The sequence below is a fragment of the Klebsiella sp. 141203 genome (assembly GCF_032601985.1).
Classification (GTDB): Bacteria; Pseudomonadota; Gammaproteobacteria; order Enterobacterales; family Enterobacteriaceae; genus Klebsiella; species Klebsiella aerogenes.
Genome location: NZ_JAQIRL010000003.1, coordinates 341,917 through 455,847, shown reverse-complemented (window position 1 = coordinate 455,847; position 113,931 = coordinate 341,917). Strand labels below are relative to the sequence as shown.

The 113,931-nt window shown below is 55.2% G+C and carries 111 protein-coding genes, 1 tRNA gene, 1 other RNA gene and 1 pseudogene (1 of these 114 only partly in view); 46 read left to right on the top strand and 68 right to left on the bottom strand.

The window, feature by feature from the left end; translation table 11 throughout:
- Both PGR29_RS14760 and PGR29_RS14755 read right to left on the bottom strand, forming a co-directional pair.
- On the bottom strand, positions 1–782 hold the 5' portion of the coding sequence (locus PGR29_RS14760; protein WP_087859732.1) for an inositol monophosphatase family protein. Its footprint begins 28 nt before the window's first position; 782 of the gene's 810 nt are visible here — the first part of the coding sequence; the start codon lies at positions 780–782; its stop codon lies beyond the left edge, outside the window.
- A gap of 116 nt (positions 783–898) precedes the next feature.
- Positions 899–1,855 carry a LacI family DNA-binding transcriptional regulator gene (locus tag PGR29_RS14755; RefSeq protein ID WP_316424916.1) on the bottom strand — a complete coding sequence of 319 codons (957 nt, stop codon included), beginning with the start codon at positions 1,853–1,855 and terminating at the stop codon, positions 899–901.
- 480 nt (positions 1,856–2,335) lie between these two features.
- Between PGR29_RS14755 and PGR29_RS14750 the strand changes: the two genes are divergently transcribed.
- The 6 genes from PGR29_RS14750 (at position 2,336) to PGR29_RS14725 (ending at position 10,161) form a co-directional block, all read left to right on the top strand.
- Complete coding sequence (locus tag PGR29_RS14750; RefSeq protein ID WP_316424763.1) at positions 2,336–3,409, top strand: catalase family peroxidase; 1,074 nt, start codon at positions 2,336–2,338, stop codon at positions 3,407–3,409.
- Complete coding sequence (locus PGR29_RS14745) at positions 3,406–3,990, top strand: cytochrome b (protein ID WP_113372999.1); 585 nt, start codon at positions 3,406–3,408, stop codon at positions 3,988–3,990. The genes PGR29_RS14750 and PGR29_RS14745 overlap by 4 nt, the downstream gene beginning before the upstream one ends.
- A 332-nt stretch (positions 3,991–4,322) precedes the next feature.
- Entirely contained in the window at positions 4,323–5,669 is a 1,347-nt protein-coding gene (gene hdcC, locus PGR29_RS14740) for a histidine-histamine antiporter (protein WP_045373958.1), read from the top strand.
- Positions 5,670–5,703: 34 nt separating this feature from the next.
- Entirely contained in the window at positions 5,704–6,840 is a 1,137-nt protein-coding gene (locus PGR29_RS14735) for a histidine decarboxylase (RefSeq protein ID WP_015369839.1), read from the top strand.
- Between the two features lie 116 nt (positions 6,841–6,956).
- On the top strand, positions 6,957–8,225 hold the full coding sequence (hisS, locus tag PGR29_RS14730; RefSeq protein WP_113373000.1) for a histidine--tRNA ligase: 1,269 nt from the start codon (positions 6,957–6,959) through the stop codon (positions 8,223–8,225).
- The gene (locus PGR29_RS14725) at positions 8,134–10,161 is read left to right on the top strand and encodes an ATP phosphoribosyltransferase regulatory subunit (protein WP_308957833.1); all 2,028 of its coding nucleotides are present in this window, start codon (positions 8,134–8,136) and stop codon (positions 10,159–10,161) included. The genes hisS and PGR29_RS14725 overlap by 92 nt, the downstream gene beginning before the upstream one ends.
- A 32-nt stretch (positions 10,162–10,193) precedes the next feature.
- Here the strand turns inward: PGR29_RS14725 and PGR29_RS14720 are convergent, their stop codons facing one another.
- The 8 genes from PGR29_RS14720 to PGR29_RS14685 all read right to left on the bottom strand — a co-directional run bounded on the left by PGR29_RS14720 (position 10,194) and on the right by PGR29_RS14685 (position 18,571).
- The gene (locus PGR29_RS14720) at positions 10,194–11,861 is read right to left on the bottom strand and encodes a PglL family O-oligosaccharyltransferase (protein ID WP_113373001.1); all 1,668 of its coding nucleotides are present in this window, start codon (positions 11,859–11,861) and stop codon (positions 10,194–10,196) included.
- Between the two features lies 1 nt (position 11,862).
- Entirely contained in the window at positions 11,863–12,402 is a 540-nt protein-coding gene (locus PGR29_RS14715; protein ID WP_087859738.1) for a fimbrial protein, read from the bottom strand.
- Positions 12,403–12,411: 9 nt separating this feature from the next.
- A complete protein-coding gene (locus tag PGR29_RS14710) occupies positions 12,412–13,476 on the bottom strand; it encodes a fimbrial protein (RefSeq protein ID WP_087859739.1) in 1,065 nt (354 codons plus the stop codon).
- Positions 13,473–14,078 (bottom strand): fimbrial protein, encoded by a 606-nt coding sequence (locus PGR29_RS14705; RefSeq protein ID WP_113373002.1) that lies wholly within the window; start codon positions 14,076–14,078, stop codon positions 13,473–13,475. Before PGR29_RS14705 ends, PGR29_RS14710 begins: the two co-directional genes overlap by 4 nt.
- 11 nt (positions 14,079–14,089) lie before the next feature.
- On the bottom strand, positions 14,090–14,866 hold the full coding sequence (locus PGR29_RS14700; protein ID WP_308957831.1) for a fimbrial biogenesis chaperone: 777 nt from the start codon (positions 14,864–14,866) through the stop codon (positions 14,090–14,092).
- Between the two features lie 26 nt (positions 14,867–14,892).
- Complete coding sequence (locus PGR29_RS14695) at positions 14,893–17,364, bottom strand: fimbria/pilus outer membrane usher protein (RefSeq protein ID WP_308957830.1); 2,472 nt, start codon at positions 17,362–17,364, stop codon at positions 14,893–14,895.
- A 40-nt stretch (positions 17,365–17,404) separates the two neighbouring features.
- Positions 17,405–17,953 carry a fimbrial protein gene (locus tag PGR29_RS14690; protein WP_213793542.1) on the bottom strand — a complete coding sequence of 183 codons (549 nt, stop codon included), beginning with the start codon at positions 17,951–17,953 and terminating at the stop codon, positions 17,405–17,407.
- 69 nt (positions 17,954–18,022) lie between these two features.
- Positions 18,023–18,571, bottom strand: a complete 549-nt coding sequence (locus PGR29_RS14685; RefSeq protein ID WP_015369827.1) for a fimbrial protein — start codon at positions 18,569–18,571, stop codon at positions 18,023–18,025.
- A 645-nt stretch (positions 18,572–19,216) separates the two neighbouring features.
- Between PGR29_RS14685 and PGR29_RS14680 the strand changes: the two genes are divergently transcribed.
- Together PGR29_RS14680 and PGR29_RS14675 are read left to right on the top strand one after the other, a co-directional pair.
- Entirely contained in the window at positions 19,217–20,005 is a 789-nt protein-coding gene (locus tag PGR29_RS14680) for a winged helix-turn-helix domain-containing protein (RefSeq protein ID WP_087859743.1), read from the top strand.
- 1 nt (position 20,006) lies between these two features.
- Positions 20,007–20,525: a hypothetical protein gene (locus PGR29_RS14675; RefSeq protein WP_045391971.1), complete on the top strand. Its 519-nt coding sequence runs from the start codon at positions 20,007–20,009 to the stop codon at positions 20,523–20,525.
- Between the two features lie 96 nt (positions 20,526–20,621).
- Here the strand turns inward: PGR29_RS14675 and PGR29_RS24935 are convergent.
- A pseudogene (locus tag PGR29_RS24935) lies at positions 20,622–20,975 on the bottom strand (DEAD/DEAH box helicase); the annotation flags it as partial.
- A gap of 201 nt (positions 20,976–21,176) precedes the next feature.
- Here PGR29_RS24935 and PGR29_RS14670 point away from each other — a divergent pair.
- Positions 21,177–21,986: a DUF4225 domain-containing protein gene (locus PGR29_RS14670; RefSeq protein ID WP_316424761.1), complete on the top strand. Its 810-nt coding sequence runs from the start codon at positions 21,177–21,179 to the stop codon at positions 21,984–21,986.
- Here the strand turns inward: PGR29_RS14670 and PGR29_RS14665 are convergent.
- Complete coding sequence (locus PGR29_RS14665; protein ID WP_049059946.1) at positions 21,983–22,297, bottom strand: hypothetical protein; 315 nt, start codon at positions 22,295–22,297, stop codon at positions 21,983–21,985. The two genes, PGR29_RS14670 and PGR29_RS14665, sit on opposite strands and share 4 nt — an antisense overlap.
- 701 nt (positions 22,298–22,998) lie before the next feature.
- Here PGR29_RS14665 and PGR29_RS14660 point away from each other — a divergent pair.
- The 7 genes from PGR29_RS14660 to PGR29_RS14630 all read left to right on the top strand — a co-directional run bounded on the left by PGR29_RS14660 (position 22,999) and on the right by PGR29_RS14630 (position 28,891).
- A complete protein-coding gene (locus tag PGR29_RS14660; protein ID WP_316424760.1) occupies positions 22,999–24,177 on the top strand; it encodes a site-specific integrase in 1,179 nt (392 codons plus the stop codon).
- Positions 24,178–25,287: 1,110 nt separating this feature from the next.
- Positions 25,288–25,662: a hypothetical protein gene (locus PGR29_RS14655; protein ID WP_043876086.1), complete on the top strand. Its 375-nt coding sequence runs from the start codon at positions 25,288–25,290 to the stop codon at positions 25,660–25,662.
- Entirely contained in the window at positions 25,655–26,119 is a 465-nt protein-coding gene (locus tag PGR29_RS14650) for a hypothetical protein (RefSeq protein ID WP_316424759.1), read from the top strand. Before PGR29_RS14655 ends, PGR29_RS14650 begins: the two co-directional genes overlap by 8 nt.
- Before the next feature lie 10 nt (positions 26,120–26,129).
- Positions 26,130–26,564, top strand: coding sequence for an endonuclease domain-containing protein (locus PGR29_RS14645; protein WP_316424758.1), 435 nt, complete (start codon positions 26,130–26,132; stop codon positions 26,562–26,564).
- The gene (locus PGR29_RS14640; protein WP_043876083.1) at positions 26,561–26,767 is read left to right on the top strand and encodes a hypothetical protein; all 207 of its coding nucleotides are present in this window, start codon (positions 26,561–26,563) and stop codon (positions 26,765–26,767) included. The genes PGR29_RS14645 and PGR29_RS14640 overlap by 4 nt, the downstream gene beginning before the upstream one ends.
- Before the next feature lie 117 nt (positions 26,768–26,884).
- Positions 26,885–28,114 (top strand): DUF5906 domain-containing protein, encoded by a 1,230-nt coding sequence (locus tag PGR29_RS14635; RefSeq protein WP_316424757.1) that lies wholly within the window; start codon positions 26,885–26,887, stop codon positions 28,112–28,114.
- 390 nt (positions 28,115–28,504) lie between these two features.
- Positions 28,505–28,891, top strand: coding sequence for a hypothetical protein (locus PGR29_RS14630; RefSeq protein ID WP_316424756.1), 387 nt, complete (start codon positions 28,505–28,507; stop codon positions 28,889–28,891).
- A gap of 4 nt (positions 28,892–28,895) precedes the next feature.
- On the opposite strand, the gene PGR29_RS14625 is transcribed toward PGR29_RS14630, so the two are convergent.
- A complete protein-coding gene (locus PGR29_RS14625; RefSeq protein ID WP_015386388.1) occupies positions 28,896–29,357 on the bottom strand; it encodes a helix-turn-helix domain-containing protein in 462 nt (153 codons plus the stop codon).
- Between the two features lie 108 nt (positions 29,358–29,465).
- Between PGR29_RS14625 and PGR29_RS14620 the strand changes: the two genes are divergently transcribed.
- The 4 genes from PGR29_RS14620 (at position 29,466) to PGR29_RS14605 (ending at position 31,533) form a co-directional block, all read left to right on the top strand.
- Positions 29,466–29,780 carry a hypothetical protein gene (locus PGR29_RS14620; RefSeq protein ID WP_015386387.1) on the top strand — a complete coding sequence of 105 codons (315 nt, stop codon included), beginning with the start codon at positions 29,466–29,468 and terminating at the stop codon, positions 29,778–29,780.
- A 178-nt stretch (positions 29,781–29,958) separates the two neighbouring features.
- The gene (locus tag PGR29_RS14615) at positions 29,959–30,570 is read left to right on the top strand and encodes a recombinase family protein (protein ID WP_316424755.1); all 612 of its coding nucleotides are present in this window, start codon (positions 29,959–29,961) and stop codon (positions 30,568–30,570) included.
- 114 nt (positions 30,571–30,684) lie between these two features.
- Positions 30,685–30,876 (top strand): hypothetical protein, encoded by a 192-nt coding sequence (locus PGR29_RS14610; RefSeq protein WP_316424754.1) that lies wholly within the window; start codon positions 30,685–30,687, stop codon positions 30,874–30,876.
- Between the two features lie 216 nt (positions 30,877–31,092).
- On the top strand, positions 31,093–31,533 hold the full coding sequence (locus tag PGR29_RS14605) for a hypothetical protein (RefSeq protein WP_316424753.1): 441 nt from the start codon (positions 31,093–31,095) through the stop codon (positions 31,531–31,533).
- 15 nt (positions 31,534–31,548) lie between these two features.
- Here PGR29_RS14605 and PGR29_RS14600 read toward each other — a convergent pair whose 3' ends face one another.
- The 4 genes from PGR29_RS14600 to PGR29_RS14585 all read right to left on the bottom strand — a co-directional run bounded on the left by PGR29_RS14600 (position 31,549) and on the right by PGR29_RS14585 (position 35,410).
- Positions 31,549–32,934: an HNH endonuclease signature motif containing protein gene (locus PGR29_RS14600; RefSeq protein WP_316424752.1), complete on the bottom strand. Its 1,386-nt coding sequence runs from the start codon at positions 32,932–32,934 to the stop codon at positions 31,549–31,551.
- Between the two features lie 600 nt (positions 32,935–33,534).
- A tRNA-Gly gene (locus PGR29_RS14595) sits at positions 33,535–33,608 on the bottom strand.
- Between the two features lie 80 nt (positions 33,609–33,688).
- Positions 33,689–34,408 carry an amidase activator ActS gene (gene actS / locus PGR29_RS14590; protein WP_087859745.1) on the bottom strand — a complete coding sequence of 240 codons (720 nt, stop codon included), beginning with the start codon at positions 34,406–34,408 and terminating at the stop codon, positions 33,689–33,691.
- A gap of 87 nt (positions 34,409–34,495) precedes the next feature.
- Positions 34,496–35,410 (bottom strand): LysR family transcriptional regulator, encoded by a 915-nt coding sequence (locus tag PGR29_RS14585; protein WP_101705733.1) that lies wholly within the window; start codon positions 35,408–35,410, stop codon positions 34,496–34,498.
- A gap of 211 nt (positions 35,411–35,621) precedes the next feature.
- On the opposite strand from PGR29_RS14585, the gene PGR29_RS14580 reads away from it, so the two are divergent.
- Genes PGR29_RS14580 through idi form a run of 4 tightly spaced genes read left to right on the top strand, consistent with a single transcriptional unit; the run spans position 35,622 to position 39,042 of the window.
- The gene (locus tag PGR29_RS14580; protein ID WP_316424751.1) at positions 35,622–37,115 is read left to right on the top strand and encodes a UbiD family decarboxylase; all 1,494 of its coding nucleotides are present in this window, start codon (positions 35,622–35,624) and stop codon (positions 37,113–37,115) included.
- Between the two features lie 11 nt (positions 37,116–37,126).
- Positions 37,127–37,705, top strand: a complete 579-nt coding sequence (locus tag PGR29_RS14575; protein WP_045359429.1) for a UbiX family flavin prenyltransferase — start codon at positions 37,127–37,129, stop codon at positions 37,703–37,705.
- A gap of 12 nt (positions 37,706–37,717) precedes the next feature.
- A complete protein-coding gene (locus PGR29_RS14570) occupies positions 37,718–38,434 on the top strand; it encodes a DUF554 domain-containing protein (RefSeq protein WP_004144724.1) in 717 nt (238 codons plus the stop codon).
- A 53-nt stretch (positions 38,435–38,487) separates the two neighbouring features.
- Complete coding sequence (idi, locus tag PGR29_RS14565) at positions 38,488–39,042, top strand: isopentenyl-diphosphate Delta-isomerase (protein ID WP_087859747.1); 555 nt, start codon at positions 38,488–38,490, stop codon at positions 39,040–39,042.
- A gap of 106 nt (positions 39,043–39,148) precedes the next feature.
- Here the strand turns inward: idi and lysS are convergent, their stop codons facing one another.
- The 5 genes from lysS to xerD all read right to left on the bottom strand — a co-directional run bounded on the left by lysS (position 39,149) and on the right by xerD (position 45,231).
- Entirely contained in the window at positions 39,149–40,666 is a 1,518-nt protein-coding gene (gene lysS / locus PGR29_RS14560; RefSeq protein WP_015369798.1) for a lysine--tRNA ligase, read from the bottom strand.
- Between the two features lie 9 nt (positions 40,667–40,675).
- A protein-coding gene (gene prfB / locus PGR29_RS14555; RefSeq protein ID WP_108418699.1) for a peptide chain release factor 2 occupies positions 40,676–41,774 on the bottom strand; the annotation gives its coding sequence in 2 pieces (ribosomal slippage) (positions 40,676–41,698 and positions 41,700–41,774; 1,098 coding nt in all).
- An 85-nt stretch (positions 41,775–41,859) separates the two neighbouring features.
- Complete coding sequence (gene recJ, locus PGR29_RS14550; RefSeq protein ID WP_101743525.1) at positions 41,860–43,593, bottom strand: single-stranded-DNA-specific exonuclease RecJ; 1,734 nt, start codon at positions 43,591–43,593, stop codon at positions 41,860–41,862.
- Between the two features lie 5 nt (positions 43,594–43,598).
- Positions 43,599–44,312: a bifunctional protein-disulfide isomerase/oxidoreductase DsbC gene (gene dsbC / locus PGR29_RS14545; protein ID WP_316424750.1), complete on the bottom strand. Its 714-nt coding sequence runs from the start codon at positions 44,310–44,312 to the stop codon at positions 43,599–43,601.
- 22 nt (positions 44,313–44,334) lie between these two features.
- On the bottom strand, positions 44,335–45,231 hold the full coding sequence (gene xerD / locus PGR29_RS14540; protein ID WP_113373021.1) for a site-specific tyrosine recombinase XerD: 897 nt from the start codon (positions 45,229–45,231) through the stop codon (positions 44,335–44,337).
- A gap of 100 nt (positions 45,232–45,331) precedes the next feature.
- Here xerD and fldB point away from each other — a divergent pair, with 100 nt between their 5' ends.
- The gene (gene fldB / locus PGR29_RS14535) at positions 45,332–45,853 is read left to right on the top strand and encodes a flavodoxin FldB (protein WP_015369793.1); all 522 of its coding nucleotides are present in this window, start codon (positions 45,332–45,334) and stop codon (positions 45,851–45,853) included.
- Positions 45,854–45,860: 7 nt separating this feature from the next.
- Here the strand turns inward: fldB and PGR29_RS14530 are convergent, their stop codons facing one another.
- Entirely contained in the window at positions 45,861–46,271 is a 411-nt protein-coding gene (locus tag PGR29_RS14530) for a protein YgfX (protein ID WP_015369792.1), read from the bottom strand.
- A complete protein-coding gene (gene sdhE, locus PGR29_RS14525) occupies positions 46,252–46,518 on the bottom strand; it encodes an FAD assembly factor SdhE (RefSeq protein WP_015369791.1) in 267 nt (88 codons plus the stop codon). The genes PGR29_RS14530 and sdhE overlap by 20 nt, the downstream gene beginning before the upstream one ends.
- 223 nt (positions 46,519–46,741) lie before the next feature.
- Here sdhE and ygfZ point away from each other — a divergent pair, with 223 nt between their 5' ends.
- Positions 46,742–47,725 (top strand): tRNA-modifying protein YgfZ, encoded by a 984-nt coding sequence (gene ygfZ / locus PGR29_RS14520; RefSeq protein ID WP_316424749.1) that lies wholly within the window; start codon positions 46,742–46,744, stop codon positions 47,723–47,725.
- A gap of 98 nt (positions 47,726–47,823) precedes the next feature.
- On the opposite strand, the gene trhA is transcribed toward ygfZ, so the two are convergent.
- On the bottom strand, positions 47,824–48,483 hold the full coding sequence (gene trhA / locus PGR29_RS14515) for a PAQR family membrane homeostasis protein TrhA (protein ID WP_008806429.1): 660 nt from the start codon (positions 48,481–48,483) through the stop codon (positions 47,824–47,826).
- A 164-nt stretch (positions 48,484–48,647) separates the two neighbouring features.
- Positions 48,648–48,959, bottom strand: a complete 312-nt coding sequence (gene yqfB / locus PGR29_RS14510) for a N(4)-acetylcytidine aminohydrolase (protein ID WP_316424748.1) — start codon at positions 48,957–48,959, stop codon at positions 48,648–48,650.
- Between the two features lie 50 nt (positions 48,960–49,009).
- On the opposite strand from yqfB, the gene PGR29_RS14505 reads away from it, so the two are divergent.
- From PGR29_RS14505 to PGR29_RS14480, 6 genes are all read left to right on the top strand, one after another.
- Positions 49,010–49,738 carry a MurR/RpiR family transcriptional regulator gene (locus PGR29_RS14505; protein WP_087859751.1) on the top strand — a complete coding sequence of 243 codons (729 nt, stop codon included), beginning with the start codon at positions 49,010–49,012 and terminating at the stop codon, positions 49,736–49,738.
- A 119-nt stretch (positions 49,739–49,857) separates the two neighbouring features.
- Positions 49,858–51,291: a 6-phospho-beta-glucosidase BglA gene (gene bglA / locus PGR29_RS14500; RefSeq protein WP_087859752.1), complete on the top strand. Its 1,434-nt coding sequence runs from the start codon at positions 49,858–49,860 to the stop codon at positions 51,289–51,291.
- Between the two features lie 124 nt (positions 51,292–51,415).
- Positions 51,416–51,775, top strand: a complete 360-nt coding sequence (locus PGR29_RS14495) for a copper resistance protein (protein WP_015369786.1) — start codon at positions 51,416–51,418, stop codon at positions 51,773–51,775.
- Positions 51,776–51,824: 49 nt separating this feature from the next.
- Positions 51,825–53,834: a protein-disulfide reductase DsbD family protein gene (locus PGR29_RS14490; RefSeq protein ID WP_087859753.1), complete on the top strand. Its 2,010-nt coding sequence runs from the start codon at positions 51,825–51,827 to the stop codon at positions 53,832–53,834.
- A gap of 1 nt (position 53,835) precedes the next feature.
- Entirely contained in the window at positions 53,836–54,447 is a 612-nt protein-coding gene (locus PGR29_RS14485; protein ID WP_087859754.1) for a DsbA family protein, read from the top strand.
- Complete coding sequence (locus PGR29_RS14480) at positions 54,437–54,940, top strand: protein disulfide oxidoreductase (RefSeq protein WP_316424747.1); 504 nt, start codon at positions 54,437–54,439, stop codon at positions 54,938–54,940. Before PGR29_RS14485 ends, PGR29_RS14480 begins: the two co-directional genes overlap by 11 nt.
- A 371-nt stretch (positions 54,941–55,311) precedes the next feature.
- Here PGR29_RS14480 and PGR29_RS14475 read toward each other — a convergent pair whose 3' ends face one another.
- The 8 genes from PGR29_RS14475 to PGR29_RS14440 all read right to left on the bottom strand — a co-directional run bounded on the left by PGR29_RS14475 (position 55,312) and on the right by PGR29_RS14440 (position 65,356).
- Complete coding sequence (locus PGR29_RS14475; protein ID WP_087859756.1) at positions 55,312–56,055, bottom strand: SDR family oxidoreductase; 744 nt, start codon at positions 56,053–56,055, stop codon at positions 55,312–55,314.
- Between the two features lie 61 nt (positions 56,056–56,116).
- Positions 56,117–58,990, bottom strand: coding sequence for an aminomethyl-transferring glycine dehydrogenase (gcvP, locus tag PGR29_RS14470; RefSeq protein ID WP_316424746.1), 2,874 nt, complete (start codon positions 58,988–58,990; stop codon positions 56,117–56,119).
- Between the two features lie 125 nt (positions 58,991–59,115).
- A complete protein-coding gene (gene gcvH / locus PGR29_RS14465; RefSeq protein ID WP_015703428.1) occupies positions 59,116–59,505 on the bottom strand; it encodes a glycine cleavage system protein GcvH in 390 nt (129 codons plus the stop codon).
- A gap of 24 nt (positions 59,506–59,529) precedes the next feature.
- The gene (gcvT, locus tag PGR29_RS14460; RefSeq protein WP_316424745.1) at positions 59,530–60,624 is read right to left on the bottom strand and encodes a glycine cleavage system aminomethyltransferase GcvT; all 1,095 of its coding nucleotides are present in this window, start codon (positions 60,622–60,624) and stop codon (positions 59,530–59,532) included.
- A 422-nt stretch (positions 60,625–61,046) separates the two neighbouring features.
- Entirely contained in the window at positions 61,047–62,249 is a 1,203-nt protein-coding gene (ubiI, locus tag PGR29_RS14455) for an FAD-dependent 2-octaprenylphenol hydroxylase (protein ID WP_015703429.1), read from the bottom strand.
- A gap of 10 nt (positions 62,250–62,259) precedes the next feature.
- Positions 62,260–63,438, bottom strand: coding sequence for a 2-octaprenyl-6-methoxyphenyl hydroxylase (gene ubiH, locus PGR29_RS14450; protein ID WP_316424744.1), 1,179 nt, complete (start codon positions 63,436–63,438; stop codon positions 62,260–62,262).
- On the bottom strand, positions 63,435–64,751 hold the full coding sequence (gene pepP / locus PGR29_RS14445) for a Xaa-Pro aminopeptidase (RefSeq protein WP_316424743.1): 1,317 nt from the start codon (positions 64,749–64,751) through the stop codon (positions 63,435–63,437). Before pepP ends, ubiH begins: the two co-directional genes overlap by 4 nt.
- Positions 64,752–64,777: 26 nt before the next feature.
- Positions 64,778–65,356 (bottom strand): YecA family protein, encoded by a 579-nt coding sequence (locus PGR29_RS14440; protein WP_015703432.1) that lies wholly within the window; start codon positions 65,354–65,356, stop codon positions 64,778–64,780.
- A gap of 165 nt (positions 65,357–65,521) precedes the next feature.
- Here PGR29_RS14440 and zapA point away from each other — a divergent pair, with 165 nt between their 5' ends.
- The 3 genes from zapA to PGR29_RS14425 all read left to right on the top strand — a co-directional run bounded on the left by zapA (position 65,522) and on the right by PGR29_RS14425 (position 66,772).
- Positions 65,522–65,851 (top strand): cell division protein ZapA, encoded by a 330-nt coding sequence (zapA, locus tag PGR29_RS14435; RefSeq protein ID WP_004205298.1) that lies wholly within the window; start codon positions 65,522–65,524, stop codon positions 65,849–65,851.
- Between the two features lie 41 nt (positions 65,852–65,892).
- Positions 65,893–66,076, top strand: a non-coding RNA gene (ssrS, locus tag PGR29_RS14430) — 6S RNA.
- Between the two features lie 99 nt (positions 66,077–66,175).
- Positions 66,176–66,772, top strand: a complete 597-nt coding sequence (locus tag PGR29_RS14425; RefSeq protein WP_316424742.1) for a 5-formyltetrahydrofolate cyclo-ligase — start codon at positions 66,176–66,178, stop codon at positions 66,770–66,772.
- A gap of 86 nt (positions 66,773–66,858) precedes the next feature.
- On the opposite strand, the gene serA is transcribed toward PGR29_RS14425, so the two are convergent.
- On the bottom strand, positions 66,859–68,091 hold the full coding sequence (serA, locus tag PGR29_RS14420; protein WP_015369774.1) for a phosphoglycerate dehydrogenase: 1,233 nt from the start codon (positions 68,089–68,091) through the stop codon (positions 66,859–66,861).
- A gap of 268 nt (positions 68,092–68,359) precedes the next feature.
- The gene (gene rpiA / locus PGR29_RS14415) at positions 68,360–69,022 is read right to left on the bottom strand and encodes a ribose-5-phosphate isomerase RpiA (protein ID WP_015369772.1); all 663 of its coding nucleotides are present in this window, start codon (positions 69,020–69,022) and stop codon (positions 68,360–68,362) included.
- 167 nt (positions 69,023–69,189) lie between these two features.
- On the opposite strand from rpiA, the gene argP reads away from it, so the two are divergent.
- Positions 69,190–70,083 carry a DNA-binding transcriptional regulator ArgP gene (gene argP / locus PGR29_RS14410; RefSeq protein WP_008806448.1) on the top strand — a complete coding sequence of 298 codons (894 nt, stop codon included), beginning with the start codon at positions 69,190–69,192 and terminating at the stop codon, positions 70,081–70,083.
- Between the two features lie 54 nt (positions 70,084–70,137).
- Here the strand turns inward: argP and PGR29_RS14405 are convergent, their stop codons facing one another.
- From PGR29_RS14405 to PGR29_RS14370, 8 genes are all read right to left on the bottom strand, one after another.
- A complete protein-coding gene (locus tag PGR29_RS14405) occupies positions 70,138–70,905 on the bottom strand; it encodes an oxidative stress defense protein (RefSeq protein ID WP_087859762.1) in 768 nt (255 codons plus the stop codon).
- An 85-nt stretch (positions 70,906–70,990) separates the two neighbouring features.
- Entirely contained in the window at positions 70,991–71,632 is a 642-nt protein-coding gene (argO, locus tag PGR29_RS14400) for an arginine exporter ArgO (RefSeq protein ID WP_015703435.1), read from the bottom strand.
- Between the two features lie 155 nt (positions 71,633–71,787).
- Positions 71,788–72,645: a small-conductance mechanosensitive channel MscS gene (locus tag PGR29_RS14395; protein ID WP_015369769.1), complete on the bottom strand. Its 858-nt coding sequence runs from the start codon at positions 72,643–72,645 to the stop codon at positions 71,788–71,790.
- A 129-nt stretch (positions 72,646–72,774) separates the two neighbouring features.
- Positions 72,775–73,707, bottom strand: a complete 933-nt coding sequence (gene allS / locus PGR29_RS14390) for an HTH-type transcriptional activator AllS (RefSeq protein WP_032706364.1) — start codon at positions 73,705–73,707, stop codon at positions 72,775–72,777.
- Positions 73,607–74,497, bottom strand: coding sequence for a DUF2877 domain-containing protein (locus PGR29_RS14385; RefSeq protein WP_316424740.1), 891 nt, complete (start codon positions 74,495–74,497; stop codon positions 73,607–73,609). The genes allS and PGR29_RS14385 overlap by 101 nt, the downstream gene beginning before the upstream one ends.
- Before the next feature lie 40 nt (positions 74,498–74,537).
- Positions 74,538–75,800 carry a DUF1116 domain-containing protein gene (locus tag PGR29_RS14380; RefSeq protein WP_063415661.1) on the bottom strand — a complete coding sequence of 421 codons (1,263 nt, stop codon included), beginning with the start codon at positions 75,798–75,800 and terminating at the stop codon, positions 74,538–74,540.
- A 16-nt stretch (positions 75,801–75,816) separates the two neighbouring features.
- Positions 75,817–77,478 (bottom strand): acyl-CoA synthetase FdrA, encoded by a 1,662-nt coding sequence (locus tag PGR29_RS14375; protein WP_316424739.1) that lies wholly within the window; start codon positions 77,476–77,478, stop codon positions 75,817–75,819.
- A gap of 13 nt (positions 77,479–77,491) precedes the next feature.
- Complete coding sequence (locus tag PGR29_RS14370) at positions 77,492–78,715, bottom strand: MFS transporter (RefSeq protein WP_047044047.1); 1,224 nt, start codon at positions 78,713–78,715, stop codon at positions 77,492–77,494.
- A 327-nt stretch (positions 78,716–79,042) separates the two neighbouring features.
- Between PGR29_RS14370 and PGR29_RS14365 the strand changes: the two genes are divergently transcribed.
- Positions 79,043–79,945 carry a carbamate kinase gene (locus PGR29_RS14365; protein ID WP_087859765.1) on the top strand — a complete coding sequence of 301 codons (903 nt, stop codon included), beginning with the start codon at positions 79,043–79,045 and terminating at the stop codon, positions 79,943–79,945.
- 86 nt (positions 79,946–80,031) lie between these two features.
- Here the strand turns inward: PGR29_RS14365 and fbaA are convergent, their stop codons facing one another.
- The 4 genes from fbaA to tkt all read right to left on the bottom strand — a co-directional run bounded on the left by fbaA (position 80,032) and on the right by tkt (position 85,833).
- On the bottom strand, positions 80,032–81,111 hold the full coding sequence (fbaA, locus tag PGR29_RS14360; protein WP_004144748.1) for a class II fructose-bisphosphate aldolase: 1,080 nt from the start codon (positions 81,109–81,111) through the stop codon (positions 80,032–80,034).
- 110 nt (positions 81,112–81,221) lie between these two features.
- A complete protein-coding gene (gene pgk / locus PGR29_RS14355) occupies positions 81,222–82,385 on the bottom strand; it encodes a phosphoglycerate kinase (protein WP_087859766.1) in 1,164 nt (387 codons plus the stop codon).
- Positions 82,386–82,436: 51 nt separating this feature from the next.
- Positions 82,437–83,456 (bottom strand): erythrose-4-phosphate dehydrogenase, encoded by a 1,020-nt coding sequence (gene epd, locus PGR29_RS14350; protein ID WP_316424738.1) that lies wholly within the window; start codon positions 83,454–83,456, stop codon positions 82,437–82,439.
- Between the two features lie 385 nt (positions 83,457–83,841).
- Entirely contained in the window at positions 83,842–85,833 is a 1,992-nt protein-coding gene (gene tkt / locus PGR29_RS14345) for a transketolase (RefSeq protein ID WP_045392025.1), read from the bottom strand.
- 279 nt (positions 85,834–86,112) lie between these two features.
- Between tkt and PGR29_RS14340 the strand changes: the two genes are divergently transcribed.
- The gene (locus PGR29_RS14340) at positions 86,113–86,871 is read left to right on the top strand and encodes a M48 family metallopeptidase (RefSeq protein WP_015703437.1); all 759 of its coding nucleotides are present in this window, start codon (positions 86,113–86,115) and stop codon (positions 86,869–86,871) included.
- Between the two features lie 377 nt (positions 86,872–87,248).
- Entirely contained in the window at positions 87,249–88,517 is a 1,269-nt protein-coding gene (locus tag PGR29_RS14335) for an OprD family outer membrane porin (RefSeq protein WP_015703438.1), read from the top strand.
- A 136-nt stretch (positions 88,518–88,653) separates the two neighbouring features.
- Here the strand turns inward: PGR29_RS14335 and PGR29_RS14330 are convergent, their stop codons facing one another.
- The 14 genes from PGR29_RS14330 to PGR29_RS14265 all read right to left on the bottom strand — a co-directional run bounded on the left by PGR29_RS14330 (position 88,654) and on the right by PGR29_RS14265 (position 101,369).
- Complete coding sequence (locus PGR29_RS14330) at positions 88,654–90,294, bottom strand: thiamine pyrophosphate-binding protein (protein WP_113373032.1); 1,641 nt, start codon at positions 90,292–90,294, stop codon at positions 88,654–88,656.
- A 13-nt stretch (positions 90,295–90,307) separates the two neighbouring features.
- Positions 90,308–91,777: an aldehyde dehydrogenase gene (locus PGR29_RS14325; RefSeq protein ID WP_316424737.1), complete on the bottom strand. Its 1,470-nt coding sequence runs from the start codon at positions 91,775–91,777 to the stop codon at positions 90,308–90,310.
- Between the two features lie 15 nt (positions 91,778–91,792).
- A complete protein-coding gene (locus PGR29_RS14320) occupies positions 91,793–92,557 on the bottom strand; it encodes an aspartate dehydrogenase (protein WP_316424736.1) in 765 nt (254 codons plus the stop codon).
- A 9-nt stretch (positions 92,558–92,566) separates the two neighbouring features.
- On the bottom strand, positions 92,567–93,361 hold the full coding sequence (locus PGR29_RS14315; RefSeq protein ID WP_015703442.1) for an SDR family oxidoreductase: 795 nt from the start codon (positions 93,359–93,361) through the stop codon (positions 92,567–92,569).
- Positions 93,345–94,115 carry an alpha/beta fold hydrolase gene (locus PGR29_RS14310; RefSeq protein ID WP_316424735.1) on the bottom strand — a complete coding sequence of 257 codons (771 nt, stop codon included), beginning with the start codon at positions 94,113–94,115 and terminating at the stop codon, positions 93,345–93,347. Before PGR29_RS14310 ends, PGR29_RS14315 begins: the two co-directional genes overlap by 17 nt.
- A gap of 9 nt (positions 94,116–94,124) precedes the next feature.
- The gene (locus PGR29_RS14305; RefSeq protein WP_004152888.1) at positions 94,125–94,655 is read right to left on the bottom strand and encodes a cupin domain-containing protein; all 531 of its coding nucleotides are present in this window, start codon (positions 94,653–94,655) and stop codon (positions 94,125–94,127) included.
- 10 nt (positions 94,656–94,665) lie between these two features.
- Entirely contained in the window at positions 94,666–95,922 is a 1,257-nt protein-coding gene (locus PGR29_RS14300; RefSeq protein WP_015703444.1) for an MFS transporter, read from the bottom strand.
- A 26-nt stretch (positions 95,923–95,948) separates the two neighbouring features.
- Positions 95,949–97,145, bottom strand: a complete 1,197-nt coding sequence (locus tag PGR29_RS14295) for an NAD(P)/FAD-dependent oxidoreductase (RefSeq protein ID WP_316424734.1) — start codon at positions 97,143–97,145, stop codon at positions 95,949–95,951.
- Complete coding sequence (locus tag PGR29_RS14290) at positions 97,142–98,068, bottom strand: VOC family protein (protein WP_015369749.1); 927 nt, start codon at positions 98,066–98,068, stop codon at positions 97,142–97,144. The genes PGR29_RS14295 and PGR29_RS14290 overlap by 4 nt, the downstream gene beginning before the upstream one ends.
- An 88-nt stretch (positions 98,069–98,156) precedes the next feature.
- A complete protein-coding gene (locus PGR29_RS14285) occupies positions 98,157–98,945 on the bottom strand; it encodes an IclR family transcriptional regulator (RefSeq protein WP_113373038.1) in 789 nt (262 codons plus the stop codon).
- A gap of 13 nt (positions 98,946–98,958) precedes the next feature.
- Positions 98,959–99,708 (bottom strand): SDR family oxidoreductase, encoded by a 750-nt coding sequence (locus tag PGR29_RS14280; RefSeq protein ID WP_015703448.1) that lies wholly within the window; start codon positions 99,706–99,708, stop codon positions 98,959–98,961.
- Positions 99,708–100,730, bottom strand: a complete 1,023-nt coding sequence (locus PGR29_RS14275; protein ID WP_316424733.1) for an aromatic ring-hydroxylating dioxygenase subunit alpha — start codon at positions 100,728–100,730, stop codon at positions 99,708–99,710. The genes PGR29_RS14280 and PGR29_RS14275 overlap by 1 nt, the downstream gene beginning before the upstream one ends.
- A gap of 10 nt (positions 100,731–100,740) precedes the next feature.
- Positions 100,741–101,049, bottom strand: a complete 309-nt coding sequence (locus PGR29_RS14270) for a recombinase-like helix-turn-helix domain-containing protein (RefSeq protein WP_045379565.1) — start codon at positions 101,047–101,049, stop codon at positions 100,741–100,743.
- Entirely contained in the window at positions 101,046–101,369 is a 324-nt protein-coding gene (locus PGR29_RS14265) for a Rieske (2Fe-2S) protein (protein WP_004151769.1), read from the bottom strand. Before PGR29_RS14265 ends, PGR29_RS14270 begins: the two co-directional genes overlap by 4 nt.
- 428 nt (positions 101,370–101,797) lie before the next feature.
- Between PGR29_RS14265 and PGR29_RS14260 the strand changes: the two genes are divergently transcribed.
- Positions 101,798–103,009, top strand: coding sequence for an MFS transporter (locus PGR29_RS14260; protein ID WP_213793569.1), 1,212 nt, complete (start codon positions 101,798–101,800; stop codon positions 103,007–103,009).
- Here PGR29_RS14260 and speB read toward each other — a convergent pair.
- The 6 genes from speB to PGR29_RS14235 all read right to left on the bottom strand — a co-directional run bounded on the left by speB (position 103,006) and on the right by PGR29_RS14235 (position 107,607).
- On the bottom strand, positions 103,006–103,923 hold the full coding sequence (speB, locus tag PGR29_RS14255) for an agmatinase (protein WP_047080345.1): 918 nt from the start codon (positions 103,921–103,923) through the stop codon (positions 103,006–103,008). The genes PGR29_RS14260 and speB overlap by 4 nt on opposite strands.
- A gap of 153 nt (positions 103,924–104,076) precedes the next feature.
- Positions 104,077–104,802, bottom strand: coding sequence for a hypothetical protein (locus tag PGR29_RS14250; RefSeq protein WP_087859776.1), 726 nt, complete (start codon positions 104,800–104,802; stop codon positions 104,077–104,079).
- A gap of 152 nt (positions 104,803–104,954) precedes the next feature.
- Positions 104,955–106,931, bottom strand: a complete 1,977-nt coding sequence (gene speA / locus PGR29_RS14245; protein WP_020077953.1) for a biosynthetic arginine decarboxylase — start codon at positions 106,929–106,931, stop codon at positions 104,955–104,957.
- 8 nt (positions 106,932–106,939) lie between these two features.
- Complete coding sequence (yqgB, locus tag PGR29_RS14240; RefSeq protein WP_015369741.1) at positions 106,940–107,056, bottom strand: acid stress response protein YqgB; 117 nt, start codon at positions 107,054–107,056, stop codon at positions 106,940–106,942.
- Positions 107,057–107,140: 84 nt separating this feature from the next.
- Entirely contained in the window at positions 107,141–107,290 is a 150-nt protein-coding gene (locus PGR29_RS24990) for a hypothetical protein (RefSeq protein WP_419718970.1), read from the bottom strand.
- Complete coding sequence (locus tag PGR29_RS14235) at positions 107,290–107,607, bottom strand: hypothetical protein (protein ID WP_143115472.1); 318 nt, start codon at positions 107,605–107,607, stop codon at positions 107,290–107,292. The genes PGR29_RS24990 and PGR29_RS14235 overlap by 1 nt, the downstream gene beginning before the upstream one ends.
- Positions 107,608–107,743: 136 nt before the next feature.
- Between PGR29_RS14235 and metK the strand changes: the two genes are divergently transcribed.
- The 6 genes from metK (at position 107,744) to gshB (ending at position 113,882) form a co-directional block, all read left to right on the top strand.
- Entirely contained in the window at positions 107,744–108,898 is a 1,155-nt protein-coding gene (gene metK / locus PGR29_RS14230) for a methionine adenosyltransferase (RefSeq protein ID WP_004149807.1), read from the top strand.
- A 390-nt stretch (positions 108,899–109,288) separates the two neighbouring features.
- On the top strand, positions 109,289–110,683 hold the full coding sequence (locus PGR29_RS14225; RefSeq protein ID WP_045379571.1) for a sugar porter family MFS transporter: 1,395 nt from the start codon (positions 109,289–109,291) through the stop codon (positions 110,681–110,683).
- A 77-nt stretch (positions 110,684–110,760) separates the two neighbouring features.
- Positions 110,761–111,261 carry a SprT family zinc-dependent metalloprotease gene (locus PGR29_RS14220; protein WP_316424732.1) on the top strand — a complete coding sequence of 167 codons (501 nt, stop codon included), beginning with the start codon at positions 110,761–110,763 and terminating at the stop codon, positions 111,259–111,261.
- Positions 111,262–111,355: 94 nt separating this feature from the next.
- Entirely contained in the window at positions 111,356–112,063 is a 708-nt protein-coding gene (endA, locus tag PGR29_RS14215) for a deoxyribonuclease I (protein WP_015369737.1), read from the top strand.
- Positions 112,064–112,151: 88 nt separating this feature from the next.
- On the top strand, positions 112,152–112,883 hold the full coding sequence (gene rsmE / locus PGR29_RS14210; RefSeq protein WP_213793572.1) for a 16S rRNA (uracil(1498)-N(3))-methyltransferase: 732 nt from the start codon (positions 112,152–112,154) through the stop codon (positions 112,881–112,883).
- Positions 112,884–112,931: 48 nt separating this feature from the next.
- Positions 112,932–113,882, top strand: coding sequence for a glutathione synthase (gshB, locus tag PGR29_RS14205; RefSeq protein ID WP_045392071.1), 951 nt, complete (start codon positions 112,932–112,934; stop codon positions 113,880–113,882).
- The last annotated feature ends 49 nt before the right edge of the window (positions 113,883–113,931 follow it).

Below are 113,931 nucleotides of genomic sequence, written 5' to 3'. Positions count from 1 at the left end.
TGTAGTTGGGGATACAGCGTTTGGCTGGCCAGCAGGAGGGGATTACCATGGCGAATCCCCTCTTGCGCCAGAAAGTCGTTGGCGACTCCCCCCGCTTCGCGCATCAACACCAGCCCGGGTAAGGCATCCCACGGGTTCATGTGCGGTTCGTAGTAGCCAATCAGGCGCCCGGCGGCTGCCCATGCGCTCATCAACGCGCCGGAGCCATTGCGGATGAACATGCCGCCATCGCTGAGCAGCGCGTCAAGAAAAGGCAGGAACTGCGCCGGCGTCACCCGATGCGACGTTCCGACGCCCATCACCCCTTCTTTGACCGTTGCTGCGGGATGTGGGCGGATTGGCGTCTCATTAAGCCAGGCGCCATGGCCCCGTAGCGCGTGGAACAGTTCACGATGATTGGGATCGTAGACGACGCCAACCACCGGCTCGCCGTCAACGACGATCGCCAGCGACAAGCACCAGGTATGCAGCCCATTCAAAAAACAGCTGGTGCCATCAATGGGATCAACCACCCATAGCACCCTGGCGTCCGGCATCTGCGTACCGCTCTCTTCGCCGAGAAAACCATCCTCCGCAAACGCGTCAGTAATGCGCTGCTTAACAAAGGCTTCTACGCGTTTATCGGCCACGCTCACCACGTCCTGTAGGTCATTGCCCTTATGCTCTACCGCCAGCGCCTCGCGCTGCTGATAATATTCGAAAGCCAGCTCGGCACCCGCTTTCGCCAGCTCGCAGGCCAGGCGATAGCGGGCCTGTAGCGCAGAGGAATCCAGTGATGTCATCATTTACTCCTTTTGCACACGTGTGCAATTTTATTTAAAAAAGCCCCGAAGAGCGCAGTGAGTGTGGATGGATTTTAGCGATAATTCTGTGATCGATTCATCATAAAACGAATTTTTCATTTAGCGCTATTACGAATTATTAATTTCACGGCAACTTCACGATGACGTGAAGGTTGATTGAATTTGGCGATCCGGCTGACCAGCATCTCCATCGCGTGATAAGCCAACAGCGTGGTGTCCTGCTGGATAGTAGTAAGTTGATAAGGCTGCCATTCTGCCTGGGGAATATCGTCGAAGCCAATAATCGCCGGCAGGACGGCCGCTGGATTATCCGCTCGTAGCCCATCCATCGCCCCAATCGCCAGCATATCGGTGGCGCAAAACAGCGCCTGCAATCCTGGCCTTTCCGCGGCGAGCCGGCGAGCGGCAGCAAAACCGGACTGATAACCGCCCGTTTCGCAGAAATGCGGCGTAACAGCTATCCCGCTGGCATGGTGGATAAACCCCTCGTAGCGCTGACGGGTACTGAAATTGTCACGATTTTCGCCAATAAAACCGACGTCCCGGCACTGGCCTGCGTGCAACAGCTCAGCGGCCAGTTTCCCGCCGAGCGCGTTATCGCTGCTGACGCGATCGCAACCGGGAAGCTCAGCGTGACGGTTGATAAGCGTAACGGGAATTTTTCGCGCAAGATACTCCTCAGCCAACTCCAGCGGCGGCGCGCCGGAAGTGATAATGACGCCTGCGACGTGGTAGCTGAGAAGATGTTTTAGCGAAGGGGCTAACTGCTGCGGATCATCGGCGTTCATCAACAATGGCATAAATCCATGCAGCGCCAGCTGATGGATGAGCGGCGCCAGCAGCTTACTGCGAAAAGGGTTATCGAACCCCGAAGTGATGATGCCGATAAAGTTGCTGCTGCCGGTGTTCATCGTACGGGCGATGATATTGACCTGGTAGCCCAGAGCTTCCGCGGCGGCCTGCACTTTGGCGCGGGTTTTCGGCGACACCGAGGCCCCAGGCGTGAAAGCGCGGGAGACGGCTGAACGGGAAACGCCGGCAAGCTTCGCCACGTCTTCTGCTTTAATCCATTTTTTATCGTTCATCACTTTGATTTTTCAGTGAATTTATCCAACATAGATATATAGCTCAACACATTACCCTCGTCACGCTGTAGGCAATGTATTCCGAGACCACTTTGGCTTTCACTATACCCTGAATCGGGTCGGTGATGCCCGTCATCCGGCGCGGATAATGACATTTTTTATTATCACGTTAACTGCACAGAAGTATAAACTTTTCGTGATATTGTTTCTTTCGTTCGCGCACCAATTATAATTATTATCATGATAATTCATGAAGAATAAAAATGCGGTTAAAGAAGAAACACAACCAACTAAATTATAATAAACACAATCTTCCCCAGCACATACAAAAATATAGCGACAACGTCCACATATCAATAATGCCCCTGTATTTTCACGATATTAACTGCATTATTTGAAATAAAGTAAGCGTGATGTGGAATAAAACTTAATAACAGGAAAAGGTCTATGTCAAAACTGGATTTCCGATCCCCAAATACCTGGCGCGCGCTGGCGTCCATCGCGGTCATCGTCGGGGCAACGGCGGCGGCATTCGCCTGGACCTCAGGCTGGCTGGGTTCGCGAACCACCAGCCAGTCATTAGTCCCCGATCCAGACAAGCCTTTTCCTGCCGGGTTTCGCCGGGCACACGGCAAAGGGATCTGTTTTACCGGGACGTTCGAGCCAGCCGCTCCAGCCGTTTCTTATTCCACCGCACGGCTCTTTTCACAGTCGAAAACCCCCGTTGTAGGGCGATTCTCCATTGGCGCAGGTAATCCACACGCGGCTGATAATTCAACGAAAACCCTGAGCATGGCGCTGCTACTGAAAACGGACGATCAACAGCAATGGCGCATGGCAATGAACAACGAGCCCTACTTCGCCACGCGAAACCCGGAGGGCTTTCTTGCCATGAAGAAGGCCACCGCCGTCGACCCGGCCACCGGTAAGCCCGATCCGCAACGTCTCGCGGCATTTTTACAGGCCTACCCGGAAGCCGGTAAATATTTGCAGTGGGCGGCGCAAAAGCCAGCGCCAGGCGGCTTTGCCGGGGCGACATTTTTCAGCATTAACGCGTTCTATCTTGTGAACGCTGACCGCCAGCGCCAGCCCGTACGCTGGATGATGCGGCCGCACGATCCATTTGTCTCTATCGCTGATGAACAGCGACAGAAAGCCGACCATAACTTCCTGTTCGAACAATTACAGCAGCGACTTTCTCAGCATCCTATTTACTGGGATTTGGTATTGCAACTCGCCCAAGCTGGCGACGCGGTGGATGACCCTTCGCAGCCATGGCCAAAGGATCGCCAGCAGGTCGTCGCCGGTACGCTCAAAGTCACCCAACTCGTCGCCCAAGCCGAAGGCGCCTGCCGTGACGTTAACTTTGATCCCTCCATCGTGCCTGCTGGAGTAGAGGTCTCTAACGATCCCGTCTTAAATGCGCGCTCTGGCGCCTATTCGCATTCCTGGAGCCGTCGCGAACGGGAAATTGGCTACGGCAAAGCAACCGAAGCCGTGCAAAAACAGGAGGTTAAATGATATCGAATAAACCTGACCAAAGGCGCGCGCCGCAGCATTTCAACCTTCTGGCGAGATATCTGCATTGGCTGATGGCAATCATGATCCTGGCCATGCTGTTCATCGGCGCCGCGATGATGACTTCATTACACCATCGCATTTGGTTGGTGGATGTACATCGGCCATTGGGGATCGCTATTTTGCTGCTGGCGCTCATTCGCCTGGCCAACCGGTTTTATAGCCGGCCGCCACATCTTCCTGCGGAGCTCTCACGCTGGCAGGTGCTGGCGGCAAAAGCGTCACACTGGGCGCTATACGCGCTGATGCTGGCAATGCCATTGCTTGGCTGGGCGCAACTGTCGGCTGCGGGCGTTCCGATAGTTATGTTTGAAGGACTTAACCTTCCGGCCATTACCCCGACCAGCCCGGCGCTTTTTGCCTGGTTTCACGACGCCCATCGCCTGTTAGCTAAACTGCTCTTTGCGGTGGTGTTGCTACATCTCTCGGCGGCATTAGTGCACGCATGGATATTCCGCGACGGCGTGTTTGCTAGCATGGCGAAAAGTACCAGCCGGTCCAGTAAACCACCTGCTGAGCGGTGAAACTTAATAACAAGATGCGTTGAAATAAAGATAAAGGGGCTTTTGCCCCTTATTTTTTGCATCCGAAAAATCAGCAGCCACTCACTGTAGCGCCCGCCTATAAAAATTAGCCCGTCCGTTATTTATTGCACAACCACCACTGACCTTGATGATTAAATAAAAAAGGGGACGGAGTGAATTACCCAATCACTGTTTAAAAACTATACAGAAATTAATATATATTCGCGCATATCATTTTCAAAAAATGATGTAGATCATATTCCCGCACCTGCCCTGTGAAAAAATGCGCTTAATAACCAAGTAAGCATTTACTTAATACAGAGGGGATATATATGGGAAGCGTCAGCGCGGGTACTGCGCAAAAAATGGGGTTAACGGCACTAACCCTTGTGACCGCATCAAATATGATGGGTTCCGGTGTTTTTATGTTGCCGACCAATCTCGCCGGAGTGGGATATATTTCACTATGGGGATGGTTGTTTACTATTATTGGCGTAATTGCGCTGGCGTTGGTTTTCGCTAAAACCAGCCTCATTACCCCTCGCGCAGGAGGGATCGTGGCCTATGCCAGCGATGCGTTTGGCCCTTTCATCGGGTTTCAGACGACGGTTTGCTACTGGATCAGCGCCTGGATTGGCAACGTCGCGCTCCTCGTCGCCGGGGTCGGCTATCTGAGCTACTTCTTCCCGGCGCTGCATAATCCGGTTTACGGTTGTATCACCGCTATCGCGATTCTGTGGGCATTTATTGCCTTAGGCAGCCTGGGGGCGAAAACGGCCGGGCGCGCGCAGTCCTTCACCGCCAGCTGCATGCTGGTCGTGGTGCTGGGTGTGGGCATTGTCGGCTGGTTCTGGTTTGACCCGAAAATGTTCTCTGAAGTCTACAACGGGACGGGCAACAGCGACAGCTCAGCCATCGTCTCCGCGGCCTCCATTGCGCTGTGGGGTTTCTTAGGGGTGGAATCCGCCGTGGTTTCCAGCGGACAGGTGGAAAATCCTGAACGCACGGTGCCTCGCGCAACCGTATATGGTCTGCTGATTGCCTCCGTATGTTACGTCGGTAGCTGTACCGTTATCATGGGCCTGGTTCCCCACGCCGAACTGGTCAAATCTGCCGCCCCATTCGCCGATGCGGCACGCTATATGTTTGGCGATATGGCCGGCAACATCGCCTCCGCGCTGAGTATTATCGCCTGTTTTGGCTCCATTTCCGGCTGGTTGATCCTGCAGTCAGAAGGCCCGCGCGCAGGGGCCAAACAGGGGTTATTTCCGCAGATTTTCGCCGAGACCAATAAAAATGATGTCCCGATGAAAGGTCTGATTATTTCTGGCGTTCTGATGAGTCTGGTGCTGTTACTGACGGCTTCCCCCGATCTCGCCAAACAGTTCCAGGTGGTGATTCTGATGTCGGTATTTGCCTCCCTGCTGCCTTATATGTATGCCATTATCGCGCTACCTATCATCATGGTTTCTAAAAAGCTCAACCGTGGACGTGGCTTTATGTTTTATTGCGTCCTGACTGTCATCGGTATGATTTACAGTATATTCGCCCTGCTCGGTTCGGGTACTGATTCCATTTTCTGGGGCACCATTATGATGATGGTAACCATTCCTCTGTTTTCTTTTGTCGCGGCCGGACGTAATAAAAAAGGCCAGGATATTCTTTACCTTCAAAAATAATATTTTATTCACCAACATAAATATGGAGATTCATATGTCTTTATCTATTGCCGATCAAAATAAACTCGATGCATTTTGGTCATACTGTGTAAAAAATCGCTACTTTAATATTGGCTACCCTGAATCTGCTGATTTTGATTACACCATGCTGGAGCGTTTTCTGCGTTTCTCAATTAATAACTGTGGTGACTGGGGAGAGTACTGTAACTATTTACTCAACTCTTTCGACTTTGAAAAAGAAGTCATGGAGTATTTCTCCGGCATATTCAAAATCCCCTTTGCGGAAAGCTGGGGTTATGTCACCAACGGCGGCACAGAAAGTAATATGTTTGGTTGCTATCTGGGAAGAGAGCTGTTCCCGGAAGGCACGCTCTACTATTCAAAAGATACTCACTATTCCGTCGCTAAAATCGTCAAACTGCTGCGTATCAAATCGCAACTGGTGGAATCTCAACCAGACGGAGAAATGGATTATGACGATTTAATCAATAAAATCAGGACCTCAGGCGAACGCCATCCTATCATTTTCGCCAATATTGGCACAACGGTACGCGGCGCTGTTGATAATATCGCTGAGATACAGAAGCGTATCGCTGCGCTGGGGATCCCACGTGAAGATTATTATCTGCATGCGGATGCCGCGCTAAGCGGCATGATCTTGCCTTTCGTGGAGGACCCACAACCCTTTACCTTCGCGGATGGTATCGATTCGATTGGCGTTTCCGGACACAAAATGATCGGCTCCCCGATTCCATGCGGCATTGTGGTAGCCAAGAAAGCCAACGTCGACCGTATCAGCGTAGAGATCGACTACATCTCCGCCCACGATAAAACGATTTCAGGGTCACGCAACGGTCACACCCCTTTGATGATGTGGGCCGCCGTTCGCAGCCATACCGATGCCGAATGGCATCGCCGCATTGGTCACAGCCTCAACATGGCGAAATACGCCGTGGATCGCTTTAAAGCAGCAGGTATTGACGCGCTGTGCCACAAAAACTCCATCACGGTGGTCTTTCCGAAGCCTTCTGAATGGGTATGGAAGAAACACTGCCTGGCAACGTCCGGCAACGTGGCCCATCTGATCACCACCGCTCACCACCTGGACAGTTCCCGGATTGATGCGCTGATCGATGACGTAATCGCCGACCTGGCGCAACGGGCGGCATAAGAGTGAGCAGCGGCAAACTGCCGCTGCCCGCTGGACAATCTGGTGGGTTGCAGCGCCAACCGGAACCCGCCAGACCTGCACAGTATATGGGAATTTCGCATCAGGAGTCATAAACGATGAGTGCAAAGTTAAAAGCCATACGTGGTATGCGCGACGTACTGCCCGCCGAAACGCCAATCTGGCAATGGCTTGAAAATAAATTCCGTCGTCTGACCTACCGTTATGGCTACCAGGAGATCCGCTTACCCCTGCTGGAACCGGTCGCCTTATTCGAACGTGCTGTTGGCGAAGCCACAGATATCGTTGCCAAAGAAATGTACAATTTTACGGATAAAAGCGGCGAACAGATTACGCTGCGTCCCGAGGGGACCAGCGGCTGCATGCGTGCGGTGCTGGAAAATAATCTGTGTTACAACAAAACCCAGCGCCTGTGGTATCAGGGCCCGATGTTTCGCTATGAACGCCCGCAGAAGGGACGACTGCGTCAGTTCACGCAGTTCGGCGCTGAAGCCTTCGGCATGGCCGGGCCAGACGTCGATGCTGAAATGATTTTTATGGTCCGGGATTTGTTCCAGGAGCTGGGCCTGACCCCGCATGTCAGGCTGGAAATTAACTCCCTGGGCACGCCGGATGAACGGCGGGCGCATAAAGCCGCCCTTGTTGACTGGTTTAATGCTCATCGTGAGCAATTGGATGAAGATAGCCTCAAACGACTGGAAACCAATCCATTACGTATTCTCGACAGCAAAAATCCGACCATGCAGCCCATGCTGGAACAGGCGCCACGATTGCTGGATTACCTGTTCGAAGACTCCCGTCGCCATTTTTCGCTACTTTGCGAACTGCTCGATAAGGCCGATATCCCCTATACCATTAATCCGCGTCTGGTGCGCGGGCTGGATTACTACACCCGCACCGTGTTTGAGTGGGTGACTGATGAACTGGGTTCGCAGGGTACCGTCTGCGGCGGTGGCCGCTACGACGGCCTGGCGGAGTTATTCAATCCGAAGGCGTTGCCAGCCTGCGGTTTTGCCATCGGTATCGAACGCCTGCTGCTACTGATTCAGACCGTCAGCCAGAAAGATAATCCGTTGTGGCATTTTCACCCAGACGTGGTCATTACCAGTGAATGTCAGGATGATGGCCTGCGGGCCCAGATGCTGGCGGAGCTTCTGCGCCAGCGTATTGAGAAGTTAAGCGTGATGGTGGATTGCAGCGGCAACAAACTTAAACGCCAGCATCAAACCGCCCTACAAAGCCAGTGTCGCGCGATAATCACGCTGAATACCGACAATGAGATACGGCTATGGGACCTCGCCAGCTCCCGTCAAATGTCGCTCGAAGAGAAAGCGCTCATTGACTGGCTGCAACAGCACTGTCAGTAAACACGTCCAGATTGGGTACCGTGCGGCAGGACGGTACTCGTCGCGGCGCTTATCCCGCCTTCAGCATTTCACCCTGACACACAGCGAGATCCTTAAGCAGAGAACCGTGGACATGCCGAGAAAAAACAGATTATTTATTCCGGGGATGCCGCATCTGGCGCAGCTTCGCGGGCATAATGGCGAGGAGTTATTCCGCCACGAGGAGGATTACTCAGCCTTCGAACGGTGTATGCAAGACGCGGCGCAACGTTACGCCGTGTCTATTCACAGTTGGTCACTTGCCGTTCCACGTATCCTGCTGCTGGTCAGCGCTCCGGATAAACAGGCGCTGAGCCGTTTTATTCAGCATATCGGACGCAGCTATGTGCCTTATTATAATCGTCGTTACCAACGGCATGGCGCGTTGTGGGACAGCCGCTACCTATGCAGCCCGCTGGAACCTGAAACCTATTTCCTGGCCGTAAAACGCTTTATTGAATGTGACGAAGACGGGAGCCCGGGGTGCCATAGTCACGGTAATCTGCCTTCAGGTTTGATAGTTCCTCATCCTGCCTGGCTCAAGCTCGGTGAGAATGAGCAACAGCGACAGGCCCACTTCCAGGAGTTCTGCCGGCAACCGGTAAATCGGGCGCTGGTGACCAGAATCCGCCATGCACTGGCGCAAAATTGCCTGCTCGCCTCGCAAGCGTTGAGCCAGCAACTTGAAGCCCAGATGGAAAGGCCGCTGCGGGCAAGACATTGCGGCCGCCCGCGTAAATATGAATCCTCCCCGTCAGAACAGTGGACCTGGCTGGAACTTCAGGCTGAACAGTTTCTGCGCCAGCATGGCTATCAACAAATCAGGTTACCCTTACTTGAACATACATCGCTATTCGCCCCAGGCGGCCCGGTGATGGCCGACAAGGGAAAATTACGTGGCGATGGAACAACCGGATGTCTACGCCTGATGGCCGATAACCCTCATACCGCAGTAATGAGCCGGATTTGGTATTCAGGCGCCATGTTCCGTCAACGCTCCCTGGATGGAGATATCCGGCAAAATCATCAAATTGGCGTCGAAGCATTCGGCATGCCGGGCGTTGATATCGAACTCGAGCATCTGGTCATGCAGGCGGTTTTCTTCAGGCGTATTGGCCTCGGTGAAATGGCGGAACTGCATATTAATATGCTGGGTGACGAGCCCTCGCTGGCGGCTTTCCGCCGGGCGTTACGCGATTATTATCAGCCCATCGCGCATTTGCTGAACCCGGAGCAGCAGCACTGGCTGGAGAAACATCCGGAGTGGTTGATCCATCATGAGGATATCCTTCTTCAGCGTCTTGCTCCTGCGGCGCCCTGCCTGGCGGATTTTATTACCGTTGACTCCCGTCATCGGTTCCAGCGCCTTCAGCACGCCCTGACCCAAGCCGGTATTGCCTGGCAATACGATCCTGCGCTGTTTCCCGCCAATGACTATTGTCAGTTGGTCTTTGAATGGCGCAGCATTGCCATGGAGCGCGAGTTAATTATCAGCCGTGGCGGCCGATACGACGCCTGCGCCAGCCGTATTGCTGAAAAACCGGTTTCCGCCTGCGGTTTTGCATTCATGATGGAGCCGATTGTCACTCTGCTCGGTTATCGTCCCCAACCCGCCAGAGCGCATCCACCGACCGACATTGTGATTATTGCAGGCCAGCCTCGTGTGGCTGCTAAGGCAATGCTGCTCGGGCGTAGCCTGCGTCAGCAATTTCCCTATTTAAGCATCATCAACGACTGCTCTCCCCAACGAATCAGCACCCGCTATAAAAATTCCAGGCGCCTGGGGGCGAGATTTATTCTTGAAATCGAAGGCGACGGAGAAACGGTTATCCTCTCTGATTCACGGGACCATCGTATTAAGATTTGCACGCTTGATAACATCACCGATCGGCTCGCGCAGGTCGTTCTGGCTCAGTAATGGGCGTGGGCCGATAAGAGGATTTGCTTATCTCACTCCATTATTTGATTAAAAGGACGTCGCGCATTCTGCAGCCATGGAATACGCCTATCATTCGGGTATAACAGACAAAAGCGCGTCGCCAGACGATGCGCCTCAGCCAGATCTCGCTGCTGTAAGGCCAGCAAGATCTGCGTGAAGGAGACATTCGGGTCCGGTTGAACACGCACATAGTCAGGCGCCCAGCGGCGAACGGCTGCCAGCCAACGCTCATCGCGGGTATGTTGGTATCGTTGTAGATACCCCATCTGGACATCAAACCGGTAGCGGGTGGCAAGCAACCAGCCTCCTACAGGAAGAGATTCGGCCAGACGCCACTGTGTTGATTGTCGCTCCGCCAGCGTCAGTTGCTGCTGCGTATGCAGCGTGAGAAACAGCAATGGTGTGATGACAACAACCGCGATCAATGCCACAGCACGCAACAGCGTCGCCAGGGTGAACGGCAGCCGTGCCCCCTTTCGCCTACAGTCTGCGCAACGAAGCAACAAAATCAGCAGTAGCCAGTGTGGCGTTGACTGCCTGACGGGGTATTCCGTCAACATATGGATAACGACGGGTAGCGCCGCCACCAGACAGGCGCGATGCCAGCGATTGCCGTATAGCCAGAGCCATAAACCACTCGCCATAAAACAAAGCGCCCCCAGCAATCCAATCAGCCCTCCCTCCACCAGCCACAGCGCCAGTTCGTTATGCGGATGCGAGATGCTACTCAGCCCCAACGGACCCGCGCGTTCAAGAAACACGGCGGCGAAACTGCCCACGCCCCATCCTGCCCACGGACGTTCGGCAAATAATGCCAGCGATGCTTTCAACACCGTCCAGCGCACCTGGGAGGTCGTCAGGTGATTAACCGTCACCACCGACAAGAAATGGCGGGCAAGCGCGCCCGCAATCATGCCTATCGCCAGCGGCAGCAGAAGTAACAGCAGCGTACGGCGCTGCGCAGGAAAAACCGCCAGCAGCAAGGCCTCGCCTACCGCCACAGACAGGTAACCGGTTTGCGACTGAGACTCATGCAGTACAAATCCCATTAGCACCAGAGCAATCGCGATGATAATTCGATATCCGCCACGTAGCCGTAAAAAGAGCAATGCTGACAGCAGCACGCCACACGCCGTGAAGCTGGCCATCAGATTAACCTGCTGAAAAATACCGTAGGGGCGCGTACCGCGCCGCCAGGCAAACTCCCAGTAATTCACCCCCGGCCAATGCCAGTATTGATAGGTAAACGCCAGACATTCGAGGACACACGCGCCCCAGAGCAGAGCCAGCAGTACTGTCAGCGTGTTTGTCGTAAGCGGAATTTGCAACGTCGCCAAATAAACAAGCACGCCTCCCAGCAACGCCCCCGCGACCAGTAGCGCCTCGGACTGCCAAACCTCAGGCGTCAACAGACAAAGCAGCGTTAGAATGAGCGCCCCCATCGTAAACCCCGCTGCGGGTATAGTTATCCGCCAGCGTTGACGAGGTACCAGCATCGATGCGCTAGCTGCCAGCACAACGGCATAAATCCAGGCCGTAATATTTAGCGGCAACGACAAACCGCTACCGCCGTTATTCGGCCAGTAGAGATGCATTGCCCCGCCCCAGAACAGCAGACTGACAACGAGCAATACTTTCTGCGCCGGCAGCGGCGCAATACGATGCAATGCGTTCATCATGCTACTGGTAGTTCAGCGTCCAGGTCCCGCTGGCGCTGAAGGGGCCGTATTCGAGAGTCTGATTTTTTATCGCCGACGGTTCCGCCGCGACCCATGCCAAAAAGTTCAGCGTCATCGAGCCTTCAGTAATCTCTTTGACTGACGTGCTTTCATCAAGGCGGATTGCCGTACCATCCTCTTCGCTCATTCCAATGCCGATTCCGGAGGCGCCTTGTTCACTGCTATCCAGCGCCAGATGATCCGCCAACTCCGCATCCTCACGCCCGCTGAAAGTGACCGAGATCCCGCGAAAAACCTCCGGGTTGCAGTCGCGTAACTCAATGCTGAATTTTTTCGGCTTACTGCGCCCCGAGAGATAGAGATCCTGCGTCGCGATTTGCCCGAAATCGACCTCGATTTTGTCGCCTCCTGGCACAAGGCTGCAGGCCAACGCTCGAATGGTGCCGTGAAAATACATATCGCCGCCGACCAGCTTAGTGTCGGCCTGCGCCAAGCCGCCAAGCAGTAGCGCGCTGGTCGCGATTAACGCCGTAAATCTCATGGCATCCCCCTACTGAAACTGCGCGACAACGGTGGCAGAAGCTTCAAACTCACCTTCTTTAACGCTTCCCACGCCCGGTTTTGCCACCGGCGCGGCGGTAAGATTCCAGTCGCCCTGATTCTGGTAAAAACCCTTCACGTTGTAGAATTGATTGGGCACGACGGTGCCGCCGCTCGCGTCTTTAATCACAATGCCAAGGTCGTCGCGTTTTTGGCCACCGCTCAGCGTGCCGAGGAGATGATCGTTAAACCCCGCCGTGCCTGACGCCGTGGTAGTTTGTACGCCAAGATTAATGTTCAACGCGCCCTGATCGAAGCTCCCCCCCTCGCAGACCACATGAATGGGGATCGACTTGCTGTAGTTGGTGCCGTTGAGCCGGGCGGCGGAGCCTGGCAGATCGCCAAATTCAATGCTGATTTTGTCTCCCCGATTAAAGATGCATTTGTCCGGTACGGTAATGAGCCCGGATTTAATGACCACACGGGAAATTGGCGTTGTCGGCGTAGGTCCCGCGTTGCCCAGACGTCCAGCAACCTCCACCAGCGACTGAGAGGTAATATTGATGCCGTTAATAATGGGTTTAGTGACAATAAACGTCACTTTCCCTTTAGAGCCACTTTCAATGTTAGTAGCTCGCTCGTAGCCTTTGCGCTTTTTGCAGTTATGGTCGTTGTAGCGATTCGAAAAGTTGGTGAACGGCGCCTGAACATAGTTGTTATACCGCCCGGCGACCCATACCTGGACTTCCACATCCAGGTACTCATTCAGACGAAAACGGTTCGCTCCCTGATTAGAAGGCGGCATGGTGGTCGTGGTGGTGTAGTAAATCGGCTGTCGCGAGATGTCGGCCTGCTCACAATGAAAATCCACGACATACCAACTGCCCAAATTCCAGGTGAACGGATCCGTTCTGCCGCCCTCGTGGTTTTTGCTGACATCCAGCGAGCTCAGTTCAATATCGTACTGATGCGGCGAACCGCCCTGTGGTTCTCCCTCTCCGAGGGTAAATGCCTGCCCGGCCAGCGGACAGCCCGCCAGGGCGACCCACAGCAGTGCTTTGTGCAATACGCTCATAGATACTCCAGCTTAAGTCTGACCAGACCGTTAAAGTCGCCAGCGGTCACCTCCTGCCCAAAAGATTCTAGCGCGGCAAGAAAGTGAATCGCGTTATCGCCCGGTTTGAGGATCCACATGCGTTGCGGTTGATTCAGATGGATCAACTGGTTGCGTTCGGTCAGTAGCCGAATGCCCGCGCCGCGCACATCGCCGCGAATCCGCCCAAGATCGCTGTTTTCCGGCGCGCTTTCGGCCATCAGAGTCATCGAAACGCCACGCTCCACCGTACTGTGCGCCAGCTCAGGGAGCTCGCTGGTCTGCCCAGGGAAATCCTTTAACGTGTGCCCGGAGCCTTTTAAGCAGCCATTCAGGTGCAGCGTCACCAATACCGGATCGCTGCGATCGCCGCTCTGGCGAAAGCGGCTGGCGGAAATATCGCCGAGATCGATGGTCTGATCGCGTGAAGCCATATCCAGCACGCACGGCGAAACGAATACCCGGCCATGAAAGCGGACGTTGCCATACTCGCCGGAAACGTTGCTCATATCATGGCGGCCGCTTGTGGCCTGAACCGAGCAGGCCATGCCTGCCATCAGCAGAGCGCAAAGCATCTTTTTCATTTACGAGTCCTTTACCGGGGCTGTTGCTCCATCGGCAATGCTTTACACACATTGCCTGTACAGCTGAATTTCAATTCAGGGTGACCGCCAAAATCGTTCACGTACATCATGCTGAACTGGCTGACGCTGGCATCCGAAACCTTGAAATCGAGGGAGGATTTCGGCGAGATCATAATCCCCGGGAAATCAGTCAGCCTGCCGCCGCCCTGGGCTTCAGGTTTGCGGCTTAAGCCGATTAAGGTGACGAAGTATGGCGTTGGGTTATCCACGGTCCAGCGCTGACCCTGTTTGTGAAAGGTCAGTTGGTTTTGCCACACGGCCCCCGGCGTTTCCGGCACGATAGCTGTCGGCCGATAGAACAATTTGATCCGCGACTGCATCGCCAGCTGCAGTACGTTCGGCTTATCCGGTTTTGGCGGAATTTCACGCACGTTCAAATAGAACAGACTCTCGCGATCCTGTGGCAACGCGTTAACTCCGCTGGTTTTCGTCACGCGGGCGATTCCCTTCTGCCCACCGTTAATCCGTTGCAGCGGCGGTAAGACCATTAATGGCGAGGTAATTTTTGTTCCGTGGGCGTCCTCTACCCACGACTGAGCCAGAAAGGGAATACTCGGGCTGGTGTTGGTTAAGTTCGCACTTACCGAGCGAGCATCACCGGTGATAATCATGCGTGTACGGTCGAGCGCAATACCCGCCCACGAAGCATTGATCTGGGCAATAAAAAACAGGCCACAGGCCACGGGTTTAAGCCAACGGCGCGCGAAATTAAGAGATTTATTATTCATGACAAAATTCATTCAGGTTATTGATATTATTCACAAGGCAACAGCACGTTACCTTCCGGGTTGATTTGTTGCGGCACCTGTAAGTGACACTGCGCACGACCAGCCCAGGCAACGGAAAGACGCTCGGACGGATTCACCCCCGCAATCCAGGCCATGCCGTTTTCCATCACCATGGCGACGCTGACGCCGTTGGCGTTAAACACTTCGGCGCCAAACGGCGGCACCGAGCCATCCTTCAGGCGCAGCAGCGCCATCATTTTTTGCCCCTGCGCGACGGCAAAGCGCTGGTAGCCAATGGCGCCTTCCGTCAGGGTGTTAGTCACGATCGCTTTGGTCGCGGAAATGTCCTCGTCCATGGCGTCCACATCGATACGGGTATCAAAGCTGTGATAGCTGACGACGTCCGGTACGACGGCAATACCGAAACGATTTGAGTGCGCCTGTTCGCCGTTAAGCGGCACATTGGCAACGCCATCGGTATCAACCATCACTCTGGCGGTATTCATTGACGCCTGGCTGTTATGTAACGCCGCGCCGTGACGCGTCGCCGTTAAGCCGCCGCGTACCGTGCCGCCAACGGAGAAATAGCGTGATTGCTGCCAGCTGACGTTGGATTCCAGTTCCGCCATCATGCTGCGGTGCTGGTAATAGCCATCAAATGCCGTATGACCTTCCCCGGAAACCCCTGCGCGCAAGCGCCACGGATTGTTGCGATCGCGGTTATCGGAATACGAAACCATTTGGCTGGTCTGGTTACCGCTGTTCTGTAATTCATAATCCATAGAGCGGCCATCGCCCCATGGCACTGAAATTGAAAGCGAGAGACTGTCGTCCCGTTTGCCCTGATACTCAGAGCGATAAGCCGCAAGGTTGGCGCTGATCCCCTGGATACCCGCGAAGGAAAAACTGTGTCCCATCGATAACCCGTAACGATCCTGGGAACCGCGATCCCAATAGTTCTGGTGGGTATAGGTGAGGTAGAGCGTGGTCGCTAAATGCGGATCGTCAGCAAAAAAGGTTTTGTTGCCGGTAACGGTGTACATCTCTTTTTCGTTGCCGGCGCTGTTGTTACTTTCATACTGCTCGTCGAGAAACTGCGAGAAGGTGCGGAAGTTACGCTGTGAAAAGCGGTATCCGGCAAAGGTAATCGCGCTGTTGTACTCATCAAAGGTTTTGGCATAGCTGAGCTTAAAGGACATGCCTTTTTGTTCAGCCTGATGCTTCACCCGACTCACGGATTGCGTCGCATCGGCCGACAGCGCTCCCAGCCAGCTTAAATCCCGTCCAATCCCCATCGACCAGGCGTTGTAGCGCTCGCCGGTGAGCAACGCGCCCCCGTACAGTGACCATGCATTGCTCACCCCCCAGGAAAAATCGCCGCTATAAAACGCAGGGCCCTGAACGTCGTGGTTATAACGCGATGGCTTGCCGACCGCGGCGTTGTAGCGAACATAGCCCGGGCGCGTCAGGTAAGGAATATCAGCCGTATTGACCTGAAAAGTTTGTACGCTGCCATCCTGCTCCTCGACCCGCACATCCAACGTACCGCGTACCGAACCGTGCAGATCCTGAATATTAAACGGCCCCGCAGGAACGGTGGTTTGATAGATAACACGGCCCTGCTGACTGACGGTGACCTTCGCATTACTGCGGGCGATGCCGTGCACTTCAGGCGCGTAGCCCTGCAAATTTGGCGGCAGCATACGCTCGTCGCTGGCGAGGTTGACCCCGGTGAAGCGCACCGAGTCAAAAACCTGAGAATTCAGATAGATTTCACCGACCGTCAGTTTTGCAGCCTGCATTGGTAACGGGCGATATGCATAGATCTGATCCCAGTCGATACGCCCATGATTATCATCTGAAGCGTAATTGGCCTGATACTGGCCCCGAAAACGCCATGCGCCGAGGTTAAAACCTGTCTGCCCATAGCCGGACAGCGAGCGATAATGATCGCCACCCTGCTCGTAATGCGTGGCCTGCCCTGAGATGCTGTAGTCAAAAATCAGCCCGGCGACGCCGTTATCCCAGCGCTCCGGCGGCGTCCAGTCTGGGTCGGTATATTTCATCCATGCCTGAGGCACGGTAATGTCCAGCACGCCTGCGCTATTATTCAGCGCCACACCCGGCAGGCGGGAAATGTCATAGCAGGTTGCGCTAATGGGATGAATATGGGTCAACGCCTCTTCTTTTAGCGCCAGTAACTCGAGTTGTTGCGCCGTCAGACACGCCATAGATTTATGTGAGTTGGCAGGATCGGCGATATAACGGATTGACTGTTGAGGAATCTCCTGGCTGTTTATACGAACATCCAGCAGATATTCTCCAGGAGCCACAAAGTTGCCTTCGGAAAAACGCTGTAAATCGACATTATGCCTGTCGCTGGCATCCAGTACGTCGGTATTAAATTCAATGGCCTCATCCGCTTCAGCCCATGAAGCGGCGCAGACCAGAGCAATAAATAGTGCCAGACGTTTTTTATCTGTTTTCAGCGTGATCATTTTCGTTCGCAACCTTCAGATACCCGAATTGCAGTGCAGCTCAGAGATAATTCACAACAAAATGCGTGACCGCAGTAAATTCGCCAGATGTCATTCTTCCGTCGCGGGAGATCAAATAAGCCGTAAACTTGAGCGTATTTTTTCCTGGGTTAAGTACATAGTCCGGTGATGGTTTGCCCAGATGAATTTGCTGCCCTTTGCTGTCGTATATTTCTATCGCTAAATTTTCAGTTTCCGATTGCACGCTCAGATAATCTGGATTGTCGCTATCGGGGGCGCCGGAAAAAGTAATATTGGCGCGTTGAAACAAATTACCGGGGTTTTGAGAATCCCCTAGTGAGCATCCCAGCAAATGAATGCTGAAATCATGCGCAGATACTTTTTCAGGTGTTCCGGAAATATCTCTGGCTGAGAGGTCATCAAATTCAACCAGTAGCGACCGGTCGCGCGGATCGACATAACAAGCAGCCTCAATAATATTTCCCCGCATACGCATTTTTCCGGGCGTACTGACAAGACGTTGAGTGTCAGCCGAAACCCATGCAGGCGATATGAAGATAAAAAGCAGTAAAATACGCCATCCAGGCATAACCGCATTTCCTTTCAGTTATTCGCAGGAAGGGTTAAGCAGGCGCGTTAATGCGCCCGCTGCAGATCGTTACTGATAATCGATCTGGAAATTAACGGTAGATTCAAAATCACCCGGAGTTACCGCTGCAGATGCGTTGTTTGCCTGCAGGTAAGCGACGAAATCAATGTCGGTTTCGCCATCGGTAATGTTGACCTGAGAGGCAGCTTTACCCCACTCAACATCCTGGTTGCCGCTGTCAACCATACCGATGCCTGCGCCCTTGGCGGTACCAGAGGTGAAGGCGGCTAGCGCGTTGTTGTCTGCATCAATCGTTGCCGGGGTATAAGTCACGGTAGCGGTTTTTGCGACAGTCGTATCGCAACCCTGCAGAACGATTTTGGCATGTTTAACGCCAGCCCGTTGGTTGTCTTTTAACTGAGAGGTTGGGATCTCGCCAAAATTCACCTGCACCGGGCTGGATTCTGGCGCCAGACCACATGCGGAATTAACGAGAGAACCGGTGAAGTGGATTTTACCGTTAGTCGGTTCAACATTTTTTGCAGCGAAAGCAGAAGATGCAGTAAAAGTCATTCCCGCCATCAGCGCACAGGCCACAGCCACGTTTTTCATTTTCATATTACTACTTAACCTTATATCTGTGTTTTGGTTATTTCGACGATCTATTTCCACAGACAATTCCTGTCCGGGAAAGCCCGATCTCGCGGTGGCGGCAGCGCATATCCTTGCAAACAATCCATCTCAAGCCGCACCGTATTTTGAAGTTCATTGGTATTCCATCAGAAATACCGTCCACAGTCGTTTACGCTGTTTCGGGGCTTATATTAAGTCGACGAAAAATTGACACAATGCCAAAATACGGAATCAATCAAACTCAGGAAATCGTGTTGCTCCCCCGCCTGCAGATCGATCTTTTACCTAAAAATCAGTCAAAAAACACGCAACCAACAGTGTTAATGTCTATTATTTATGGTTTTTATAGAGTTTTTAACTATCAACTATTTTTTAATTTAGAACAGATAACTGGCAGAATATATTTATAAAATATTTTTAAAAATTGAAAGGGATACCAAAAGTGAGTGCTGACAATAAGATAGTGAAAGAAAGGAAGGAGAATGAATGATGACATAAAGAATATTAAAATATTGTTATGTAAATGATAATAAAGCGATCTATGGCACAACCTCTTTTTATAAATGAATTATGTTATGCTGTTGCTTCCCCCACTCGAATGCGAGATATCCTGCTTTAAAGGAGACATCAGTGATTTCTCATATACCAATAAACAAAATTAAATCCGTAATTATTGGTGATGGTTTAGTTTTCAGACCACTTAAAAATACCCTAAAAGACGTGGCATCTGGTGAAATAGCTACATTGAATAATGTGGCCACACAATTACTGCTCTATTTGTTGCAAAATGGTAAAGAGATATCTTCGCGCGATGAAATTCTGCTGAATGTTTTTCAGCAGAATGGCGCCAGGGCGACGGATGCGAATCTTAACCAGCACATTTCATTTTTGCGTAAAGCCATTACGTCAACAGGTCATCCTGCAGAACTCATCGTTACCATTCCTCGTATTGGATTTCGGATGGGCGACGTCAATATCAATATTCAGCAAATGGAAGAAGCGCAAACGGCCGCCAGAGTTGCCTATGTTGCATCGACGCCGAGGAGAAAGAAACCAAACCGGTGGCCTGTCGCTATCACAGCGTTAATTACCAGCATCGCCGTGCTGGCGACAGCGTGGTTAACATGGATACCCAATCATATCGCCATGACAGACGCGGCTATCTTGCGCACCATCGACTACGAGCAATGCCGTGTACATATATTAGGAAATGCCCTCACAGACACGATAAGCGAAAAGAAAGCGCTGGATATTTTCAAGTCCGTGGGGATTAGCCCCAACTGCTCGCACCCTAAAGATCTGTATCTTAATACCTGGGCGAGCAACCATAACCTGGTTGATTGGTCGTTTGCCGCTGAATGCGGCCTCAACCTCGGCTATTACCATTGCATCAGCCAGTATCGCCATCATGAGGAATGATATGAAGCAGGAAAGCGATCACTCTTTTTTACTCTGGTCAGTCGTAATCGTCATTATTGGGCTGGCAGCAATCGCTTATTTGATTATCACTGGGAATGCTAAAAAACAAGAAATCAGTTTTTCCTGCTCCTCGGAATTCACGTCGATACTCGACATCCAGAATACCAAAAAGGAACTCCACGGAATCATGCTGATTACCAGCTACAACTCCGGGCACCTTTCATTATCAGTGCAAGGAAAGCTCAAAAGCGATGACGGCGAGTTTGCTGTAAACCGAAAATTGTTCTTTCGGTATGCTCGTCCGCTTGGACATACTGCCGGCGTTTTCATGCTCACTCCCGAGGGACGCGAAAAATCCCCCGATGATGAAGCAACGGACGCTGTCGATTATCTTTTCTTCGACGCTTACGAACGTGCCGACAAGCTGTATATGTTAAAGCGGCTGAATGAGGAAACGGTTCTTATTGGCGATAACTTTTCACCCCGCTTTGCCTGCGTAATGAATCACTTCGCAGATTAATCACCTTCTGGATATGCGTCGGGTTAAGGATGACCTGATGTATCTCTCTGAATCGCCACGGATGATCGGTCATAGAGTCAGCGCCCAGCTTTAGCAGATTCTTTTCAGGATGGAATCATCGCAAATCAGGAACTCGCGGCAGGCTTTGAGAAAAGCATTCTGTCCGGTTGTCGATTCGGGGACGGCGTGCTCGCGCGGTTTCAATGTGGCATCGTCCAGGCGAACGCCGGGGAAGTCTGGCGGCAGTGGCTCAATATAACGAGCAGGCTCTTTATTTAGTCATTGCTCAGTCTCAGCGCGGCAGGTGTGGGTCTTACGGCCAATTCCGTTCGCCTCTTTCCATTCACGGAACGACATAACAGAATCGTCAGCGTTAAAGTAAAACTCTTCGGTCTGCGTATTAAACGCAGCCTGTACTAGCTTCCGCTTGATGGGGCATTGCTTATTACGCTAGTGACGCGCTCGCAGTCCTGCCCGTACTCCAGGACGTTTGAAACGTCGGACGATGAAAAATAGAGAATTACCATGTGGAGTCTCAGAGTTTGATTATGTGTTCGTTCCGCTAAAATCAGACGTTGGGAAAGCATTTCCTGTTGTCTTCGACCTTACTGCACGTAAAATGACCAGACACATTTTGGGAAGGAGTCTTTAATGGATATTGCGCTGCTCAACAGGGGCTGGAACAGAACATGGTCAGATACCATGGTGAATCTTGAAGCCCGGAAACTCGTCGAAACAGCAAACCGGCTGTCAGCATTCTATTTGCAAGATGGTATTACACGAATCAAGTTTGTCGAAGAGATAAAACAGGTTGTATATAAAGAATTTGAAACAGCACGACGAGCTAAAACCGATGAAGAATGCATTGCATGCATCAAGAATCTGCGTGCCGAAACAGATAATTTGCAAGAACAAGAACGCCTGTTAAGAACCAGAGCCGCCCAACTTTATGCAAAGGTCGAGTTTGTCAGGGAAAACAATAAAACCGTCGGTTATGTTATATCCGCTGTAAATGTGGTGCTATCAGGCGTGGTTCTCTTTGGTGGCTTTATGATGTTATCCACTATGGGGCCGATTGGTATGCTGGCTGGGGCAGTCCTGATTGCCGATGGAATGAACGGATTAACGAAAGAAGTGCTCAACTTTGATCAGCCAGCAGGACATAAACCCTCGCAAGGCATCATTGCTGACTCCGCGATGCATACGGCCCAGTTCATGGGATTTAATCCTAACACGGGCCTGGCTCTCTATAATGGTGTTACTCTTGGTGCCAGTGTGTACAGCATTGTAGGACTCGCTCGAAAAACTGGAGCCTGGAGATTATTCCGTTGGCTTCCACACGATTACTATCGCAAAGTCAGCACAATGAACACTCCTAAGCTAACAATGAAGATTGTCGGTTATGGTGTTAAAGCAAAAGTGATTTTCGATCTATTAACAACAGAAAATGGAACCAGTTAATCCTTGATAGTTTTTCGGTAACGCCAGGATTTATAGGAAATTACCGGCGGCTGTGCAAAGAACATAATGGCAACCCCAAAGATCATCGCCAGCCCCCATGCAAATGCTCTATCAGGTGAGCTGAAGACGATAAGTAGCAGTAGGATTAAGGCACACACAGCCACCACTCCCGCCAAGGTAACAAATCGCCTGGCGAGGTCATTTATGGCCTCTCCAAGCGTTCCTCCATATTTTTCAATATTGCTTTTTATCTTCTGCAATTCAGGCTGCGTAAACCCTGAACGTAACAAAGCCTCATCAGTCACTTTCATATCGTCTCGTCCCTTATCTTCCAGAAGTGCTTTCCCAATCGCTGATTGTGCAAGCAATCATACTGATGAATTTTACAGCAATCCACATGATGTTTATGCAATGTATCAGATTTCAGACAATAGAAGCCATAAAGCCCCGTTAGTGGTACAAGCAACAAGCGTAGCGACTTCATCAGGCCAACCTGGTTGGTTTAGCTTTGCGAAAGTCATCAGTGATCAAATCAGATTGTCAGAAGGATCACACCTTATCAGGGTGCTCGTGTATCTTTCGGAGCGTGAGCGAAGCGCTGGCAGAACCTGCATATCGTGTGCAGGTACGTTTACCACTATTCACCTGTTTACGCAGCCACAAGGCCACACATCGGGCTTAAATGCGTGTGATCAATCTGTTCGGGAGTTATGCCAGGTATGCGGCTTTTTGTTCGTTGTTGTACTGTCGCAGTATGAACGATGGAACGACTGCCAGTGTGAAGATATGCTCCCCTGTACCACAGACCAATCACGCGACAGGTGCGGGCGTAGTACAATGGGTAGTTTAAGTTGTACCTGTAAAGCAGAGCAACGTAACTGACTGAATAATCTAACTTATTGATTATTAATAAGATTTGGAGCGGGCGAAGGGAATCGAACAACCTCCCTTAACAGCCTTGAAAGATCTCAAAACTGGTAGTTGATGACGGAGATTGTAGAGGAAGAATCTCATGTCTATCAAGGCCCAATCTTATTTATATCCTACTGCTGACGGCGTTTGGATGTTCCAGATCTTCATTCCGGTGTACATGCGCCACATCTTCGGAGGGAAACGCCTGTACCGGAAATCTACAGGCACCAGGGATCTGACAGCAGCAAAACATTTCCGTAATCACATGCTGATCGAGTGGAAAACCCTGAAAGAACAGTATTCCCCGGATACGGAGGAAAGGCGCATACAACACGCCATCGCAGGACTGCATAAGCAAGCCACATTACGCGCCCCACTCCAAACAGTACCGACACTAACCACTATCCGCGATCAATACGCGGACAAATACAGAGACAAGCGCTCATTCTCGACGCTGGCTAAATCTGCTCGCGCCGTCGAGGTGTTTCTCGCATCGCTGGATCGGGCAGATGTTAAAATCACTGAGATCAGACGGTCACAAGTGACGATGTTCATCAACCAGCAGGGCAAGAAAGCCCCTCAAACCGTCCAGAACTGGCTAACGTGCCTGGGGAGCCTGTACGAGTATGCTCGGAGAAGTCATGACGACATAGCGCCGGATAACCCGTTTCACGGCATGAACCTCGAAGCGAGGGCGACGATTGAAAGTTATCAGCCGTTCGATCCTGACCAGATGCAAAAGCTACTGGATTCAGCAGAGCCAGAGATCAGGAACATTATCACTATGGGACTCTTTTCAGGATGCCGCCTTGATGAACTGGCAAGCCTCAAGAAGTCAGAGATCCAAACGGTGGAAGGTGTACGCTGTTTCTACATCTCGAAGTCAAAGACCAAAGCGGGGATCAGGCATGTCCCTATTCACTCCCGGCTATCTGAGATTGTCGATGAGTATTTGAGTCACGCTTACGGCGAATACCTGTTTCCACAGGCTAACAGGATTAACCGGAAGGACGGCAAGAAAGGCCCCTTCTACTCTCAAGCGTTCACCAGACTACGCCGTCGTGTGCTTCCTACAGCCACAGACCGCCAATGCTTCCACAGCTTGCGCGGTATGTTCATAACCTGCTTAGACCGTGCAGGAGTACCAGAACAGCGGATCGGAGCCATAACGGGACACACAGACCAGAAATCGAAGACGGAAGCCTTCCGCACCTATTCCCAGGGCGCGAGCATGGAGGAGCTAAAAAAACATGTGGAAATCGTTAAATTTTTATGGTAAATGGGTTGACTTTCAGTAAGGAAATGTGCTACCCTACACACGAAGTTCGCGAGCGAAGCGAGGGAGGTTTGTTATCCCGAAGGGATAGAGCTACCTTTGTACAATAGTATTCTTTCATGTTAGTCATGAAAGAGAGAGTATGTCTGTTCCTGTGTATCAATCACTACTCAGGTGTACTCTCTACCTCCGATCTGAATTAACCATTAGCCTACCCTGATAATAATCTGTTCTTGTTACTACCTGATGTAGCTACGAAGGTATGAGTAATCCGAAGTCATGCACTGATCCAACTATCATTAACTTAACCTTTATAATAATCCCTTCCTGTTACTCACCGATAACCACCACCAGAGATCCATCTCGATGAGATTCCAGAGTATGCTGGAGAGTCGTCTCGATGATTACCGTCTTCATTTAACCACGTCCACCAGCAGCCCCTGAACGCATTACAGCCTGTCTCCCTGACGTCCACCCATCCTTTGAGAGAAAGCAGCGCAGAACTCAGCAGACGAAGCGAGAGCAGCGCCCAAGCTGGCACATCGTGCAGCCGTCGCCCTTCTCACTGGTGCAACGTCCAGAAGATGATTCGCAGAGCCACCAGCGGCGCTACCTGACGTTGTTGAGAGTGGAAGCCCCCCGATCAAATGCATACGCTCTAATGAGTGCTCCGGGCCGTTCTCTCTGACAGCTTCACTGTATCCCCACTATCCACTTCCGACCATGCAGATTCAGACAATACAACTCTCAAATCACATTTAAATACAAAAGTCAACAAAATAACTTGACAAAAAGTGCTTTTTCCTGTATTATAAATCATATAAGGAAGCAATGTTGAAACGGTGCTCATTCGTCACATGGTATGAGCGTACCCCATCGGGGAATACACGCGAGATCTCGCCGCCTTTTATAGAATCTAATCCCCTAACGCTATTCCCATAGTAGCAAGCATGACCGTGCGCAACGTCGTACACTCTCCGCAGAATAAAGCCTCCAGGTTGCCGAATGTTTTTCTCCTTAGCCCAGAACCCAATCTGGGTGGTTGTGTTGGACATTTGGATCAATCCTTCCTGGGGGCTTTCCTGCATTTGAACATAAGGAAAATCATTACAGTTGAAAAGTCAGACATTAAAAACCATTGCCGAATGGCTCCCCCGCTTTGAGTTCCACGTTTACCGCGACAGGCTACGCCAGTACGGAATGCCAACCACCCCGCAGCGAGTAGCGTTTATGTATTGGGCTGAGGAAGTGATGCAACATTGCTTCACCTTCGAGGACTTCGTAAACGAGTGGAGCAATGGCAACGATCACCGCGAAATCAACAGATGGTTGCAATCCTGCTACATCGGCATGGAGTTTTACCAGGGCAAAACGTATTACGTAACGTCTTACCTCGTCGGTGGGAAGAGTCCGTTTTATTGCCCACGCTGCAACCGCATCAACATCAAACGACTATTAGAAATCAAGGAGAAACAAAAGCGTGACTAAACTACCAGCCGCATTAATGCGTGAAGTAAAAGCAGAATTTAAGGCCCAGCGTGAAAGTTACATTTCAGGATACATTGAAGCCCATCTGTCTGATGTGTTCAGCATCTCAGACTTCTACCCTGTGATCCTCACCACGCTACAGCAAGCTATCCTCGACGGGTACACCATAGCCGACTATGACCGCCAGCCGTTCTATAACGCCGGGGAACCTGCAATTCGCATTGTGTTGAACCGCAAGCAAGATGAAATCGAGGCTGACCGTACTGCCCTCACCACAGAGGCAGAAGCCCAGCTTATGGCGTCCCTGATGGCTCAAGCAGAAGAATATTACACCCAAGCCGTAGCCGAAGAGGAACGCCGTCAACGTGCAGAAGCAGCCGCGCAAGCCGCAGCAGCAGCCGAGGCCCAGACGTTCGCCAGCCGTTTACGTGTCGCCCTCGCGGACACTGCGAGGTAAGGGACAGGTTATGTTCATTCACTATGCTCAGAAGAGAAACCCGGCGAAGCTCTCTCAGAAAAGCGCCAGCGCCTATCGCCAGAAGATGACCGCCGAACAGGGCGGGAAAGATTTCATAACAGGCTCGCCACTGACAGATCCAGTTATTGACCACGACCACAGAACAGGGCATTGCCGCCTTATCCTGAACCGTGTAACGAATGCCATTGAAGGCGATTTCAATCGCATCTTGTCTCGCATTGCCTACCGTGAAGACTTCACACCGCTCTTATGGGAAGTTTATTTCGGTCATCATAGCGATCTGTACGATGAGTTATACGACGCAGCGCTCGACCGTAGGAACGGCTTTCTCAAAGAAGATGACTTCGGATTTATCTTAAAACAGTTTGCGGTGTATTACGCCGTCCGCTTTGACCAACTTCACCACCTGGAGTATTACCGATGACCAAAAACCCGCAACAATCCTTAGCCTGGTTAAAGCACTATTGGAGCCACCAGCAACAGGACATGCAGAAATCAGAAATCAAGCTCGAACCACTGAACAAGCCAGAGTTATTCGACAAAGCAGTAGATAAAATCACAATTGGTCAGTTCTATCAGTGGTTACTTTCCGAAGGCTACATCTTCAAAACTAAGGATAACAAATAATGTTGAAACTCATTATTGCACGCGACGTGCTCAGCTGGATTGATGCAAATAAGGGCGAGGACAGCCGCCCAACATTCATTATTAAAACTTTACGAAATGCTATGAACGAGGGCACTGATGACAGAAAAGCAACAAATAAGACCACTGATTGACCATTTACAAGCAGAAAAGTACGCGTTTATCAGCGCTCAAGGTAAAATACTCCTCCACCACATCCCCACGAATACAAATCACTGTCTGGACATTCTCGAAAGGGAATACCATTTATCAACTGGTAGAAAGTGGCGGCGGGATTATTTAAACCTTCTTTGGGATCACATTCCATTCATCAAAGTTTACGATTTCAACCCGGCGAAGCCATACGGTATCGATCAGAATGGAACCCTGAATACGTTCAGGCGCTGGCACAGCGACAAGACACCAGCCGCAGATCTCACCTTATGGCATGAGTACCTGGCGAGACTCTTCCCAGACCAGACAGACCGCGCCACAGTGAGCGCATACATGGCGCACATGTTCCAGCACCCAGAACAGCGCCCAAGCTGGCACATCGTGATCCCAAGCGACACCGGAACCGGGAAAGGCTTTTTGTTCAATCAAATTCTTTCGCCGCTCCTGATGCACCAGACCACGCTTTACAGCAACTACAGCACCCTAACCAGCGTCCACAATGACGCGATGGCCCGTACAATCCTGATTCTGTTTGACGACCCGCCGCCAGCTACACGCAGCATGGCAGACCGCTTAAAGTCCATCCAAACAGAACCCATGATCGAGATTAACCGGAAGTACGAACAGCCCCGCAAAGTACCAACATTCACCAGATTTTTCACGTTCAGTAACAGCGAAAGTCCGATAGAAGTAGAAGCCAATGACCGCCGTCATTACTGCACCCACTACATACGCCACAAGGTGAGCAGGGAAGAGACAGCCGAGTTTATCACCCGCCTTGCAGAGTGGCTCGCCGTGGGAGGTCTGGAAGCCGTCCACGCTTATTTAATGGCTTACCCCTTGTCAGAGTTCACTCCGTATCGCCCACCGTTCAGCGTGGCGCTTGAGCGCATGAAACAAGCCAGCATTAGCGAAGAGCAGAACGAAGCGGAGATCTTCACCGGAGAAAATCCGGCGTTTGCATTCCAGGCATTCCATGACGCTTGCCCGTCATTCGCACGACCACAGGACGCGAGTCAATGGCTACGTGATAACGGGTACATGAGCGCCAGAGTGAACACCCGCGCCGGGTTAAAATCAGTCTGGTATCGAGCGCCGCAGGACGGCAGCAGCAAGATCCCGGAGAGTGTTCTCTCCTGGTTTGTCGATAAATACTACCCAACCCCGACGAAGTGATCAGGGCTACAGGGCTATGATTTTAGCCCTGCATTTTGAAACCCGCGCCACCACTGGCTTGATCATGGCTACAAGGCTAACAGGGCTATTTATCAAGTATTCTTAGATCTTTTTCGACTTCACCGTTTTTATAACGGGGAGAGGAGACTCCCGCCAGAGTTTCCCGCAACGCATTAGCCGCCCCATTTCAGCCGCTTACCGTGACGTTCGTCATGGTGTAGCGATCTGCTGAACAAGTATTGACAAGCAAATCTTTAAATCACTCATACAGCGAGTCTGTACTTGCGCCCCATCCGGGCGGCGAGGGTAGCCGCACACATTCCCGCCCAGAAAGTGCCAGCGCACAACCAGGGCATCAAAACAAATCACTTTTATTCAGGAGGCCATGTAATGGCACGACGCAGCAAAGCTGTATACGAAGAATTTTTCCAAAATGGGCGCAAGGCACAGCGCATAGAAGAAGTTGAGCGCCAGCTTATGAACACAGACCACCAGCACCACCGTCAGCTTGAAGCGGAGGAACGCAGCACGGAAAACATGGAAGACAATTTCCCTCGTGTTATTCCAAACACGCCAATCATCGAGTGGTTGCCGGGATACTACATCCATCGCCTTGAGTGGGAAGCGTACCGCGACGGGCGCAGCGTGATAGACGCGCAAGAACCGCGCCAGACGGTTGACCCGGAGCTAATCTCGTACCAGTGGAATCACTTTGTAGTTAACTCACGCTTTCCGTGGAAGCTGGAAGATCACGCCATCGTTTACACCTTCGTTTAGCGTTTTACTTTTCGAGAGAGTCCCAGCGAACCGCAGAAACTATCCCCCAGTTGCCGTTTGCATTTGGTCGCTTCCATTTCGCAGTCTCCATCTTACGCAGGTAGTCTAAAGCCTCTTCGAAAATTAGAAACCTCTTTAGGTTATCAGCCTCGCCAACGACATAAGACCGATCCCGATTACTCGCAAGCCCCGGATTAAAACAAGTGCCGTCCTTCGCATACGGAACAATCACAATCTCTGTATTTTCAGTTTGATTAGATGCAAAGAGTTGCCATGCTTCAACCCCAAGCGCACGAGCCAATGTCTCAATAGCATCAAGCGAGGCATTTGACGTCCCTCGTTCAATCCTGCTCATGTAGCTACGAGCAAACCCACAGCGATCAGCAAATGCTTCCTGGCTAAGACCAGAAGCAATGCGAAGCTGTTTAACTCTTTGTCCAAACAAGGCTCTTAGATTCTTTTGCATCTGCTAAAGATGCAAGTTTAGACCTCTAATCAGCCACGCTCTAATCGTGACATTTCGAACTAATGTTGTATGATTTGCTCCTTCCACAGAACACAAACCAGGAACATTATGAAAAAGATTCTTATGGCGGCAGTATTGATTGCGACGGCGACTAACGCTTACGCGTTGAGCCACGGGGATAGAGCCACCCTAAAAGAAGGAACATTTAACTGTAAGAAGCTGACCGATTTTTACGAGATGATCAGTAACATTCAGGACAAAGACCAGCAAGGTATGATTGGTCTCATTACTTCCGGTAAATGCCGTCTCCTAAAAGAATCGATGACAGTTGAGATTCAGAACGTAGACGAAAAGGGTTTTGTTTCCTTCATCACTCCAGGTGGTCACGGTGGCTGGGCTGTTCAACAGTTTTTTGAAGAGTAATCCCCTTCTATCTCTTAATGGCGTGAATCCTCACGCCATCACACAAGCGTAGCATTTGAGTATACATTAACACTACGTGATAAATGTGGCCTAAAAGGCGTAGCTTAAATAGCGCTTTACTACTTAAACGCTACATGCAATTATACTACAACCCAAACACTACAGAAGGGCTACCCTGATGACCACCAGCCGAGTTTATGCCTATCTTCGCGCCTCCACTAAAGAGCAGGACGCTACACGCGCCAAAGCAGCATTGGCAGAGTTCGCCGCCGCTCATGATTTGGGTCACGTCACATACTTCACTGAGAACGTGAGCGGAGCCAGCTTACAGCGCCCGGAGCTTATGCGCCTGATAGACATAGCCGCGCCTGGTGACATTCTGTTAGTGGAGCAAGTAGACCGCCTGAGCCGCCTTAACGCTGAGGACTGGGAGACACTGAAAGCCCAGATCGATAATAAAGGCTTGCGAGTGGTGGCTCTCGACCTACCAACCAGTCACGTATTGTTAGCCGCAAAGGGCGAGTTTATGCAATCCATGATGAAAGCTATCAACGGCATGATGTTAGAAATGCTGGCAGCAATCGCCCGTAAAGACTACACAGACCGCCGCCGCCGTCAGGCTGAGGGAATCAGCAAGGCGAAAGCTGAGGGCGCTTACAAGGGCCGTCCAGTGAACGGCAAACTTCACGAACAGATCCGCGCATTGCATGAAGCAGGTAAGACAAAGAGCGAGATCCATCGCCTCACAGGTGCAGCCCGAACCACCATTAACAAAGTACTGGAAGCGTAAGCCACAAGGATATTTTGCCGGGATCAGCATAAGATTTGGGTGGACTTCGCAAGCGGCGTTAAACCATTTAAGCAAACGAGCGCACGTATAGTGCTTCTATTGAGGAACATGGACATGAAACATCTTCTGCTAACACTGGTGCTGTTACCAGTTCTGGCGAATGCTGGACAGATCACCTTGATTCTTAACGACGAAATCAAAACAACTGATGGTAAGATTTGCCTCTACGAAAACGCAGCAAGAAGCGAGCAAGTAAAAGTGGCTGCAAACGCTGAATGCCGTCACACAATGACATTTGAGGATTGATCATGAGTAACAAAAACTACGAAAGCCATCGTAAAGCGATAGTTAGCAAAGGCATTCCATCAGACTTGTTAAAGCGGATAACTGATTCTGACATTCAGGTAATCAACACATTTTTAACGCGGGTAAACAAACTCGAGCTATCTTCATATGAAAAAGAGTGGCTCATAAAAAACATCTCAAGCGTTTAGCGAACATCGAAACCAAGGAAAATCAGGTATGGCTACGATTACCAAAACATACGAGAAGATAGCTCCGAAACTTGATGACATGGTGAGCCGTGGATTTAGCGACATCGAGCTAAAGTATGGGAGCCAGAACGAAATTTACGCCTACGGCGAACGAAAACTATTAGCAGAGGACTTCCGAAAACTATACCCCGAAAAGATGAACGACATTCCGCAAGACTTCCCGCCAGATGCCACGGTGATCGTGGAAGACATGGTATTGCTATACAAGCCCCGTAGCGGTCAACTCACCAGAACCGCATCAGAGACACAACTTAAGCATCATCAAGCTTTCAACAGTTGGTGTCATGCTAATGTCGGGAAAGGAAAAGGCTACACGCAGACAACTAAAAATACGATTAACGCAATTTACATTATAGGAGTCATCGTAATGATTGGGCTTGCTTTTTGGTTTTGGTCAAAAAGCCGTTGAAACGTAGCTGTCCAGTCAAATGATTTTCTTCGTATTCAAGAATAACTCCCATTTTTTTCTGAGCTTGTTTTTATCGAGTGCTACAGAATGTTCACCAATAACTTTACCTTCGAACATTTTTGCATAAATACAATCAACCCCAAAGTGAATAGTAAGTGTTTCTGGGTTTATTCCAAGCTGACCATTATCAAACATCCTATGACAATCCGAAGTTAGAAGAATGCCATTACTCGTATCCATGTTGTATGAAAAACAATAATCCTCCAAATGACAGGCTTGTAATAAAGTTTGAGTTGATTGGCCTGTTACCGCGCATCGACCATTAAAATTACGTTCCACTCTACGTCGAAAACTTTGCTGGTCACTAATTCTTCGTAGTTGCAGTGTCCGCTGAACATTGCTCGAGATTAGTTTTAAATCGCTAATTCCTATAGAACTCACTACGTTATCATGTTTTATTTTTTCGACTTTCTGATTTTTCTTTCGAATAAGAATCTTATAACCTATCACGACAAGATTATACAAAAAAACCTCAGACTGCTCTTTATTTTTTGCTATTTGCTGCGATTCATCGTTGCTTTTATTACGAAGTGAAATTAAATAAACAAGGGTATTGAAATAAGTATACTCCCCTGTTCTTATCCTGCTGTCATAATACTCAGATGATAACTCACGATTTTTAGCGATCTTGTATGCTTGAGAAACTGGCATAGTCCTAATCAATTGTGTATACAACTCGCTGTTGAAGTAAAACGCAACGGCTTCATCTTTAATAACTGGGATAATTCCTGGCTTTATGGTGTTCTTCGAGACTGAACTCTTTATCTCATTAGGAATTTCTACTGGTTTTGGTTTTGAATACGAAACTCGCGAAAGAAGAGCCATTCTTTCCAACTCTACTTGTGCTTCCTTAGCAATTAATTCTTTTCGTAACCGTTCACGCTCTAAAGTTTTTTCATTGAGCGGCAAGAAATTGCGATCTTTATTGCTAATAGTAAACTGATCAGGCGGTATAGTTTTCTTAAATGAACGGACTTGAATTGATTTCCTATAATTTTCTCTTGTGGTTCTTCTATCCTGCTTAATTGCCGAGCGAGATTCTTTCAGACCTATTACCGGAGCATCCTTCGTCCTGTTTCTGATCTCGTAATTTAAAGACTTTATGAGTTCTGAAACCTCCTTCTTCTTCTCGTTAGAAGTTAAGGGATCATTTATTATTTCCGAGTACTCATTCTTTATACGAAATAATTCAGGCAAAGTCATTGCTTGCGCATGAAGTTTTCTTTTATTTTTCTTTTGCTGTTCACCAACACTTGAAGCAACAAGTTTTGTAATTGCGCTTTCAGGTTCACTGTTTTTCGTCGCATTGAATAATGCGTCAGCAAGGATGCTATTTTTCATCAGCATTTACCTTTCAGAAAACATAATCATAAAAGTGTTCCTGATAACCTTATTCATCGCTCACCCCTTCCATTCGGATTAATCTTAGGTTAACGATTGTATGTGTAATGTGCAACAGACAAAATTTTAATAAAGCTGCCATAAAGCCCCGTTAGTGGTAAGGAAACAAGCGGAGCGTAGCGACTTCATCAGATTGTCAGAGGGATCACACCTTATCAGGGTGCTCGTGTACCTTTTCAGGAGCGTGAGCGAAGCGCTGGCAGAGCCGGATCTGTAGCTACCGGGGCGTTACCACTATTCACCTGTTTACGCAGCCACAAGGCCGCACATCGGGCTTAAATGCGTATGATCAGTCTGGTGTAAGAGACAATGCCCGGATCAGGCTTTTCCTTCACGTTGTGCTATCGCGGTGTGAGGTTGAAACTGCCGCCGCCGAATAGTTATACTCTCACTTCCATAGTAACTATCCGTGACAACTAACAGTGTACCTTGTGGTGATAGTTTGCCGTTCAATGGTAGAACGATCACGACAACTTATGTTAAGTAAGTTGTTGAAAGCAAAACGAGTTTTATCGAAGTTTTGCCACAAGGGGAGAGATCTGGAGCGGGCGAAGGGAATCGAACCCTCGTATAGAGCTTGGGAAGCTCTCGTTCTACCATTGAACTACGCCCGCGAAGAGGTGCGAAAAGCATTATAGACCTTACGCACCCTGTGGCAAGCCCGGATTGGGCTAACTGCTGATAAAATAACCTTTTAGCACTTAGGCTTACTGCCTTGCGGCGGCAGATAACGCAGCGGGTCGATGGCCGTGGCACGATAGCGAATCTGGAAATGCAGCCGTACGGAATCGGCGTCCGTACTGCCCATGGTCGCAATCTGCTGGCCAATCTTCACGCTCTGGCCGTTATTAACCATCATCTTATCGTTATGCGCATACGCGGTGATGTAATCCTCGTTATGCTTAATCATGATCAGGTTGCCGTAGCCGCGCAGCTGATTGCCGACGTAGACAACCTTACCGGAGCCGGCGGCGTAAACCGGCTGGCCGCGGGTACCGGCGATATCAATACCTTTATTGCCGCCATCGCGGGTGGAGTACGGCATCACCACCTTACCGCTGGTCGGCCAGCGCCAGCAGCGCTGCCCCACCGGCGGCCATGAGGACTGCGGCACCGCCGATGATGGCGTTACGGAGGCTGTGCGGGTGCTGGAGGATTTTTTCCCGGCGGTACTGCTTTTTGCTTTCGAACCGCCGTTAAGTTTCAGCTTCTGTCCGACTTCAATAGTGTATGGCGGAGAGATGTTATTCAAGCGCGCCAGATCGCGTACGCTGGTGCCAGTGCTACGGGAGATCGCATACAGCGTATCGCCGCGCTTCACGGTATAGGTGGAACCAGAATCGGATGTACTGGAACAGCCGGCTAATACCAGGCTACCAAGCAGCATCATCGCGATATAAAAGCGTGTTTTCATCAGGCGTCCTGCACTCAACGGTTTCTCATCTCGGCGTCATGGGCGAATATCATACCAGCCCGATGGACGATCCCCAATGTTCTACGCTTATTCTACGACCTCTACTCCCTTCGGCGCGTTAAATGGATAACCTCCGGCGATAATATCCATCAACGCCGGGAGATACGACATTGACGGTAATTTCACCAGCGCCGGATAAAATATCTGCGGCGAGGGGAAGACATCAACCACATAGCAATGAGGCAGTTTTTCAGCATTCACTTCCGAGGATGGCAACAACGTCGCCGCTTCCAGTCCGCCCTCCAGCCAGTCGAGGATCACCCCTGGTTGGGTAATATGCATAATCACCTTCGCACTGACGCCGGATTTACGAAACAGATCCATCAGCATCTCATAGGTGCCGGAATCTTTCGCCCGGTGAAGCAGCACCAACGGCATCTTCGCCAGCGCGTTATAATCGAAGGGATTAGACGGCGGCTGCGGCAGACATTTTTTATTAATGACGGCTACCAATTTTATCGGGTCAAAGGAGACATAATCGAAACCCTCACTACGGTAGGGCCGCTGTATTAAGGCCAGGTCGATAGCGCCTTCATTTAATAACGTTTCCAGATGACTTGAATCGGTCACCGAGATATTTATTGCCGTTTCTGGATTTCGCCGATAGAGCTCCATTAATAAAGGCTGAAAATAGTTTTGATAAAGATGAGTTAAGCCAACGCGCACTTCCGCACGGGTCTTTTGCGCAATATCGGCCGTTTCCCTGGCGGTATCTTCCACCTGGCGTAATATTTCACAACCCTTACGATAAAGAAAATAGCCTGCTTCCGTTGGTTCAATACGGTTGCCGCGGCGTTCAAAAAGCGACACCTGCAGCTCTTCTTCCAGCTCCTGTATCCGCTTACTGAGCGGCGGCTGCGCCATGTTGAGCGATTTCGCCGCCTGGCTAACCGAGCCATGTTCGACCACCCGGCAAAAATAGCGTAAGCGTTTCAGATCCATTATCTAACCCCTCTTTATCTGCAGGTCAGTATTGCACTAATGGAATCAAATAAAAAGCCGCGGCAATCCCTCCATTTTAATTAATCATTTCTTAACAGCTTTTTAAATTAAACCTTTTTGATCTACTGACCATCCGGTAAACGGTATTTGTTTAATTAATCGAACAAAAATATTGTGCGGTTAGCAAAATTGCTTTCCCAAAGGAACACTCATGGCACACTCAGATAAAAAAGCGCCGTCGTCGGTGCATGATTTACGCTCTGCCCTGGCGCTATTAAAAACGCTACCTGGCGAATATGTTGAAACCGATACCGAAGTCGATCCCCACGCCGAGCTCTCCGGCGTTTATCGCTACGTGGGCGCCGGCGGTACCTGCCAGCGTCCGACGCGTAAGAACGGCCCGGTGATGGTATTTAACAACATTAAGGGCTTCAACGACATCAGCGTAGCCATCGGGCTGAACGGTTCACGCCAGCGCGTCAGCCAGTTCCTGCAGTGTGAACCGGCGAAACTGGGCCACCTATTGAAAGACTCCGTTGAAAATGCCATTGCCCCGACCATGGTGCAGGGCGCGGCAGTATGCCAGGAAGTGGTGCACCTCGCCAGCGATGATGATTTCGATCTACGCAAGCTGCTGCCTGCGCCAACCAACACCGAAGAAGACGCTGGCCCGTATATCACCATGGGCCTGTGCTATGCCTCCGACCCGCAAACCGGTGAATCCGATATCGCCATTCATCGTCTGTGCGTACAGAGCCGCGATGAACTCTCAATGTGGCTGACGCCGGGCCGCCATATCGATGCCTTCCGCATGAAGGCGGAAGCGGCGGGACAGCCGCTGCCGATCTCGATTAGTATCGGCGTGGACCCGGCTATCGAAATCGCCGCCTGCTTTGAACCGCCGACCACCCCGCTGGGCTTTGATGAGCTAAGTATCGCCGGCGCGCTGCGCGGCCATCCGGTGGAGATGGTGCAGTGTAAAACCATTAATGAAAAAGCCATCGCCCACGCTGAAATCGTTATCGAAGGCGAACTGCTGCCGAACGTACGCGTGCGTGAAGATCAAAACACCAATACCGGCCGCGCCATGCCGGAGTTCCCTGGCTATACCGGCGAAGCCAAAGAGGCGATTCCGGTCATTAAAGTTAAAGCGGTTACCCATCGTATCAACCCCATCTGGCGCACCACCGTCGGGCCAGGCGAAGAACATGTCAACATGGCCGGGATCCCGACCGAAGCCAGTATTCTCGATATGGTAGAACGCGCCATGCCGGGCAAATTGCTCAACGTCTTCGCCCACTCGGCAGGCGGCGGCAAGCTGCTCGCGGTGCTGCAATTCAAAAAGTCGTCTCCAGCCGATGAAGGCCGCCAGCGCCAGGCTGCGCTACTGGCGTTCTCCGCCTTCCCGGAACTCAAACACGTTATTCTGGTAGATGAAGATGTTGATATTTTCGATAGCGACGACGTGCTATGGGCGATGCAAACCCGTTACCAGGGCGATGTCGATACCGTGGTGATCCCTGGCGTACGCTGCCATCCGCTCGACCCGTCGCAGGTGCCGGAATACAGCCCCAGCATTCTGCAGCAGGGAATGTCGTGTAAAACCATTTTCGACTGCACCGTACCGTTCCATCTGAAGCACAACTTTGAGCGCTCTAAGTTCAAAGCGGTTGATGTAAAACGTTTCCTGCCGGATTTCGAATAAGGGCAAATACCATGACACCACGCATCATCATTGGCATTAGCGGCGCTTCCGGATTCCAGTACGGCGTCAAAGCGCTGGAGCTTCTGCGGCCGCAGGCGGTAGAAGTGCACCTTGTGGTCTCCAAAGGCGCGGAAAAGACCTGCGAGCTGGAAACGGACTACCGCTTAGACGAAGTGATGGCGCTGGCTGACGTGGTACACCCTATCAACCATCTGGGCGCATCTATCTCCAGCGGATCGTTTAAAACGCTGGGGATGTTAGTCGCCCCCTGCTCAATGCGGTCATTGGGCGCTATCGCCCACTGTCTCACCGATAATCTGCTCACCCGCGCGGCGGACGTGGTGCTGAAGGAACGCCGTCGGCTGGTGTTGTTAGCGCGCGAGACCCCGCTCAACCTCGGCCATATACGCAATATGGCGGCGGTTACCGAGATGGGCGGCATCATCTTTCCACCGGTTCCGGCGCTCTATCAACGCCCGCAAAGCGCAGATGACATTATTACCCATAGCGTGAACCGCGCGCTCGACCTCTTTGACCTTGAGGTCAATAACATCCCGCGCTGGGGTGAAGGCGCGCTGCATTACGCGTAACAGGAACTCGCAATGTTAATTGGTCCATATGTAAATGGTTCCGCCGTGATTATCGGCGGATTGATCGGCGCAATGGCCGGAGGCAAACTTCCGGAACGCGTCAAAACCGCGCTACCGATGACCTTTGGTCTCTGTTCGGTTGGCCTGGGCATCACCCTGGTGCTGAAGGTGAAATATATGCCGGCGGTAGTGCTGGCAATGGTACTCGGCGCTTTCCTCGGCGAACTGCTGCATCTGGAAAAACGCATCGGCAGCGCGGCGGGTTCAACACGTGGCTTGATTAATAAAGTTTTGCCGCCCGTTCAGGGGTTAGGTCATGAAGAATTCACCGAAAAATTCGTCGCTATCCTGGTGCTGTTTTGCGCCAGCGGTACCGGTATTTTCGGCGCCATGACCGAAGGTATGAGCGGCGATCCGTCGATCCTGTACATTAAAACGATCCTCGATCTGTTCACCGCCGGGATATTCGCAACCCTGCTGGGCTACGCGGTGATGACCATCGCTATCCCGCAGATCGTTATTCAGGTGGCGCTGGCGATGCTGGCGGTGTTTATTCTGCCGATGATCACCCCGTCAATGATGGCGGATTTCTCCTGCGCCGGTGGATTGCTGATGGTAGCGACCGGGTTACGCATCTGTAACATCAAGCTTTTCCCTGTCGCCAACATGCTACCAGGGCTTGTTTTGGTAATGCCTTTCTCCCATTTATGGGCTACCCTAGTGGCCTGAGTACATGACCCGGCGGGTTTGTGCCGGGTCATTTATTTTTTTCAGGAGTCGTCATGGCCGGGGAACACGTCATTTTGCTGGATGAGCAAGATAAACCCACAGGTATGCTGGAGAAGTATGCCGCCCACACGCTCGATACCCCTTTGCATCTCGCATTTTCCTGCTGGTTGTTCAATGAGCAAGGCCAGTTCCTGGTCACGCGCCGTTCGCTTAGCAAAAAAGCCTGGCCCGGCGTGTGGACTAACTCGGTGTGCGGACATCCGCAACAGGGCGAGACCTTCGAGCAGGCCGTCACCCGGCGCTGCCGCTTCGAACTGGGCGTCGAGATCGCTGATATTGCCCCCGTCCATCCGGCCTTCCGCTACCGCGCCGTCGCACCGAATGGCATCGTCGAAAACGAAGTGTGCCCGGTTTTTGCCGCACGCGTGGTCAGCGAGCTGCAACCGAATGATGATGAAGTAATGGGTTATCAGTGGGTTGAGCTGACGGAAATGTTAAGCGCGCTGGCCGCTACCCCGTGGGCCTTTAGCCCGTGGATGGTACTGGAAGCCCAAAACAAAAACGCGCGTCAGGCGTTAATAGACTTTGTCGCGCGTTTACGTGCGTAACCGCGAGTGACGAGCATTAAAGACCCAGGCTACGCCAGCGACGAACCTTGACATCAGACATAAAAAAACCCGGCAAGCCGGGTTTTTTACTTTTCGCGAGAAGCGATTATTTCTGCGGACGCATCGCCGGGAACAGAATAACGTCGCGGATGGTGTGGCTGTTAGTGAACAGCATCACCATACGGTCGATACCGATGCCCAGACCGGCGGTCGGCGGCAGGCCGTGTTCCAGCGCGGTGACATAGTCTTCGTCGTAGAACATCGCTTCGTCGTCACCGGCGGCTTTCGCATCAACCTGATCCTGGAAGCGCTGCGCCTGATCTTCGGCGTCGTTCAGCTCGCTAAAGCCGTTACCGATTTCGCGGCCGCCGATGAAGAATTCAAAGCGGTCGGTGATTTCCGGGTTCACGTCGTTACGACGGGCCAGCGGAGAGACTTCTGCCGGGTATTCGGTGATGAAGGTCGGCTGGATCAGATGCGCTTCCGCCACTTCTTCGAAGATCTCGGTCACGATACGGCCCAGACCCCAGCTCTTCTCAACTTTGATGCCGATAGACTCAGCGATCGCTTTCGCGGAATCGAAGTTATCCAGATCCGCCATCTCGGTTTCTGGACGGTATTTCTTGATGGCTTCACGCATGGTCAGTTTTTCGAACGGTTTGCCGAAATCGAAAGTCTGATCGCCGTAAGGCACGGCAGTATTACCGAGGATGTCCTGCGCCAGAGTACGGAACAGGGATTCGGTCAGCTCAATCAGATCTTTATAATCCGCATACGCCATATAGAGTTCCATCATGGTGAACTCTGGGTTGTGGCGAACGGAGATCCCTTCGTTACGGAAGTTACGGTTGATTTCGAAAACGCGTTCGAAGCCGCCAACCACCAGACGCTTGAGGTACAGTTCCGGCGCGATACGCAGGTACATGTCCAGATCCAGCGCGTTATGATGGGTGATGAACGGACGCGCGGAAGCGCCGCCTGGGATCACCTGCATCATCGGGGTTTCCACTTCCATAAAGCCGCGGCCAACCATGAACTGACGGATGCCAGCCAGGATCTGCGAACGTACTTTGAAAGTGTTACGGGATTCGTCGTTGGAGATCAGATCGAGGTAACGCTGACGGTAGCGCGCTTCCTGATCCTGCAGGCCGTGGAATTTGTCCGGCAGCGGGCGCAGGGCTTTGGTCAGCAGACGCAGCTCGGTGCAGTGGATGGACAGCTCGCCGGTTTTGGTTTTGAACAGCTTACCGCGGGCGGCGATGATGTCGCCGAGATCCCATTTTTTGAACTGATCGTTGTAGACGCCTTCCGCCAGGTCATCGCGGGCGACGTACAGCTGAATGCGGCCGCCGACATCCTGCAGGGTAACGAAAGACGCTTTACCCATGATACGACGGGTCATCATGCGGCCAGCAACGGCCACTTCGACATTCAGCGCTTCCAGCTCTTCGTTTTCTTTGGCATCGAAGTCAGCGTGCAGTTGGTCAGAGGTATGGTCACGACGGAAATCGTTCGGGAATGCGACGCCCTGCTCACGCAGCGCAGCCAGCTTCTCACGACGGGTTTTCAGTTCATTATTAAGGTCAATTGCCGCGTCAGCGCCCTGTGCTTGTTGTTCAGACATGTTGGTTCCTCATAACCCTGCTTTCAAACTTGCTTCGATAAATTGGTCCAGGCTGCCATCGAGCACCGCCTGAGTGTTGCGGGTTTCCACCCCGGTGCGCAGATCTTTAATACGCGAGTCGTCCAGCACGTAAGAGCGGATCTGGCTGCCCCAGCCGATGTCGGATTTGTTATCTTCCATCACCTGCTTCTCGGCATTTTTCTTCTGCATTTCCAGCTCATAAAGCTTCGCTTTCATCTGCTTCATGGCCTGGTCTTTGTTCTTGTGCTGCGAACGGTCGTTCTGACACTGCGTCACCAACCCGGTCGGGATGTGAGTAATACGCACCGCGGATTCCGTACGGTTAACGTGCTGACCACCGGCGCCGGAGGCGCGGTATACGTCGATACGCAGGTCGGCCGGGTTAATTTCGATATCGATATCGTCATCAACTTCCGGATAAACGAACGCCGAGCTAAAGGAGGTATGACGGCGGCCGCCGGAATCGAACGGGCTCTTACGCACCAGGCGGTGAACGCCGGTTTCAGTACGCAGCCAGCCGTAGGCGTAATCGCCCATGATTTTGATGGTCACGGATTTAATGCCCGCGACTTCACCTTCGGATTCTTCGATGATTTCGGTCTTAAAGCCGCGCGCTTCCGCCCAACGCAGGTACATGCGCATCAGCATGCTGGCCCAGTCCTGGGCTTCGGTGCCGCCGGAACCGGCCTGAATATCAAGATAGCAGTCGGCGCTGTCATATTCGCCGGAGAACATGCGGCGGAACTCAAGCTGCGCCAGCTTCTCTTCCAGCCCGTCCAGCTCGGCAACCGCTTCGTTGAAGGTCTCTTCGTCTTCGGCTTCTACCGCCAGCTCCAGCAGTCCGGCGACATCTTCCAGACCCTGGGTCATCTGATCCAGCGTTTCGACGATAGCTTCCAGGGAAGAACGTTCTTTACCCAGCGCCTGTGCGCGCTCAGGTTCGTTCCAGACGTCCGGCTGTTCCAGCTCGGCGTTTACTTCTTCGAGACGCTCTTTCTTCGCATCGTAGTCAAAGATACCCCCTAAGAACGTCGGAGCGCTCCGTGAGGTCCTGAATGCGGTTTTTTACCGGATTTATTTCAAACATGGTCGGTTTCTTTTAATGGATTTGTCAAAATGCGGTGATAAGAGCGGAATTCTACCGGATTCGCGCCCTTATTAATACACTGTTGTCAATTTGGCCAGAGGTGATCGATGATCAGCTGCAGGCTACGGTTGCCGCGGAACTCGTTGATGTCGAGCTTGTAGGCTAACTGTACTTCACGAACGCCGTTATCCGGCCAAATGGAAGTATCGATGTTGAAGGCAATACCGTCCAGCAGCGGCCCGCCGTCAACCGGTTCGACCATCACTTTCAGGTGACGCTCGCCCACCAGCCGCTGCTGCAGCAGGCGGAAACGGCCATCAAACAGCGGTTCCGGAAACATCTGTCCCCATGGCCCGGCATCGCGCAGCATCTGCGCCACTTCCATGCTCATCTCCGCCGCCGCCAGCGGGCCATCGGAAACCACCTCGCCCTGCAATAATGCGGGATCCAGCCACTCGGTCACCAGCTCGCCGAAGCGCTGTTGAAACTCCTCAAAACGCGCCTCTTCCAGCGATAAGCCCGCCGCCATCGCGTGGCCGCCAAACTTCAGGATTAACCCAGGATAAAGCGTATCAAGGCGCTCCAGCGCATCGCGCATGTGCAGCCCCTGAATAGAGCGGCCAGAACCTTTGAGCGTGCCGTCGCCGGTAGGCGCAAAAGCGATAACCGGGCGATGGAAGCGCTCTTTAATCCGTGATGCCAGGATGCCGACCACCCCCTGATGCCATTGCGGATGGTACATCGCCAGCCCGCCGGGCAGGGTGTCGCTACTGCGTTCCAGCTGCTGACACAGAGTCAGCGCTTCGGCCTGCATCCCCTGCTCAATCTCTTTACGCGTTTGATTGAGCGCATCGAGCTCGTTGGCCAGCACCCGCGCCTCGCCGATGTTATCGCACAGCAGCAGCGCGACGCCGACGGACATATCATCCAGCCGCCCCGCAGCATTCAGGCGCGGCCCGAGGGCGAAACCCAGATCGCTGGCGGCAAGCTTTTGCGGATCGCGGTTGGAAATTTCCAGCAGCGCTTTAATGCCTGGCCGACATTTTCCGGCGCGAATGCGGCTTAACCCCTGCCAGGTCAGGATGCGGTTGTTGGCATCCAGCGGCACGACGTCCGCAACGGTGCCCAGCGCCACTAAATCCAGCAGCTCGGCAAGGTTTGGCGCGGCGATACCGCGGGCCTCGAACCAGCCGTTATCTCGCAGGAAAGTACGCAGCGCCAGCATCAGATAAAACGCCACCCCAACCCCGGCCAGCGATTTTGACGGGAAGTCGCAATCGCGCAGGTTAGGGTTAACGATAGCTTCCGCCGCCGGCAGCGTATCCCCCGGTAGATGGTGATCGGTCACCAGCACCGGGATGCCGAGCGCATGGGCATGATCGACGCCGCTATGCGATGAAATACCGTTATCGACGGTCATGATCATCTGCGCGCCGCGCGCGTGCGCCTGATCGACCACTTCCGGGCTTAAGCCGTAGCCGTCTTCAAAACGGTTCGGCACCAGATAGGAGACGTTGCCGTAGCCCAGCGCGCGTAGCGCCAGCACGCTAAGGGCGGTACTGGTGGCGCCATCGGCGTCAAAATCGCCGACCACCACAATATGTAGCCCTTTCTGGAAAGCGTCATGCAGCATCTCAACGGCCTTTTCAACGCCGGTAAGCTGCGTCCATGGCAACATGCCTTTGACGCCGCGTTCCAGCTCCTGCGCGCTGCGCACGCCGCGGCTGGCATACAGCCGCTGCAGCAGCGGCGGCAGGTCGGCGGGAAGGTCGACGCCGTCAACCGCCTCGCGGCGGCGTAGTTGTATCTGTTGTTTCACGCGAATCAGTTACCGCTTGTCTGTTTTTGATGCTCGTCGAGGAAAGCTTTAAGCTCTTTCGGCCCCTGATAACCTGGCAGCACCATGCCGTTGCTGAGGACCATCGCCGGGGTACCGTTGACGCCCATCTGTACGCCAAGCGTGTAGTGTTTAGCGATATCCACATTGCAGCTCGCCGGCTGTACGCCCTTACCGTTCATGGCGTCATCCAGCGCTTTATTGTGATCTTTCGCACACCAGATAGCTTTCATATCCTGCTCGGCCTGGCTTTGCAGCCCCTGGCGCGGGAAGGCCAGATAGCGCACGGTGATCCCCAGCGCGTTATAGTCGCTCATCTGCTCGTGCAGTTTATGGCAGTAGCCGCAGGTGATGTCGGTAAAGACGGTAATGACATGCTGCTCCTTCGGCGCTTTATAGACAATCATCTCTTTGGTTAAGGCGTTCAGCTTGCCGACCAGCAACTGGTTGGTGACGTTAACCGGCTGCGCGCCGCTGACGTCGTACATCGGTCCCTGAATAATGTGTTTACCATCGTCAGTGACGTACAGCACGCCGCTGTCGGTAAGCACCGTGCTCATCCCGGAAACCGGCGACGGTTGAATATCGGTGCTCTGCACACCCAGTTTCGCCAGCGACTGTTTGATCGCCGCGCTATCGGCATGCGCCGCGCCGGAGAGCGAGGCCGCCAGCAGGGTGAACATCAATAAACCTTTTTTCATACTCAGTCCTTTTATTCAGCGCTCACGCCCGCGGGTGATGCTGTTGATGAAGTTGTCGTAAACGTTCGGTCGCCACGTGGGTGTAGATCTGCGTGGTGGAGAGATCGCTGTGTCCTAACAGCATCTGCACCACGCGTAAATCGGCGCCATGGTTGAGCAAATGCGTGGCGAACGCATGACGCAAGACGTGCGGGGAGAGCTTCGCGCTGTCGATCCCCGCCAGTACGGCATAGTGTTTAATGCGGTGCCAGAAGGTCTGGCGCGTCATCTGCTGCGCGCGCTGGCTGGGGAAAAGCACATCCGAAGCCACGCCGTTCAGCAGCCACGGGCGGCCGTATTCAAGGTAATTTTCTACCCATGACACCGCCTCTTCGCCCAGCGGTACCAGCCGCTCTTTGTTGCCTTTACCAATGACCCGCAGTACGCCCTGTCGCAGGCTGATATCGCTCATCGTCAGGCCGACCAACTCCGAGACGCGCAGACCGGTGGCATACAGCACTTCCAGCATCGCCTTATCGCGCAACTCCAGCGGCTGCTCCACCAGCGGCGCCTGCAGCAAACGCTCAACCTGCGCCTCGCTGAGATCTTTCGGCAGCCGCTGGGGCAGCTTCGGCGAAGCCAGCAGCGCGCTGGGATCGTCCGGGCGGATTTTCTCCCGGTACAGATGCTGGAAGAACCGGCGCACGGCGCTAAGCAGCCGTGCGGTACTGGTCGCTTTGTAGCCGCCGGTTTGCCGCTCGGCCAGCAGCGCCTGTAAATCGTCGCTGCCGACGCTCGCCAGCGACAGCCCGCGATGATGCAGCCACTCCACGAGCATCGTCAAATCGCGACGATAGGCGCTGAGCGTGTTCTCCGCCAGATTACGCTCCAGCCAAAGGGCATCGAGAAACTGTTCAATTTGTGCCAGATCCTGTTTCACATCGGCCTCTTTGTTCGTTATACGCCCTCATTATGCCTTAAGAGGCCGCCTTTCTGGTACACTGGGCGCAATTCACGGCAAGAATTGAGACGTTTACGCGATGAATATAGGTCTTTTTTACGGCTCCAGTACCTGCTACACCGAAATGGCCGCGGAAAAAATCCGCGATATCATCGGCCCCGAGCTGGTGACGCTGCATAATCTGAAAGATGACTCCCCCGCGCTGATGAGCCAGTACGATGTGCTGATCCTCGGCATCCCGACCTGGGATTTCGGCGAAATTCAGGAAGACTGGGAAGCGGTCTGGGAACAGCTCGACGCCTTAGATCTGAATGGCAAAATCGTCGCGCTGTACGGCATGGGCGATCAGCTTGGTTACGGCGAATGGTTCCTTGACGCACTGGGGATGCTGCACGATAAGCTGGCGACCAAAGGCGTGAAGTTTGTCGGCTACTGGCCAACCGAGGGCTATGAGTTCACCAGCCCGAAACCGGTTATCGCCGATGGCCAATTGTTCGTCGGCCTGGCGCTGGATGAAACCAATCAATACGACCTGAGCGATGAGCGCATCCAGAACTGGTGCGAGCAGATCCTCGGCGAAATGGCGGAGCACTTCGCCTGATCCTGAGTTAGTCGTGCGCCGGCTTTTGCAGCACCAGCCGGCGCAAATCCCGCCATTCCCCCGCATCCATGCTATCCGCCGCCACCCACAAATGCTGGCTACGGCCGGTTTCCGCATGCTTCAGGCGCAGCAGCATCCCGCTGCTGATAACCCATGGCGTCCCGACGATATCCCATTCCGTTTTTTGCCACCGTAAACGGGAATCGATCAACAGCTTAATTTCTCCCTGACAGGCGTGGATCCGCCGCTGGCTGCGCACGCAGTCAAACACCACCAGCGATAGCAACAGGAGCCAAATCGGGGTGTAGCTTAACGGCCAGGGCATGAGCAGCACTATCGCCGCCACCACCCCGTGCAGCAGCAGCGAGAACCACTGCGAACGCCAGGAAATACGTAAATCAGATTGCCACAGGACCACGTTCCCGATTCCGAGTCTGGATTAAATTAATCATCCGTTGTAATTGTGCATCTGCCGGCTTGCCGTGATTCATCAGCCAGTTAAACAGATCCGGATCATCGTTCTCCAGCAAACGGATGAACAGACGCTTATCGTCATCGCTGAGCGTGTCGTACTCATACTCGAAAAACGGCATGATGGAGATATCGAGTTCGCGCATACCGCGGCGGCATGCCCAGTGGATGCGAGCTTTGTTGTTAATGTCCATGTTGTCCTTCCAGCATCAAGATATAGCTTAGTTTAACCCTTTTTAGGCACTTACTTTACAGTAATATCGCCTTGTGCGAGCAGCATTCCATAAAAGCCCAACATCCGGTTGGCTATTCACCGCATCCGGAGGGCACAAATGGCTTGCCGAAAGCGCTTGCATTGCACCATAGCTCTTTTACCATTAGTCATTCACTCTGCGTTAAGCTATTCAGGATATGACTATGGCTTTTACACCTTTTCCTCCGCGTCAGCCTTCTTCTTCCGCTCGTCTGCCGTTAACGCTGATGACGCTGGATGATTGGGCGCTGGCGACGATTACCGGTCCGGATGGCGAGAAGTATCTGCAGGGGCAGATCACCGCCGATGTCAGCCATTTAAACGCCGATCGGCATCTGCTTGCCGCGCACTGTGATGCCAAAGGCAAAATGTGGAGCAACCTGCGCGTCTTCCACCGCGACGGTGGTTTCGCGTGGATTGAGCGCCGCAGCCTGCGCGAAGCGCAGCTGACCGAACTGAAAAAATATGCCGTCTTCTCCAAAGTCACCATCGCCGCAAACGACGATCTGGTCCTGCTGGGCGTTGCCGGTTTCCAGGCGCGCGCCGCGCTGGCGCCGCTGTTCGCCGCGCTGCCGGATGCCGGTAAACCGGTGGTCACCGAAGGCGTGACCAGCCTGCTGTGGTTTGAACACCCTGCCGAACGCTTCCTGCTGGTGACCGATGCCGACACCGCCAACCGGGTGACGGACGCGCTGCGCGGCGAAGCGCAACTTAACAACAGTCAGCAGTGGCTGGCGCTGAACATCGAGGCCGGTCTGCCGGTTATCGACAGCGTAAACAGCGCGCAGTTCATTCCGCAGGCGACCAACCTGCAGGCGTTGGGCGGTATCAGCTTCAAGAAAGGCTGCTACACCGGCCAGGAAATGGTCGCCCGGGCGAAATTCCGCGGCGCCAATAAACGCGCGTTGTGGACGCTGGCGGGTACCGCCAGCCGGGTGCCGGAAGCCGGGGAAGATCTGGAGCTGAAAATGGGCGACAACTGGCGCCGCACCGGTACGGTGCTGGCAGCCGTACAGTTGGATGACGGAAGCCTGATGGTCCAGGTAGTGATGAATAACGATATGGAACCGGACAGCGTGTTCCGCGTGCGTGACGATGCCGGCAGCCTGAGCATCAAGCCATTGCCGTATTCGCTGGAAGAAGATTAAGGAACAGTTCCCGGCTTGCGGCGCTTGCGCCTCAGCCGGGCTACCAGGCCGCAGAATATTGTAGCCACGGTAAGCGCAGCGCCACCGTGGAAGTTTGATCAGGACTGGCCGACGTAAAGATAAATCGCCAGGAAATGACACACGCTGCCGCCGAGCACGAAACCGTGCCAGATAGCGTGGTTATAAGGAATACGTTTACAGACGTAGAAGATGACCCCCAGCGAGTACACCACCCCGCCAACCGCCAGCAACGTTACGCCGCCCACCGCCAGCTTCACCGCCAGTTGATAGACTACGATAAGCGACAGCCAGCCCATCGTCAGATAGGTCACCAGCGACAAAATTTTAAAGCGGTGCGCGATAGTCAGCTTAAACAGGATCCCCAGTAGCGCCAGGCTCCAGATGACAATCATCAACCCCTTTGCCAGCGGCGAATTCAATCCCACCAGCAAAAATGGCGTGTAGGTTCCGGCAATCAGCAAGTAGATGGCGCAGTGGTCGAATTTCTTCAGCCACTGTTTCGCCCGCTGATGCGGGATAGCGTGATAGAGCGTGGAAGCGAGGAACAGCATAATCATACTGCCGCCGTACAGGCTGTAGCTGGTGATCGCCGTCGCGCTGGCGTTCGTGTCTACCGCCTGCACCAGCAGCAACACAAGGCCGACAATACCGAACACCAGCCCGATCCCGTGACTGATGCTGTTGGCAACTTCCTCTGCCAGAGAATATCCCTGAGTGATTAATGGTTTGCGAACCATATTTTGACTCCGTGAAAACAAGAACGCTTTCATTGCCCACTTAGGTTAACTGAGAATGATTCCAGTGAACACCTGTTAGCTAAAATAAAACGATGTATATTTGTAAACACATTAAAATCATAGTGTTACAACAATATTTCAACTAACAGTTGTGCTGGTTTTATTTAAAGACGTTTGAATTCAATAACATAAAACCGATCTTCCGCAGGATAGATTTCATTGATGACCTGCCGCAGTTGTTCGAGGGTCATATTCTCCTGTTGAGCATGCTGTTCAGTTAGCGTGTCGAGGGTCACCGTCGAGGTCGCGGTAACGGCGATAGTGCAGAAGTAGCCGTCATCTTCATAGCGTCCGACGCGCAGCACGTCACCGGGCTTAAAGTGCGACTCCGCCGCATCGCGAATGGTGATCGTTTTGCGCCCGGCGAGGATGTCGTCCTGAAAACGCTGAAAAAAGGTAATGTCATTAGCCTGCATGATATAATTCCGTCCTGGTCTTTATGAATTGTGAGTTCGCCACTGTGAGTATGTTCTCCCACGCCGCTGTCGCTAGTCTCAATAATCTTGAGATGATGGTCTACCACTACGTCATTAAGAATCGTGACAAAGTGATGTACATGACTATTCGCGAACTGGCCGAGGCCGCCGGGGTCTCCACCACCACCGTGTTGCGCTTCTGCCGCAAACTGCAGTGCGAGGGCTACTCTGAATTTCGCGTACGTTTTAAATTATATCTTGAGCAGAATGAGCCTCAACAGGCAAATATCGGCGCCAGCGAAATAATGAGCTTTTTTAAAAGCGTCAATAATGACGAGTTCGATCAATTGCTCGAACAGGCCGTCGATATTATTCTCTCCTCCGAACGTATTATTTTCGTCGGCGCCGGTACCTCTGGCGCACTGGCGAAATATGGCGCTCGCTTCTTTTCCAACGTCGGGAAATTCAGCAACCATATTGACGATCCTTATTTCCCGGTCACCAATGACATGGCCCGCAATGCGCTGGCGATTGTGCTTTCCGTCTCCGGCGAAACCGAAGAGATTCTTCGCTTTGCCAGCCAGTTCAGTCTGCATCACTGCAAGGTGATGTCGATTACCAGCCATGAGCATTCGCGGCTGGCAAAACTGGCTGATTTCAATCTCTCCTGGCACGTGCCGCAAACGCGCATCGGCGGCGTTTACGATATTACAACGCAGATCCCGGTGATATATATTCTCGAAACCCTGGGGCGTAAATTAGCGCGCAAAATCGGCTAAAAATAACAGCCTGTTTTTCCGATGTAACATATTACCTTTAGCGGAATTTGTTATATCGTGACATTCAATTTCGCTTTGCTAGACTCAATCGCAATAGTTATTCATAGAGATTAGCAAAGATGAAAAAATTGACTCTTCCAAAAGACTTTTTGTGGGGCGGCGCTGTCGCCGCGCATCAGGTTGAAGGCGGCTGGAATAAAGGCGGCAAAGGCCCCAGCATCTGCGACGTTTTAACCGGCGGGGCGCACGGCGTGCCGCGCGAAATCACCCAACAGGTCGAGGCAGGTAAATATTACCCTAATCATGAAGCGGTTGATTTTTACGGCCACTACAAAGAAGACATCAAACTGTTCGCCGAGATGGGTTTCAAATGCTTCCGCACCTCTATTGCCTGGACCCGCATCTTCCCGCAGGGCGACGAAACTCAGCCGAATGAAGAAGGGTTGAAATTCTACGATGACATGTTTGATGAACTGCTGAAGTACAACATCGAGCCGGTGATCACCCTTTCCCACTTTGAAATGCCGCTGCATCTGGTCCAGCATTATGGCGGTTGGACCAACCGTAAAGTGGTCGATTTCTTTGTGCGCTTCGCCGAAGTCGTCTTTGAGCGCTATAAGCACAAAGTGAAATACTGGATGACCTTTAACGAGATCAATAACCAGCGTAACTGGCGCGCGCCGCTGTTCGGCTACTGCTGTTCCGGCGTGGTCTATACCGAGCATGAAAACCCGGAAGAGACCATGTACCAGGTGCTGCATCACCAGTTCGTCGCCAGCGCGCTGGCGGTGAAAGCGGCGCGGCGCATCAACCCGGAAATGCAGGTCGGCTGCATGCTGGCAATGGTCGCCCTCTACCCTTACTCCTGCAAACCGGAAGATGTCATGTTTGCCCAGGAGTCGATGCGCGAACGCTATGTCTTTACCGATGTCCAGCTGCGCGGTTACTACCCGAGCTATGTGTTGAATGAATGGGAACGCCGCGGCTTCAACATCAAGATGGAAGACGGCGACGCGCAGATCCTGCGTGAAGGCACCTGCGCCTATCTCGGCTTCAGCTACTACATGACCAACGCGGTGAAAGCCGAAGGCGGCACCGGCGATGCCATTTCCGGCTTCGAAGGTAGCGTGCCGAACCCGCACGTTAAAGCCTCCGACTGGGGCTGGCAGATTGACCCGGTTGGCCTGCGCTACGCCCTGTGCGAACTGTATGAGCGCTACCAGAAGCCGCTGTTTATCGTGGAAAACGGCTTTGGCGCCTACGACAAAGTAGAAGCCGACGGCAGCATCAACGATGACTACCGCATCGATTATCTGCGCGCCCACGTCGAAGAGATGATAAAAGCGGTGACTTATGACGGCGTTGATCTGATGGGTTATACCCCATGGGGCTGCATCGACTGCGTCTCCTTCACCACCGGCCAGTACAGCAAACGCTACGGCTTCATCTACGTCAATAAACACGACGACGGCACCGGCGACATGTCCCGCTCGCGCAAGAAGAGCTTTAACTGGTACAAAGAAGTCATCGCCAGCAACGGCGAGAATCTGTAATTAACCGCCCTCTCCCGGCCGGGAGGGGGCAAATCACTTATCCGCCAGACACTTCTTTACAGCTTTACCATTGCTAAAACGCGTTCGCCCGATAAGATAGGCCTCGTGAATATTTGAGGCGACCATGATTAAGCGACAACGCAAAGCCATTCTTCTTGTACTCCTTGCCTGCCTGGTGGTGCTGATCTGCACCGCCCAGAGAATGGCGGGGATGCATGCGTTGGTGATGAACGTCACGGCCGCCAGCCAATCCGCTCAACCTGGCCCAGATAATGCCGAGGCGCCGGTTTCCCCCTGCGAACTCAGCGCCAAGTCGCTGATGGCCGTTCCGCCGATGCTGTTTGAAGGGGCGCTATTAGCGATCGCTCTGCTGCTGGCGGTGCTGGCGGCCATCCCGCCGCGCATCGAGCGAATCTGGCCTCCCCGCGTCATTTCACCTCCCCGATTGCGGGTGCATCTACGATTATGCGTCTTCCGTGAGTGATTAATTCTCCTGACAGCTCAGGTTAATTTATTACTTACGGAGAAAATTTATGTTTATGGTATTCAGGCGACTGCTGGTCTGCCTGCTTTGGCTATGGCTGCCCGTCAGCCAGGCCGCCGATAGCGGCTGGCTGCATGTCGCCGACAATCAACACGCCAGCGTGCGCCTGCGGGCGCAAAGCGAAAGCAATGGCGACACCCGCCTGCTTTTAGACGTAGCGCTGGAAAAGGGCTGGAAAACCTACTGGCGTTCGCCGGGCGAAGGCGGCATCGCGCCGGCTATCACCTGGCGCACGCCGCTGGAGGTGAACTGGCGCTGGCCGACGCCGCAACGCTTCGACGTCGCGGGTATTTCCACTCAGGGGTATCACGGCGACGTTAGCTTCCCGATGACCCTGCGCGGCCAAATACCGCCGACGCTTAGCGGCGTACTGACGCTCTCTACCTGCAGCAATGTCTGTATTCTCACTGACTACCCCTTTTCGCTGGATATGACGGCTCCGGCGGGGGAGCAATTTAATTACGATTTCACCCGCGCGATGGGCACGCTGCCCCTGCGCGACGGTCTCACCTCGGCGCTTAGCGCCAGCTACGTCAGCGGTAAGCTGACGGTAACCGCCCGCCGCGATGCCGGTTGGCAGCAGCCAGCGCTGTTTATTGACAGCATGGAGGATGTCGATTTCGGCAAGCCGAGTTTTACCAGCCGCGGCGATACGTTGACTGCCACCGTACCGGTCACCGATAGCTGGGGCGAAGCGGCGCCGGAACTCAGCGGTAAGACGCTGTCGCTGGTGCTGGCCGATAGCGGTCAGGCGCAGGAAAGCCAAATCGCCATCGCCGCCGGCAGCGCCGCGCCGGGGCTGGCGTTAGGCTGGGTGCTGCTGATGGCGCTGGCCGGCGGGCTAATCCTCAATGTAATGCCGTGCGTGCTGCCGGTGCTGGCGATGAAACTCGGCTCGCTGGTGCAAACCGAACGTCGCGAACGCGGCGCGGTGCGGCGGCAGTTCCTCGCCTCGGTATGCGGGATCGTCGTCTCCTTCCTGGCGCTGGCGCTGATGATGACCGCGCTACGCTTAGGCAATCAGGCGCTCGGCTGGGGGATCCAGTTCCAGAACCCGTGGTTTATCGGCGCGATGGCGCTGGTGATGGTGCTGTTCAGCGCCAGTTTATTAGGGCTGTTCGAAATCCGTCTCTCCTCCAGCGCCAGTACCTTCCTCGCCACCCGCGGCGGCAACGGCTTAATGGGCCATTTCTGGCAGGGCGCCTTCGCCACCCTGCTGGCGACGCCCTGTACCGCGCCGTTCCTCGGTACCGCCGTTTCGGTGGCGCTAGTGGCGCCGCTGCCGCTGTTGTGGGGGATTTTCTTCGCCATGGGGATCGGCATGAGCCTGCCGTGGCTGCTTATCGTCGCCTGGCCGGGTCTGGCGCAACGACTTCCACGTCCAGGCCGCTGGATGAATCATCTGCGGGTGGTGCTGGGGTTGATGATGCTTGGCTCAGCGCTATGGCTGGTCAGCCTGTTGACGATCCACATCGGCCGTACGCCGGTGCTTACCCTGCTGGTGATTCTGGCCATCGTCCTGCTCCTGGCCACCGTCTGGCGCTACCGCTGGCGTACGGCGCTGCGAGCGGGCGCTCTGGCCATCGTGGTAGCGGGCGCCGTCGCCTTTGTCGCACAACAGGACGGCCAGGGCCCGCGTCGCGACCGGGTTAACTGGCAGCCGCTCAGCGAGCAGGCTATCGCTAACGCCCTGGCGGAGCATAAACGGGTATTTATTGATGTCACCGCCGACTGGTGCGTGACCTGTAAAGCCAATAAATACAACGTGCTGCTGCGCGACGACGTCCAGCAGGCGCTATCAGAACCAGACTTGGTCGCCTTACGTGGCGACTGGAGCCGCCCCTCCGCCGACATTAGTCAGTTTTTAACCGCTCGCGGCAGCGCCGCGGTGCCGTTTAACCAGATTTACGGACCGGGATTGCCGCAGGGACAGATTCTGCCTGCGCTGTTAGACCGCGAACAACTTCTCGCCACCCTGTCCGCCGCTAAAGGAAAATAACATGAGAGCTATCACCGCCTTATTGCTGCTGTGCGTATCGGCCTTCAGCTTCGCCGCCCCGGAGGAAGAACCACAATCGAACGGTAATGACCAGTTAGCCCAACTGCTGTTTAACGATCCGAATAGCCCGCGCACCGGCGCGAAAGCGCCGAAGCTCACGATCGTCTCGTTTACCGATTACAACTGCCCTTACTGCAAACAGTTTGATCCGATGCTGGAAAAAATCGTCCACGATAATCCGGACATCCAGCTCATCGTTAAGCTGCTGCCGTTTAAAGGGCAGAGTTCGGTGAATGCCGCTAAAGCCGCGCTCTCCACCTGGCGTCAGCAGCCCGATAAATTCTGGGCGCTGCATCAGCGGCTGATGGCGAAAAAAGGCTATCACGATGACGCCAGCATCGCCGCCGCGCAGAAGAAAACCGCCACCGATAGCGTGAATATTGATGACAAAACCATGGATTCGCTGAAGATGAACCTGATTTTGTCGCAGGTGCTGAATATTCAGGGCACCCCGGCGACCATCATCGGCGATCAGATGGTCGCCGGCGCGATCCCTGCTGAAGACCTGGAGGGGCTGGTGAAAGAGCAGCTGGCGAAAGCCCGTGGCCAGTAAACTCAGGCGCTGGCTACGCGAGCTGGCGGTGTGGCTGCTGATTGGCGCGGCGGTGAGCCTGGCGGTGGATTATTTTCGCCAGCCCACGCTGCCGCAAAACTTCAGCGCCACATCGCTGCAGACACGCGACGGCAGAACGCTGGATCTGAACGCCATGAGCCAGCAAAAGCCGCTGCTGCTGTACGTCTGGGCGACCTGGTGCGGAGTCTGTCGCTATACCACACCGTCGGTGGCATCGCTTGCCGCCGATGGCGGCAATGTGCTGACGGTAGCCCTGCGTTCCGGCGATAACGCCGCGCTGGAGAAGTGGCTGACCAGGAAGAAAATGGCGCTGCCGACGGTAAATGATCCGAGCGGCCAGCTGGCCCGGCAGTGGGATATCCAGGTGACGCCAACGCTGGTGTTCATTTCTCAAGGCGAGGTGAAGTCGGTTACCACCGGCTGGACCAGCAGTTGGGGAATGCGCCTTAGGCTATGGCTGGCCTCCTGGTAGACCGTCGGGTTACCCGGCTCGCGTTGTTGGGTAGCCCGGATAAGGCGTAGCCGCTATCCGGGAAGGTTTCCCCGGCTCGCGCTGCGCTCAGCCGGGCTAGGATACGCATCGTTGGGTAGCCCGGATAAGGCGTAGCCGCCATCCGGGAAGGTTTCCCCGGCTCGCGCTGCGTTCAGCCGGGCTACGGATACGCATCGTTGGGTAGCCCGGATAAGGCGTAGCCGCCATCCGGGAAGGTTTCCCCGGCTCGCGCTGCGCTCAGCCGGGCTACGGGTACGTATTGTTGGGTAGCCCGGATAAGGCGTAGCCGCCATCCGGGAAGGTTTCCCCGGCTCGCGCTGCGCCGCCGGGCTATTGAACGATGGCCAGGGTTATTTACCACCCGCCAGTTCGAGGAAGCTACCCGTCACATACGACGCTTTGTCGCTCAGCAGCCAGGCAATGGCCTGAGCGACCTCTTCCGGCTGGCCGCCGCGCTGCATCGGTAGCGAACTTTTCACCCGGTCCACGCGTCCCGGTTCGCCGCCGGAGGCGTGCATCTCGGTATAAATCAGCCCCGGACGCACGCCGTTTACCCGAATCCCCTGCGCCGCCACTTCCAGCGCCAGCCCGGTGGTCAGGGTATCTACCGCCCCTTTCGACGCGGCATAGTCAACGTACTCTCCCGGCGCGCCAAGGCGCGACGCCGCCGACGAAACGTTAACTATCGCCCCGCCCTTGCCACCATGCCGATGCGACATGCGCTTGACCGCCTCGCGACAGCAAAGAAAGTATCCGGTGACGTTGGTGGCCAGCACGCGGTTAATACGCTCGGCGCTCAGGCTCTCCACCGTACATTGGGTAAACAGGATCCCGGCGTTGTTGACCAACGCCGTCAGCGGTTCGCCCATGCGGTCAACCGCCTCAAACATCGCCATCACCTGCGCTTCATCGCTGATATCCGCCCGCAGCGCCGTGGCTTTGCCGCCAGATTCAACAATGGTATTGACCACTTCGGTGGCGGCTTTAATGTTGTGATGATAATTAACCGCGACGGTATACCCTTCCTGCGCCAACAGCAGCGCCGTCGCCCGGCCTATGCCGCGGCTCGCGCCGCTAATCAGAGCTATCGCCATACCTTCTCTCCAAAAAAATAAAGGCGCCGCAGCGCCTTTAAAAGTTTAGCTAATTCACCACTTACTGGTATTCGCTCATCGGGACGCAGGAGCAGAACAGGTTACGGTCGCCGTAGACATCGTCCAGGCGTTTTACCGTCGGCCAGTACTTGTTGTGCAACCCAGCCGGGAATACCGCCAGCTCGCGGCTGTACGGATGGTTCCACTCGCCAACCAGCTCGCCCTGGGTGTGCGGCGCGTTCACCAGCGGGTTATCTTCCAGCGGCCATTCACCGGCTTTAACGCGATCGATTTCCGCGCGGATCGCCAGCATGGCGTCAATAAAGCGGTCCAGCTCTACCTTGCTTTCAGATTCTGTCGGCTCAACCATCAGCGTCCCGGCAACCGGGAAGGACATGGTCGGCGCATGGAAACCGAAGTCGATCAGGCGCTTAGCAATATCCAACTCGCTTATGCCGGTCTCTTCTTTCAGCGGACGAATATCGAGAATACATTCGTGCGCCACGCGACCATCGCGGCCGGTATACAGCACCGGGTAGGCATCTTTCAGCCGGGTAGCGATATAGTTAGCGTTGAGAATCGCGTTCTGGCTCGCCTGCTTCAGCCCTTCCGCGCCCATCATGCGGATATACATCCAGCTGATCGGCAGGATAGAGGCGCTGCCGAACGGCGCGGCGGAAACCGCGCCCTGACGGGTCAGCATGCCTTCAATCTGTACCACGCTGTGGCCCGGTACAAACGGCGCCAGGTGCGCTTTCACGCCGATAGGGCCCATACCTGGGCCGCCGCCGCCGTGCGGAATGCAGAAGGTTTTATGCAGGTTGAGGTGTGAAACGTCAGCGCCGATAAAGCCCGGAGAAGTGATCCCAACCTGGGCGTTCATATTGGCGCCGTCGAGGTAAACCTGACCGCCGAACTGATGCACTATCTCGCACACTTCACGGATGGTCTCTTCATACACGCCGTGGGTCGACGGATAGGTGACCATGATGCAGGAGAGATTCGCCCCCGCCTGCTCTGCTTTTTCACGCAGATCGGTAAGATCGATGTTGCCGTTTTTGTCGCAGGCAACGACCACCACCTGCATACCCGCCATCTGCGCGGAAGCCGGGTTAGTGCCGTGCGCGGAGCTTGGGATCAGGCAGATATCGCGATGGCCTTCGTTGCGGCTCTCGTGATAGTGGCGAATCGCCAGCAGGCCAGCATACTCGCCCTGCGCGCCGGAGTTCGGCTGCATACAGACGGCGTCATAGCCGGTCAATTTAACCAGCCAGTCAGAAAGCTGGGCGATCATCTGATGATAACCTTCCGCCTGCTCGACCGGGCAGAACGGGTGCAGCTCGGCAAATTCCGGCCAGGTGATCGGGATCATCTCCGCCGCGGCGTTCAGTTTCATGGTGCAGGATCCCAGAGGGATCATCGCCTGGTTCAGCGCCAGATCTTTACGCTCCAGCGCGTGCATGTAGCGCATCATCTCGGTTTCGCTATGGTAGCGGTTAAACACCGGATGGGTGAGGATCGCATCGTCGCGCAGCATCGCCGCCGGGATCGAACGGCTATCCAGCGCCACGTCTTTATCCAGGGTATCGATATCCAGACCGTGATCGTCGCCGACGATGGCGCGGAACAGGTTCAGCACATCTTCGCGGGTGGTCGCTTCATCGAGCGTAATGCCAACCGCGCCGTGAATATCGCTACGCAGGTTAATCTGCAGCGCTTCGGCACGCGCCAGCACCGCGGCTTTATCCGCCACTTCGACGCAAAGGGTGTCGAAGTAGTGCGCATGGCGCAGCTTCAGCCCTTTCTTCTGCAGGCCGTCGGCCAGAATGTCGGTCAGGCGATGAATGCGGCCAGCGATACGTTTCAGGCCCGCCGGGCCGTGGAAAACCGCGTACAGGCTGGCGATGTTGGCCAGCAGAACCTGCGAGGTACAAATGTTGGAGTTCGCTTTTTCGCGGCGGATATGCTGCTCGCGAGTCTGCATCGCCATGCGCAGCGCGGTATTACCCGCCGCATCTTTCGATACGCCGATAATACGGCCCGGCATGGAGCGTTTGAATTCATCTTTCGCCGCGAAGAAGGCCGCGTGCGGGCCGCCATAGCCCATCGGCACGCCGAAGCGTTGAGCGGAACCGAAGACAATATCGGCGCCCTGCTTGCCCGGCGCCGTCAGCAGCACCAGCGCCATAAAGTCAGCGGCGACGCTGACAATCACTTTGCGTGCTTTCAGCTCGGCGATAAGTTTACTGTAATCGTGGATTTCACCGGTGGTGCCAACCTGCTGCAGCAGCACGCCAAAGACATCCTGGTGATCGAGCACTTTGTCGGCGTCATCGACAATCACGTCGAAGCCAAAGGTTTCCGCGCGGGTGCGAACCACATCCAGCGTTTGTGGATGAACGTCGGCGGCAACGAAGAAGCGGTTGGCGTTCTTCAGTTTGCTCACGCGTTTAGCCATCGCCATCGCTTCGGCGGCGGCGGTGGCTTCATCAAGCAGCGAAGCGGAAGCGATATCCAGCCCGGTCAGATCCAGCGTCACCTGCTGGAAGTTCAGCAGTGATTCCAGACGGCCCTGGGATACTTCCGGCTGGTAAGGGGTATAGGCGGTATACCAGCCCGGGTTTTCCAGCATGTTGCGCTGAATGACTGGCGGCAGTTGCACGGCGGTGTAGCCCATGCCGATGTAAGACTTGAAGCGCTTGTTGCGACCGGCGATCGCCTTCAGCTCCGCCAGCGCGGCGAATTCGGTAGTCGCGTCGCCCACCTGTGGTGGGGTCGCCAGCTGGATATCCTGCGGCACAATCTGGCCAATCAGGGCGTTAAGCGAATCCGCGCCGACGGTCTTCAGCATCTCTTGCTGCTGCTGAGCGTCCGAGCCAATGTGACGTTCAATAAAGGCGTCGCGGTTTTCAAGCTGACTTAAAGTCTGAGTCATGAGCGATGGTTCCTGAAACGTGCGGTGAATGTGTTTTCTCCCTCTCCCTTAGGGAGAGGGCTGGGGTGAGGGTATTATCGGTTCCCCTCACCCTTCCCTCTCCCCACAGGGGAGAGGGTAAAGGCTTATTCGTCTTCTAACAGAGCTTCATAGGCGGTCGCATCCAGCAGCGCGGCAACCTGCGCTTCGTCGCTGGCTTTAATTTTGAAGATCCAGCCGTCGGCATACGGGTCGCTGTTGACCAGTTCCGGAGAGTCGTTCAGCTCTTCGTTGACGGCAACGATTTCACCGCTAATCGGCGCGTAGATATCAGAAGCCGCTTTCACAGATTCGGCAACGGCGCAATCGGCGCCCGCTTCAACGGTGGCGCCCACTTCCGGCAGGTCAACGAAAACCATGTCGCCAAGCAGCTCCTGCGCGTGCTCGGTGATCCCAACGGTATAGGTACCGTCCGCTTCTTTACGCAGCCACTCGTGTTCTTTGCTGTATTTCAGTTCTGCTGGTACGTTGCTCATCAATTCATCTCCAAAAAAGGGAAATCACACAATGGCTTTGCCATTGCGTACAAAACCAGGTTTAGTCACTTTTACCGGCATTTCACGGTTACGAATTTGCACCACCGCGGTTTCGCCAATCCCGGCCGGTACGCGAGCCAGCGCGATGCTGTAGCCCAGCGTCGGCGAGAAGGTGCCGCTGGTGATAATGCCTTCTTTTTGATTACCGTCGCTATCGGTAAAACGTACCGGCAGGCCGCCGCGCAGGACGCCTTTCTCGGTCATCACCAGGCCAACCAGCTGCTCGGTGCCTTTTTCGCGCTGCATTTCCAGCGCTTCGCGGCCGATGAATTTACGATCGGCGGGCTCCCAGGCGATAGTCCAGCCCATGTTCGCCGCCAGCGGCGAGACGCCTTCATCCATCTCCTGGCCATACAGGTTCATCCCGGCTTCCAGGCGCAGAGTATCGCGCGCGCCAAGACCACACGGCTTAACGCCGGCGTCCAGCAGACCGCGCCAGAAATCCGCCGCCTGCTCGTTCGGCATAGCGATTTCATAACCCGCTTCGCCGGTATAACCGGTGGTGGCGATAAACAGGTCGCCGGCCTGTACGCCGAAGAACGGCTTCATGCCTTCCACGGCCTGGCGCTGAGCGTCGGTGAACAGCGTCGCCGCCTTCGCTTTCGCCTGCGGACCCTGCACCGCGATCAGCGACAGATCGTCGCGAACGGTGATTTCAAGACCGTAAGGTTCGGCTTGTTCGGAAATCCAGGCGAGGTCTTTTTCACGAGTGGCGGAGTTAACAACGAGGCGGAAATAATCTTCAGAAAGGAAATAAACAATCAGGTCATCGATGACGCCGGCGGAAGCGGTTAGCATGCCGGTGTAGAGCGCTTTGCCTGGGGTGGTAAGCTTCGCCACATCGTTTGCCAGCAAATAGCGCAAGAACTCTCTGATCCGGCTGCCGTGGAAATCGACGATGGTCATATGCGACACATCGAACATCCCTGCATCGCCGCGCACCGCGTGGTGCTCATCAATCTGGGACCCGTAATGCAGCGGCATCATCCAGCCATGGAAATCCACCATGCGAGCGCCGCACAGCGTGTGTTGTTCATACAACGGAGTCTGTTGAGCCATCTTTTCCTCATCGAATAAAACGGAACCAGCCACGATATTGTCGGCGATTTTGCGCCACGAAATCCGGCGACGGCACCGCTTACGGACACCGACGCAAACGTTCTCTTTTGCCTGAACTTACCACCGAACCCGGTGCTAAACCATAAGGTAAATCAGGACATCACATTAGCTTATGACCAAAGCGCGCCGGAAAGCCTACAGAGTTATTGACTGGAAAAAAGCGATTTATGCCACATAAAATTAACATGATGAGCCAACCAGTCAGGTGATGATGGTGTTTTATGCGATTTTACGGGCCTAATTTCTTTAACAAAAAAAAGAGCGCATTAATAAAACTAATGCGAAATAAGAGGTGAAATTAGAATATTTCAAATGAGGGAGAAAACCCGGCGCGCAGGCCGGGTAAAAGAAGTGTGACGGGGTTAACGTAACCAGGCGGGGAGATCGTTAAGGCCCATCGCCTGACGAATCAGCTGCGGTTTTACGCCAGGCAGCGAATCGGCCAGTTTGAGCCCCATGTCGCGGAGGAATTTCTTCGCCGGATGGCTGCCGGAGAACATTTCGCGGAACCCCTGCATACCCGCCAGCATCAGCGCGGCGCTGTGCTTGCGGCTGCGCTCATAGCGGCGCAGGTACAAATGCTGACCGATATCTTTACCCTGCGCGTGCAGGCGCTTCAGCTCGTCGATAAGTTCGGCGGCGTCCATAAAGCCAAGGTTTACCCCCTGCCCGGCCAGCGGATGAATAGTGTGGGCGGCATCGCCAACCAGCGCCAGACGATGGGCGGCGAACTGACGCGCGTAGCGTCCGGTCAGCGGGAAAACCTGCCGATCGCTTTCAAGCTGGCAAAGGCCAAGGCGATTATCAAAAGCGATGTTCAGCGCCTGGTTAAACGCGGCTGCATCGGCCTGCTGCATCCGCTGCGCCTCCTCCGGCGACAGCGACCAGACGATCGAGCACAGATGCGGATCGCTAAGCGGCAGGAAGGCCAGAATGCCTTCGCCGTGAAACGCCTGACGCGCCACCGCCTGATGCGGCTCGGTGGTACGTATCGTCGCCACCAGCGCATGATGGCGATAGTCCCAGAAGGTCAGTGGAATATCGGCTTTATTGCGCAGCCACGAATTGGCGCCATCGGCGCCGACCACCAGCCGCGCGGTCAGCATGCTGCCGTCCTGCAGGCTCAGGAAGGCTTCGTTTTCGCCCCACGCCACCTGCTGCAGCTGCGCAGGCGCCAGCAGGGTAACGTCAGCACAGCGCTGCGCCTTCTGCCACAGCGCGTGATGCACCACGGCATTTTCAATAATATGGCCCAGATGGCTAAAGCCCATGCTCTGGTCATCGAAGCTAATGCGGCCAAAGCTATCTTTGTCCCACACTTCCATGCCGTGATAGCAGCTGGCGCGCTGGGCGATGATTTCGCTCCAGACGCCCAGCTTATCCAGTAGCTTTTCGCTGGCGGCATTAATAGCCGAAACGCGCAGCGCCGGCGGCGCATCGGCGTCAAGAGGCTGCGGCGCCGCTTGTTCCAGCACCGCGACGCGCAGGCCGCTGCCCTGTAAACCACAGGCCACCGCCAGTCCCACCATTCCGCCGCCAACAATGGCAACATCAACACTTTGCACGTTCTACTCCTTAACGGGGAACCCAACCGAGGGTACGCTGCGCCAGCGCATCGCGCGCCGGGGTAAATAATTCCATCGCCATTAGCCCGACGTTGCGCCCCGCCACCAGCGGCGCCCAACGGTTGGCAAAGAGATGCACCAGCCCATCGGTCACGCCGATGGTGGCGGCTTTATCATCCGCTCGCCGCGCCTGATAACGGCACAGCAGGGAATAATTGCCCACATCCTCGCCGAGCGCGTGGGCATCGGCAAGCATTTCAGCCAGGCTCATCACGTCGCGCAGACCGAGATTAAAGCCCTGCCCGGCGATCGGGTGTAATGTCTGCGCCGCGTTGCCGACCAGCGCCAGACGGTGCGACACCGAACGGATAGCGGTAGTTAACGCCAGCGGATAGACGCTACGCTTACCGGCATGGGTAATGCGCCCCAGCCGCCAGCCGAACGCCTGCTGTAATTGCTGGCAAAAACGTTCGTCAGACCAGCTCAGCACCTCGTCGCGCCGCGACTGCGGATGGCACCACACCAGCGAACAGCGCCCTTGCGACATCGGCAGCATCGCCAGCGGACCATGCTCGGTAAAGCGTTCGAAGGCGCGGCCTTCGTGCGGCAACGCGGTGCTAACGTTGGCGATAATCGCCAGTTGCTCATAGGGCTGCTGCTGCCAGCTAATGCCGCAGCGCGCGCCCAGCGACGAACGCGAACCATCTGCCGCCACCAGCAGCTTACCGTTGATGGTTTCGCCGCTATCAAGGGTGAGGCTGACGCTGTCCTGGCTGCGGTTGACCGCTTCCACTTTCGTCGGACAGTGCAGGGTGACGCCCGGCGCCTCGCGCAGCAGGCTAAACAGCCGCTGGCCGACATCGTGGAGTTCAACCACCTGCCCCAGCGCCGACAGGCCGTAATCGGCCGCCGCCAGGTTTACAAAACCGGCATGGCCGCGGTCGCTGACGTGTACCCGCTGGATAGGCGTCGCTCGTTTAGCAAGGTTCTGCCAGATACCGATGCGCGCCAGCTGCTGGCAGGTGCCCGCAGCCAGGGCGATCGCCCGATCGTCAAAACCTGGGTGGCGTGACGACGCCGGATCCTGCGCTTCAATCAGATGAACCGGCAGCGCACCGCCGGTCAAACGGGAGATGGCCAGCGCGAGCGTCGCGCCGGTCATCCCGCCGCCGACAATCAGCACGCTCATGACTGGCACGCCGCCGCCATCAGCGCCTCGATCTCATCCGCCTTCTTCACCACGCTGGCGGTGAGATTTTCGTTGCCATCTTCGGTAATCACGATGTCATCTTCAATACGAATACCGATGCCGCGATATTGCGCCGGTACGTCGGCGTCGGTGGCGATATACAGCCCCGGCTCGACGGTCAACACCATTCCCGGTTCCAGTACCCGCGAACGGTCGGTGTCGTAATTACCGACATCGTGCACATCCAGACCCAACCAGTGGCTCAGGCCATGCATAAAGTACGGGCGGTGGGCGTTGTTGGCGATAAGCTCGTCAATCTCGCCTTTCAGGATCCCCAGCCGCACCAGGCCGGTAATCATAATGCGCACCACTTCCTGATTAACTTCATAAATGGAGGTACCCGGACGATACAGCTCCAGCGCGGTTTCCAGCGATTCCAGCACGATGTCGTAGATTTCACGCTGCGGTTTAGTGAATTTACCGTTAACCGGGAAGGTGCGGGTGATATCGCCCGCATAGCCGCGGTATTCACAGCCGGCGTCAATCAGCACTAAATCGCCATCACGCAGTTCGGATTCGTTTTCGGTGTAGTGCAGGATGCAGGCGTTTTCGCCGCCGCCAACGATGGTGTTATAAGACGGGAAACGCGCGCCATGGCGGTTGAATTCATGGAGAATTTCGCCTTCCAGCTGATATTCGAACATGCCTGGGCGGCATTTTTCCATCGCCCGGGTATGGGCAAGGGCGGAAATCTCGCCGGCGCGGCGCATTACTTCCAGCTCTTCCGCGGATTTAAACAGGCGCATTTCATGCACCACAGGCCGCCAGTCGATGACGGAGTTCGGCGCCTGCAGGTTCTGACGTGAACCTTTACGCAGTTTTTCGAGGGCGTTAAACACAATTTCATCGGCATAGGCATATTCGCCCTGGGCGAAATAGATAGCGTCCAGGCCGTTGAGCAGTTGATACAGCTGCTGGTTGATTTCGCTAAACGCCAGCGCGCGATCGACGCCGAGTTTCCCCGGCGCGGCATCCTGTCCCAGACGGCGGCCAAACCAGATTTCCGCCGTCAGATCGCGAACGCGGTTAAACAGCACGCTATGGTTGTGCGTGTCATCGCTTTTGATCAGCACCAGCAGCGCTTCCGGTTCATTGAAGCCGGTGAAGTACCAAAAATCGCTGTTCTGCCGGTAGGGATATTCCGAATCTGCGCTGCGTACCGCTTCCGGCGCGGCAAAAATCAGCGCCGCGCTGCCCGGCTGCATCTGCGCCAATAATGCCTGGCGACGAGAAAGAAACTCCTGCTGTGTCATGACGCCCCCTGAATGTCGTTTTTTATTTAGTGTAACGTTGGCTTGCGTACTTCCGGTGCGGTTGGCTGCTGGCGCGCGAAGGTATCGTGGCACAGTAACGCGGCGACGCGTACGTACTCAATAATCTCTTCGAGAGACATCTCCAGCTCTTCCTGGTCTTCATCTTCGTCGTAGCCGAGTTGCGCAATGTTACGCAGATCATCGATGGCTTCGCCGGTCTCATCCTTCACTTTATCCAGCTTCGGCTGGGTCACGCCAAGGCCTAACAGGAAATGGTTAACCCAGCCCGCCAGCGCGTCGGCGCGGTCGAAAACGCTGACGTTGTCGCCTTCCGGCATATACAGCTGGAACAGAAAGCCGTCATCTTCCAGCGAGTCGCTGGTGGCGGAATGCATGCTACGCAGCGCCTGGGCCAGTTCATGACCAAAGGCAAGACCTTCGTTGGTCAGGTCATGCACCAGCGGCTGCCAGCTGCTGTCGGTGTTGCCGCCGCAGAGGATGCCGCTTATCAAACCGTGCATTTCGGCCGGGGTTAATCCCACCCCTTGTTGGTTCAGTAACTGGTCTACATCGTTGTAACCAGGCATTTCGTTCTGTATAGACATGCGCATTCGTCATCGTTGGGAGGAATATTCATGATATGCTACCACTTTGGACCCTGGTGAACCAGAAAAGGGCTTGTATCCCCGCACCAGGTAGCTATAGTGTCGCCCCTTCGCAGAGCCGGGCTCGGACGTGAAGGCAGCGCAGTCAATCAGCAGGAAGGTGGCATGTCTGCACAACCCGTAGATCTCCAAATTTTTGGCCGTTCACTGCGAGTGAATTGCCCGCCTGAACAAAGGGATGCCCTGAATCAGGCAGCTGAAGACCTTAATCAGCGGTTGCAAGATTTAAAAGAACGCACTAGAGTCACAAATACTGAGCAGCTGGTCTTCATCGCCGCGTTGAACATCAGCTATGAGTTGACTCAGGAAAAAGCGAAGACCCGCGACTACGCCTCCAGTATGGAACAGCGCATTCGCATGCTTCAGCAGACCATCGAACAGGCATTGCTTGAGCAAGGTCGCATAAGCGAAAGACCGGGGTCGAAGTTTGAATAACACTTTGCAGTTAACTGTGTTAGAGTAATCGCAAGAACAAAATTTCTCTGAGATGTTTGCAAGCGGGCCAGTCCCCTGAGCCGATATTTCATACCACAAGAATGTGGCGCTCCACGGTTGGTGAGCATGCTCGGTTCGCCCGAGAAGCCTTAAAACTGTGACGACGCATTCACCTTGAACCAAGGGTTCAAGGGTTACAGCCTGCGGCGGCATCTCGGAGATTCCCTTCTTAAGTTCGCATTATCCCCTCAACGTTGTTTTCGGCCTGTGCCGCCCTGTATTACACTTTCCCGTATCGTTTCGCCTGCTCGTAATGAGACCAGCATGACTATACAGCCCGATATCCCGCTCTCCAGACAGCAAATTCGCCAGCAGATCCGCGAGCGTAGACGCGCGCTTAGTGCCGAACAGCAGCAGCGCTTCGCCCAGCAGGCCGCTGAGCGAATGATGGCGTATCCGCCCGTCGTTCTCGCTCATACCGTAGCGCTGTTCCTCTCCTTCGACGGCGAGCTGGACACCCAACCGCTGATTGAGCAATTGTGGCGTGCAGGCAAGCGGGTTTATCTGCCGGTACTGCATCCGTTTAGCCCCGGCAATCTGCTGTTTTTACATTACCATCCGCAAAGCGAGCTGATTTTTAATCGCCTTAAGATTTACGAACCAAAGCTCGACGTGCGCGACGTCCTGCCGCTTGCCGAGCTCGATGTGCTGATTACCCCGCTGGTCGCCTTCGATGCCAGCGGTCAACGCCTGGGGATGGGCGGCGGTTTCTACGATCGTACCTTACAGAACTGGCGGCAGTATCGCCTGCAGCCGGTAGGCTACGCTCACGACTGCCAGCAGGTGGATACGCTGCCGAGCGAACAGTGGGATGTCCCGCTGCCGGCGGTGATTACGCCAGGTAAAACCTGGCGCTGGTAGAAAGTGATGCGGATTCGAGAATTGCGCCCGGAAGGCGTTAAAAAAATACGGGCAGGTATGCGACCTGCCCGTGAGGCAACAACAAATTAGTACAGCAGACGGGCGCGGATGGTGCCCGGGATCGCTTTCATCGCCAGCAGCGCCTGCTGCGCGACGTCGCCGTCGGCTTCGATATCAATTACCACGTAGCCCATCTGCGGAGTCGTTTGCAGATACTGGGCGGCGATGTTGATGTTCTGCGCGGCGAAAATCTGGTTAAGCGCCGTCAGGATGCCCGGTCGGTTTTCATGAATATGCAGCAGACGGCGTCCGCCGTGCAGCGGAAGAGAAACCTCCGGGAAGTTCACCGCCGACAGCGTAGAACCGTTGTCGGAATACTTCGCCAGCTTGCCTGCCACTTCCAGACCAATGTTCTCTTGCGCTTCCTGAGTTGAACCGCCGATATGCGGCGTCAGGATCACGTTATCGAATTCGCACAGCGGAGAGTTAAACGGATCGCTGTTGGTCGCCGGTTCCGTCGGGAAGACGTCGATGGCCGCGCCGGCCAGGTGTTTACGCGACAGCGCATCGCACAGCGCCGGGATATCGACCACCGTGCCGCGAGAGGCGTTGATCAGCAGCGCGCCCGGTTTCATCAGCGCCAGCTCTTCCGGCCCCATCATGTTTTTGGTGGAGGCGTTTTCCGGCACATGCAGGCTAACAACATCGCTCATGTTCAGCAGGTCGGAGAGGTGCTGAACCTGCGTGGCGTTGCCCAGCGGCAGTTTGTTTTCGATATCATAAAAATAGACGTGCATCCCCAGCGATTCCGCCAGAATGCCGAGCTGGGTGCCGATATGGCCGTAACCGATAATCCCCAGTTTTTTGCCGCGCGCTTCAAAGCTGCCTACCGCTTGCTTATTCCACACGCCGCGATGCGCCTTGGCGTTAGCTTCCGGCACGCCGCGCAGCATCAGCAGCAGCTCGCCGATGACCAGCTCAGCCACCGAACGGGTGTTCGAGAATGGGGCGTTAAATACCGGGATACCGCGCTTCGCCGCCGCATCCAGATCGACCTGGTTGGTGCCGATACAGAAACAGCCCACCGCCACCAGTTTTTCCGCCGCGGCGAAGATCTCTTCAGTCAGATGAGTACGGGAACGCAGGCCGATAAAATGGGCATCACGGATCGACGCTTTCAGCTCTTCAGTATCGAGCGCGCCTTTGTGAAATTCGATGTTGGTGTAACCTGCCGCACGAAGGTTATCGATTGCTTTTTGATGCACGCCTTCAACGAGCAGAAATTTAATCTTGTCTTTTTCCAGTGATACCTTAGCCATTTCCCCGTCCTGTTTTTATTGGTACTGATGTCGTGCTGAACAAAAACTCTTCCAGCAACATATCAAAAAAAACTATCGCGGCAATATGAACGTTTGCCTCGCCGACCTGAAGAAATATCACGTTGAAGCAAAAGACAGGACAAAACACCAGAAAGAGAATAGATGGCAGATTGTTACTCAGAAAGGTTACGTAAATGTGACACAAGTCACCAAATTAAGGCCATAGAAAAAAATTTAGGGGGAAGCGCGAAACTTCCCCCCGATCGTCTTATTTGTTGACGATGGTCTTCACGCCGTCGGCGGTACCGATCAGCGCCACGTCGGCGCCGCGGTTGGCGAACAACCCGACGGTCACCACGCCCGGAATACCGTTAATGGCGTTTTCCAGCGCGATAGCGTCAAGAATTTCCAGGCCGTGTACATCGAGGATCACATTGCCGTTATCCGTCACCACGCCCTGACGATATTCCGGGCGGCCGCCCAGCTTCACCAGCTGACGCGCGACGGCGCTGCGCGCCATCGGGATCACTTCAACCGGCAGCGGGAAGTTGCCGAGGATATCAACCTGCTTGGAGGCGTCGGCGATGCAGATAAACTTATCGGCAACCGAGGCGATGATCTTCTCGCGGGTCAGCGCCGCGCCGCCGCCTTTGATCATCTGCATATGGCCGTTAATTTCATCCGCGCCGTCAACGTAGATGCCCAGGCGGTCGACGGAGTTAAGGTCGAATACCGGGATACCGAGGCTTTTCAGCTTTTCGGTAGAGGCGTCGGAGCTGGATACCGCGCCTTCGATCTGCCCTTTCATGGTCCCCAGCGCATCAATAAAATGCGCCGCCGTGGAGCCGGTGCCGACACCGACAATGGTGCCCGGTTGTACATATTGCAGCGCTGCCCAGCCGACTGCTTTTTTCAGTTCATCCTGCGTCATGATTATCGTCCGAGATGTGAATACTTACCGCGCATTATAGAACATCGACGGATGAATTGTCCCTGCGATGGCGATCACACATCTGAGCAGACCATTTTCGTCTTTATCAAAAACAAATTTATGTCATAGTGCGGGTTAACGAAAAGTTATGGGGGTACGCCAGAATAATGAAACGACCGGACTACAGAACATTACAAGCGCTGGATGCGGTGATTAGGGAACGTGGGTTTGAGCGCGCCGCGCAGAAGCTATGCATTACACAGTCCGCCGTCTCACAGCGTATCAAACAGCTGGAAAACATGTTTGGCCAACCGCTGCTGGTGCGTACCGTGCCGCCGCGCCCGACCGAGCAGGGGCAAAAACTGTTGGCTCTGCTGCGCCAGGTTGAGCTACTGGAAGAAGAGTGGCTTGGCGATGAGCAGACCGGCTCCACGCCGCTGCTGCTGTCGTTGGCGGTCAACGCCGACAGTCTGGCGACCTGGCTGCTGCCGGCGCTGGCCAACGTGTTATCCGACTCCCCTATCCGCCTCAATCTGCAGGTTGAAGATGAAACCCGCACCCAGGAGCGCTTGCGTCGTGGGGAAGTGGTCGGCGCGGTGAGTATTCAGCCGCAGGCGCTGCCAAGCTGCCTGGTCGATCAACTCGGTGCGCTCGATTACCTGTTCGTCGCCTCGAAGGAATTTGCGCAACGCTATTTCCCTAACGGGGTAACGCGTTCTGCGCTGCTGAAAGCGCCGGTGGTCGCCTTCGATCATCTCGACGATATGCACCAGGCGTTCCTGCAGCAAAACTTCGACCTGCCGCCGGGTAGCGTGCCCTGCCATATCGTCAACTCGTCGGAGGCCTTCGTGCAGCTCGCGCGCCAGGGCACCACCTGCTGTATGATCCCGCATCTGCAGATCGAGAAAGAGCTGAAGAGCGGCGAGCTTATCGACCTGACGCCGGGGCTGTTCCAGCGCCGAATGCTCTACTGGCACCGCTTTGCGCCGGAAAGCCGCATGATGCGCCGGGTGACCGATGCGCTTATTGATTACGGCCACAAGGTGCTGCGCCAGGATTAAACGGCGGGCATAAAAAAAGCCACTTCACTGAAGTGGCTTTTTTGTCGCTGCGGCTTACTGAGCCGGTTTCGGCGCTTCAGCTGGTTTCGCCGGCGCGGCAGGCGCAGCGGCCTGTGCTGGCTGCAGTTCAAAAACCACGTCAACCTGATCATCAAACTGGATGGTCGCCTGCTCGTAGGTTTCCTGGGCGGAGACCGGCGCGGCGTCAGCCGCCTTCATCATGCGAACCATCGGGCTCGGCTGATAGTTGGAAACATGGTAACGCACGCTATAGACCGGCCCCAGCTTGCTGTGGAAGCCAGCAGCCAGCTCCTGCGCCTGATGCACCGCATCATCGATAGCCGCTTTACGCGCTTTATCTTTATAGGCGTCAGGTTGCGCAACGCCCAGCGATACGGAACGAATTTCGTTCAGCCCCGCTTTCAGCGCGCCGTCCAGCAGGCCATTCAGCTTATCGAGCTGACGAAGGGTAACTTCAACGGTACGCACCGCGCGATAGCCCTTGAGGATGCTTTTCCCGTTCTGATAGTCGTAATCAGGTTGGGTACGCAGGTTTGCCGAGCTGATATCCTTTTTGGCAATGCCGCTCTTTTCAAGGAAAGAGAGATATTGCGCAACGCGATCGTCAGCCTGTTTTTTTGCCGATGCCGCATCTTTTGCCGCGACGTTAACTTCAATCGCCAGAGTGGCGATATCCGGAACCGCTGCAACGCTTGCTGTGCCTGAAGTCACAATGTGCGGGCCATCCGGCAATTCATTTGCCTGCGCCGCCATCGTGCTGAATCCGAGTGCTGCCGCCAGGGCTAAGACTTTTAACTTCACTGTCGTTTCTCCATCTTGCTTAGGTCGCCCATTTTAAGGACGCATGCCAGCTAGCTTAGCGCTTACGCGCGGAAAGTCCATCGGACTAAGCCTGGTTGATGAGCATCTGTATATGTTGCAGGCCATCTTTTGCCAACTGCAGGGCGATAAACCACATCACCAGCCCGACAAGCACGTTGATGATTCGCTGCGCCCGCGCGGTACGTAAACGCGGCGCCAGCCACGCGGCCAGCAGCGCCAGGCCGAAGAACCATAAGAATGACGCGCTAATCGTCCCCAGCGCGAACCAGCGTTTAGGCTCGACCGCCAACTGTCCGCCGAGGCTTCCGAGCACCACAAAGGTATCGAGATACACATGAGGGTTAAGCCAGGTCACCGCCAGCATGGTGACGATAATTTTCCAGCGCCCTTGCTTCATGACCTCGGCGCTGGCCAGCTCGAGATTATTGCTCATCGCCGTCTTCAGCGCGCCGAAGCCATACCATAACAGGAAAGCGACGCCGCCCCAGGTGACCAGCGCCAGCAGCCACGGCGACTGCATCAGCAGCGCGCTACCGCCGAAAATTCCGGCGCAGATCAACGCCAGATCGCTAAGCGCACACAACAGCGCAATCATTAAATGATACTGGCGGCGGATCCCCTGATTCATCACGAAAGCGTTTTGCGGCCCGAGCGGCAGGATCATCGCCGCGCCCAGCGCAAGCCCTTGAAAGTAATAAGATAGCATCGTTTAATTTTCCGGTTTCATCGTTAATGCCGGAGAATATAGCGCGTCGTCATCATTAGCGGAAATTGATAATTTTAATCATTAATAAGTAAAGCTAATACACAAAGACAAAAAAAAGACCGGCGGTGCCGGTCTTGTGCCATAGCAGGAAAAAATTACTGCGCTTTTTCCTGCTGATTTACCATGTGTACGTCCATCTGCGGATACGGGAAGCTGATGCCGTTAGCGTCGAAATCACGCTTAATGCGCTCCAGCACGTCCCAGTAGACGTTTTGCAGGTCGCTGCTTTTGCTCCATACGCGAACCACGAAGTTTACCGAAGAGGCGCCCAGTTCATTAAGGCGAACGGTCATTTCGCGATCGCGCAGAATGCGGTCATCGGATTCGATAATCGCGGTCAGCAGTTGTTTCACCTTATCGATATCGGCATCGTAGGAGACGCCGATAATAAACTCATTACGGCGCGCCGGCTCACGGGAGAAGTTAATGATATTGCCAGCGATGATTTTGCCGTTCGGCACCACCACGATTTTGCCATCGACGGTACGCAGAGTAGTGGAGAAAATCTGCACGTTCTGCACGGTGCCCGCGATGCCGCCGAGATCGACATATTCACCGGCGCGGAACGGGCGGAACATCACCAGCAGTACGCCTGCGGCAAGGTTCGACAATGACCCCTGCAGCGCCAGACCCACGGCCAAACCGGCGGCGCCCAGCACGGCAATCACTGAGGCGGTCTGCACGCCAACGCGGCCCAGGGCGGCAATCAGCGTAAAGGCGATAATCGCGTAGCGCACCAGCGCGGAGAGAAAATCGGCGACAGTTGCGTCTATCTTACGCGCCAGCATCAGACGGTTGACGGTGTTAGAAACGATGCGCGCCACGATCATCCCGATGATCAGGATAACGATAGCGGCAACGATGTTGACGGCATAGCTCAGCAGCAACTCCTGGTTGCGCGCCAGCCAGGTCCCGGCATGGTTGATGCTATCGACAACGTTCAAATCTTCCATTTAGTAATCCTTGGGTCATATCAAAAAAAAGCAAATGAGATCATTCTCACGAAAATGACCTTTTAAAGGTAAACAAAAACCACCGAAGATGCCATTTCTCAATCTGATCCAGATGAAACTAACGCAGCATTACGCTTGCGCAGGACGATCCACCATCCGCAAAAAACCGCTGACTAATGCCTCTTTGCGCTCGAACGCCCTGGCGATTTCACTGACGACTTTACCGCTGCCGGCATTCTTCCAGGCAACGGAGAGCGGCGAAGGCTGGCGGGGGTTGGCGACCGCACGGGCCACCAGCGCGCCGGACTCCAGGTAAGCGCGGCACATCCGTTCCGGCAAAAAGCCAACCCCCAGGCCGCTTAGATGGCAGGCCAGCTTGGTGCTGAGATCCGGCACCTTGATCTCTTTTTGCCCGTTGAGCAGCCAGGCGACACGACGCGTCAGAGTCCGCGATGTATCTTCAATATTAATTGCCGGATAGCGGCGTAGCGCATCGTCGGAGAGCACCGCCGCGGGATGAGTGGCAAGGGGATGATTCTGCGCCACCACAAACTGCCAGCGAATATCGCCGAGCGGCAATAAAGAGATATTGTTGGACAGGGATTCCGAGCCGGTGACGCCAATCGCCAGCTGGAAATCGTCGTATAGCAAAGAGTCCCAGACCCCCATATAGACCTGGCGGGAAAGCTGAAAGCGGGTAAAGGGAAACTGCTGATGTAGCCAGGTCAGGAGATCCGCGGCGCTTTGCGGCTGATACAGAAGATTATTGATAACGATATTAACCTGTCTTTCGACGCCGGCATTAATCTGCTGGAGTTCATCGGGCATCACGTCGAGCCAGTTCAACCACTGCCGACAGTGCTCAAGCAGATGTTGCCCGGCCAGCGTCAGGCTTACCGATCGGGTCGTGCGTAAGAAGAGCTGCGTTGCCACCTGCTCTTCCAGCGTTTTGATACGATAGCTAATCGCCGCTGGCGTTTTGTGCAGCAGACTGGCCGCGCGGGAGAAACTCCCGGTCTCGGCGACCTGTATAAACGTGCGGATGGTTTCCTGATCGAGCATGCGTTCTCCTTGAATCCACTCTCTGTAACCAGTGCTGCGCGAATGCCATCCCCAGCAGGGTATCAGCCCCAGAAGTATGACCTACCGCCAGCAAACGCTGAATTGCCCGCTTAGGATCGCCGGTCGACTGCAGCCCGCGCATCACCTTAACCACCGGCAGCGAAAACTCGCCGCGCCTGGCGCTATTCAGATAGCTACAGCTTACCGAAGTTGTCAGCGAGGTAAGTTGATCCGCCGGGGGGATAAACGCGTGCAGGCGGTCAGAAAAACCGGCGCCGTGCAGCACCGCCAGCATCCCGGCGAGCATATCATCGCCGCTGGGGGTTAATCCCGGCCCGTTGCCAATCAGCCATTCCCAGTCCGGGCGCTCGCCGCGCCGCCAGCGCTCAAGCTCGCCCATAATAGATGAATAAAACGGCCTATCCGCCAGCGGCTGATTGAGCGCGGCGCATAGTCCGCTCTGGCATGAATAAGCCGAAAGATCGAGAGGAAACGAGCGGCCGACGGGAAAGCGAAGTTTGAGCGTCCGACGCGGGCGGATGGCGACTCCCGCCCCCCACAACAAGCGCCCTTGCTTAACCAGCCGCGGAAGATTAGCCAACTGCGCAAACTCGGTGCTGCTAAATAGAATACCCGTCGGGCCAATACCTTTACCGTAGCGAAACAGCGTCAGCAAAGTCCCATCGGCGTGAACGAAATTAACCGCCTGTGAAAACTGACTATGGCGCTGCCACATGCCGTCGGCTAACTGTTCAAGGCCGGTACAGGCCAGCGCATTGAGGGTTTTCATCGGCGTCTCTCCGGGGCGGCAGCGCCGCCCCTCTCACGACTCAGGCAGTGATGTGGTGCAGTTCGGCCAACGCTTCCAGCGCTTTCTCAAAGCACAGCAGCGGCGCACGAACGGTTCCCGCCCCCACCTGGCCTATCCCCGCTTCGCGGTGGGCAATACCGGTATTGATAAGCGGCGTGATGCCGGTTTCCACGACCCGACGAACATCCAATCCCAGACAGGCGCCTTTGAAATCCCATGATGGGATCTGGAACAGCGGGTTGTTGGCAAGATAGATTTCAGACATCTCTTCCGATGTTTCCAGCGCCGCGCCCATGCCGCCAGCGCCGACGAAGCGCGTTACACCCGGTGCGGCAATCATCGCCGCGCCGCCGATCCCCAGCGTTTCGGTAATCGCGCTATCGCCGATGTCCGGATTAGCATCCGCCTGGCTGTAGCCGGTGAAGAACAGCCCCTGCGGCGTATTCACCGGTGCGGTAAACCAGCGATCGCCGGTACCGCTAACGCGAATACCGAATTCGCGGCCGTTGCGGGTCATGGCGGTCACCACCGAGCCGGCTTTGATTTCCGCCGCCGCATCCATCACCGCTTTGCTGTAAGCCATCGCCAGGTTGAGGAAGAACTGATCGGTGACGCTGAGGAACTGCAGCACGGCGACAATTTCCGCCTTTGGCCGATCCAGGCCGGCAATGACCGGCGACAGCGTGCGCAGCAGCAGCGACGAGGCGGCGATATTACGCTGGTGGAACTCATCGCCCATGGTAATCGCCTGCGCCATCATCGCCGTCAGGTCAACGCCGTTTTCCATTCGTGACAGCGCCTCCTGCAGCACCGGCGCGAGCGTGTCGCGCATCCAGCGCAGACGCGTTTGCACATCCTCGCCGTAGGCGCCGAAGCGCATCACTTTGCCGATCCCTTCATTCAGGTTACAGCAGGATTGGTTACCATGAACCACATCGCGCACCACCAGCACCGGCATGTTCGCCGAGGTGATCCCGCCCATCGGCCCCACAGCGCCCACGTGGTGGCAAGGGATGAATTCCACCTCTCCCTGCTCCAGCATCCGCACGGCTTCTTCTTCGCTCGTCGCCCAGCCTTCAAACAACGATGCGCCGATACAGGCTCCGCGCATCGGCCCGGTCATCTCTTGCCAGGCGATTGGCGGCCCGGCGTGCAGTAATTTACGTCCAGAAGATAGTTCAGCCACCGCCTCTTTCGCAGGACGGACGGCAACCCAATGCGGGCGCGCGGCTTTAATTCGTTCGATAATGGCTTCGTTAGCCTGTGCAATTGATGAGTACATATCCATACCTCTGAACTTAATGTAACTGCTTGAGTAAACTGGCAAGACGAGCGTTACCGCCGGCAACGGGCGCCCACTGATAATGCACTACCGGCGTACCGCTGCTTTGTAGATCCAGCGCGAAGCTGCGCAACCCGGCATTAATGACCTGCACGCCGTCGAGCAGCGGGTTATGCGCTGTCGATTCGCTCTGCGGCTGATGCTGCGTCAGGCTAACCGCCAGTAGCGTCGCCTCTTCGAGGGTTTCGACCACCGCAACCCCGGCATCGCGCAGGATGGCTATCTGCTCGCTACGGCCCTGCGGGTCGGCATCGGTGCCGGTCATGGTGGCGATGACCACCAACGGCGCGGCACGTTTACGCCGGACCTGCTCGATGGCCTCAACCACCGCCCCGGCGGGATCGGCGCAGGCGCCATAGCCCAACACCACATCCAGCAACAGCACGCCAACTTCCGGCATTGCCGCCAGCTTCTCAATTTCAATGCTACGGGTGGTTGGGTCGATCATCGGATGCGGTCTGCCGAGGGTGTAACTATCGTCGCCAAGGTCGACAATGCGATGCCCGCCGGCTTCCAGCATCACACCGTCGGCGTGGCTGTCGCTGACCGGCACTTCCAGATGATCGGAGAGCAGCATCGCGGCCTCGGCGGCAAGGGTACCGCCAGCGTACAGGCCATAAATCCCCTTGCCTGCAACCTGCGGCTGGCTCTGCCGCTGTTGCGCTACCCGCATCAGCAGTACCGCCAGCTGCGCGGCGTCCGCCAGCGAGTTCGCCAGCCAGACGTTGCCCTCGCGGCGCTGCTCGGCACGGCTGCCGAGGAACAGCGCCACCACCGGTTTATTCTGTTTTTGCATGGCGGCAATGATGCGGGCACGCACCTGTGGCGAAGGCGGTTTGGAGACAAAAGCGATAACCTGCGTCGCACTATCGGCCGCCAGCATCTCCAGCGCGGTCAGGGCGCTGATGCCGCCGACTTCGGCGCTGAGATCGCGCCCGCCAAGGCCGATGGCGTGGCTAATTCCCTGTTGATGCAGCGCCACCTGCGAGGTGATTTCCTGGATCCCGGTCCCCGATGCGCCGATGACGCCAATTCCGCCCTGCGGTAAAACGTTGGCAAAGGCCAGTGGACTGCCGGCGATCATTGCCGTTCCGCAATCCGGTCCCATCACAATGAGCCCCTTCTCGCGAGCCAGCGTTTTCAGTTCAACTTCTTGCTCCAACGGGACGTTATCGGAAAACAGCATCACGCTCTTATTGGCTAACAATCCCTCTTTCGCCACCCCGGCGGCGTACTCCCCTGCCACCGAAACCAGCAACAGATTCGCGTCCGGTAATTTCTGGCAGGCGCTCTCCCAGCGCCGCGCCTTGACCAGTTGCGTTGAGTTGCCCGATGCATTAGCGATAGCGCTCAGCTCTTTCTCTAATTGTTCACGGATTAAATCGAGAATTTCCGACTGCGCTTCCTGCGTGCGGACTGCGACACAAATATCGTTGGGCGTCGCCTCGGCGAAATCCGGATGCCAGAATCCGGTCGACTCCAGCATCGATTTATTCGCCGGGGTGCCCATCATGACCGAAACCTGATCCACTTCCGGGCGTTCACTTAATTTTCGGGAAATAATCATCAGGCTTACGGAATCCTGAAAGCTTCCCTTTTTAATAAAAGCGTAAATCATTACCGCTACCTCTTTATGTGCGTTTTTCTTTTAAAAACAGCATGGCGACCAGACCAATGACCAGCAGCGCCGCGGAAACATAAAAACTCGAAGCCAGACTGCCGGTAATATCACGCGCCGCCCCTGCAATAATTGGCGCCAGAATCGATGAGCTCATCCCGATAAAATTAAATAAACCAAACGCGGTGCTGTAATTGGTTTCATCGACGCTATCGGCGACCAGCGCCACCAGCACCGGATCCAGCGCCAGTTTGCCAACCAGGCCATACACGCACAGCGCCACGATGACGCCGGTCATGCTCGGCATCCAAATAATGGAAAGCATGCTGGCAATCGCCACCGGCACGAGGAATAAAATTAACGGTTTGCGGCGACCTAATTTATCCGAGAGCCCTGAGAACAACAGCGCGCCGGGAATAGAGATCCACGCGACCAGCGACGAAATAAATCCGGTTTCGCTACCGGCAATACCGCGCTCGTTTTGCAGATAATAAGGAAGCCAGGTCAGAATAACGAAGAAACCAAACAGGCTGCAGAACACCATAATATAGGTCAGAATTAAATTACGATTCTTCAACAGATCGCTAAATTTACCTTTTTGTACCGGTTTGCCCTCAGCGTCGGCGGTGCGCTTTTTCTCTTTCACGAATAGCCAGATAGCAATCCCTACCAGCACCGAAGGTATCGCCATGGCATAAAACGGCATCCGCCACGAGTAACCCTGGTCATAGACCAGCCAGCTGGAGGTCATCAGACCCAGCGCGATGCCAAAGGCCATTCCGCTATTGATAATCGCGCTGCCCAGCGAGCGGAATTTTTTCGGGATCTGCTCGGAAGACAAGCCGTACTGCGGGCCATAATATGTCCCCTCGCCTGCGCCGGTGACCACGCGGGCAAACAGCAGCATATACCAGCTTTTTACCCAGCCGGTGACCGCGGTAAAAACGCCAAACAGAATAAACCCAGGCACCAGCACTTTTTTCTTACCGATTTTGTCCCCGAGGATCCCTGCCGGCACCTGTAGCAATGCATAAGAAAAATAGAATACGGAGTTGAGTACTCCTAATTGCGTTCCGCTTAAACCAAACTCTTTTTCCAGCTCACCCATCACCGGATTTAAAACCGTGCGATCGGCATACATAAATACCCAACCTAACCAGAAAAGAAATACCGTGACCCACCAGGCGGGTATTCCTTTTCTTTTGGTCACCTCGGTTACCTCATACGTTCCTGACATAAGCTATCTCCCGGCAATATTCACCTCAGGCCATCCCAGAGGATGGGTGAAGGATTGATGTTTTAACTCCGCTAACCATATCGGGGTAACCATGTATTTCATTTGAACAAAGTCACACAAAATCCATTGTTTTAAATTCCTAAAGACTGCTGACGAAATTATTAAAAAAAATCTAATAATCATCTTTAAAAACATTTAAATAAAACCAGCGAATATAATATTTATTAGCGAGATATTTTTTACTCTCGATAAAGTGGCGATCTCATCACATTACCTGGCCGCTAAAACGATATTTTTAGCGCACTTCTATAATTCAATGAGGTCATCATGAAAAAGAAAATCGTTATTGCACTGGGTGGTAACGCACTGCTGCAGCGCGGAGAAGTGCTCAGCGCGGAAAATCAGCAGCGCAGCATTCAACTTTTTGCCCGGATGGCGGCGGAATTAGCCCGTGATTATCAGTTGGTGATCGTGCACGGTAATGGCCCGCAGGTAGGATTGCTGGCGCTGCAAAACGCCGCCTATCAGGAATCTCCCGCCTGGCCGCTGGATATTCTGGTCGCGGAAAGTCAGGGGATGATAGGCTTCGCTATCGCTCAGGAACTGATGCAGTACGCCGGTGCGCCGGTCAGCACCCTGATGACGCGCGTAGAGGTGGCGGCAAATGATGACGCTTTCGCGGCGCCGGGGAAATATATTGGCCCGGTTTATCAGCCGCAGCAGCAGGCGGAGCTGGAAAAACGCTATGGTTGGCAGATGAAAGCGGATGGCGACTATATCCGTCGGGTGGTCCCTTCCCCCAGGCCGCTAAATATTGTTGATAGCGCGGCCATTCAGACGCTGATGGATGCCGGTCATCTGGTGATTTGCTGCGGCGGCGGCGGGATCCCAGTGGTTGCCGATACGCACGGTTACCGCGGAGTCGAAGCGGTTATCGATAAAGATTTGACGGCGGCGGCGCTTGCCAGCGCCATTCATGCCGACCACCTGCTGATACTGACGGATGCCGATGCGGTCTATGTTGATTGGGGGACGCCGCAGGCTCGCCCGTTACGTCAGGCCACCATTGCTACTCTCGCGCCGTTTGCCGCGCCGGACGGCGCAATGGGGCCGAAGGCGGAAGCGGTCATTCAGTTTGTCAAACAGACCGGAAATAACGCCTTCATCGGCGCGTTAAAGGATGCGCCACAGATATTAGCCGGGGAAAAAGGCACCTGCGTAAGTCGCTAAAAAAAAGGCTTCCCGCAGGAAGCCTTTTTTATGCCGGTAATGAAAGGAAACGCCGTTTCCCTTCGTTACGCTCGCAGCAAGCGAAATTACAGAACGTCGATCGCGTTCAGCTCTTTGAATGCCTGCTCCAGACGAGTCACCATAGAGGTCTGAGCGGCACGCAGCCATACGCGCGGATCGTAGTATTTCTTGTTCGGCTGGTCTTCGCCTTTCGGGTTGCCCAGCTGGCCCTGCAGGTAAGCTTCGTTCGCTTTGTAGTACTGCAGGATACCGTCCCAGGTCGCCCATTGGGTGTCGGTATCGATGTTCATTTTGACAACGCCGTAGCTGACGGAGTCTTTGATTTCCTGAGCGGAAGAACCGGAACCGCCGTGGAATACGAAGTTCAGGCTGTTGTGCGGCAGGTTGTGTTTCTTAGAAACATATTCCTGAGAGTCGCGCAGGATAGTCGGGGTCAGAACTACGTTACCCGGCTTGTAAACGCCGTGTACGTTACCGAAGGAAGCGGCGATGGTGAAGCGCGGGCTGATTTTGCTCAGCTCGGTGTACGCGTAATCAACGTCTTCCGGCTGGGTGTACAGTGCGGAAGCGTCCATGTGGCTGTTGTCCACGCCGTCTTCTTCACCGCCGGTGCAGCCCAGTTCGATTTCCAGAGTCATGCCCATTTTGGCCATACGAGCCAGGTACTTAGAGCAGATCTCGATGTTTTCGTGCAGGGACTCTTCAGACAGGTCGATCATGTGGGAAGAGAACAGCGGTTTGCCGGTGGCAGCGAAGTGTTTTTCACCCGCGTCCAGCAGGCCGTCGATCCACGGCAGCAGTTTCTTCGCGCAGTGGTCAGTGTGCAGGATAACCGGCACGCCGTAATGTTCAGCCATCTGGTGAACGTGATGCGCGCCAGAGATAGCGCCGAGGATAGCAGCACCCTGCGGAACGTCAGTTTTCACGCCTTTGCCCGCGATGAACGCAGCGCCGCCGTTAGAGAACTGAACGATAACCGGAGAACGAACTTTCGCAGCAGCTTCCAGAACGGCGTTGATGGAGTCAGTACCCACGCAGTTTACCGCTGGCAGAGCAAAGTTGTTTTCTTTAGCTACCTGGAACACTTTCTGAACGTCGTCGCCAGTGATGACGCCCGGTTTTACGAAATCAAAAATTTTAGACATGTTACTTAGTCCTGTATCTGTATCTTCGACCGTTGAAGAAGGTTCGCGAGCTGTACAAAATTGTACGTTAGCGCGCTGAAAAACAGGCGGGTTTCCCCGCCTGAACTAAATTACTGCTTAGCGCGCTCTTCGAGCATTGCTACTGCCGGCAGAACTTTGCCTTCCACGAATTCGAGGAATGCGCCGCCGCCAGTGGAGATGTAGGAGATTTTGTCAGCGATGCCGAACAGGTCAATCGCCGCCAGGGTGTCACCGCCGCCTGCGATAGAGAAACCTTCACTGTCTGCGATAGCATTAGCGACAATTTCAGTACCTTTACGGAAGTTCGGGAATTCGAATACGCCAACCGGACCATTCCACAGGATGGTTTTGGCGTTTTTCAGGATATCAGCCAGTTTCTGAGCGGAAACGTCGCCGAGATCCAGAATCTGCTCGTCATCTTTGATGTCGTTAACGGATTTCAGGGTCGCGGTGGCGGTTTCAGAGAACTCGGTAGCGACGCGAACGTCAGTCGGAACCGGGATATCGCAGGTGCTCAGCAGGCGCTTAGCTTCGTCAACCAGGTCCGCTTCGTACAGGGATTTACCAACGTTGTGGCCTTGAGCGGCAACGAAGGTGTTAGCGATACCGCCGCCAACGATCAGCTGGTCAGCGATTTTGGACAGAGAGTCGAGAACGGTCAGTTTGGTGGAAACTTTAGAACCGCCAACGATAGCAACCATCGGACGAGCCGGCTCTTTCAGCGCTTTACCCAGCGCGTCGAGTTCAGCGGCCAGCAGCGGGCCTGCGCAAGCGACATCGGCGAATTTACCGATACCGTGGGTGGAAGCCTGAGCGCGGTGCGCGGTACCGAAAGCGTCCATGACGAATACGTCGCACAGCGCAGCGTATTTCTTAGACAGTTCTTCGTCGTCTTTTTTCTCGCCTTTGTTGAAGCGAACGTTTTCCAGAACAACCAGTTCACCGGCAGCAACGTCAACGCCATCCAGGTAATCTTTAACCAGACGAACCGGGTTAGACAGTTTGTCTTTCAGGTAATTAACAACCGGCAACAGAGAGAATTCTTCGTTGTACTCGCCTTCGGTCGGACGACCCAGGTGAGAAGTAACCATTACTTTAGCACCCTGTTTCAGCGCCAGTTCGATGGTCGGCAGGGAGGCGCGGATACGCGCGTCACTGGTCACTTTGCCATCTTTAACCGGTACGTTCAGATCAGCACGGATGAAAACGCGTTTACCAGCCAGATCCAAATCGGTCATCTTAATTACAGACATGGTGAATCCTCTCGTTGATTCTTGATAAAGTTTTGCAAGCGCCGCAGCGCCTTACCTGAAACCTTGCGCAGCCATCGCTAACGTCGTGTCGAGCATTCGGTTAGCAAAGCCCCATTCGTTATCGCACCAGACCAACGTTTTGATCAGATGCGCGCCACTGACCCTGGTTTGCGTACCATCAACGATGGCGCTGTGCGGGTCGTGGTTAAAATCTGTCGAGACCAACGGTAATTCCGTATAGTCAACTATACCATGAAATGCTCCCTGTGCTGCTTTTTGCAGCAACTGGTTGACTTCACAGGCCTTTACCGGTTTTTTCACCGTCACGCTCAGGTCTATTGCGGTGACGTTAATCGTCGGTACACGTACCGCGATCGCCTCAAAACGGTCGTTAAACTGCGGGAAAATACGGGTGATCCCCGCCGCAAGTTTAGTATCAACCGGAATAATTGACTGGCTGGCCGCACGGGTGCGCCGCAGATCCAGATGATAGGCATCGATCACCTGCTGGTCGTGCATCGCGGAGTGGATTGTCGTGACCGTTCCTGACTCAATGCCGTAGGCATCATCTAGCAGTTTAATGACCGGAATAATGCAGTTGGTCGTGCAGGAGGCGTTGGAGACAATGCGGTGCTCCGCGCGCAGTTCATCATGGTTGACGCCGAAGACTACCGTTGCGTCGAGATCGTTGCCGCCAGGATGTGAAAAGAGCACTTTCTTCGCGCCAGCCTGAAGATGGGCTTCGCCATGTTCACGGCTACCGTATACGCCGGTACAGTCCAGCACCACATCCACCGCCAGCTCCTGCCAGGGCAGCGCGGCGATAGAAGGCTCATGCAGTAGACGAATGACGTCATCGCCGACATACAGCTGTTCCCGCTCCTGGCGAACATCCCAGGAAAAACGGCCATGGCTGGTGTCGTACTTCAATAAATGCGCGATGCCTGCGGCATCCGCCAGTTCATTGATCGCCACCACGGTGATTTCCGCACGACGCCCGGATTCATACAAAGCGCGAACCACGTTGCGTCCTATGCGACCGAAGCCATTAATCGCGATGCGTATGGTCATAGGTCTCCTGCAAGGTTATCCCTGATTTGAGGTGGCTGACAGAGTAATCCAGCAACGCCTTTAGGGGAACCTTACCTGTCGCAAACTGCGACTGATTGATTAATTGTCGAACATTTATACGACTGAAACGCTTCAGCTAGAATAAGCCAAAGTCGGAATAAAAGGAATGTTTGTCCAGAGCAATAAACCAGCTATATGACTTGCGTCAAATTTTCTCTGGAATAATTTACAGGGTAGTTACATGTTCGAGGAATAGTGCCTACAAAAAAACCGGGTGGCGAGATAAAAGCAAAACGGTAACCCAGGGGTTACCGTTTTTGGTGTTCACACCCTCTCCTGTGAGAGAGGGTTGAGGTGCGGGCATCAGCCCGCACCGTACCAGCGATTACAGCAGTGCTTTCGCTTTGGCAACAACGTTGTCAACGGTGAAGCCAAACTCTTCAAACAGCTGCTCAGCCGGCGCAGACTCACCGAAGGTGGTCATGCCAACGATGGCGCCGTTCAGGCCAACGTATTTGAACCAGTAGTCCGCGATACCGGCTTCTACCGCTACGCGGGCAGAAACGGCTTTCGGCAGTACGGATTCACGATAGGCCGCATCCTGCTTGTCGAACGCGTCGGTGGACGGCATGGAGACCACGCGCGCCTTCACGCCTTCGGCGGTCAGTTTGTCCCACGCGGCAACCGCCAGTTCCACTTCTGAACCGGTGGCGATGAAGATCAGTTCCGGCTGGCCGGCGCAATCTTTCAGCACATAACCGCCGCGGGCCACATTTGCCAGCTGCTCTGCGGTACGCTCCTGCTGCGCCAGGTTCTGACGGGAGAGGATCAGCGCGGTCGGGCCGTCCTGACGCTCTACGCCATATTTCCACGCAATCGCGGATTCAACCTGGTCACACGGACGCCAGGTGGACATGTTCGGCGTGACGCGCAGGGAAGCCACCTGCTCTACCGGCTGGTGAGTCGGGCCATCTTCGCCCAGACCGATGGAGTCATGGGTGTAGACCATCACCTGACGCTGTTTCATCAGCGCCGCCATACGTACCGCGTTACGCGCATACTCGACGAACATCAGGAAGGTAGAGGTGTACGGCAGGAAACCGCCGTGCAGCGCGATACCGTTGGCAATCGCGGTCATACCGAATTCACGTACGCCGTAATGGATGTAGTTACCGGCGGTGTCTTCGTTGATCGGCTTAGAGCCAGACCACAGAGTCAGGTTGGACGGCGCCAGGTCAGCAGAACCGCCGAGGAATTCCGGCAGCAGCGGGCCAAACGCTTCAATGGCGTTCTGCGATGCTTTACGGCTGGCGATCTTCGCCGGGTTCGCCTGCAGCTTAGCGATGAACTCGTTAGCTTTCGCGTCGAAGTCAGACGGCATTTCGCCTTTCATACGACGGGTGAATTCGGCTGCTTCCTGCGGGAAGGCTTTGGCGTAGGCGGCAAACTTCTCATTCCACGCGGCTTCTTTCGCCTGGCCGGCTTCTTTCGCATCCCACTGCGCATAGATGTCAGACGGGATTTCAAACGGAGCGTATTTCCAGCCCAGCGCTTCGCGGGTCAGTGCGATTTCCGCGTCGCCCAGCGGCGCGCCGTGGGAATCATGGGTGCCTGCTTTGTTCGGCGAACCGAAGCCGATGATGGTTTTGCACATCAGCAGGGACGGTTTGTCGGTGACCGCGCGCGCTTCTTCTACCGCGCGTTTGATGGCGTCAGCGTCGTGACCGTCAACGCCGCGCACCACGTGCCAGCCGTAGGCTTCAAAGCGTTTCGCGGTATCGTCGGTGAACCAGCCTTCAACGTGGCCATCGATGGAGATGCCGTTGTCATCATAGAACGCCACCAGTTTACCCAGTTTCAGGGTACCAGCCAGGGAGCACACTTCGTGAGAAATGCCTTCCATCATGCAGCCGTCGCCCATGAAGGCGTAGGTGAAGTGATCAACGATGTCGTGCCCTGGACGGTTAAACTGCGCCGCCAGCGTTTTTTCCGCGATAGCCATACCGACTGCGTTAGCGATACCCTGACCCAGCGGGCCGGTGGTGGTTTCCACGCCTGCGGTGTAGCCGACTTCCGGATGGCCCGGAGTCTTAGAGTGCAGCTGACGGAAGTTTTTCAGTTCTTCAATCGGCAGATCATAACCGGTGAGGTGCAGCAGGCTGTAAATCAGCATGGAGCCGTGGCCGTTGGACAGCACGAAACGGTCGCGGTCGGCCCAGGACGGGTTCTGCGGGTTATGGTTCAGGAAATCACGCCACAGGACTTCGGCAATGTCAGCCATGCCCATCGGGGCGCCAGGGTGGCCGGATTTGGCTTTCTGTACAGCGTCCATGCTCAGCGCACGAATAGCGTTGGCAAGCTCTTTACGTGAGGACATTTTGACTCCAGTTCGGATGTTATAAGGCCATGCCCTTAACGACTTGACGAGAGCGCGTTTTGGGCTACGCCGGAAAAAAGTGTGAACAATGTAACCCAAGCGACAAAGCATGTACATGGAGCATCCTTTTGCCCATTAAGAAATCTCTGGAACACGTTGTGCTGCCGCGGAATCCACTCGCCCGGATCATGAGATACTATTTATACTTTGCACAGGACGAGGCGGGTCCGTCGTCGCCCATTATTCAGATAAAAAACCATAAGATTGTGGAAGATAAAAATGAAAATTCGCTCAACCCTTCTTGCCTTCGGGATCGCAGCAACATTAACCGGATGTCAGAACATGGACTCCAACGCCCTGCTGAGCTCGGGCGCGGAAGCATTCCAGGCCTACTCTCTTAGCGACGAACAGGTAAAAACCTTAAGCGATCAGGCGTGTAAAGAGATGGACGCCAAAGCCACTATTTCCCCGGCCAGCAGCGAGTACAGCAAACGCCTGAGCAAGATTGCCGCCGCGCTGGGCGATAACATCAACGGCCAGCCGGTCAACTACAAGGTTTATGAAACAAAAGACGTCAACGCCTTCGCGATGGCCAACGGCTGCATCCGCGTTTACAGCGGCCTGATGGACCTGATGAACGATAACGAAGTAGAAGCGGTTATCGGCCACGAAATGGGCCACGTTGCGTTGGGCCACGTGAAGAAAGGCATGCAGGTCGCGCTAGGTACTAACGCCGTGCGCGCGGCGGCGGCCTCCGCTGGCGGCATCGTCGGCAGCCTGTCGCAGTCGCAACTGGGCGATCTCGGCGAAAAACTGGTGAACTCGCAGTTCTCCCAGCGCCAGGAGTCGGAAGCGGACGACTACTCTTACGACCTGCTGCGTAAACGCGGCATCAATCCATCGGGACTGGCCACCAGCTTCGAAAAACTGGCCAAGCTGGAAGCCGGCCGTCAGAGCTCCATGTTTGACGATCACCCGGCATCGGAAGCCCGCGCGCAGCATATTCGCGATCGCATGAAGGCCGACGGTATTAAATAAGCGACAGCGGGAGGCATTATTGCCTCCCTTTTTTATATACCCGTAAAAATATTTAGCCGCATCAAATGATAATTTAAGCGCACAAACCGTTAATTATTATCACAGCGCATCACAGCCAATTATTTTATGCCCGGCGATTCAGAAATATATTATTTGGTAAATTAAAAAGGCCGCACACTATCTGGCTTCCAGAATCGTCTTTACCCGAATAATAAATAGTCCACCCCTTACTGCCTGGTACACGGCTCATGCGCCATACAGCCTGTTTCCGGCTGCAATAACTGCTCACACAATGATTGCTTTCGACATTATTTCAGGACAATATCTGACTGGCAGTGATTCCCATGAATATATCGACAGACAGAGAAGTGCCCTCAGTGAAAAAAGAATTACCATTACTCGCACTTGGCATTATTGCCGCCGCGCCAGCTTTCGCCAGCCAACAATCTACCAGTCAGGGCTTTATTGAAGACAGCCACCTCGATCTCTTTTTACGTAACGCTTATATCAAACGCGATTATCGCGATGGTTTGCCGGATAAAGCCGAATGGGGTCAGGGTATCATCGCTACCTTCGAGTCCGGCTTTACTCAAGGGCCGGTCGGCTTCGGCGTTGACGGCATTGCGCAGTACGCCGTGCGCCTCGACGGCGGCCGCGGCCGCAGCGGCGCGGGCGGTATCGACTTTTTCGCCCAGGATGACGATGGCCGCGCGAAGTCCGATTTAGCAAAATTTGGCGCTACCGCTAAAATGCGCTTCTCGAATACCGTACTCAGCTACGGCAGCCAGCGCCCGATGCTGCCCATCGTCTACGCCGATGACTCGCGGCTGCTGTACGAGAGCTATACCGGTACCATGCTGACCTCAAGAGAAATCGACGGTCTGGAAATTAACGCCGGTTATCTCACCGATCAGCAGCGCAAAAGCGACGACAGCCACAATAGCGGCCTGAAGAGCCTGACCTTTGGCGGCGCCAGCTATCAATTCAACGACCAGCTTAGCGGCGCGCTTTACGCTTCTCACGTCGAGGACGTGCTGAATAAGCAGTATCTCGGCCTGAACTACAAGCAGCCGTTTGCCGCCGACCAGCAGCTGATTGTTGACTTCAATGGCTATAACTCGCGCTTAGATCAAGAATATGCCGACGCCAATGACACCGGGCGCAGCAACAGCATCTGGAGCCTGGCCGCCAGCTATATCTGGGATATTCACACTTTTAAGGTCGCTTACCAGCAAAGCAGCGGCAGCACCGGCTACCACTACGGCGGGTATCAGAATCAGGGCGGCGTTGGCGATGGCGGCAACACCATCTGGCTGGCTAACTCCTACTGGTCCGATTTTAACGGCGAGGATGAGCGTTCCTGGCAGGCCTCCTATGGCCTGGATTTTGCCGGACTGGGCGTACCGGGCCTGAGCTGGACCACCGCCTACGTTCGCGGCGATAACATTAAAACCGCCGAGACCAGCAACGGCAAAGAACACGAATGGTTCAACCAGGTGCAGTACCAGGTGCAAAACGGCATGGCGAAAGATTTGAAATTGAGACTCCGCTATTCGGTGCTGCGCGTTTCCAGCAACGCCAGCGACTATAACGTCAGCGGTAATGAAGTGCGGTTCTACGTCGAATATCCGTTTAACGTATTTTAACCGTGTCATGAACCCTCTCCTGCGGGCCGGCCCTCTCCCGACGCGCAGGAGCAACCGTCCGGCGCCTTGATTAACCCCCTGTGCCGTGCGGTACCCTCTCCCCGGAAGGGAGAGGGTTGGGGTCACTGGGTTATCATTAATACAGCGTTTTCTGCGGCGGGCCGGCAAAGCGCAGCGCGCCAATCTGGCCCATTTTCACTTCCACCACCGATGGCCCAGGCATCGCCAGCGCTTCGGTCATCACCGCCTGGAAATCCTCAGCGCGTTCCACGCTCCACGCCTGCAGACCAATCGCCTGCGCCAGCAGGGTAAAGTCCGGCGTGTGCAGCTCGTTGTAATACTGGCGGCCGCCAAAGTATTTATCCTGAATACCGCGCATCACGCCGTAGCCGCCATCGTTCATAATCAACAGCGTCACGTTGGCCTTCTCCTGCGCCAGGGTCGCCAGCTCGCCAAGGTTGAGGCTCAGGCCGCCGTCGCCGACCAAGCCGACCACTTTCCGTTGCGGATTGGCAATCGCGGTGCCCACCGCCATCGGTAGCCCCATACCGATGGCGCCGGCCAGAGAATGGATATTCATCAGCGGGCCGTGAGCGCGGAACAGGCGGCTGCCCCACAGGCTGCCGGAAACGGTAATATCGCGCACCAGGATGCCGTCATCGGGCAGCGCCTGCGCAATCGCGTCATTCAATTTAGCGTAAGCGCCGCACTGGTCGCGCAGCCCCTGCTCCGCCGCCTCTACCGCCGCTTTAAGCTGGCTATCCCAACGCGCATCGCCCCACATCCGGCCCTGCACCCGCGCTGCCAGCGCCGCTAATAGCGCCCGGCAATCCGCCACCAGGGTATTGTCCATCAAGTAGTTACGGCTGGCCGCCGCCGGGTCGATATCAATCTGCACCCGCGGCGTGGGCAGTTCCAGCGTCCACGAGCGCGTTTCGTTGCTGCGCAGCCGGGAACCGGCCACAAGTGTGAAATCACATTGTGAAATCAGCGCTTCAACCGAGGGAGAATTATGAAACGCGCGCAGGCTGGCCCGATGGCTGTCCGCCAGAATGCCGCGGCCGTGGGTACTGGAAATCACCGTCACCCCCGCATCCGCTAGCGTCTTCACCGCCTCGCCGCTCTCTAACGCGCCGCCGCCAAGCCACAGCAGCGGCTGCTTCGCCTGCTTAAGCTGCGCCCACAGCGTATCGACCAGCGACGCTTCCGGCTCAACCGCCGGAGCGCGTTTCAACGGCGCGGTCAGCAGTGAAAGCGGAATTTTGGCGCTCTGAATATCGATGGGGATTTCCACCGATACCGGGCCGCACGGCGGCGTCTGCGCCTCCTGAATCGCCTTATGCAGGATAGCCACCGCCTGGTTGGCGTTGCTAATGCGGTAAGCGCGCTTCGAACTGGCTTTCAGGAAGGTCAACTGATCGCGGGTTTCATGAATAAAACCGGTGTCGGCGTCCAGCCAGGCTTTTTCGACCTGTCCGGTCAGGTGTAGCAGCGGCGTACCGGCGTTCATCGCCTCAACCAGCGCGCCGACCGCATTACCCGCGCCCGCGCCGGTACTGGTCAGCGCCACGCCGAGCCCTGAAAAACGGCCGTGGGCGTCAGCCATGGTCACCGAGCCCGCTTCGCCGCGCGCCGGAACAAAGCGGATTTTTTCCCGCTGGCCGACGGCATCAGCGATCGGCAGGTTATGGATAGAAATGACGCCATAAATGGCTTCAACGTGATACTGCTCCAGCGTTCTGGCGATGGCATCGCCGACGGTTATCATTTCGCTCATTGCTCACCCTTTCTCAGTCGCACCAGTGGTTGACGCTATTACCCGTCGCCAGATAAATGCTCTTTTGTTGCATCCAGGCTTTCAGCCCCTGGATCCCTTTTTCGCGGCCCAGACCGCTCTCTTTAAAGCCCCCAAACGGGGTCGAAATGGAGAAAACTTTGTAGGTATTGATCCACACCGTACCGGCTTCCAGTTGCTCGCTCAGACGCAGCGCGCGGCCGGTATCGCGCGTCCAGATCCCCGCCGCCAGCCCGAAGACCGAATCATTGGCCTCACGGATCAACGCCGCTTCATCGTGAAAACGCATCGCCACCAGCACCGGCCCGAAGATCTCTTCCTGGCATACGCGGGCCTGGTTGTTCAGCCCTTCAATGATGGTCGGCAGGAAATAGCTCCCCGCCGCCAGCGCCGGATCCGCCGGGATCTCGCCGCCGCATAGCACGCTGCCGCCTTCGCGTTTCGCCAACTCGACGTACTCCAGCACGCTCTGACGGTGTTTATCGTTGATCAGCGGCCCGACGTGGGTGCCAGCGCTGAACGGATGACCAACCCGCAGTCCTTGGGTTAACTCCAGCAGGCGGGCCATTAATTGTGGATACACTTTGTCATGGACAAACAGACGCGAGCCGGCAATGCAGGCCTGACCGCCGGAGCTGAAAATGCCGTAGCAGATGCCCCGCGCCGCCTGTTCGATATCGGCATCTTCCAGCACGATGGTCGGCGATTTGCCGCCCAGCTCCAGCGACGCCGGGATCAGCTTTTCCGCCGCCACGTGCGCCAGGTGACGCCCGGTGGTAGTGCCGCCGGTAAAGGAAATTTTGCGCACCTTAGGATGGCGGGCTAGCGCATCGCCGATAATCGATCCTTTACCCGGCAGCACGCTCAGCAGTCCGGCGGGTAAACCGGCCTGCTCAAAGATCTTCGCCAGTTCCAGCGCCATGAGCGGCGTGGCTTCCGCCGGTTTGAGGATCACCGCATTTCCGGCGGCGATCGCCGGGGCCACCTTCTGCATTTCACTGGCGATCGGCGAGTTCCACGGCGTGATCGCCGCCACCACGCCCAGCGGCTCATAGCGGCTCAGGGTCAATAGATCCGCCTGCCGCGGCGTCGGCAGCTCGCCTTCAAGCAGTTCGCAGGCGGCGGCAAAATAGCGTGCTGTGCCCGCCGCGCTCATCACCAGCCCTCGCGCTTCCGCCAGTGGTTTACCGTTATCGCGGCTCTGCTTTTGGGTGAGCGCATCAAGCTGTGCTTCAATCAGATCGGCAACCTTATGCAGGATCTTCGCCCGCTGATGCGGCAGCATCGTCCACCACGTTGGCTCCCGCCAGGCGCGGTCGGCGCAGTCGACCGCCTCCTGTAAATCATCGAGGCTTGCCGCATGCAGCGCCGCGTTAATAGCGCCATCCGCCGGAAACTGGCTGTGCATCAAATTGCCGCCGCCGCGACGCCACTGGCCGCCGATAAAAATGTCTAATTCGTCCATCTCAGCCTCTCTGCGTTATGCCAGTTCACGGCAGGCGCGTACCGCGCTCAGTGCCGCGAGGGTCGATGTTTTCGGATTGCTGGCGAGCGGCAGGCCGCTCAGCTCCAGGTGAAACTCGCCGAACAGTCCTTCGGCGTGTAGCGTATGGGTGTTGCGTTGCGTCGTCGGATCGACCATCAGCTGTACCCGGGTCGCGTCAAAGCCGATACCGCCCAGCGCGATGGTTGCCGCCACGTTGGCATTTGCCGGGAATAGCCGCGCCGCCTCGCGGGCGCTGCCTTCAAAGAAAATTTGCGCTTCATTGACCGCGCTGAGGTCGATAAGCTGTTCGGCATAGCTGCCGCGCCAGCTGGCCGGGCTTTTACGCGACTGATAGGTCACTCGTTCAAGCCCCCCCTCTTTCGCCGCCGCCAGGCCGTCAATCCCGGCGACTGCGCCAGCCAGCAGCGTCAGCTTGCCGCCCGCCTGGCGTAAACGCTGTTCCAGTTCGCTGTCCGCCAGCGCGCCGGTGGAGATCACCGCCAGATGCCAGCCGCGCGCCAGCACCGCTTCGCCGTACTGCGCGACCGCCTGCTGGCTGGCGCATTCCAGCACCAGATCCGGCGTCTCTTCGCACTGCAGCGGATCGGTAAGCGGCGTCACCGTGTGGCCGAACTGCAGGCGGATCGCCGCATGATGCGATTCGCGGGCGACGATCCAGCCCAACGTCACCTGCGGCGGCAGGCGTTCAATCACCGCCTGGGCCATCGCGCCATAGCCGATTAACATGACCTTTTTCATCATCTTTCCTTACAGATGGCGGCAGAAACCGCCGGAAACGTCCAGCGCCGCGCCGGTGGTAAAGGAGGCCAGCGGCGAAGCGAGGAACAGCAGCGCCTGCGCCGGCTCCTGCGGCTTACCAAGACGCGCCATCGGGATCCCACGCTTACGGGCAATATCCGCGGTCCACTGCGGCCAGCTCTGGCTCTTATCGCTGCGGTTTTCAAAACGGCGCTGCCACTGCCCGGATTCGACCATCCCCAACAGGATGGAATTCACGCGGATGCCTTTCTCCACCAGCTCTTTCGACAGGGTCAGCGTCATATTGAGCAGCGCGGCGCGGGCAGCAGAGGTGGCAATCATGTGCTCTTCCGGCTGCAGCGCCAGCAGAGAGTTCACGCAGGTAATCGAGGCGATATCCGACTGCTCAAGCTGCGGCTGGAAAGCCTTTACCGGGTTAATCACGCCGAACAGTTTCAGTTCAGCTTCGTGCAGCCAGGCCTCGCGCGGCGTATCGGCGAAGTGGGCGACATAACCCTGCCCGGCGTTATTAATCAGCATGTCGGCGCCGCCGAAACGCGCGGCGACCGCGTCAGCGAAGGCCTGAACTTCCGCTTCATTCAGTACGTCGCAGCGCCAGGAGAACACCTCGCCTTCTGGATATTCGTTTTGCAACGCCGCATGGGCGCTGGCCAGCCGATCCGGGTTGCGGCCGCAAAAGGCGACCTTCGCCCCTTCGCCCAGCAGCAGGCGCAGCGTTTCAAAGCCGATCCCTGACGAGCCGCCGGTGACTACCGCGACGCGTCCTTCAATTTGTGCATTCATCGCGCACCTCTTCCCCTATGCGTAAAAGCTGTTGATTAAAAAAGGTTTCGTTATCGAGATAGCTGGCATGTCCAGCCTGCGGGATGGCGATGTAAGGGGCGCCGTAACGCAGCGCCACTCCCTGCACCAGCTCCGGTTGGGTAATGGCATCCTGCTCGCCGCACCACACCGAGAGACGACCGCGATAGTCGGCGAGCCAGCGGTGGATGTCGTCATGCGCCAGCATCCAGGCGGCGGCGAGGTAACCTTCGCTACGCAGCCTGCGCATGCCTGCCGCCACCGTCGCCACATCGGCTTCGCGCGCGCCGGGGCGCAGCAGTTTTGCCGCCCGCCCCTGCGCCATCGCCTCGCCGCCCAGCGCCATCTGCTGTTGACGTCCCTGCCAGACTTTTTCCCGCTGCGCCGCCTCCGCCTGGCCGTATCCCTGCGCGACGTCGGCGAGTACCAGATAAAGCACCCGCTGTGGGTATTTCGCGGCGAAGGCGGCCGCCACCAGCGCGCCCAGCGAATGGCCGACCAGTATGGTTTGCTCTACTCCAGCGCGGTCCAGCATTCGCGCCAGCGCGTCGGCGTAATCACCAGCATCCGCCGGCGTTGCCGCCAGCATCGGGCTCTCGCCATAACCGGGCATATCCCAGGCCAGCACACGGTAGCCGGGAAGCGTCATCTGTTTATGCCAGGAGGCCGCGCCGGAACTGATGCCGTGCAGCAGCGTCAGCGGAATGCCGCTTCCTTGTTCACGAAAACCCGTCATCATCGCCCCTTAGTTACGTTTTACTTTTGCCAGCGGATGATCTTCCGGGTAGGTCGGAATATGCGGCTTATGGGTGCCGAGCATCACGCACATCAGCGCCTCTTCTTCGCCGTGGTTAAACAAACCGCGGTAGATTCCAGGCGGTACCGAGATCAGATCGCGTTCGCGCAGCACGGTTTCGGTATAGTTGTCGCCGTCCTGAATCATCAGGGTGATCTGCCCTTTGAGCATGAAGAACACCTCTTCTACGTCATCATGCAGGTGCAGCGGGCCTTCACATTTGGACGGCAACACCATGGTGGAGAAGGTGAAGTGCTCGGCCGGAACGGTGTTGGTATCACTGGCGACGCCGGTGGCGCCGGTACCGATGTAGCGCATCTGCGCGCGGCGATATTTCGGATCAAAATCGGCCTGGAATTTCAGCGCATTCCAGTCGTATTTACGGCCTTCAAAGCGCGCGATACGCGACTCCACCCACTCTTCCATCGTCAGATGGTCAGGTTTCAAACTCTGTTTTGCAGTTACGGTTGAATCAGTCATCGTTTTATCCTCAGTAACGTCTCAGCAGCGGCAGTAACAGGGCGCAGCCCACCGCCGCCATCACCGCCAGAAAAATCAGCCCGGAATCCATGCTATGGGTGAAGGCGATAAGCGCGCCCATCACCGCCGGCGATAGCGCCCCGGCAAAGTTTCCCAGCCCGTTGAAAATTCCACCCGCCGTGGCGCTGACCCGTGGATGGGTCGCTTTAGCCAGCAGCGCGAAAATGTTTGGCGCGCCGGTGCCCCACATAAAGGTGCTAAAGCTCATCGCCGCAATCACCGGCAACGGCGCGCTAAAATGCATCACCGCCGCCAGCCCGATTCCGGCGCCCGCCAGGGAAATAAAGCAGGCGGCGGCGCGCTTATCGACGCGGTCAGAGAGCCAGGCGCCAATAATTTCGCCTAGCAGCATGGCGATAAACGGCATCGACGACAGCCAGCCGGCGTGTTCCAGATGAATGCCTTTGCCTTTAATCAGGTAGCCCGGCAGCCAGCCGTTGATCCCCCACAGATAGGCGAGAAAGGCGATATTGAAGATGCAGATCATCCAGAAATGCGGACTCACGAAGAGCTCGCGCCGCGCGCTGCGGCGCGCTTCCTGCGACGTTTTATCGCTGCCGACTTTCGCCTCCAGCTGCACGCCGCGCAGCCCGATGCGCACAAAAATCAGCACCGGTACCGTCAGCATCGCCATCACGAAAAAGGTGCTCTGCCAGCCGAAGGTATTGAGTAGCCAAATTGACAGCGGGAAACCCAGCGCCGCGCCAACCGGCGTGCCGAGCAGCCACAGCATGGTGGCGCGGGCCTGTAGCCGCTGCGGGAAGGTGTGGCGCACCACGGCGAACGCCAGCGGGAACAGCGGCCCTTCAGCGATGCCCAACAGGATGCGCAGCGTCACCATCAGCGCGTAGTTGTGGGTGAAGCCCATGATCACCATCAGGATGCACCACACCACCATCATTCCAGTTAGCAAGCGCAGCGGCGCAATCCGGTCGCCAAGGCCGCTTAATAACACTGACGAGAAGCCGTAGCTCAGCAAAAAGGCGCTCATCAGAATACCCAGCCGGGTGGTATCGAAATCGATCCCCATCGCCTGCTGGAAGTGGCTATCGGAAAACAGCGCGGCGATACTGATTTTGTCGAAAAACGCCAGCAGTACGCAGGCCAGCAGCGACAGCGGAATGGCCCAACGAACCGCCTTTTCAGGCGTGCGGACGCCCTCGCCGCTCGCCTCAGCAGGCGCGGCGTTAGTCTCTAATGTGGTCATTTCTCCCCCTTAAGGGTTCGCGTTAATTATCGCAATGACATCAGCGAGAAAGTCGGGTCAGCGAGCGGGACGTCAGAGAGATCCCTCCCCGCCGCCATCCAGCGCTTCGCCAGCTTCACGGTACGTGCATTATTGAAGGCCACCAGCTGCGTTAAACGTCCATCGGCGTTCAGCGAGAAGTAGAGCGCGCCCTGCGGCTCGTCACGCACGATGGTGCGGCTGCCCGCCTGCGGGATCCCCAGGATCTGAATATTGCGATCGTATTGATCTGACCACAGCCACGGCGCCTCGTCGTAGCCGCTGGCCTGCGGATCGAGCATCGCTTTCGCCGTCGCGATCGCCTGATTTTGCGCAAAGGCCCACGACTGAATGCACAGGCCGTACTGATGGTGCTGGGCGACATCGCCGGCGGCGAAAATCGCCGGATCGCTGCTGCGCCCCTGGGCATCGACGACAATTCCGCGCTCGACAGTGAGCCCGGCATCGCGCGCCAGTTCGAGATTCAGATCGACGCCGATCCCCACCACCACCGCGTCGAAGGTTTCCCTCTGGCCGTCGCAGTGCAGCGTCGGCAGGCCGTTATCATCTTCCAGCTCCAGCGCGCCGCAGCCGCGGCGAATATCAACGCCCTGCCCGCGATGCAGCTCATCCAGCGCCAGCGAGACCTCCATACTGACCGAGCGCATGCACAGCGCCGGCTGTTGTTCATAAAGGGTCACGGCTACGCCGCTTTTGCGCGCCGAGGCGGCGATTTCGAGGCCAATCCAGCCGCCGCCGACGATCGCCAGCCGCGTTGCCGATGCCAGCCGCTGCTTCAGACGCTGCGCGTCCTGCCAGTGGCGCAGGGTATAGACCTGCGGATGCTGCGCCCAGGCCTCGGACGGCAGCCGCGCGCGGCCGCCGGTGGCGATCAGCAGTTGGTCGTACGCCAGCGTTTCTCCGTTGCTCAGCGCCAGGGTTTTATTTTGCCGATCGATAGATTCCGCCCGCAGCGGGCGGTACCAGCGCAGATCCAGCGCCTGCTGCGCCTCGGCGCTGAATAACCGCGGCAGCGCCGGTTCGGCCTCCAGCAATGCCGCTTTCGACAGCGGCGGGCGCTCGTAAAAATCCCATTGCTCTTCGGCAACCACGCAAATCTCGCCGCTAAACCCTTCATCACGCAGCGTTTTCGCCGCCCAGCCGCCAGCCTGGCCGCCGCCGATAATGACTATCCGCGCCGTCATACCGCCTCCGGTTTTTTCTGCTGGCGACGGGTATCGTGATCGATACCGCCTTCCACCGCCCATTCGGTAAAGGACACGAGTGAATGCTCAAGTTCGCGCGGCTGCCAGTTTTCCGTCAGATAGTCATCGTTGGTGTAGTACTCAAAAGCGCCGCCGGTCGGGCTGTTGACATACCAGAAGTAGGCCGAGGAGACCGGATGGCGGCCGGGGCCGATAAACGTGCTCCAGGCGTTTTTATTCATCGCAATACCGCCGCCGATCACTTCGTGAATATCACGTACGGTAAACGCGACGTGGTTAAGTCCACGTTTGCGGTTGGGCAACTGCAATAAGAAGAGGTTATGGTGGCCGCCGCGTACGCCGCAGCGCAGGAACACCGCGCGATTGATATAGCGGTCTGAAACCTGGAAGCCGAGTACTTCGCGATAGAAACTTTCCACCGCCGCCAGTTCTTCCACGAAGAACACCACGTGGCCGACGTTAATCGGCTGCGCGCGGTCGTACACCGGGCTCGGGGTGTCGATGCGACGCACATCGCCCCACTGGTTGATCGGTTCAACGTTCAGTTCAACCGCCGTTTGCTGGCTAACCTGCACCCGCAGCGTCATGCCGTTAGGGTCGCGGCACTCCAGCGCGCCGTCGATTTCACGGAAGCCGGGCTGGCGTTCCAGCTTCGGGCGCAGCGCATCCAGCGCCGCCCGATCCGCCACGCCCCAGGTCATGCGACGCAGAGTGTTGCCCGCCTCAAAGGCTGGCGGGAGATCGGCGGCATCGGTCGGGTTAAGTTCGACCCGCGCGCCGCTGAGGGTGGTAAACGCGCGGCCGCTGGCGTCGCCGGTCAGGCCAAAATCGCGCATAAATTTGGCGCTGTGGTTCAGGTCGTCTACTCCAAATTCCAGCTTTTCAATTCCGGTAATACTCATTATTCGTCGCCTCTTTACCGTTCAGTCGCCCGAATTTGGGCGTAAAACATGCCCGACGCAATCAAGCGCCTGCTGTTAAGTTGTTGATTTAACTTGCCTGTGACAAATATCCGAGGAAGCCGGAAATTTTGTCCGCCGCCATACTGACCTCGTTCTGTAACCGCTCGCGATCGCTTTGCGGGATCTCGTCCGACGGCACCAGAATGCTGACGACCGCCGCCACCCGGCCGCTGCGGTCAAAGACCGGATAGACAATCGATGAGATACCGTGGCGATAGAACGATTCGCCAATCACGTAGCCGCGAGCTTTATCCTGCTGCACCATCTGCCACAGCGCTTCGCGGTCGTACAGCTGGCCCGGCGTATTGCCCGGCAGACGTGCATCCGGGAACAATTGTTCAAACTCGCTGCGGGAAACATCGGTCAGCAGCATGCGGCCAAGCGAGGTGCAGTGCACCGGTAGCCGCGTTCCGACGCTGACCTGGTTGATACGTGAACCGGCTGCGCTGACGCGGGCAATGTAGATGATGTCGCGGCCATCGCGGATCGCCAGATGACTGCTGCACTGGCTGATATCGCGCAGTTGCTCGATGACCGGCTGTCCCACCTGAGCGACATCCAGTGAGGCGATATATTCAAAGCCCAGACGCAGTACGTTCATGCCCAGCGAAAAGGTATTGGTGCGGGCGTTGCGCTCGAGAAAACCCATATATTCCAGCGTCTGCACCACGCGATAGGCGGTCGCTTTCGGCATATCCACCAGCCGATGCAGCTCGGCAAAGGTCAGATCGCGATGCTGTTCGCCAAACGCCAGCAGCAGTTGTAAACCGCGCTCCAGACCCGGTACCAGGTACTTCACTTCCTGATCGTTCGCCATACCGCCTCACTTATTAGTTAAAGACAAAACCGCCGTTGACCGGGATCAGCTGGCCGGTGATAAAGCGCGAAAGATCGCTCAGCAGCCAGACCACGCTGCCGGTGACATCTTCCGGCTGCTGAGCGCCGCTGAGCGCGCGGCCATTCTCATACAACTGATGACGCTCGGCGGGAACGTATTCCGTGGCCTCAACGCGAGTCAGCCCCGGCGCGATGGCGTTGATACGGATCCGCTTTTCACCCAGCTCGCGGGCCATGGAACGGGTCATCGCAATCACCGCGCCCTTACTGGCGACGTAGGCCATCAGCCGCGGCGCGCCCCACAGCGCGGTATCCGAAGCGACGTTGACGATTGCCGACCCTTCGCGCAGCAGCGGTACCGCCTCGCGGGTCACCAGCCAGGTACCTTTGACATTGACCGTCATCACCCGATCCCACAGGTCCGGATCGTAATCGATCATGTTTTTACCGCCGACGCCGGTGGCCATTGCCGCGTTATTGACTAAGCCATCGATAGGCCCCTGCGCGCCGATGGCGCTGAAGACCTGCTCGATCGACGCTTGACTGGCAAGATCGATGGCGTGGGATTCGATCTGATAGCCCTTCTGCTGCAGGCGATGAGCGCTTTCCGCCAGCTCCCCCTGCAGGATGTCGCACATCACCACCGTCGCGCCCTGCGCGGCGCAGGATTCGGCAAAGTGGTAACCGAGGCCGCGCGCCGCGCCGGTGACGACAATACGTTTACCGTTCAGCAGGCCGTTCATCAGGCGGCACCCTGCTGCGCTTCGCGAAGCGCTAACTGCTCTTTCGCCGCTTTCTGCATCATGCGGCGCAGGCGGGATAAACCGACGTCATGTTGATAGAGATATTCATGATCGCGGGCGTTCGGCGCCAGGCTCTCCAGCACCACGCGATCCTGTTCCAGTACTTCCCAGTGCAGTTTTTCCAGACGGTTGCGGTACATAAAGCGCCACAGATCGCGCTGCCAGCCTTGAACGCCGCGGATGCGCCAGAAGAAGACGCGGCAGTTGTCGTTATCTTCCGGAACCACCATGCCGACGATCCAGAAGTGGCCGCCCGGCCCGAAACGCTTTTTGTACGGAATAGACAGGCGCATCCAGTAGGCGCCGCTGTTGCCCAGTTCAACCCAGTCAAAGTTGACGCCGCTCTGCCCTTTTTTCTCGAAGATAAAGCCGGTTTTCGTCGGCTGCAGCACCATATCGGCTTTGCGATCGCCTTCTGCCATCGAGTGCGATGATGAGTGCAGATAGGTGCCATGCATCGGGTCCATCACGTTTTCCAGCGCGTACTGGTAGTTGCATTTCCACGCCGCGGTGCACAGGAAGTTACTGTATTTTTCGTGGTTGGCCAGTTCCTCCGGGAAGCTCAGCTCATCAGGCTGCTGGTCGGCGGTGACGCCGAACCACAGGAAGATTGCCCCATGCGCTTCCTGCACGCTGTAGCTGCGCACGCACTGCTGGCCGACCAGCGGGCAGCGGTCAACCGCCGGGACGTCTTTGACTTCGCCGTTGCCGGCGACTTCCACGCCGTGATACCAGCAGGCGATACGATCGCCTAAGTTCCAGCCCATTGACAGGCGCGCGCCGCGGTGCGGGCAGCGGTCTTCCAGCGCCTGCACCTGGCCGTCTTTATTTCGCCAGACCACGATCTGCTCGCCGAGACGGGTAATGCCTACCGGCGCAGACTGCACTTCCCAGCTCGCCAGCACCGGATACCACAGGCCGCGCAATCCTTTATCAAGATAGTTTTGTACCGTTGTCGTCATCGCGGTGTCCTCAGTAGCCGTTAACCTGTAAAAATGCCTGGAAGCTGCTTTCGCTCCACGGTTCGCCCTGCTGGTCATGCATCCTGACGCCATTGAGGCCGCTCACCAGTTCACCGAGACTTTCCGCGCCCTGCTCGAACAGCGTTTCCAGGGTCGCGATAAGCTGCAGTTCCCAGTTTTCCGGCACCCGGCTGCGGGTTTGCCAAATCAGATTGTGATAGTCGCCAGGCTTATGGATATTGCCGTTTCCGCCTTCCGCCGGTGGCGTAAACTGGCGGCTTTCCGGTAGCGCCGGGTTGAAGTCCAGGGATTCGCTCATGCCACGTTCTCCTCGATAAAGGTAATCTGGATCTGATTGTCGTATACCCGCACCGGGTAACGATTAAGGTTGCGACCGCCGGGGCCATGCAGGCACTGGCCGGTTTTGACGTCGAATACCGCCTCATGCAGCGGGCATTCCACCTTGCCATCTTCGACAAAGCCCTGGCTCAGGAGCGCATAGGCATGAGGGCAAACGTCTTCCAGCGCGTAATATTCGCCATCAATCAGATAAATACCGATTTCCTTACCGTCGATATTGCCGCTATATGGAAAATCTTCCTGTACTTGCTCCGCGTCACATACGCCTATCCAGCTCATCGCAATCCTCCAGGCTTTTGTTTCATATATGAAACTCTGTTTCTTATTTAATACGGTCAATATAAAAGCGGTGAATGTTTCGTCAAGCGTTAATGTGACAAACTTGTTAATGAATGACTTTTAAATTAGCTAAGTGTGCAATTGATCACGAAAAACTGCATTCAGATGAAATGATGATATTTAAAGTGGTGATCCATTATAAATAAAAATGCCGATTTAAATTTCACACGCGACTATTGACTTCTTTTGCAGACGATCATTAAAAATGTGCAACGGCGGAAGCCATGGTGTTTCACCCATGAAACAATCATTTATTTAATCTTTTAAAAACAATGAGTTTCACTGGTGAATCATTTTACTTATGTAACTATTTCTGGCGTTAAAAAAATAATAACCGGCAATCATTAAATTAAGCGTGGAGACAACAACTGGCGGCAAGATGGCAAGGGGTAATAGCATTACTTTTGTTAATAATTATTTCCTACGTCGATCGGGTAAATATCTCGGTGATGATCCTTAACCCGGAATTTGCTGCCCATTTTCAATTAAATGAAAACAAAATGTTACAAGGCATGCTAATGACATGCTTTCTTCTGGGTTATGGATTTTCGGCATTATTATTAACCCCAGTTATAGAAAGTAAATGGCATTACCGCCAGGGACTCTTAAGCAGCATTGCTATATGGGCGCTGGTTTGCGCAGTTTCACCGCTGCTGGGCTCGCTCTTCGGGATGTTAATCGCGCGCATTGTTCTTGGCGTGGCGGAGGGACCGCTATTCTCACTGAAGACACGTTTTATCAACGACAACTTCGCCGCCGATGAAATAGGTAAACCGAATGCGGTGACCGCCCTCGGCGTATCGCTTGGGCTGGCGGTAGGCTTCCCGCTAGTCACCTGGTTGATGGCGCATGTTGGCTGGATCGGCTCCTTCTACGCGCTGGCGCTGCTTAACCTCCTGCTCGGCGGCGGATTAATCTGGCGGTTTCTTCCCGCGCCAAAAGTGACCGCACAGCGCGCGAAGCCGGGCTTCAGTCAGACTTTTGCCCTCGCCTGGCGTACGCCGCTGCTTGGCTGGATCCTACTGGTGGAAATCGCCACGCTCAGCTATCTATGGGGAAGTAGCGCCTGGCTGCCCGCCTGGCTACGCGACGAGCACCACTTCTCGCTGCAGGCCACCGGCCTGCTGGCGGCAGTACCCTTTTTGTTAAGCCTGGGCTCAAAGTTTGTTGGCGGCGTGCTCCTCGACAAAATGCGCCCGGAGCAGGCGCCGCTGCTGTTTATTATCGGCGGCCTACTCACCGCCGGTTCCGTGCTGGCGCTGATGCTCAGCCAGCAGCCGGCGATGCTGGCGCTGTTTATGCTGGCGGCGAACGTTTTCTGGGGATTACAGGGGGCGGCGATCCCGGCGGTGGTGCAGCATCACGCCCCGCGCGAAGCGGTGGGCAGCGCCTATGGGATCATTAACGGCATTGGCAATATCTGCGCGGCGTTTATTCCGCTGCTGATGGGAGTGGTGATGAAATCGGTGGGATCGGTAAGTTCAGGTTTTTCCGTTCTGGTGGCATCACAGCTGATCACGCTGTGCGCCGGCGGCGTACTGCTGCTGCGCATGCGTCGCGCAGCAGCAGTAAACGCTTAGCCTTTCTTCGCTGCCTGAATGTATAGCATCTCCAGCGCCAGAGTCGCCGCCGCCAGGGCGGTGATTTCAGACTGGTCATAAGCCGGGGCGACTTCAACCACGTCCATTCCGACGATGTTCAGATCCTTCAGGCCGCGCACCAGTTTGATCGCACGGTCAGAGGTCAACCCACCGATCACCGGCGTACCGGTACCTGGCGCAAATGCCGGATCCAGACAGTCGATATCGAAAGTCAGGTACACCGGCATATCACCGACGATCTGCTTCACCTGAGCGATGATGTCGTCGACGCTGCGGTCGTTAACCTGGCCCGCATCAAGCACGGTAAAGCCGTTATCTTTATCGAATTCGGTACGAATACCGATCTGCACGGAGTGGTTCGGATCGATAAGCCCTTCGTTCGGCGCGGTGTAGAACATGGTGCCGTGGTCGAATTCACAGCCGTTGGCGTAGGTATCGGTGTGGGCATCGAAGTGTACCAGCGCCATTTTACCGAAATGCTTGGCATGGGCGCGCAGCAACGGCAGGGTGACAAAATGGTCACCGCCGAAGGAGAGCATGCGTTTACCGGCCGCCAGCAGTTTCTCCGCGTGCGCCTGCAGTTTCTCGCTCATTTCGCGAGCGTCGCCGAAGGCATAGACCAGATCGCCGCAGTCCACGACGTTCAGGCGTTCACGCATGTCGAAGTTCCATGGGAAACGGTTGTGCTCCCAGGCGAGGTTGGTTGACACCTGACGGATCGCCGCCGGGCCATGACGGCCGCCCGCGCGCCCGGAGGTCGCCATATCAAACGGCACGCCGGTGATGACCCAATCCGCATCGCTTTCATACGGCATAAAGTTCATCGGCAGACGCAGGAAACCAAAAGCGTTGGATACCAGGGAGTTATCGTATTGATGACCTAAAGTGCTCATGGGTATGACCTCTTTTCACAGTCGTGGAACGTAAAAAATAAGTATAAAAAAACCCCTCCGCGTCGTTAGGCCCGACGAGGAAGGGTTTGAATTAGGTAACTGCTTATAAGAACAAATTATCGCCTGAAAACCGCCCGGCGGCAAGCGGGACGTTTATTTTTGACAAGGCGCCGGGGCGAAACCGTTCGCCGGGAAGGCCTGAGCCGTACATGGTGGAAGCGGCGCCGGCTTTTCTCCGCGTAAGGCGAAGGCGGCAAAGCCAATGATCCCGGCGTTACGCGTATCCCCCTGAGCGGAATGGGCGGCATAAGATTGCGCAACATCAGAAAACTCAAACGCCGCTACGGTACGGTTATTTTTACGGAATCCTTTGATCGCCAGCGAGCCGCCGGCACGGATAATATAACCATTATTCTGGAGCGAACCGGCCTTACCGCTCAGGACATCGAGACCATCCACGGTAGCAACAATTTCGTAATCCACGCGATGGCTATAATTACGAACATATAATTGATATTGTGTGCCAACGCGGGCCGCAATAGCGTATTGCCATTTTCCGGTGGAATTATTATAGCTGCGAGTAATAGGGAGAGAGTTAAAATTAGCATCACGTACCGCATATTCCAGATCGCTAATTCGAATGCTATACAGCTGGTCGAAACCGGTATGATCTTGACCGGAATAATTAATCAATACAATTTCGTCAGGATGGGAATCCTGGCGTTCTGCGGACACGCCTTTAACCGTTGAGTGAACGTCGCTGCCCCAGCGGGTGGCGACATCGGTGGTTGACGCTGCACGGTCATGGTACACAGCCTGGCTCGAACAACCGCCTAATAATAAACCGATAATAAGACCGTACCGCGATATATTTTTCATATTCTGTCCCTGTTCCACTAAGTATTATTTCCTCACGGCAGTGTACAGGCTATTATCGCTTTAAAAAGCATCCACTATGTTGTTTCAGATTTCATTTATAAAAAAGGGTCGGTTTATTAACATAAACCGACCCACCAGCGGATTAGTCTTAATTACTCATCTTCAAGATAAGTATATCCGTACAGCCCCGCTTCGAACTCTTCAAGGAACTGCTGCTGCAGCTCGGCGTCGAGACCGGTATTTTTCACCTGATCGCGGAACTGGGTCAGCAACGTATTCGGATCCAGCTGAACATACTGCAGCATATCCGCCACCGTATCACCCTCATCGGAGAGCTCAACCTCAACGCTACCGTCCGGGAAGACGAAAACATCTACCGCTTCGGTATCGCCGAACAGGTTGTGCATGTTGCCGAGGATCTCCTGATAAGCCCCAACCATAAAGAAGCCCAGCATTGGCGGGTTCTCCGGGTCGTATTCCGGCATCGGCATGGTGGTGGCGATCCCGTCGCCGTCAACATAGTGATCGATGGCGCCATCGGAGTCGCAGGTAATATCCAGCAGCACCGCGCGACGTTCCGGCGACTTGTTCAGCCCTTCCAGCGGCATCACCGGGAATAGCTGATCGATGCCCCAGGCATCCGGCATCGACTGGAACAGCGAGAAGTTGACGTAGATTTTATCCGCCATACGTTCCTGCAGCTCATCGATGATCGGACGATGGGCGCGGTTGCTCGGATCGAGCTGTTTTTGTACTTCATGGCACATGTTCAGATACAGCTGTTCCGCCCACGCGCGCTCCTGCAGGTTGAAGGTGCCGGAGGAGTAGCCGATGTGGATATCGTGCAGATCCATCTGACTGTCGTGCAGCCATTCGCGTAGCGAGCGGCGGTTGCCGGTTTCGTGCATCTCCAGCCAGGTTTCCCACATGCTCTGCAGCGGACGCGCGGCGTCTTCCGCCGGCGGGGTCGCCTCGGTGTATTCGTTGCGCTCGACGCCGATAATGTTGGAAACCAGTACGGTGTGGTGCGCGGTCACCGCGCGGCCGGACTCTGTAATCACCGTCGGGTGCGGCAGGCCGTTCTCTTCGCAGGCGTCGCCGATCGCCCAGATGATATTGTTGGCGTACTCATTCAGGCCGTAGTTCACCGAACAGTCGGACTGCGAGCGGGTCCCTTCGTAATCGACACCCAGACCGCCGCCGACATCGAAGCACTGAATATTAACGCCCAGCTTATGCAGCTCGACGTAGAAACGCGCCGATTCGCGCACGCCGGTGGCGATATCGCGAATGTTGGCCATCTGCGAGCCGAGGTGGAAGTGCAGCAGTTGCAGGCTCTCAAGATGGCCTGCCTCGCGCAGAATTTCGACCAGTTGCAGCACCTGCGTCGCCGCGAGGCCGAATTTAGATTTCTCGCCGCCGGAGGACTGCCATTTACCGGAACCCTGCGAGGCCAGACGCGCACGCACGCCAAGGCGCGGCACCACGTTCAGACGGGCGGCCTCTTCCAGCACGATGGCGATTTCCGACATCTTCTCGATGACCAGATAGACCTTATGGCCCATCTTCTCGCCCACCAGCGCCAGACGGATGTATTCACGATCTTTATAACCGTTACAGACGATCACGCTACGGGTCATCCCCGCGTGCGCCAGCACCGCCATCAGCTCAGCCTTCGAACCAGCCTCCAGCCCCAGCGGTTCGCCGGAGTGGATCAAGGATTCAATCACGCGACGGTGCTGGTTGACCTTGATCGGGTAGACAAGGAAATAGTCGCCGTTATAACCGTAGGATTCACGCGCGCGCTTGAAGGCGGCGTTAATCGAGCGCAGACGATGTTGCAGGATCTGCGGGAAGCAGAACAGCGCCGGCAGGCGTTGTCCCTGGGCTTCGCGCGCTTTGACCAGCTCGGCCAGGTCGACGCGCGCTTCCGGGACGTCAGGATCCGGGCAAACGCTGATATGGCCCAGTTCGTTAACGTCGTAATAGTTATTACCCCACCAGGCAATATTGTAGGTACGTAGCATTTTGCTGGCTTCCTGGGAGCTCATCGCAACCTCCTGCATGGAACGTAGTACACCGTGTTCGCCTGCTGACGAAAGCGAACCCAAAGACATGTCGTCAGACATAGCGAACCTCAACTTGTAATATTAACTACTATCGCAGTCGACAGACGCGATAACAACCCATGAACAGCCTTTAATCCCAGCAGATAGTGCTGGCACTGCAGCTGCGCGACCGGTTTCTTATTCATATATAGTAAAACACGTACCCGAAGCTGGTATGACAGCCCGGAGAAACCACGAGAAAACCCTTGCTCACGCAAGAGCGCCCTTGTTCAGTTTTCAAAAAGCCTGGAGGCCCTGGAATCCTGAGAAGCGCCGAGATGGGTAGAACATCGGCAGGTTTGCACGAAAGAGATGCAGATTGCGGGATAGAATTGCGCGACAGAACGACGCGGCGAATCAGGCGAAAAACGTTGGTTCATTATCTGGTATCACCTCCACACTGCCCCGAAAAAGGCCAGCGACAAGCCAAAGCTATACATATCGAACAGCTGGCGAAACCGCCGCTGTGTAACAGAGTGCTTAACCCGGCTGGAAGTGGCGTCACGAGATGGGCTTCGTGCGCTTTTTTAATGAGCCGCGCGCGGCGTTTTATACCGAGAAGCGGGGTAAAATGCAAAATAAAAATACGCGTCTTGCCGGAGTTGTCAGGAAAAATTTCCACCACGCTTTTTCCATTAATGCGGGCGATGTCAAAAAAATGTGGAAATGCGATGAAGTTCTGACCTAAAATAGCCATCCAGAAGTTAATCCATCTATACTGATTAACACTCAGACTGCTCGTGTCACTACCTGCAAGCCTTGGTAGGGTCATCTATCAAAGCCTCTCTACACAACAGTATGAGCTACACGAATACTCACAGGTAAAATAAAACATGGCAAAACACCTCTTTACGTCCGAGTCTGTATCAGAAGGGCATCCAGACAAAATTGCTGACCAAATCTCCGATGCCGTGCTGGACGCGATCCTCGAACAGGATCCGAAAGCGCGCGTAGCCTGCGAAACCTATGTCAAAACCGGCATGGTTCTGGTTGGCGGTGAAATCACCACCAGCGCATGGGTTGATATCGAAGAGATCACCCGTAACACGGTGCGTGAAATTGGCTACGTGCATTCCGATATGGGCTTTGACGCCAACTCTTGCGCGGTCCTGAGCGCTATTGGTAAGCAGTCCCCGGATATTAACCAGGGCGTTGACCGTGCCGACCCGCTGGAACAGGGCGCGGGCGACCAGGGCCTGATGTTTGGCTATGCCACTAACGAAACTGACGTGCTTATGCCGGCGCCGGTGACTTACGCGCACCGTCTGGTACAGCGCCAGGCTGAAGTCCGCAAAAACGGCACCCTGCCGTGGCTGCGTCCGGACGCGAAAAGTCAGGTCACTTTCCAGTATGACGACGGCAAAATCGTCGGCATCGATGCGGTTGTGCTTTCCACTCAGCACGCTGAAGATATCGATCAGAAATCCCTGCAGGAAGCAGTGATGGAAGAGATCATCAAGCCGATTCTGCCGACCGAATGGCTGAACGCTTCCACCAAGTTCTTCATCAACCCGACCGGACGTTTCGTCATCGGCGGCCCGATGGGCGACTGCGGTCTGACCGGTCGTAAGATCATCGTTGATACCTACGGCGGCATGGCTCGTCACGGCGGCGGTGCGTTCTCCGGTAAAGATCCATCTAAAGTTGACCGTTCCGCAGCCTACGCGGCGCGCTATGTGGCGAAAAACATCGTTGCCGCAGGTCTTGCCGATCGTTGTGAGATTCAGGTTTCCTACGCCATCGGCGTCGCTGAACCGACTTCAATCATGGTCGAAACCTTCGGCACCGAAAAAGTGCCTTCTGAACAGCTGACCCTGCTGGTACGCGAGTTCTTCGACCTGCGTCCGTACGGCCTGATTCAGATGCTGGATCTGCTGCACCCGATCTACAAAGAGACCGCCGCTTACGGTCACTTTGGTCGCGAACATTTCCCATGGGAAAAAACCGACAAAGCAGCCCTGCTGCGCGAAGCGGCTGGCCTGAAATAAGCCACCCCGCTTGACTGCTTAAGGCCAGCCCCGCGCTGGCCTTTTTGTTGCCCTGAATCTCTCCCCCGACGTTTGACCGTCTTTGATCCATTTCCTTTCCCCACTTGATGAAAGCGATTACATATCTGCCGCAAGGGCGGGATCGTTCTAGCTACCCGCAGGCGCGAACTCTTTTCACAATGTTACATAACATGTCAAAAATCGTCGTTTCAGCCCATTCTTATTGGCGATATTTGCCTTTTATATCTATGATTTGAATATGTTTTTACTGATTACATATCTTTACCTTAGTGTAACCGATTACACAGTCGTGATTGTAATCACGTTTTTTTGTCCTGCACTCCCCTACTCTAAGCATCGACAGAATCAATAACTCAACTGGAGGGCGTTATGCCTGACAATAAAAAACAAGGGCGTTCAAACAAGACGATGACGTTCTTTGTCTGTTTCCTCGCCGCGCTGGCCGGCTTACTGTTCGGCCTTGATATCGGCGTTATTGCCGGCGCCTTACCGTTCATTGCCAATGAATTCCAAATCAGCGCGCACACCCAGGAGTGGGTGGTCAGCTCCATGATGTTCGGCGCCGCCGTCGGCGCAGTGGGCAGCGGCTGGCTCTCCTTTAAACTGGGACGTAAAAAAAGCCTGATGATCGGCGCGATCCTGTTTGTGGCCGGTTCGCTATTTTCCGCCGCCGCGCCGAACGTCGAAATCCTGCTGATCTCTCGCGTCCTGCTGGGGCTGGCGGTTGGCGTCGCCTCTTACACCGCGCCGCTGTACTTGTCGGAAATCGCGCCGGAGAAAATCCGCGGCAGTATGATTTCGATGTACCAGTTGATGATTACCATCGGTATTCTCGGCGCCTACCTCTCTGACACCGCCTTCAGCTACAGCGGCGCGTGGCGCTGGATGCTCGGCGTGATTATCATCCCGGCAATCCTGCTGCTGATCGGCGTAATCTTCCTGCCGGATAGCCCGCGCTGGTTTGCCGCTAAACGCCGTTTCGTCGATGCCGAACGCGTCCTGCTGCGCCTGCGCGATACCAGCGCCGAAGCCAAACGCGAGCTCGATGAAATCCGCGAAAGCTTGAAAGTCAAACAGTCCGGCTGGGCGCTGTTCAAAGAGAACAGCAACTTCCGCCGCGCGGTGTTCCTTGGCGTCCTGCTGCAGATCATGCAACAGTTCACCGGGATGAACGTCATCATGTACTATGCGCCGAAGATTTTTGAACTGGCGGGCTATGCCAATACCACTGAGCAAATGTGGGGCACAGTGATCGTCGGCCTGACCAACGTACTGGCCACCTTTATCGCTATCGGCCTGGTCGACCGCTGGGGCCGTAAACCGACGCTGATCCTCGGCTTTATCGTGATGGCCGCCGGTATGGGCGTACTGGGCAGCATGATGCATATCGGTATTCACTCTGCTACCGCGCAGTACTTTGCAGTACTGATGCTGCTGATGTTTATCGTCGGCTTCGCGATGAGCGCCGGCCCGCTGATTTGGGTACTGTGTTCTGAAATACAGCCGCTGAAAGGCCGCGATTTCGGTATCACCTGCTCCACCGCGACCAACTGGATTGCCAATATGATCGTCGGCGCCACCTTCCTGACCATGCTGAACTCTCTCGGCAGCGCCAACACCTTCTGGGTCTACGGCGGTCTGAACGTGCTGTTTATCCTGCTGACTATCTGGCTGATTCCGGAAACCAAAAACGTCTCGCTGGAACATATTGAACGCAACCTGATGCAGGGACGCCCGCTGCGCGAAATCGGCGCTCGCGATTAATCCCCTCTGTGCTTCCTCCCCTTTGGGAGGAAGCTTCTTCTTGCTCTCCCCCGCGCGGCGCACTATCCTCTGGCGCTATGAAAACACCCCGAATTCCCATCGCTATCCAGCAGGCCGTCATGCGTAGCCTGCGGGAGCATCTCGCCACCGCCAATCTCAAGCTGGAACGCCGCTATGCGGAACCGACGCTGGTTTATCAGCAGCGCGGCACCTCCGCAGGCACCGCGTGGCTGGAGAAAAACGAGATCCGCCTCAATCCAGTACTATTGCTGGAAAACCAGCAGGCGTTTATCGATGAAGTGGTACCGCACGAACTGGCGCATCTGCTGGTGTGGAAACACTTTGGCCGCGTCGCGCCGCACGGCAAAGAGTGGAAATGGATGATGGAGGCCGTGCTGGGCGTCCCCGCCCGCCGCACCCACCGCTTTGAGCTCAATTCAGTACGCCAGAACACCTTCCCCTATCGCTGCCAGTGCCAGCAGCATCAGCTAACCGTCCGTCGCCATAACCGCGTGGTGCGCGGTGAAGCCACTTACCGCTGCGTTCGCTGCGGCGATCTGCTAGTGGCGGAAAAGTAACCATTGGAATTAATTAGAAACTTTCTGATCTGACTGATTGCATCTGACACCCTCATTCGCTACGTTGCGGGCTCGTTTTGACACGGAGTTTACGATGTCCCGTATGTATGTTTTTGCCGTCGCGTTGTTCAGCGTGGCAGCCAGCGGCCCGCTTGCGGCAGCTGGTATTCATAGTTTTTCCCAGGCGAAAGCCGCAGGCGTAAAAGTGAATGCCGACGTCCCCGGCGACTTTTATTGCGGTTGTAAAATCGACTGGCAGGGTAAAAAAGGCGTTATCGATCTGGAATCTTGCGGCTACAAAGTGCGTAAAAACGAGAACCGCGCCAGCCGGGTCGAATGGGAACATGTGGTCCCGGCGTGGCAGTTCGGCCACCAGCGCCAGTGCTGGCAGGATGGCGGGCGAAAAAACTGCGCCAAAGATCCGGAATACCGCAAGATGGAAAGCGATATGCATAACCTGCAGCCTGCGGTCGGCGAGGTCAATGGCGATCGCGGCAACTTTATGTACAGCCAGTGGAACGGCGGCGATGGACAGTATGGTCAATGCGCCATGAAGGTGGATTTCAAAGATAAAGTCGCCGAACCGCCGGTACGCGCCCGCGGCTCGATCGCCCGCACCTACTTCTATATGCGCGACCGCTATCAGCTGACTCTTTCCCGCCAGCAAACCCAGCTGTTTACCGCCTGGGATAAGCAGTATCCGGTGACCTCCTGGGAGTGCGAACGCGATGAGCGAATCGCCAAAGTACAGGGCAACCATAATCCTTACGTCCAGCAGGCTTGCCAGGCGCAAAAGAGCTAACCTACACTAGCGGCAATTGTTAATTTGCAGCCGCCGTCTTCCCCGCTATGGGGAAGACGCTATCTGCGCGAAGAACGGAATATCAAGCATGCGCATTCCTCGCATCCACCACCCGGAACGCATTACCCCCGGCAGCCACATCGCCCTGAGCGACGACGCAGCCAACCACGTTGGCCGCGTCCTGCGCATGAGCAAAGGCCAGGAAATCCAGCTGTTTGACGGCAGCAATCAGGTTTTCGATGCGGTCATCACCGAAGCGGGTAAGAAAAACGTCATGGTCGAGGTTATCCGCGGCCAGCTCGACGATCGTGAATCTCCGCTGCATATCCATCTCGGCCAGGTGATGTCACGCGGCGAAAAAATGGAATTCACCATCCAGAAATCAATCGAACTTGGCGTAAGCCTCATAACGCCACTGTTTTCCGAGCGCTGCGGCGTTAAACTGGATGCCGAACGCTTGCAGAAGAAGATTCAGCAGTGGCAGAAAATCGCCATTGCCGCCTGCGAACAGAGCGGCCGTAACGTCGTGCCGGAAATACGCCCGGCGATGCAGCTGGAAGCCTGGTGCGCCGAGGAAGAAAACGGCCTCAAGCTCAACCTGCACCCGCGCGCCAGCGCCAGTATCAATACGCTGCCGCTGCCGGTTGAACGTGTTCGCCTGCTGATTGGCCCGGAAGGCGGCCTGTCGGCGGAAGAGATAGCGATGACCGCTCGCTACCAGTTTACTGATATCCTGTTGGGACCGCGCGTTCTGCGTACTGAGACTACCGCGCTCACCGCCATCACCGCGCTGCAGGTGCGTTTTGGCGATCTGGGCTAAAATCTGGCGCAACAATCCGCAAACACGACAGCGCTAATGGAGAGAACAATGATCAAGCTCGGCATCGTGATGGACCCTATCGCATCCATCAACATTAAAAAAGACACCAGCTTCGCGATGTTGCTGGAAGCGCAGCGTCGCGGCTATGAACTCCATTATATGGAGATGAACGACCTGTACCTCATCAATGGCGAATCCCGCGCCCGTACGCGCACGCTGAGCGTCGAGCAGAATTACGACAAATGGTACGCGTTCACCGGCGAACAGGATCTGCCGCTGGCGGATCTCGACGTCATCCTGATGCGTAAAGACCCGCCGTTCGATACCGAGTTTATCTACGCCACCTACATTCTCGAACGCGCGGAAGAGAAAGGCACGCTTATCGTCAACAAGCCGCAGAGCCTGCGCGACTGTAACGAAAAGCTGTTCACCGCCTGGTTCTCCGAGCTAACTCCGGAAACGCTGGTCACCCGTAATAAAGCCCAGTTGAAAGCGTTCTGGGAAAAACACGGCGATATCATTCTCAAACCGCTGGACGGCATGGGCGGCGCTTCAATATTCCGCGTGAAAGCAGGCGATCCGAACCTCGGCGTCATTTCCGAAACCCTGACCGAACTGGGTAGCCGCTACTGCATGGCGCAGAATTATCTGCCGGCCATCAAAGACGGCGACAAACGTGTGCTGGTGGTAGACGGCGAGCCGGTGCCATACTGCCTCGCACGCATCCCGCAGGGCGGTGAAACGCGCGGCAACCTGGCCGCTGGCGGCCGTGGCGAAGCGCGTCCGCTGACCGAAAGCGACTGGGAAATCGCCCGCCGCGTCGGCCCGACGCTAAAAGCCAAAGGCCTTATTTTCGTCGGCCTGGATATCATCGGCGATCGCCTGACCGAAATTAACGTCACCAGCCCGACCTGCGTGCGCGAAATCGAAGCTGCTTTCCCGGACGTGTCGATTACCGGCATGCTGATGGACGCTATCGAAAAACGTATCAACAAATAAGCACTGGGAAGGGCAAACGCCCGCCCGTCAGGCGCCTCTCTGGCGCCTG

What these genes read in the sequence shown, in the direction of transcription:
- PGR29_RS14750 (WP_316424763.1), top strand. Translation starts at nt 2,336, where the DNA reads ATGTCAAAACTGGATTTCCGATCCCCAAATACCTGGCGCGCGCTGGCG.
- PGR29_RS14745 (WP_113372999.1), top strand. Translation starts at nt 3,406, where the DNA reads ATGATATCGAATAAACCTGACCAAAGGCGCGCGCCGCAGCATTTCAAC.
- hdcC (WP_045373958.1), top strand. Translation starts at nt 4,323, where the DNA reads ATGGGAAGCGTCAGCGCGGGTACTGCGCAAAAAATGGGGTTAACGGCA.
- PGR29_RS14735 (WP_015369839.1), top strand. Translation starts at nt 5,704, where the DNA reads ATGTCTTTATCTATTGCCGATCAAAATAAACTCGATGCATTTTGGTCA.
- hisS (WP_113373000.1), top strand. Translation starts at nt 6,957, where the DNA reads ATGAGTGCAAAGTTAAAAGCCATACGTGGTATGCGCGACGTACTGCCC.
- PGR29_RS14725 (WP_308957833.1), top strand. Translation starts at nt 8,134, where the DNA reads ATGAGATACGGCTATGGGACCTCGCCAGCTCCCGTCAAATGTCGCTCG.
- PGR29_RS14720 (WP_113373001.1), bottom strand. Translation starts at nt 11,861, where the DNA reads ATGATGAACGCATTGCATCGTATTGCGCCGCTGCCGGCGCAGAAAGTA.
- PGR29_RS14715 (WP_087859738.1), bottom strand. Translation starts at nt 12,402, where the DNA reads ATGAGATTTACGGCGTTAATCGCGACCAGCGCGCTACTGCTTGGCGGC.
- PGR29_RS14710 (WP_087859739.1), bottom strand. Translation starts at nt 13,476, where the DNA reads ATGAGCGTATTGCACAAAGCACTGCTGTGGGTCGCCCTGGCGGGCTGT.
- PGR29_RS14705 (WP_113373002.1), bottom strand. Translation starts at nt 14,078, where the DNA reads ATGAAAAAGATGCTTTGCGCTCTGCTGATGGCAGGCATGGCCTGCTCG.
- PGR29_RS14700 (WP_308957831.1), bottom strand. Translation starts at nt 14,866, where the DNA reads ATGAATAATAAATCTCTTAATTTCGCGCGCCGTTGGCTTAAACCCGTG.
- PGR29_RS14695 (WP_308957830.1), bottom strand. Translation starts at nt 17,364, where the DNA reads ATGATCACGCTGAAAACAGATAAAAAACGTCTGGCACTATTTATTGCT.
- PGR29_RS14690 (WP_213793542.1), bottom strand. Translation starts at nt 17,953, where the DNA reads ATGCCTGGATGGCGTATTTTACTGCTTTTTATCTTCATATCGCCTGCA.
- PGR29_RS14685 (WP_015369827.1), bottom strand. Translation starts at nt 18,571, where the DNA reads ATGAAAATGAAAAACGTGGCTGTGGCCTGTGCGCTGATGGCGGGAATG.
- PGR29_RS14675 (WP_045391971.1), top strand. Translation starts at nt 20,007, where the DNA reads ATGAAGCAGGAAAGCGATCACTCTTTTTTACTCTGGTCAGTCGTAATC.
- PGR29_RS14670 (WP_316424761.1), top strand. Translation starts at nt 21,177, where the DNA reads ATGGATATTGCGCTGCTCAACAGGGGCTGGAACAGAACATGGTCAGAT.
- PGR29_RS14665 (WP_049059946.1), bottom strand. Translation starts at nt 22,297, where the DNA reads ATGAAAGTGACTGATGAGGCTTTGTTACGTTCAGGGTTTACGCAGCCT.
- PGR29_RS14660 (WP_316424760.1), top strand. Translation starts at nt 22,999, where the DNA reads ATGTCTATCAAGGCCCAATCTTATTTATATCCTACTGCTGACGGCGTT.
- PGR29_RS14645 (WP_316424758.1), top strand. Translation starts at nt 26,130, where the DNA reads ATGTTCATTCACTATGCTCAGAAGAGAAACCCGGCGAAGCTCTCTCAG.
- PGR29_RS14640 (WP_043876083.1), top strand. Translation starts at nt 26,561, where the DNA reads ATGACCAAAAACCCGCAACAATCCTTAGCCTGGTTAAAGCACTATTGG.
- PGR29_RS14635 (WP_316424757.1), top strand. Translation starts at nt 26,885, where the DNA reads ATGACAGAAAAGCAACAAATAAGACCACTGATTGACCATTTACAAGCA.
- PGR29_RS14630 (WP_316424756.1), top strand. Translation starts at nt 28,505, where the DNA reads ATGGCACGACGCAGCAAAGCTGTATACGAAGAATTTTTCCAAAATGGG.
- PGR29_RS14625 (WP_015386388.1), bottom strand. Translation starts at nt 29,357, where the DNA reads ATGCAAAAGAATCTAAGAGCCTTGTTTGGACAAAGAGTTAAACAGCTT.
- PGR29_RS14620 (WP_015386387.1), top strand. Translation starts at nt 29,466, where the DNA reads ATGAAAAAGATTCTTATGGCGGCAGTATTGATTGCGACGGCGACTAAC.
- PGR29_RS14615 (WP_316424755.1), top strand. Translation starts at nt 29,959, where the DNA reads ATGACCACCAGCCGAGTTTATGCCTATCTTCGCGCCTCCACTAAAGAG.
- PGR29_RS14610 (WP_316424754.1), top strand. Translation starts at nt 30,685, where the DNA reads ATGAAACATCTTCTGCTAACACTGGTGCTGTTACCAGTTCTGGCGAAT.
- PGR29_RS14605 (WP_316424753.1), top strand. Translation starts at nt 31,093, where the DNA reads ATGGCTACGATTACCAAAACATACGAGAAGATAGCTCCGAAACTTGAT.
- PGR29_RS14600 (WP_316424752.1), bottom strand. Translation starts at nt 32,934, where the DNA reads ATGAAAAATAGCATCCTTGCTGACGCATTATTCAATGCGACGAAAAAC.
- actS (WP_087859745.1), bottom strand. Translation starts at nt 34,408, where the DNA reads ATGAAAACACGCTTTTATATCGCGATGATGCTGCTTGGTAGCCTGGTA.
- PGR29_RS14585 (WP_101705733.1), bottom strand. Translation starts at nt 35,410, where the DNA reads ATGGATCTGAAACGCTTACGCTATTTTTGCCGGGTGGTCGAACATGGC.
- PGR29_RS14580 (WP_316424751.1), top strand. Translation starts at nt 35,622, where the DNA reads ATGGCACACTCAGATAAAAAAGCGCCGTCGTCGGTGCATGATTTACGC.
- PGR29_RS14575 (WP_045359429.1), top strand. Translation starts at nt 37,127, where the DNA reads ATGACACCACGCATCATCATTGGCATTAGCGGCGCTTCCGGATTCCAG.
- PGR29_RS14570 (WP_004144724.1), top strand. Translation starts at nt 37,718, where the DNA reads ATGTTAATTGGTCCATATGTAAATGGTTCCGCCGTGATTATCGGCGGA.
- idi (WP_087859747.1), top strand. Translation starts at nt 38,488, where the DNA reads ATGGCCGGGGAACACGTCATTTTGCTGGATGAGCAAGATAAACCCACA.
- lysS (WP_015369798.1), bottom strand. Translation starts at nt 40,666, where the DNA reads ATGTCTGAACAACAAGCACAGGGCGCTGACGCGGCAATTGACCTTAAT.
- dsbC (WP_316424750.1), bottom strand. Translation starts at nt 44,312, where the DNA reads ATGAAAAAAGGTTTATTGATGTTCACCCTGCTGGCGGCCTCGCTCTCC.
- fldB (WP_015369793.1), top strand. Translation starts at nt 45,332, where the DNA reads ATGAATATAGGTCTTTTTTACGGCTCCAGTACCTGCTACACCGAAATG.
- sdhE (WP_015369791.1), bottom strand. Translation starts at nt 46,518, where the DNA reads ATGGACATTAACAACAAAGCTCGCATCCACTGGGCATGCCGCCGCGGT.
- ygfZ (WP_316424749.1), top strand. Translation starts at nt 46,742, where the DNA reads ATGGCTTTTACACCTTTTCCTCCGCGTCAGCCTTCTTCTTCCGCTCGT.
- trhA (WP_008806429.1), bottom strand. Translation starts at nt 48,483, where the DNA reads ATGGTTCGCAAACCATTAATCACTCAGGGATATTCTCTGGCAGAGGAA.
- yqfB (WP_316424748.1), bottom strand. Translation starts at nt 48,959, where the DNA reads ATGCAGGCTAATGACATTACCTTTTTTCAGCGTTTTCAGGACGACATC.
- PGR29_RS14505 (WP_087859751.1), top strand. Translation starts at nt 49,010, where the DNA reads ATGTTCTCCCACGCCGCTGTCGCTAGTCTCAATAATCTTGAGATGATG.
- bglA (WP_087859752.1), top strand. Translation starts at nt 49,858, where the DNA reads ATGAAAAAATTGACTCTTCCAAAAGACTTTTTGTGGGGCGGCGCTGTC.
- PGR29_RS14495 (WP_015369786.1), top strand. Translation starts at nt 51,416, where the DNA reads ATGATTAAGCGACAACGCAAAGCCATTCTTCTTGTACTCCTTGCCTGC.
- PGR29_RS14490 (WP_087859753.1), top strand. Translation starts at nt 51,825, where the DNA reads ATGTTTATGGTATTCAGGCGACTGCTGGTCTGCCTGCTTTGGCTATGG.
- PGR29_RS14485 (WP_087859754.1), top strand. Translation starts at nt 53,836, where the DNA reads ATGAGAGCTATCACCGCCTTATTGCTGCTGTGCGTATCGGCCTTCAGC.
- PGR29_RS14475 (WP_087859756.1), bottom strand. Translation starts at nt 56,055, where the DNA reads ATGGCGATAGCTCTGATTAGCGGCGCGAGCCGCGGCATAGGCCGGGCG.
- gcvP (WP_316424746.1), bottom strand. Translation starts at nt 58,990, where the DNA reads ATGACTCAGACTTTAAGTCAGCTTGAAAACCGCGACGCCTTTATTGAA.
- gcvH (WP_015703428.1), bottom strand. Translation starts at nt 59,505, where the DNA reads ATGAGCAACGTACCAGCAGAACTGAAATACAGCAAAGAACACGAGTGG.
- gcvT (WP_316424745.1), bottom strand. Translation starts at nt 60,624, where the DNA reads ATGGCTCAACAGACTCCGTTGTATGAACAACACACGCTGTGCGGCGCT.
- ubiH (WP_316424744.1), bottom strand. Translation starts at nt 63,438, where the DNA reads ATGAGCGTGCTGATTGTCGGCGGCGGGATGACCGGCGCGACGCTCGCG.
- pepP (WP_316424743.1), bottom strand. Translation starts at nt 64,751, where the DNA reads ATGACACAGCAGGAGTTTCTTTCTCGTCGCCAGGCATTATTGGCGCAG.
- PGR29_RS14440 (WP_015703432.1), bottom strand. Translation starts at nt 65,356, where the DNA reads ATGTCTATACAGAACGAAATGCCTGGTTACAACGATGTAGACCAGTTA.
- zapA (WP_004205298.1), top strand. Translation starts at nt 65,522, where the DNA reads ATGTCTGCACAACCCGTAGATCTCCAAATTTTTGGCCGTTCACTGCGA.
- PGR29_RS14425 (WP_316424742.1), top strand. Translation starts at nt 66,176, where the DNA reads ATGACTATACAGCCCGATATCCCGCTCTCCAGACAGCAAATTCGCCAG.
- serA (WP_015369774.1), bottom strand. Translation starts at nt 68,091, where the DNA reads ATGGCTAAGGTATCACTGGAAAAAGACAAGATTAAATTTCTGCTCGTT.
- rpiA (WP_015369772.1), bottom strand. Translation starts at nt 69,022, where the DNA reads ATGACGCAGGATGAACTGAAAAAAGCAGTCGGCTGGGCAGCGCTGCAA.
- argP (WP_008806448.1), top strand. Translation starts at nt 69,190, where the DNA reads ATGAAACGACCGGACTACAGAACATTACAAGCGCTGGATGCGGTGATT.
- argO (WP_015703435.1), bottom strand. Translation starts at nt 71,632, where the DNA reads ATGCTATCTTATTACTTTCAAGGGCTTGCGCTGGGCGCGGCGATGATC.
- PGR29_RS14395 (WP_015369769.1), bottom strand. Translation starts at nt 72,645, where the DNA reads ATGGAAGATTTGAACGTTGTCGATAGCATCAACCATGCCGGGACCTGG.
- allS (WP_032706364.1), bottom strand. Translation starts at nt 73,707, where the DNA reads ATGCTCGATCAGGAAACCATCCGCACGTTTATACAGGTCGCCGAGACC.
- PGR29_RS14385 (WP_316424740.1), bottom strand. Translation starts at nt 74,497, where the DNA reads ATGAAAACCCTCAATGCGCTGGCCTGTACCGGCCTTGAACAGTTAGCC.
- PGR29_RS14380 (WP_063415661.1), bottom strand. Translation starts at nt 75,800, where the DNA reads ATGTACTCATCAATTGCACAGGCTAACGAAGCCATTATCGAACGAATT.
- PGR29_RS14375 (WP_316424739.1), bottom strand. Translation starts at nt 77,478, where the DNA reads ATGATTTACGCTTTTATTAAAAAGGGAAGCTTTCAGGATTCCGTAAGC.
- PGR29_RS14370 (WP_047044047.1), bottom strand. Translation starts at nt 78,715, where the DNA reads ATGTCAGGAACGTATGAGGTAACCGAGGTGACCAAAAGAAAAGGAATA.
- PGR29_RS14365 (WP_087859765.1), top strand. Translation starts at nt 79,043, where the DNA reads ATGAAAAAGAAAATCGTTATTGCACTGGGTGGTAACGCACTGCTGCAG.
- fbaA (WP_004144748.1), bottom strand. Translation starts at nt 81,111, where the DNA reads ATGTCTAAAATTTTTGATTTCGTAAAACCGGGCGTCATCACTGGCGAC.
- pgk (WP_087859766.1), bottom strand. Translation starts at nt 82,385, where the DNA reads ATGTCTGTAATTAAGATGACCGATTTGGATCTGGCTGGTAAACGCGTT.
- epd (WP_316424738.1), bottom strand. Translation starts at nt 83,456, where the DNA reads ATGACCATACGCATCGCGATTAATGGCTTCGGTCGCATAGGACGCAAC.
- tkt (WP_045392025.1), bottom strand. Translation starts at nt 85,833, where the DNA reads ATGTCCTCACGTAAAGAGCTTGCCAACGCTATTCGTGCGCTGAGCATG.
- PGR29_RS14340 (WP_015703437.1), top strand. Translation starts at nt 86,113, where the DNA reads ATGAAAATTCGCTCAACCCTTCTTGCCTTCGGGATCGCAGCAACATTA.
- PGR29_RS14330 (WP_113373032.1), bottom strand. Translation starts at nt 90,294, where the DNA reads ATGAGCGAAATGATAACCGTCGGCGATGCCATCGCCAGAACGCTGGAG.
- PGR29_RS14325 (WP_316424737.1), bottom strand. Translation starts at nt 91,777, where the DNA reads ATGGACGAATTAGACATTTTTATCGGCGGCCAGTGGCGTCGCGGCGGC.
- PGR29_RS14320 (WP_316424736.1), bottom strand. Translation starts at nt 92,557, where the DNA reads ATGAAAAAGGTCATGTTAATCGGCTATGGCGCGATGGCCCAGGCGGTG.
- PGR29_RS14315 (WP_015703442.1), bottom strand. Translation starts at nt 93,361, where the DNA reads ATGAATGCACAAATTGAAGGACGCGTCGCGGTAGTCACCGGCGGCTCG.
- PGR29_RS14310 (WP_316424735.1), bottom strand. Translation starts at nt 94,115, where the DNA reads ATGACGGGTTTTCGTGAACAAGGAAGCGGCATTCCGCTGACGCTGCTG.
- PGR29_RS14305 (WP_004152888.1), bottom strand. Translation starts at nt 94,655, where the DNA reads ATGACTGATTCAACCGTAACTGCAAAACAGAGTTTGAAACCTGACCAT.
- PGR29_RS14300 (WP_015703444.1), bottom strand. Translation starts at nt 95,922, where the DNA reads ATGACCACATTAGAGACTAACGCCGCGCCTGCTGAGGCGAGCGGCGAG.
- PGR29_RS14295 (WP_316424734.1), bottom strand. Translation starts at nt 97,145, where the DNA reads ATGACGGCGCGGATAGTCATTATCGGCGGCGGCCAGGCTGGCGGCTGG.
- PGR29_RS14290 (WP_015369749.1), bottom strand. Translation starts at nt 98,068, where the DNA reads ATGAGTATTACCGGAATTGAAAAGCTGGAATTTGGAGTAGACGACCTG.
- PGR29_RS14285 (WP_113373038.1), bottom strand. Translation starts at nt 98,945, where the DNA reads ATGGCGAACGATCAGGAAGTGAAGTACCTGGTACCGGGTCTGGAGCGC.
- PGR29_RS14280 (WP_015703448.1), bottom strand. Translation starts at nt 99,708, where the DNA reads ATGAACGGCCTGCTGAACGGTAAACGTATTGTCGTCACCGGCGCGGCG.
- PGR29_RS14275 (WP_316424733.1), bottom strand. Translation starts at nt 100,730, where the DNA reads ATGACGACAACGGTACAAAACTATCTTGATAAAGGATTGCGCGGCCTG.
- PGR29_RS14270 (WP_045379565.1), bottom strand. Translation starts at nt 101,049, where the DNA reads ATGAGCGAATCCCTGGACTTCAACCCGGCGCTACCGGAAAGCCGCCAG.
- PGR29_RS14265 (WP_004151769.1), bottom strand. Translation starts at nt 101,369, where the DNA reads ATGAGCTGGATAGGCGTATGTGACGCGGAGCAAGTACAGGAAGATTTT.
- speB (WP_047080345.1), bottom strand. Translation starts at nt 103,923, where the DNA reads ATGAGCACTTTAGGTCATCAATACGATAACTCCCTGGTATCCAACGCT.
- PGR29_RS14250 (WP_087859776.1), bottom strand. Translation starts at nt 104,802, where the DNA reads ATGAAAAATATATCGCGGTACGGTCTTATTATCGGTTTATTATTAGGC.
- speA (WP_020077953.1), bottom strand. Translation starts at nt 106,931, where the DNA reads ATGTCTGACGACATGTCTTTGGGTTCGCTTTCGTCAGCAGGCGAACAC.
- yqgB (WP_015369741.1), bottom strand. Translation starts at nt 107,056, where the DNA reads ATGAATAAGAAACCGGTCGCGCAGCTGCAGTGCCAGCACTATCTGCTG.
- PGR29_RS24990 (WP_419718970.1), bottom strand. Translation starts at nt 107,290, where the DNA reads ATGAACCAACGTTTTTCGCCTGATTCGCCGCGTCGTTCTGTCGCGCAA.
- PGR29_RS14235 (WP_143115472.1), bottom strand. Translation starts at nt 107,607, where the DNA reads ATGGCTATTTTAGGTCAGAACTTCATCGCATTTCCACATTTTTTTGAC.
- metK (WP_004149807.1), top strand. Translation starts at nt 107,744, where the DNA reads ATGGCAAAACACCTCTTTACGTCCGAGTCTGTATCAGAAGGGCATCCA.
- PGR29_RS14225 (WP_045379571.1), top strand. Translation starts at nt 109,289, where the DNA reads ATGCCTGACAATAAAAAACAAGGGCGTTCAAACAAGACGATGACGTTC.
- PGR29_RS14220 (WP_316424732.1), top strand. Translation starts at nt 110,761, where the DNA reads ATGAAAACACCCCGAATTCCCATCGCTATCCAGCAGGCCGTCATGCGT.
- endA (WP_015369737.1), top strand. Translation starts at nt 111,356, where the DNA reads ATGTCCCGTATGTATGTTTTTGCCGTCGCGTTGTTCAGCGTGGCAGCC.
- rsmE (WP_213793572.1), top strand. Translation starts at nt 112,152, where the DNA reads ATGCGCATTCCTCGCATCCACCACCCGGAACGCATTACCCCCGGCAGC.
- gshB (WP_045392071.1), top strand. Translation starts at nt 112,932, where the DNA reads ATGATCAAGCTCGGCATCGTGATGGACCCTATCGCATCCATCAACATT.